104 protein-coding genes, 6 pseudogenes and 1 riboswitch (2 of these 111 running past the window's edge) are annotated in these 113,709 nt (G+C 65.8%); of the genes and pseudogenes, 49 read left to right on the forward strand and 61 right to left on the reverse strand.

What is annotated here, in order from left to right; translation table 11 throughout:
• The 5 genes from alaS to NMQ03_RS11525 form a co-directional block, all read right to left on the reverse strand.
• Positions 1-1,381, reverse strand: partial view of an alanine--tRNA ligase gene (gene alaS / locus NMQ03_RS11505; protein ID WP_255172321.1) — the 5' portion only. It extends 1,298 nt beyond the left edge of the window; only the first 1,381 of its 2,679 coding nucleotides appear in the window; it begins with the start codon at positions 1,379-1,381; its stop codon lies off the left edge, out of view.
• Positions 1,382-1,507: 126 nt separating this feature from the next.
• A complete protein-coding gene (locus NMQ03_RS11510; protein ID WP_224026156.1) occupies positions 1,508-1,738 on the reverse strand; it encodes a DUF6167 family protein in 231 nt (76 codons plus the stop codon).
• Positions 1,739-1,755: 17 nt separating this feature from the next.
• The gene (locus tag NMQ03_RS11515; RefSeq protein ID WP_141160339.1) at positions 1,756-2,130 is read right to left on the reverse strand and encodes a DUF948 domain-containing protein; all 375 of its coding nucleotides are present in this window, start codon (positions 2,128-2,130) and stop codon (positions 1,756-1,758) included.
• Between the two features lie 145 nt (positions 2,131-2,275).
• Positions 2,276-2,902: a 30S ribosomal protein S4 gene (rpsD, locus tag NMQ03_RS11520; RefSeq protein WP_009357431.1), complete on the reverse strand. Its 627-nt coding sequence runs from the start codon at positions 2,900-2,902 to the stop codon at positions 2,276-2,278.
• Between the two features lie 169 nt (positions 2,903-3,071).
• Complete coding sequence (locus NMQ03_RS11525; RefSeq protein WP_255172322.1) at positions 3,072-4,541, reverse strand: replication-associated recombination protein A; 1,470 nt, start codon at positions 4,539-4,541, stop codon at positions 3,072-3,074.
• A 63-nt stretch (positions 4,542-4,604) separates the two neighbouring features.
• Between NMQ03_RS11525 and NMQ03_RS11530 the strand changes: the two genes are divergently transcribed.
• The 7 genes from NMQ03_RS11530 (at position 4,605) to NMQ03_RS21195 (ending at position 10,532) form a co-directional block, all read left to right on the forward strand.
• Positions 4,605-5,273 carry an acVLRF1 family peptidyl-tRNA hydrolase gene (locus NMQ03_RS11530; RefSeq protein ID WP_255172323.1) on the forward strand — a complete coding sequence of 223 codons (669 nt, stop codon included), beginning with the start codon at positions 4,605-4,607 and terminating at the stop codon, positions 5,271-5,273.
• A gap of 66 nt (positions 5,274-5,339) precedes the next feature.
• A complete protein-coding gene (locus NMQ03_RS11535) occupies positions 5,340-6,125 on the forward strand; it encodes an IclR family transcriptional regulator (protein ID WP_224026159.1) in 786 nt (261 codons plus the stop codon).
• A gap of 122 nt (positions 6,126-6,247) precedes the next feature.
• Entirely contained in the window at positions 6,248-7,009 is a 762-nt protein-coding gene (locus NMQ03_RS11540; protein WP_255172324.1) for an SDR family NAD(P)-dependent oxidoreductase, read from the forward strand.
• Between the two features lie 94 nt (positions 7,010-7,103).
• Positions 7,104-8,780 carry an FAD-dependent oxidoreductase gene (locus NMQ03_RS11545; protein ID WP_255172325.1) on the forward strand — a complete coding sequence of 559 codons (1,677 nt, stop codon included), beginning with the start codon at positions 7,104-7,106 and terminating at the stop codon, positions 8,778-8,780.
• A gap of 1 nt (position 8,781) precedes the next feature.
• Positions 8,782-9,111: a Dabb family protein gene (locus NMQ03_RS11550; RefSeq protein ID WP_255175592.1), complete on the forward strand. Its 330-nt coding sequence runs from the start codon at positions 8,782-8,784 to the stop codon at positions 9,109-9,111.
• 17 nt (positions 9,112-9,128) lie between these two features.
• A complete protein-coding gene (locus NMQ03_RS11555; RefSeq protein WP_369693179.1) occupies positions 9,129-10,199 on the forward strand; it encodes an MFS transporter in 1,071 nt (356 codons plus the stop codon).
• 45 nt (positions 10,200-10,244) lie between these two features.
• On the forward strand, positions 10,245-10,532 hold the full coding sequence (locus NMQ03_RS21195; RefSeq protein ID WP_369693180.1) for a hypothetical protein: 288 nt from the start codon (positions 10,245-10,247) through the stop codon (positions 10,530-10,532).
• A 24-nt stretch (positions 10,533-10,556) separates the two neighbouring features.
• Here the strand turns inward: NMQ03_RS21195 and NMQ03_RS11560 are convergent, their stop codons facing one another.
• Positions 10,557-11,321 carry an N-acetyltransferase gene (locus NMQ03_RS11560; RefSeq protein ID WP_255175593.1) on the reverse strand — a complete coding sequence of 255 codons (765 nt, stop codon included), beginning with the start codon at positions 11,319-11,321 and terminating at the stop codon, positions 10,557-10,559.
• Between the two features lie 138 nt (positions 11,322-11,459).
• Entirely contained in the window at positions 11,460-13,256 is a 1,797-nt protein-coding gene (aspS, locus tag NMQ03_RS11565; protein ID WP_255172326.1) for an aspartate--tRNA ligase, read from the reverse strand.
• Positions 13,257-13,354: 98 nt separating this feature from the next.
• On the opposite strand from aspS, the gene NMQ03_RS11570 reads away from it, so the two are divergent.
• Entirely contained in the window at positions 13,355-14,608 is a 1,254-nt protein-coding gene (locus NMQ03_RS11570) for an APC family permease (protein WP_255172327.1), read from the forward strand.
• Between the two features lie 9 nt (positions 14,609-14,617).
• Here NMQ03_RS11570 and hisS read toward each other — a convergent pair.
• A pseudogene (hisS, locus tag NMQ03_RS11575) lies at positions 14,618-15,987 on the reverse strand (histidine--tRNA ligase).
• 228 nt (positions 15,988-16,215) lie between these two features.
• Between hisS and NMQ03_RS11580 the strand changes: the two are divergent.
• Positions 16,216-17,034, forward strand: coding sequence for a peptidylprolyl isomerase (locus NMQ03_RS11580; protein WP_255172328.1), 819 nt, complete (start codon positions 16,216-16,218; stop codon positions 17,032-17,034).
• A 66-nt stretch (positions 17,035-17,100) separates the two neighbouring features.
• Positions 17,101-18,732, forward strand: coding sequence for a DUF349 domain-containing protein (locus tag NMQ03_RS11585; RefSeq protein WP_255172329.1), 1,632 nt, complete (start codon positions 17,101-17,103; stop codon positions 18,730-18,732).
• A gap of 766 nt (positions 18,733-19,498) precedes the next feature.
• On the opposite strand, the gene NMQ03_RS11590 is transcribed toward NMQ03_RS11585, so the two are convergent.
• The 9 genes and pseudogenes from NMQ03_RS11590 to pdxT form a co-directional block, all read right to left on the reverse strand.
• Complete coding sequence (locus tag NMQ03_RS11590; RefSeq protein WP_255172330.1) at positions 19,499-21,889, reverse strand: bifunctional (p)ppGpp synthetase/guanosine-3',5'-bis(diphosphate) 3'-pyrophosphohydrolase; 2,391 nt, start codon at positions 21,887-21,889, stop codon at positions 19,499-19,501.
• Positions 21,890-22,038: 149 nt separating this feature from the next.
• Complete coding sequence (gene secF, locus NMQ03_RS11595) at positions 22,039-23,055, reverse strand: protein translocase subunit SecF (RefSeq protein ID WP_255172331.1); 1,017 nt, start codon at positions 23,053-23,055, stop codon at positions 22,039-22,041.
• Entirely contained in the window at positions 23,055-24,812 is a 1,758-nt protein-coding gene (secD, locus tag NMQ03_RS11600; protein ID WP_255172332.1) for a protein translocase subunit SecD, read from the reverse strand. Before secD ends, secF begins: the two co-directional genes overlap by 1 nt.
• 100 nt (positions 24,813-24,912) lie before the next feature.
• Positions 24,913-25,320: a preprotein translocase subunit YajC gene (gene yajC / locus NMQ03_RS11605; protein ID WP_255172333.1), complete on the reverse strand. Its 408-nt coding sequence runs from the start codon at positions 25,318-25,320 to the stop codon at positions 24,913-24,915.
• 210 nt (positions 25,321-25,530) lie between these two features.
• A pseudogene (gene ruvB / locus NMQ03_RS11615) lies at positions 25,531-26,611 on the reverse strand (Holliday junction branch migration DNA helicase RuvB).
• On the reverse strand, positions 26,604-27,248 hold the full coding sequence (gene ruvA, locus NMQ03_RS11620; protein ID WP_159631891.1) for a Holliday junction branch migration protein RuvA: 645 nt from the start codon (positions 27,246-27,248) through the stop codon (positions 26,604-26,606). The pseudogene ruvB and the gene ruvA overlap by 8 nt, the downstream one beginning before the upstream one ends.
• 90 nt (positions 27,249-27,338) lie before the next feature.
• Complete coding sequence (gene ruvC, locus NMQ03_RS11625; protein ID WP_255172336.1) at positions 27,339-27,917, reverse strand: crossover junction endodeoxyribonuclease RuvC; 579 nt, start codon at positions 27,915-27,917, stop codon at positions 27,339-27,341.
• Between the two features lie 68 nt (positions 27,918-27,985).
• Positions 27,986-28,741 (reverse strand): YebC/PmpR family DNA-binding transcriptional regulator, encoded by a 756-nt coding sequence (locus NMQ03_RS11630; RefSeq protein ID WP_159631889.1) that lies wholly within the window; start codon positions 28,739-28,741, stop codon positions 27,986-27,988.
• 3 nt (positions 28,742-28,744) lie between these two features.
• Positions 28,745-29,455 carry a pyridoxal 5'-phosphate synthase glutaminase subunit PdxT gene (gene pdxT / locus NMQ03_RS11635; protein WP_255172337.1) on the reverse strand — a complete coding sequence of 237 codons (711 nt, stop codon included), beginning with the start codon at positions 29,453-29,455 and terminating at the stop codon, positions 28,745-28,747.
• A 90-nt stretch (positions 29,456-29,545) separates the two neighbouring features.
• On the opposite strand from pdxT, the gene NMQ03_RS11640 reads away from it, so the two are divergent.
• Both NMQ03_RS11640 and NMQ03_RS11645 read left to right on the forward strand, forming a co-directional pair.
• On the forward strand, positions 29,546-30,838 hold the full coding sequence (locus tag NMQ03_RS11640) for a Mur ligase family protein (protein WP_255172338.1): 1,293 nt from the start codon (positions 29,546-29,548) through the stop codon (positions 30,836-30,838).
• Positions 30,835-31,590 carry a type 1 glutamine amidotransferase gene (locus NMQ03_RS11645; protein ID WP_255172339.1) on the forward strand — a complete coding sequence of 252 codons (756 nt, stop codon included), beginning with the start codon at positions 30,835-30,837 and terminating at the stop codon, positions 31,588-31,590. Before NMQ03_RS11640 ends, NMQ03_RS11645 begins: the two co-directional genes overlap by 4 nt.
• Before the next feature lie 16 nt (positions 31,591-31,606).
• Here NMQ03_RS11645 and NMQ03_RS11650 read toward each other — a convergent pair whose 3' ends face one another.
• Positions 31,607-32,980 carry a hypothetical protein gene (locus NMQ03_RS11650; RefSeq protein WP_255172340.1) on the reverse strand — a complete coding sequence of 458 codons (1,374 nt, stop codon included), beginning with the start codon at positions 32,978-32,980 and terminating at the stop codon, positions 31,607-31,609.
• Between the two features lie 165 nt (positions 32,981-33,145).
• Here NMQ03_RS11650 and NMQ03_RS11655 point away from each other — a divergent pair, with 165 nt between their 5' ends.
• Positions 33,146-35,158, forward strand: a complete 2,013-nt coding sequence (locus NMQ03_RS11655) for a M3 family metallopeptidase (RefSeq protein WP_255172341.1) — start codon at positions 33,146-33,148, stop codon at positions 35,156-35,158.
• A 274-nt stretch (positions 35,159-35,432) separates the two neighbouring features.
• On the opposite strand, the gene pdxS is transcribed toward NMQ03_RS11655, so the two are convergent.
• The 6 genes from pdxS to NMQ03_RS11685 form a co-directional block, all read right to left on the reverse strand.
• The gene (gene pdxS / locus NMQ03_RS11660; protein ID WP_303693350.1) at positions 35,433-36,359 is read right to left on the reverse strand and encodes a pyridoxal 5'-phosphate synthase lyase subunit PdxS; all 927 of its coding nucleotides are present in this window, start codon (positions 36,357-36,359) and stop codon (positions 35,433-35,435) included.
• 137 nt (positions 36,360-36,496) lie between these two features.
• The gene (gene pgsA / locus NMQ03_RS11665; protein ID WP_255172342.1) at positions 36,497-37,120 is read right to left on the reverse strand and encodes a phosphatidylinositol phosphate synthase; all 624 of its coding nucleotides are present in this window, start codon (positions 37,118-37,120) and stop codon (positions 36,497-36,499) included.
• Complete coding sequence (locus NMQ03_RS11670; protein WP_159631881.1) at positions 37,110-37,697, reverse strand: HIT domain-containing protein; 588 nt, start codon at positions 37,695-37,697, stop codon at positions 37,110-37,112. The genes pgsA and NMQ03_RS11670 overlap by 11 nt, the downstream gene beginning before the upstream one ends.
• 18 nt (positions 37,698-37,715) lie before the next feature.
• On the reverse strand, positions 37,716-39,725 hold the full coding sequence (gene thrS, locus NMQ03_RS11675) for a threonine--tRNA ligase (RefSeq protein WP_255172343.1): 2,010 nt from the start codon (positions 39,723-39,725) through the stop codon (positions 37,716-37,718).
• A 128-nt stretch (positions 39,726-39,853) separates the two neighbouring features.
• The gene (locus NMQ03_RS11680) at positions 39,854-43,369 is read right to left on the reverse strand and encodes a DNA polymerase III subunit alpha (RefSeq protein WP_255172344.1); all 3,516 of its coding nucleotides are present in this window, start codon (positions 43,367-43,369) and stop codon (positions 39,854-39,856) included.
• Positions 43,370-43,379: 10 nt separating this feature from the next.
• Entirely contained in the window at positions 43,380-43,730 is a 351-nt protein-coding gene (locus tag NMQ03_RS11685; RefSeq protein WP_255175594.1) for a DUF6504 family protein, read from the reverse strand.
• A 131-nt stretch (positions 43,731-43,861) separates the two neighbouring features.
• Between NMQ03_RS11685 and NMQ03_RS11690 the strand changes: the two genes are divergently transcribed.
• On the forward strand, positions 43,862-44,251 hold the full coding sequence (locus NMQ03_RS11690) for a hypothetical protein (RefSeq protein ID WP_255172345.1): 390 nt from the start codon (positions 43,862-43,864) through the stop codon (positions 44,249-44,251).
• Positions 44,252-44,257: 6 nt separating this feature from the next.
• Here the strand turns inward: NMQ03_RS11690 and NMQ03_RS11695 are convergent, their stop codons facing one another.
• Entirely contained in the window at positions 44,258-44,581 is a 324-nt protein-coding gene (locus tag NMQ03_RS11695; protein ID WP_159631877.1) for a chorismate mutase, read from the reverse strand.
• 16 nt (positions 44,582-44,597) lie between these two features.
• Here NMQ03_RS11695 and NMQ03_RS11700 point away from each other — a divergent pair, with 16 nt between their 5' ends.
• Positions 44,598-45,020, forward strand: coding sequence for a VOC family protein (locus NMQ03_RS11700; RefSeq protein WP_255172346.1), 423 nt, complete (start codon positions 44,598-44,600; stop codon positions 45,018-45,020).
• 25 nt (positions 45,021-45,045) lie between these two features.
• Here the strand turns inward: NMQ03_RS11700 and NMQ03_RS11705 are convergent, their stop codons facing one another.
• Positions 45,046-45,789, reverse strand: coding sequence for an SOS response-associated peptidase (locus NMQ03_RS11705; RefSeq protein ID WP_255172347.1), 744 nt, complete (start codon positions 45,787-45,789; stop codon positions 45,046-45,048).
• A gap of 150 nt (positions 45,790-45,939) precedes the next feature.
• Here NMQ03_RS11705 and NMQ03_RS11710 point away from each other — a divergent pair, with 150 nt between their 5' ends.
• Positions 45,940-46,197, forward strand: coding sequence for a mycoredoxin (locus NMQ03_RS11710; RefSeq protein ID WP_141941622.1), 258 nt, complete (start codon positions 45,940-45,942; stop codon positions 46,195-46,197).
• A 28-nt stretch (positions 46,198-46,225) separates the two neighbouring features.
• Here the strand turns inward: NMQ03_RS11710 and NMQ03_RS11715 are convergent, their stop codons facing one another.
• The 4 genes and pseudogenes from NMQ03_RS11715 to NMQ03_RS11730 all read right to left on the reverse strand — a co-directional run bounded on the left by NMQ03_RS11715 (position 46,226) and on the right by NMQ03_RS11730 (position 50,273).
• Positions 46,226-46,975, reverse strand: a complete 750-nt coding sequence (locus tag NMQ03_RS11715) for a lipoate--protein ligase family protein (protein WP_255172348.1) — start codon at positions 46,973-46,975, stop codon at positions 46,226-46,228.
• Between the two features lie 122 nt (positions 46,976-47,097).
• Positions 47,098-48,806, reverse strand: a pseudogene (locus NMQ03_RS11720) (ABC1 kinase family protein).
• Positions 48,807-48,811: 5 nt separating this feature from the next.
• Positions 48,812-49,351, reverse strand: coding sequence for a PadR family transcriptional regulator (locus NMQ03_RS11725; protein WP_255175595.1), 540 nt, complete (start codon positions 49,349-49,351; stop codon positions 48,812-48,814).
• Between the two features lie 119 nt (positions 49,352-49,470).
• Positions 49,471-50,273, reverse strand: a pseudogene (locus NMQ03_RS11730) (thioesterase family protein).
• Between the two features lie 161 nt (positions 50,274-50,434).
• Between NMQ03_RS11730 and NMQ03_RS11735 the strand changes: the two are divergent.
• Positions 50,435-51,112, forward strand: a complete 678-nt coding sequence (locus tag NMQ03_RS11735) for an endonuclease/exonuclease/phosphatase family protein (RefSeq protein ID WP_255172349.1) — start codon at positions 50,435-50,437, stop codon at positions 51,110-51,112.
• A gap of 33 nt (positions 51,113-51,145) precedes the next feature.
• Here the strand turns inward: NMQ03_RS11735 and NMQ03_RS11740 are convergent, their stop codons facing one another.
• Both NMQ03_RS11740 and NMQ03_RS11745 read right to left on the reverse strand, forming a co-directional pair.
• On the reverse strand, positions 51,146-51,661 hold the full coding sequence (locus NMQ03_RS11740) for an NUDIX domain-containing protein (protein ID WP_159631870.1): 516 nt from the start codon (positions 51,659-51,661) through the stop codon (positions 51,146-51,148).
• Positions 51,662-51,709: 48 nt separating this feature from the next.
• Complete coding sequence (locus NMQ03_RS11745) at positions 51,710-51,901, reverse strand: DUF1918 domain-containing protein (RefSeq protein WP_255172350.1); 192 nt, start codon at positions 51,899-51,901, stop codon at positions 51,710-51,712.
• A gap of 74 nt (positions 51,902-51,975) precedes the next feature.
• Between NMQ03_RS11745 and NMQ03_RS11750 the strand changes: the two genes are divergently transcribed.
• On the forward strand, positions 51,976-52,482 hold the full coding sequence (locus tag NMQ03_RS11750) for a metallophosphoesterase (protein WP_255172351.1): 507 nt from the start codon (positions 51,976-51,978) through the stop codon (positions 52,480-52,482).
• Positions 52,483-52,636: 154 nt separating this feature from the next.
• The gene (locus NMQ03_RS11755) at positions 52,637-53,530 is read left to right on the forward strand and encodes a glucose 1-dehydrogenase (protein WP_255172352.1); all 894 of its coding nucleotides are present in this window, start codon (positions 52,637-52,639) and stop codon (positions 53,528-53,530) included.
• Between the two features lie 56 nt (positions 53,531-53,586).
• Here NMQ03_RS11755 and NMQ03_RS11760 read toward each other — a convergent pair whose 3' ends face one another.
• Genes NMQ03_RS11760 through NMQ03_RS11775 form a run of 4 tightly spaced genes read right to left on the reverse strand, consistent with a single transcriptional unit; the run spans position 53,587 to position 55,774 of the window.
• Entirely contained in the window at positions 53,587-54,030 is a 444-nt protein-coding gene (locus NMQ03_RS11760; RefSeq protein WP_255172353.1) for a DUF1810 domain-containing protein, read from the reverse strand.
• Positions 54,031-54,050: 20 nt separating this feature from the next.
• Positions 54,051-54,581, reverse strand: coding sequence for a DNA alkylation repair protein (locus NMQ03_RS11765; protein WP_255175596.1), 531 nt, complete (start codon positions 54,579-54,581; stop codon positions 54,051-54,053).
• Positions 54,578-54,937 carry a TraR/DksA C4-type zinc finger protein gene (locus tag NMQ03_RS11770; protein ID WP_255172354.1) on the reverse strand — a complete coding sequence of 120 codons (360 nt, stop codon included), beginning with the start codon at positions 54,935-54,937 and terminating at the stop codon, positions 54,578-54,580. The genes NMQ03_RS11765 and NMQ03_RS11770 overlap by 4 nt, the downstream gene beginning before the upstream one ends.
• Before the next feature lie 21 nt (positions 54,938-54,958).
• Positions 54,959-55,774 (reverse strand): hypothetical protein, encoded by an 816-nt coding sequence (locus NMQ03_RS11775; RefSeq protein ID WP_255172355.1) that lies wholly within the window; start codon positions 55,772-55,774, stop codon positions 54,959-54,961.
• Between the two features lie 252 nt (positions 55,775-56,026).
• Positions 56,027-56,197, forward strand: a riboswitch (cyclic di-AMP (ydaO/yuaA leader).
• 3 nt (positions 56,198-56,200) lie between these two features.
• Between NMQ03_RS11775 and NMQ03_RS11780 the strand changes: the two genes are divergently transcribed.
• The gene (locus NMQ03_RS11780) at positions 56,201-57,046 is read left to right on the forward strand and encodes a LysM peptidoglycan-binding domain-containing protein (protein ID WP_255172356.1); all 846 of its coding nucleotides are present in this window, start codon (positions 56,201-56,203) and stop codon (positions 57,044-57,046) included.
• A gap of 107 nt (positions 57,047-57,153) precedes the next feature.
• Here the strand turns inward: NMQ03_RS11780 and NMQ03_RS11785 are convergent, their stop codons facing one another.
• The 4 genes from NMQ03_RS11785 to NMQ03_RS11800 are packed head-to-tail and all read right to left on the reverse strand — an operon-like array spanning position 57,154 to position 60,548.
• Positions 57,154-58,617: a YdiU family protein gene (locus NMQ03_RS11785; RefSeq protein ID WP_255172357.1), complete on the reverse strand. Its 1,464-nt coding sequence runs from the start codon at positions 58,615-58,617 to the stop codon at positions 57,154-57,156.
• The gene (locus NMQ03_RS11790; protein WP_255172358.1) at positions 58,601-59,548 is read right to left on the reverse strand and encodes a ribonuclease Z; all 948 of its coding nucleotides are present in this window, start codon (positions 59,546-59,548) and stop codon (positions 58,601-58,603) included. Before NMQ03_RS11790 ends, NMQ03_RS11785 begins: the two co-directional genes overlap by 17 nt.
• Positions 59,541-60,065: a DUF664 domain-containing protein gene (locus tag NMQ03_RS11795; RefSeq protein WP_255172359.1), complete on the reverse strand. Its 525-nt coding sequence runs from the start codon at positions 60,063-60,065 to the stop codon at positions 59,541-59,543. The genes NMQ03_RS11790 and NMQ03_RS11795 overlap by 8 nt, the downstream gene beginning before the upstream one ends.
• Before the next feature lie 51 nt (positions 60,066-60,116).
• A complete protein-coding gene (locus NMQ03_RS11800) occupies positions 60,117-60,548 on the reverse strand; it encodes a hypothetical protein (RefSeq protein ID WP_255172360.1) in 432 nt (143 codons plus the stop codon).
• Between the two features lie 220 nt (positions 60,549-60,768).
• On the opposite strand from NMQ03_RS11800, the gene NMQ03_RS11805 reads away from it, so the two are divergent.
• The 9 genes and pseudogenes from NMQ03_RS11805 (at position 60,769) to NMQ03_RS11845 (ending at position 70,297) form a co-directional block, all read left to right on the forward strand.
• Entirely contained in the window at positions 60,769-61,914 is a 1,146-nt protein-coding gene (locus NMQ03_RS11805; RefSeq protein ID WP_255172361.1) for an AI-2E family transporter, read from the forward strand.
• 109 nt (positions 61,915-62,023) lie between these two features.
• The gene (locus NMQ03_RS11810; RefSeq protein WP_255172362.1) at positions 62,024-62,890 is read left to right on the forward strand and encodes a universal stress protein; all 867 of its coding nucleotides are present in this window, start codon (positions 62,024-62,026) and stop codon (positions 62,888-62,890) included.
• A gap of 63 nt (positions 62,891-62,953) precedes the next feature.
• A complete protein-coding gene (locus NMQ03_RS11815; protein WP_255172363.1) occupies positions 62,954-64,579 on the forward strand; it encodes a DUF4389 domain-containing protein in 1,626 nt (541 codons plus the stop codon).
• A 75-nt stretch (positions 64,580-64,654) separates the two neighbouring features.
• Positions 64,655-65,122 carry a universal stress protein gene (locus NMQ03_RS11820; protein WP_255172364.1) on the forward strand — a complete coding sequence of 156 codons (468 nt, stop codon included), beginning with the start codon at positions 64,655-64,657 and terminating at the stop codon, positions 65,120-65,122.
• A gap of 43 nt (positions 65,123-65,165) precedes the next feature.
• On the forward strand, positions 65,166-66,152 hold the full coding sequence (locus tag NMQ03_RS11825; protein WP_255172365.1) for a polysaccharide deacetylase family protein: 987 nt from the start codon (positions 65,166-65,168) through the stop codon (positions 66,150-66,152).
• Positions 66,153-66,202: 50 nt separating this feature from the next.
• Positions 66,203-69,013 (forward strand): annotated as a pseudogene (locus tag NMQ03_RS11830) (cation-translocating P-type ATPase).
• A 141-nt stretch (positions 69,014-69,154) separates the two neighbouring features.
• Positions 69,155-69,412, forward strand: a complete 258-nt coding sequence (locus NMQ03_RS11835) for an SHOCT domain-containing protein (protein ID WP_255172366.1) — start codon at positions 69,155-69,157, stop codon at positions 69,410-69,412.
• 40 nt (positions 69,413-69,452) lie between these two features.
• Complete coding sequence (locus tag NMQ03_RS11840; protein ID WP_255172367.1) at positions 69,453-69,770, forward strand: DUF3040 domain-containing protein; 318 nt, start codon at positions 69,453-69,455, stop codon at positions 69,768-69,770.
• The gene (locus NMQ03_RS11845; RefSeq protein ID WP_255172368.1) at positions 69,767-70,297 is read left to right on the forward strand and encodes a hemerythrin domain-containing protein; all 531 of its coding nucleotides are present in this window, start codon (positions 69,767-69,769) and stop codon (positions 70,295-70,297) included. Before NMQ03_RS11840 ends, NMQ03_RS11845 begins: the two co-directional genes overlap by 4 nt.
• Positions 70,298-70,389: 92 nt before the next feature.
• On the opposite strand, the gene NMQ03_RS11850 is transcribed toward NMQ03_RS11845, so the two are convergent.
• Positions 70,390-70,890 (reverse strand): universal stress protein, encoded by a 501-nt coding sequence (locus NMQ03_RS11850; RefSeq protein WP_255172369.1) that lies wholly within the window; start codon positions 70,888-70,890, stop codon positions 70,390-70,392.
• 248 nt (positions 70,891-71,138) lie between these two features.
• On the opposite strand from NMQ03_RS11850, the gene NMQ03_RS11855 reads away from it, so the two are divergent.
• On the forward strand, positions 71,139-71,813 hold the full coding sequence (locus NMQ03_RS11855; RefSeq protein ID WP_255172370.1) for a response regulator transcription factor: 675 nt from the start codon (positions 71,139-71,141) through the stop codon (positions 71,811-71,813).
• Between the two features lie 18 nt (positions 71,814-71,831).
• Here the strand turns inward: NMQ03_RS11855 and NMQ03_RS11860 are convergent, their stop codons facing one another.
• A complete protein-coding gene (locus tag NMQ03_RS11860; RefSeq protein ID WP_255172371.1) occupies positions 71,832-73,514 on the reverse strand; it encodes a GAF domain-containing sensor histidine kinase in 1,683 nt (560 codons plus the stop codon).
• 240 nt (positions 73,515-73,754) lie between these two features.
• On the opposite strand from NMQ03_RS11860, the gene NMQ03_RS11865 reads away from it, so the two are divergent.
• The 4 genes from NMQ03_RS11865 to NMQ03_RS11880 all read left to right on the forward strand — a co-directional run bounded on the left by NMQ03_RS11865 (position 73,755) and on the right by NMQ03_RS11880 (position 78,106).
• Entirely contained in the window at positions 73,755-74,213 is a 459-nt protein-coding gene (locus NMQ03_RS11865; RefSeq protein ID WP_255172372.1) for a pyridoxamine 5'-phosphate oxidase family protein, read from the forward strand.
• A 52-nt stretch (positions 74,214-74,265) separates the two neighbouring features.
• Entirely contained in the window at positions 74,266-75,126 is an 861-nt protein-coding gene (locus tag NMQ03_RS11870; RefSeq protein WP_255172373.1) for a universal stress protein, read from the forward strand.
• A gap of 24 nt (positions 75,127-75,150) precedes the next feature.
• Positions 75,151-77,598: an HAD-IC family P-type ATPase gene (locus NMQ03_RS11875; RefSeq protein ID WP_255172374.1), complete on the forward strand. Its 2,448-nt coding sequence runs from the start codon at positions 75,151-75,153 to the stop codon at positions 77,596-77,598.
• 85 nt (positions 77,599-77,683) lie between these two features.
• A complete protein-coding gene (locus NMQ03_RS11880) occupies positions 77,684-78,106 on the forward strand; it encodes an Hsp20/alpha crystallin family protein (protein WP_255172375.1) in 423 nt (140 codons plus the stop codon).
• Positions 78,107-78,157: 51 nt separating this feature from the next.
• Here the strand turns inward: NMQ03_RS11880 and ppsA are convergent, their stop codons facing one another.
• The 4 genes from ppsA to NMQ03_RS11900 form a co-directional block, all read right to left on the reverse strand.
• Positions 78,158-80,575 carry a phosphoenolpyruvate synthase gene (gene ppsA, locus NMQ03_RS11885; protein ID WP_255172376.1) on the reverse strand — a complete coding sequence of 806 codons (2,418 nt, stop codon included), beginning with the start codon at positions 80,573-80,575 and terminating at the stop codon, positions 78,158-78,160.
• A gap of 47 nt (positions 80,576-80,622) precedes the next feature.
• Complete coding sequence (locus NMQ03_RS11890; RefSeq protein WP_255172377.1) at positions 80,623-83,178, reverse strand: cation-transporting P-type ATPase; 2,556 nt, start codon at positions 83,176-83,178, stop codon at positions 80,623-80,625.
• Positions 83,175-83,636, reverse strand: coding sequence for a universal stress protein (locus NMQ03_RS11895; protein WP_255172378.1), 462 nt, complete (start codon positions 83,634-83,636; stop codon positions 83,175-83,177). The genes NMQ03_RS11890 and NMQ03_RS11895 overlap by 4 nt, the downstream gene beginning before the upstream one ends.
• A 77-nt stretch (positions 83,637-83,713) precedes the next feature.
• A complete protein-coding gene (locus NMQ03_RS11900) occupies positions 83,714-85,693 on the reverse strand; it encodes a heavy metal translocating P-type ATPase (RefSeq protein ID WP_255172379.1) in 1,980 nt (659 codons plus the stop codon).
• A 188-nt stretch (positions 85,694-85,881) separates the two neighbouring features.
• Between NMQ03_RS11900 and NMQ03_RS11905 the strand changes: the two genes are divergently transcribed.
• Positions 85,882-86,250 carry a DUF5655 domain-containing protein gene (locus NMQ03_RS11905; protein ID WP_255172380.1) on the forward strand — a complete coding sequence of 123 codons (369 nt, stop codon included), beginning with the start codon at positions 85,882-85,884 and terminating at the stop codon, positions 86,248-86,250.
• A gap of 65 nt (positions 86,251-86,315) precedes the next feature.
• The gene (locus tag NMQ03_RS11910; protein WP_159631844.1) at positions 86,316-86,786 is read left to right on the forward strand and encodes a GyrI-like domain-containing protein; all 471 of its coding nucleotides are present in this window, start codon (positions 86,316-86,318) and stop codon (positions 86,784-86,786) included.
• A gap of 102 nt (positions 86,787-86,888) precedes the next feature.
• Here the strand turns inward: NMQ03_RS11910 and NMQ03_RS11915 are convergent, their stop codons facing one another.
• The gene (locus NMQ03_RS11915) at positions 86,889-87,242 is read right to left on the reverse strand and encodes a hypothetical protein (RefSeq protein WP_255172381.1); all 354 of its coding nucleotides are present in this window, start codon (positions 87,240-87,242) and stop codon (positions 86,889-86,891) included.
• Between the two features lie 177 nt (positions 87,243-87,419).
• Here NMQ03_RS11915 and NMQ03_RS11920 point away from each other — a divergent pair, with 177 nt between their 5' ends.
• Positions 87,420-88,169: a DUF4386 family protein gene (locus tag NMQ03_RS11920; RefSeq protein ID WP_255172382.1), complete on the forward strand. Its 750-nt coding sequence runs from the start codon at positions 87,420-87,422 to the stop codon at positions 88,167-88,169.
• A gap of 184 nt (positions 88,170-88,353) precedes the next feature.
• A complete protein-coding gene (locus NMQ03_RS11925; protein WP_255172383.1) occupies positions 88,354-88,626 on the forward strand; it encodes a YegP family protein in 273 nt (90 codons plus the stop codon).
• A 118-nt stretch (positions 88,627-88,744) separates the two neighbouring features.
• Here NMQ03_RS11925 and NMQ03_RS11930 read toward each other — a convergent pair whose 3' ends face one another.
• Positions 88,745-90,202 (reverse strand): DUF5129 domain-containing protein, encoded by a 1,458-nt coding sequence (locus NMQ03_RS11930; protein WP_255172384.1) that lies wholly within the window; start codon positions 90,200-90,202, stop codon positions 88,745-88,747.
• A gap of 103 nt (positions 90,203-90,305) precedes the next feature.
• Between NMQ03_RS11930 and NMQ03_RS11935 the strand changes: the two genes are divergently transcribed.
• The 6 genes from NMQ03_RS11935 (at position 90,306) to NMQ03_RS11960 (ending at position 94,986) form a co-directional block, all read left to right on the forward strand.
• Positions 90,306-91,157, forward strand: a complete 852-nt coding sequence (locus NMQ03_RS11935) for a universal stress protein (RefSeq protein ID WP_255172385.1) — start codon at positions 90,306-90,308, stop codon at positions 91,155-91,157.
• Positions 91,158-91,216: 59 nt separating this feature from the next.
• Positions 91,217-91,747 carry a hypothetical protein gene (locus NMQ03_RS11940; protein ID WP_159631840.1) on the forward strand — a complete coding sequence of 177 codons (531 nt, stop codon included), beginning with the start codon at positions 91,217-91,219 and terminating at the stop codon, positions 91,745-91,747.
• Positions 91,744-91,938 (forward strand): hypothetical protein, encoded by a 195-nt coding sequence (locus NMQ03_RS11945; protein ID WP_159631839.1) that lies wholly within the window; start codon positions 91,744-91,746, stop codon positions 91,936-91,938. Before NMQ03_RS11940 ends, NMQ03_RS11945 begins: the two co-directional genes overlap by 4 nt.
• A gap of 51 nt (positions 91,939-91,989) precedes the next feature.
• A complete protein-coding gene (locus NMQ03_RS11950) occupies positions 91,990-92,859 on the forward strand; it encodes a restriction endonuclease (RefSeq protein ID WP_255172386.1) in 870 nt (289 codons plus the stop codon).
• Between the two features lie 307 nt (positions 92,860-93,166).
• Positions 93,167-93,979 carry an alpha/beta hydrolase gene (locus NMQ03_RS11955; RefSeq protein WP_255172387.1) on the forward strand — a complete coding sequence of 271 codons (813 nt, stop codon included), beginning with the start codon at positions 93,167-93,169 and terminating at the stop codon, positions 93,977-93,979.
• A gap of 59 nt (positions 93,980-94,038) precedes the next feature.
• Entirely contained in the window at positions 94,039-94,986 is a 948-nt protein-coding gene (locus tag NMQ03_RS11960; protein WP_255172388.1) for an alpha/beta fold hydrolase, read from the forward strand.
• A gap of 23 nt (positions 94,987-95,009) precedes the next feature.
• Here the strand turns inward: NMQ03_RS11960 and NMQ03_RS11965 are convergent, their stop codons facing one another.
• Both NMQ03_RS11965 and NMQ03_RS11970 read right to left on the reverse strand, forming a co-directional pair.
• Positions 95,010-95,744, reverse strand: coding sequence for a glycosyltransferase family 2 protein (locus tag NMQ03_RS11965; RefSeq protein WP_255172389.1), 735 nt, complete (start codon positions 95,742-95,744; stop codon positions 95,010-95,012).
• A gap of 14 nt (positions 95,745-95,758) precedes the next feature.
• A complete protein-coding gene (locus NMQ03_RS11970) occupies positions 95,759-96,367 on the reverse strand; it encodes a hypothetical protein (protein WP_255172390.1) in 609 nt (202 codons plus the stop codon).
• A gap of 207 nt (positions 96,368-96,574) precedes the next feature.
• Here NMQ03_RS11970 and NMQ03_RS11975 point away from each other — a divergent pair, with 207 nt between their 5' ends.
• From NMQ03_RS11975 to NMQ03_RS11985, 3 genes are read left to right on the forward strand one after another with little or no spacing between them, the layout of a single operon-like run.
• Positions 96,575-97,075 carry a DUF2087 domain-containing protein gene (locus NMQ03_RS11975; RefSeq protein WP_255172391.1) on the forward strand — a complete coding sequence of 167 codons (501 nt, stop codon included), beginning with the start codon at positions 96,575-96,577 and terminating at the stop codon, positions 97,073-97,075.
• A gap of 42 nt (positions 97,076-97,117) precedes the next feature.
• On the forward strand, positions 97,118-97,603 hold the full coding sequence (locus tag NMQ03_RS11980; RefSeq protein ID WP_255172392.1) for a hypothetical protein: 486 nt from the start codon (positions 97,118-97,120) through the stop codon (positions 97,601-97,603).
• Between the two features lie 56 nt (positions 97,604-97,659).
• Positions 97,660-98,214: a DUF3090 domain-containing protein gene (locus NMQ03_RS11985; RefSeq protein WP_255172393.1), complete on the forward strand. Its 555-nt coding sequence runs from the start codon at positions 97,660-97,662 to the stop codon at positions 98,212-98,214.
• A 24-nt stretch (positions 98,215-98,238) separates the two neighbouring features.
• Here NMQ03_RS11985 and NMQ03_RS11990 read toward each other — a convergent pair whose 3' ends face one another.
• The 3 genes from NMQ03_RS11990 to NMQ03_RS12000 all read right to left on the reverse strand — a co-directional run bounded on the left by NMQ03_RS11990 (position 98,239) and on the right by NMQ03_RS12000 (position 100,269).
• Positions 98,239-98,784, reverse strand: coding sequence for a hypothetical protein (locus NMQ03_RS11990; RefSeq protein ID WP_255172394.1), 546 nt, complete (start codon positions 98,782-98,784; stop codon positions 98,239-98,241).
• A 46-nt stretch (positions 98,785-98,830) separates the two neighbouring features.
• The gene (locus NMQ03_RS11995) at positions 98,831-99,568 is read right to left on the reverse strand and encodes a PspA/IM30 family protein (RefSeq protein WP_255172395.1); all 738 of its coding nucleotides are present in this window, start codon (positions 99,566-99,568) and stop codon (positions 98,831-98,833) included.
• 302 nt (positions 99,569-99,870) lie between these two features.
• Positions 99,871-100,269: an STAS/SEC14 domain-containing protein gene (locus tag NMQ03_RS12000; RefSeq protein ID WP_255172396.1), complete on the reverse strand. Its 399-nt coding sequence runs from the start codon at positions 100,267-100,269 to the stop codon at positions 99,871-99,873.
• A 220-nt stretch (positions 100,270-100,489) separates the two neighbouring features.
• Between NMQ03_RS12000 and NMQ03_RS12005 the strand changes: the two genes are divergently transcribed.
• Complete coding sequence (locus NMQ03_RS12005) at positions 100,490-102,019, forward strand: HNH endonuclease signature motif containing protein (RefSeq protein WP_255172397.1); 1,530 nt, start codon at positions 100,490-100,492, stop codon at positions 102,017-102,019.
• Positions 102,020-102,344: 325 nt separating this feature from the next.
• Here the strand turns inward: NMQ03_RS12005 and NMQ03_RS12010 are convergent, their stop codons facing one another.
• The 6 genes and pseudogenes from NMQ03_RS12010 to NMQ03_RS12030 all read right to left on the reverse strand — a co-directional run bounded on the left by NMQ03_RS12010 (position 102,345) and on the right by NMQ03_RS12030 (position 110,581).
• On the reverse strand, positions 102,345-105,920 hold the full coding sequence (locus tag NMQ03_RS12010; RefSeq protein WP_255172398.1) for an NACHT domain-containing NTPase: 3,576 nt from the start codon (positions 105,918-105,920) through the stop codon (positions 102,345-102,347).
• Between the two features lie 289 nt (positions 105,921-106,209).
• Positions 106,210-106,689 (reverse strand): zinc-ribbon domain-containing protein, encoded by a 480-nt coding sequence (locus NMQ03_RS12015; protein ID WP_255172399.1) that lies wholly within the window; start codon positions 106,687-106,689, stop codon positions 106,210-106,212.
• A gap of 306 nt (positions 106,690-106,995) precedes the next feature.
• Positions 106,996-107,259, reverse strand: a pseudogene (locus tag NMQ03_RS21200) (zinc-ribbon domain-containing protein); the annotation flags it as partial.
• Positions 107,260-107,287: 28 nt separating this feature from the next.
• The gene (locus tag NMQ03_RS12020; protein WP_255172400.1) at positions 107,288-108,046 is read right to left on the reverse strand and encodes a hypothetical protein; all 759 of its coding nucleotides are present in this window, start codon (positions 108,044-108,046) and stop codon (positions 107,288-107,290) included.
• A gap of 163 nt (positions 108,047-108,209) precedes the next feature.
• Positions 108,210-109,316 carry an ATP-binding protein gene (locus NMQ03_RS12025; RefSeq protein WP_255172401.1) on the reverse strand — a complete coding sequence of 369 codons (1,107 nt, stop codon included), beginning with the start codon at positions 109,314-109,316 and terminating at the stop codon, positions 108,210-108,212.
• Between the two features lie 5 nt (positions 109,317-109,321).
• Positions 109,322-110,581, reverse strand: coding sequence for a Mu transposase C-terminal domain-containing protein (locus tag NMQ03_RS12030; RefSeq protein WP_255172402.1), 1,260 nt, complete (start codon positions 110,579-110,581; stop codon positions 109,322-109,324).
• 199 nt (positions 110,582-110,780) lie between these two features.
• On the opposite strand from NMQ03_RS12030, the gene NMQ03_RS21205 reads away from it, so the two are divergent.
• On the forward strand, positions 110,781-111,119 hold the full coding sequence (locus NMQ03_RS21205) for a helix-turn-helix domain-containing protein (protein ID WP_369693181.1): 339 nt from the start codon (positions 110,781-110,783) through the stop codon (positions 111,117-111,119).
• 580 nt (positions 111,120-111,699) lie between these two features.
• On the opposite strand, the gene NMQ03_RS12035 is transcribed toward NMQ03_RS21205, so the two are convergent.
• Complete coding sequence (locus tag NMQ03_RS12035) at positions 111,700-112,992, reverse strand: hypothetical protein (protein WP_255172403.1); 1,293 nt, start codon at positions 112,990-112,992, stop codon at positions 111,700-111,702.
• A 187-nt stretch (positions 112,993-113,179) separates the two neighbouring features.
• Positions 113,180-113,709, reverse strand: the 3' portion of a protein-coding gene (locus tag NMQ03_RS12040) for a DUF4352 domain-containing protein (RefSeq protein WP_255172404.1). Its footprint extends 130 nt past the window's final position; the window shows 530 of its 660 coding nt (coding positions 131-660); its start codon lies beyond the right edge, outside the window; its stop codon occupies positions 113,180-113,182.

The following is a 113,709-nucleotide window of genomic DNA, read 5'->3' on the forward strand; positions in this document are numbered from 1 at the left end:
CCTGGAAGACGCTGACGTCGGCGTGGCCGCCCTTCTTGCCCTTGGCATCAGCCTGGGCGCGCTGGCGCTGTTCCTGCATCAGGCTGCGGAAGGCCGGCTCGTCTACCTTCAGGCCGGCCTCCTCGGCCATCTCGAGCGTGAGGTCGATGGGGAACCCGTAGGTGTCATGCAGGGTGAAGGCATCCTCGCCGGAGAGCGGCTTGTTGGCTGCCTTGGATTCCTTGACCGCGTCCTCAAGCCGGGCAGTGCCGGACGCAATGGTGCGCAGGAACGCCTTCTCTTCGGCGTAGGCGATGCGGCTGATCCGGTCGAAGTCGGTTGCCACCACGGGGTACACGCCCTTCATGGCGTCGCGCGAAGCCGGCAGCAGTTCAGGCAGGCAGGCATGTTCCACACCCAGGAGGCGCATTGACCGGACGGCGCGTCGGATCAGGCGGCGCAGGACGTAGCCGCGGCCCTCGTTGGAAGGCGTCACGCCGTCGGAGATCAGCATCAGGGCAGAGCGGATGTGGTCGGCGACGACACGCATGCGGACGTCGTCCGTGTGGTGGGGGTCCTCCGGTGTCTCGGCGGAGGTGTATTCCTTGCCGGACAGTTCCGCGGCCTTGTCGATCACCGGACGGACCTGGTCGGTCTCGTACATGTTCTCGACGCCCTGCAGGATCATGGCGAGGCGTTCCATGCCCAGGCCGGTGTCGATGTTCTTCTTGGGCAGCTCACCAACAATGTCGAAGTCAACCTTGGAGCGCACGTTTTCGATCTGGTACTGCATGAACACGAGGTTCCAGATCTCGATGTAGCGGGTCTCGTCCGCCAGCGGCCCGCCTTCGACGCCGTAGGCAGGTCCACGGTCGTAGTAGATCTCTGAGCAGGGACCGGCCGGGCCGGGCTGGCCCGTCGACCAGTAGTTGTCCGACTTGCCCATGCGCTGGATGCGCTCAGCGGGGACGCCCGTGTTCTTCAGCCACAGTTCCTCGGCTTCGTCGTCCTCCTCATAGACCGTCACCCACAGCCGCTCGGGCGGAAGACCGTAGCCGCCGTCGTCAACGCTCTTGGTGAGCAGCTCCCAGGCGAACTTGATGGCGTCTTCCTTGAAGTAGTCGCCGAAGGAGAAGTTGCCGCACATCTGGAAGAACGTGCCGTGGCGGGCAGTCTTGCCCACTTCCTCGATGTCGCCGGTGCGGATGCACTTCTGGACGCTGGTGGCGCGGGAGTAGGGCGCTTCCTCGCGGGCGGTGAGGTAGGGAATGAACGGGACCATGCCGGCCACCGTGAACAACAGCGAGGGGTCGCTGGAGACCAGCGATGCGGAGGGAACCGCGGTGTGGCCCTTGCTGACAAAAAAGTCCACCCAGCGCTTTGTGATCTCCTGCGACTTCATGAGCTGTTTTCTTACCCTTCGTGGTCCGCGCCGCCGGGCGGCACGGGAATTTCGTTCAGGTGGCGGGATCCCGAATGGGGGTCCTGCCGGTAGTTGGCTGGCTGCCGGTGAAATGCCCTGCCGGGCTTAGCGGCGGACCACTTCAGCGGATTCGATGCCCAGGGCCGTCCTCAGGTCGGTTTCCCGTTCATGCATCCCTGCGCGGACGGCGTCGGCGAAGTCGTAAACTCCGTCGGCCAGCCGTCCCACTGTGCGGTTGAGGCCCTCCGGCCCGAGGCTGGACTGGGCCTGGCTCACTTTTCGGAAGGCAATGACGCCAATGGCCACGCCGATTCCCATCCAGACAATTCTTTTCATGTTTGTTCTTTTCGAATCTAGCGGCTGCGGCGCCCGGCGGCGGGCTTCCGGCGGTTGGCGAAGGCGCTGCGGACGCCGTAGCTGAAGGCGGCAACCTTGATGAGCGGGGAACCAACCGTTGCGGCGACCAGCGAGGACAGTGCTGAGATGTTGGCGGACGCATCCGAGACGTTCGACGAGATGCCGTCAACCTTCTTCAGCTGCTGGTTGGTGGTGGACACGGTGGCCGTGACCTCGTCCATCAGGGGGGTGGCGCCGTCGCTAAGGGACCTGATGGTGGTCCGCACCTCATCGAAGACTTTTCCCAGCTTCAGGATGGGCACCGCAAGCAGCAGGACCAGGAGCGCGAACACCCCGGCAGCGATCAGGCCGGCAATATCGCCACCAGACATAGACGTTCATCTCCTCGAAATTCCGTGGGTGGGTCCCATCCTGCAGGCGCCCGGAGGGGGCGCCGCGCAGATGTCCCCCAAGTACCTTACATACAAAGAAGCCCGCGGCGCTTGCCACGGGCTTCTTTGGGTACGCTGCTGGGATTTAGCGTGCGTAGAATTCGACGACGAGCTGCTCTTCGCAGGTCACCGGGATTTCGGAACGCTTGGGTCGGCGCACCAGGCGGGCCTGCAGCGCTTCCAGCTTGACGTCCAGGTAGGCCGGAACGGCAGGCAGGACGTCGCGGTGAGCGCCGGCTGCGGCAACCTGGAGCGGAACCATGGTTTCGCTGCGGCTGTGGACGTGGACCAGCTGGCCTTCGCCGACGCGGAACGACGGGCGGTCAACGCGGACGCCGTCAACCATGATGTGGCGGTGCACAACCAGCTGGCGGGCCTGGGCGATGGTGCGGGCGAAGCCGGCACGCAGGACCAGGGCGTCAAGGCGCATTTCGAGCAGTTCGATGAGGTTCTCACCGGTCAGGCCCTTGGTGCGGCGGGCCTCTTCGAAGGCACGGGTCATCTGTGCTTCGCGGATGCCGTACTGGGCGCGCAGGCGCTGCTTTTCGCGCAGGCGTACGGCGTAGTCGGAGTCCTGCTTCTTGCGGGCACGGCCATGCTCACCGGGGCCGTACGGGCGGCGCTCCATGTACTTGGCGGCCTTGGGGGTCAGAGCAATGCCGAGGGACCGCGAGAGGCGGGCCTGACGGCGAGCACGAGTGTTGTTAGCCACTTGTGTCCTTCCAATATCTGCGGTGTGTCAGTGTTACTGGCCTCCACGATGGAGAGCATCGGCCAACCGCTGCCTTTTGCTACTGGGCGCAGGGCATAACCTTGCCAACCTGAATTGGGGAGATTGTGCGTCCGCGCCTTGCCAGACAAAGATTCAGCTTACCACGCCATTACTTGCCCCGGACAATCCTCCGCAGTCGTTCCAGCCGTTGGGCGATATCCCGTTCGGCACCGTTGCCGGTGGGCTGGTAGTAGTCGCGGCCCACCAGGTCATCCGGCGGGTACTGCTGGGTGGCCACTGCGTGCGGCGCATCGTGGGCGTACTTGTAGCCCACGCCGTGGCCCAGCTGCTTGGAGCCCGGATAGTGGGCATCGCGCAGGTGCGCAGGAATTCCGACGCCGAGGCCCGCCCGCACGTCCGCGATCGCTTTGTTGATGCCCATGTAGGCGGCGTTCGACTTTGGTGCGGTGGCGAGGTGGACGACGGCCTCGGCCAGGATGATCCGGCCTTCGGGCATACCGATGAGCTGGACCGCCTGTGCTGCTGCCACGGCGGTCTGCAGCGCGGTGGGGTCCGCCATGCCCACGTCCTCCGCCGCGGAGATGACGATCCGGCGGGCCACGAACCGGGGGTCCTCGCCCGCCTCGAGCATCCGGGCGAGGTAGTGCAGGGCCGCGTCCACGTCGGATCCCCTGATGGATTTGATGAACGCACTGGTTACGTCGTAGTGCTGGTCGCCCGCGCGGTCATAGCGGACGGCGGCGGCATCCAGGGCGCGCTCGGTGTGGCGCAGCTCCACGGTGACCGGCTCTTCGGTGCCCGGCGCGGAAGGTGCGCCTTCCTCCCCCACGGAACGTTCGACGTCGTCCGCGTCACCGAACGCGACGCCGGCCGCGGCCTCCAGGGCGGTAAGGGCACGGCGGGCGTCGCCGCCGGACAGCCGGACCAGGTGTTCCAGCGCTTCATCGCTGAGCCGGACCTTGCCGCCCAGCCCCCGCGGATCCTCCACGGCCCTTACGAGGAGGCCCTCGATGTCCGCATCGGTCAGGGGCTTGAGCGTGAGGAGCAGGGAGCGGGACAGCAGGGGCGAGACCACCGAGAAGGAGGGGTTTTCCGTGGTGGCAGCCACCAGGACCACCCAGCGGTTTTCGACGCCGGGCAGCAGGGCATCCTGCTGGGCCTTGTTGAAGCGGTGGATTTCATCGAGGAACAGCACCGTGGTGGTCTTGTACAGGTCGCGGGCCGTCAGGGCGTCGTCCATGACGCGGCGGACGTCCTTGACGCCGGCGGTGATGGCGGAAAGTTCCACGAACTTGCGCCCGGGGCCCCTGGCGATGACGTGCGCCAGGGTGGTCTTGCCGGTACCGGGAGGGCCCCAGAGGATCAGGGAGCTGGGTCCGGCTGGACCGGAGGCGTCCGCGCCTGCCCCGGCGGCCAGCTGGCGCAGCGGCGACCCCTGGCCAAGCAGGTGTTGCTGGCCCACCACTTCGTCCAGCGTGCGGGGCCGCATGCGCACAGCCAGCGGGCTCCGCGGCGAACCCTTGCCCCGCGAACCCTGTCCCCGGGAACCTGCGCTTTCCCCCGCGACGGGACGCTCGTCGTCGTCGTTTTCTGGGCCGTTCCCGAAGAGATCATCCACATAGATAGGCTACTTCCAGTCCACCACCTGCTTTTCCATCTCCCCCGATACGAAGGGACTGCCATGTCCGCCCCAGGTCCCCCCGGTGCCCCGCCGTCAGTTCGGACGGCGTTCGTGTCCGGTGCCCGGCTGGTAAGCTGGGCGGAGCGCTTCGGTTCCTCCCACGGCGGCTACCGGCTGCAGGACGGCGACGACGGCCTCCTCCTTGTGGCGTCCGACGGCACCGGGGCGCTCCTGCAGGCGCCGTGGCCGGCCGACGGACGCCCCGGGCGCGGAACCGGCCCCTTGGAGCGGCTGGCTGCGCTTGCGTCGCAGCCGCGCCGGCTGGGGTTGCTGCTGGTGCGGCGGGGCGGATACGGCATCGGGGTGGCAAGCGAAGGCATGCTGCTCGCGTCCAAGGCGGGCACCCGGTACGTCCAGTCCCGCACGGCGGCGGGCGGCCAGTCCCAGCAGCGGTTCGCCCGGCGCCGCTCCAACCAGGCGGACGCCCTGGTGGGAGCCGTGGCACAGCAGGCGGCGGAAGTGTTCCGCGCGGCCGCCTTCGAGTACCTGGTGCCGGGCGGCGACCGGACCCTGGCCGACCTGGTCCTGGAGGAACCGGCCCTGCGTGATTACGCCCGCCTGCCGCGCCTTGCCTACCTGGACGTAGCCGAACCCCGGGCCGCCGTGCTGAAGAAGGCCGCGGCGGACGCCTGCTCGGTAAGGGTGACAGTGACCGATCCGCCAGGCTGAGCCTGACGGGAGCAGGGGGCGGCACAGGAGGAGGATTACCATTGAGCGGGAATCCGAAGGAGCAATGTGGCCAATTCCGCGTCGGGCGAGTCGATTATCGGCCGCTTCGTGAAGATCGTGAGTGCATTCGACGACCGCCATAGTTCCATGAGCGTCGCCGAACTTGGGCGCAGGACCGGGCTGCCGGTCACCACCACCTACCGGCTGGTCAACGATCTGCTCCACGAACGGCTGCTCGAACGTGAGCCCGGCGGCGACATCCATATCGGCACCCGGATGTGGGAACTGGCCTCCCGGGGGTCCAAGACGCTCAGCCTGCGGGAAGCCGCGCTGCCTTTCATGGAGGACGTCCAGTCCGTGGTGCAGCACTCCACCACGCTGGGCATCCTGGATTCGGACGAAGTGCTGTACATCGAGCGCCTGGGCTCGGATAAGACCATCGTGGACATCACCAAAGTTGCGGGCCGGCTGCCGCTCCACGCGACGTCGTCGGGCCTTGTCCTCCTGGCACACTCCCCCGCGGCCTACCAGGACAGGTTCTTGGCCCGGCCCCTGACGAAATTCACCGAAACGACGCTGACCGACCCGTCCGAGCTGCGCCGCCATCTGGCCGCGATCAGGCAGCGGGGCTTTGCAGCCATGCCGGGCGTGATTGTTCCCGAATCCAGCGGCATCGCCGTTCCCGTCTTCGGACCGGACAACTCCATCCGCGCGGCGCTCAGCGTGGTGGTCCCGCGCAACGAGGAGAATGCAGCCGCCCGGGTGCCCGTGCTGATGGCATCGGCCCGCGGGATCTCGCGGGCCCTCGGCTGGCGGGGCGAGTTGAAGGGCACCCTTCGCCAGAGCCACTAGGCAAAGCCACGAGAACTAACTTTTGCCGTTGATCGGTAAACATGTGGTTCCAGTCACAGCTCCCCTGCAACTCTGGCTGGGATGCAGCAACGAGGCTGCTGGAGTTACGAGGAGCAGACCGCATGAACACCACAGCGAACCGCGTGGCAGGCAAGACTGCAGTCGTCACAGGCGGCCGCGGTGACCTGGGCAGGGCCACTGCCGCCCTGCTGGCAGAACACGGCGCAGCAGTCGCCAGCCTGGACGTTGCCGGCATCCCCGCCGCAACCTCCCACACCAACGTCAAAGAGTACGACGTCGATGTCACCAGCGAGGAGAGCGTCGCGGAAGCCATCCGCCAGGTCCGCGAGGATCTCGGGACGCCGGACATCCTGGTCAACGCCGCCGGAATAATTGGGCCGGCCGGAGCCTCGCACACCGCCTCGGTGTCCGACTTCGACACGATCTTCAACGTCAACGTCAAGGGCGTTTGGCTCATGACCAAGCACGTGGTCCCCGGCATGATCGAAAAGGGCGCCGACAGTATCGTCAACTTCTCCTCCATCCACGGAATCACGGGCGGACGGAACGTGCCGCTGTACCACGCGACCAAGGGTGCAGTCCGGCTCCTGAGCAAGTCCGATGCGGCGGCGTACGGTGCCCACGGCATCCGGGTGAATTCCATCCACCCCGGCTCCATGGACACCCGGATGAGCCGCCGCTCCGCCGAGCAGTCGGACATCGGCGCTGATGCCTACTACAAGCAGCTGGTGGGCTCCAATCCCCTTCCCCGGCAGGGCAAACCGGACGAGATCGCCTACGGGGTGCTGTACCTGGCCTCCGACGAGTCCCGCTTCACCACCGGTTCCGAGCTGGTTATCGACGGCGGCTACACCGCCGTCTAACCGGCCGCCGGGTTCCCGGCCCTGGCAGCCGCTTGACAGAGCCGTTGGCGCAGGCATCTGCGCAACCATTTCCTCCTCCTGAAAGGCAACACCCATGAAATTCGTCAATGGAACCGCAGCCGAAAGCTACGACGTCGTCGTCGTCGGATCCGGCGCCGGCGCACTCACCGCGGCGGCCACCGCAGCGCGCGCCGGCAAGTCCGTCGTCGTCCTGGAAAAGAGCCCCCTGCTGGGCGGCACGTCCGCCGTCTCCGGCGGCATGCTGTGGGTGGCGGATAACCACCACGCCCGGGAAGCCGGCATGACCGATTCGAAGGAAGCGGCCGCAAAGTACGTGCGTGCCGTGGCCCGGGGACGCGGACGGGAGGAGCTCCTGGACGCCGCCCTGGACTACGGGGACCAGATGCTCCGCTTCGTTGAAGAGGAATGCGGCGTCCGCTTCATCTTCCTCAACAACTTCCCGGACTACCGCCAGGACCTCCCCGGCGCCGTGGAGGGCGGCCGCACGGTGGAACCCGAGCTGTTCAACAGCAAGGAAGCCATCGGCAAGCTCACCGCGCACGTCCGCACTGACGGCCGGGCCCCGTTCACAATGCAGGAATACGAAAACTGGGGCGCCTTCACCAAGTTCCCCTGGGACGACCTCAACCAGCGCCAGGCTGACGGGCTCGTGGCCAAGGGCCAGGCCCTGGTGTCCATGCTCCTTGCCAGCCTGGTCCGCGACGGTGCCGCACTAGTCACCGAAGCACGGGGCCGTCGGCTGCTGACAGACGGCACCCGGGTAACCGGCGTCGAGCTCGAATCCGGTCAGGCCTTCCACGCAAACGATGCCGTAGTACTGGCCACCGGCGGCTTCGAATGGGACAAGGCACTCGCCGACTCGATGCTGGCCTCGCGGCTTTACACGATGTGCTCGCCGCCCTCGAACACCGGCGACGGCCTGCGGATGGCCCAGCGGATCGGCGGCCAGACCCGCGGCACCAGGGAAGCCTGGTGGGCCCCAATGTCCGTCACCGGGGACACCCGGGACGGCCAGCCGATCGGCACCCTGCTGCGCTTCGAACGCCAGGGCCCTGGATCGATCATGGTGAACCGCCACGGCCGCCGCTTCGCCAACGAGTCGCAGAACTACAACGACCTCGCCCGGAGCCTGCAGTCCTGGGACTCCCCCAAAAACCAGACCCTCAATACCCCTGCCCATGTAATCGTGGACCACGCCTACATGGAGCGCTATGGCATCCTGGCCCACCGCGCCGGCCAGCCCACTCCCGGCTACCTGATCGAGGCGGACACATTAGAAGAACTCGCGGCCAAGATCAACGTGCCTGCGGAAAACCTCCGCGCAACCGTGGCACGGTTCAACGAATACGCGGTCAAGGGCGAAGACCCCGACTTCGGCCGCGGTGAAAGCGCCTACGACAAGTACTGGGGCGACGAGGAGAACCCGTACCCGAACCCCTCCCTCGGTCCGCTGCAGACCGGGCCGTTCTACGCCATGGAAGTGGTCAATGGCGCTTTCGGCACCAACGGCGGCGTTGCAACCGACGGGCTGGCCCGCGTGCTCGACGTCGACAACCAGCCCATCAAGGGCCTGTTCGCCGCAGGAAACACGACCGAAAACGCCTACGCAGCCGGATACCCCGGCGCCGGAGCAACCCTTGGGCCAAGCATGACTATGGGCTACCTGGCAGGCCGCACCATCGCCGGGCTGCGGCCGGAGTATTGCGCGGCTGAACGAAACGGAGCAGGCGCGGAACTGGTGGGTGCCTGAGATGATCCGCCATACCGTGCTCTTCAAGTTCAAACCGGATTTTCCGCCCGCTGACAAGCATGCCTGGATCACCGGACTCGACAGGATGGCCGGGAACATTCGCGGCATGCTCAGCCTGACCCACGGCGCTAACGTGCTCGGGACCGAGCGCTCTTTCGACTACGCCATTGTGGCCGATTTCGAATCGGTCGAGGACATTGCGGTCTACAACACCCATCGCCTGCACGAGCCGCTTAAGTCCTACTCATTTCCCAACAGCCAGCAAATCCTCTCGGTGGACTTCCACCTGGCGGATTCCCAGCAGGCTCCCACTGAGACACCGACGTCTTGAGGAGAACCATGCAGTCCATGTCCCCATCCCAATCCGCACCAGATACTGCCCAGCGTAAGACTCCGGGCAAAGCGGCGTTGGCGTCCTTCCTCGGCAGCACGCTTGAGTACTACGATTTCTTCATCTACGGGACGGCCGCCGCCCTGGTCTTTCCGCACATCTTCTTTCCGACCGCAGACCCGGCGGTCGGGTTGATCAGTGCATTTGCCACGTTCGGCGTAGCCTACGTCGCCCGTCCGGTTGGAGGCCTGGTCATGGGCCACTTCGGGGACAAACTGGGCCGCAAGAAAATCCTGCTGCTCACCCTGGGCATCATGGGCCTGTCGTCATTGGGTATCGGGTTCCTGCCCGGCTACGAACAGGTGGGCATCTGGGCCCCGATCCTCCTGGTGGCCAGCCGCCTGGCCCAGGGGTTTTCCGCCGGCGCGGAATCGGCGGGCGCCTCGACCCTGACCCTCGAACATTCACCGGAAGGAAAAAGGGGCTTCTTCACCAGCTTCGTGATGACCGGCTACGCCTCCGGCATGGTGCTTGCCACCCTCGTCTTTATTCCCGTGGCAGCCCTGCCACAGGAAGCCATGATGGCTTGGGGATGGCGCATTCCCTTCTGGCTCTCCATCGTGGTCCTCGGGATCGCTTATTGGGTGCGGACGCACCTGGACGAGACCCCCGTTTTTGAGGAAGCCCAGGCAACGGACCAGGTGGCCCCGATGCCGATTAAGGAAGTGCTCAGGTTCCAGGGGGCTGACGTTATGCGCGTCGTGGGGATGTCCATCATGTCCGTCATGCAGACCGTTTTCACCGTGTTCGGATTGGCCTATGCCACCACTACTGCCGGCTTTGACCGAGCGTCCATCCTGACCGTCAATGCTGTGGCCATCGGACTGTCGATGGTGGCCATGCCGCTCGCGGCCAGGCTTTCGGACCGGATAGGACGACGCCCCTTGCTGCTTACGGCCGCCATCGGCTGCTCGGTTACGATCTTCCTCTACTTCCTCGCCCTGTCCTCCGGCAACCTCGCGCTGGTCTTCCTGTCCGCCTTCCTCAACATGACGGTGCTCTATTCGGGCTTCAACGGCATTTGGTAAGCATTCTTCGCCGAACAGTTCGCCGCCCCCGTCCGTTACACCGGAATGGCACGGGGTAACCAGCTCGGACTGGTTCTCGCCGGATTCGCACCAATGATTGCCGGCATGCTCCTTGCCCCCGGTATAACCGGTTGGATTCCGGTGGCTGTCTTCGCCACGGTCTGCATGCTTATCGCGGCAGCATCGGCCTTCTACTCCCCGGAGACCTTCAGGACACCTATTGCCGAACTGGGCACCTCCTACCTCAAGGGATCCGCACAGCGCCGTGATCTGCTGCTGGCAAGCAGGCACGAACTGCAGGACGCACCAACAGCCGGCACCCGGATCCACTGATCCCGCGGGCCCCCTAATGCAGCCCTAGCAACCAGTCAGGGCGCGCTGCGGGCGTTCCTGCCGGTACAGGTAGCGGCCGGCCTCACGGAACCCGGCTTTCCCGTAGAGTTGCTGCGCCCCACGGTTCGCCGCTGTGACCAGAAGCCAGAAGCCGTCCACTCCCCGCTCGTTGCCTGCCCGCAGCAGCGACTGCAGGATGGCGGCCGCGAAGCCCTGGCGGCGCGCGGCGGGCAGGGTAGCCATGCAGTACAGGCCGCCCTGCCCGCTGCCGCCCGGGAGGGCAAGGCGGCCGACGGCGGAAGCCCTGCCATCGCCGTCCCGCACCAGGGCATACACGGAGGGGCAGCCCTTAAGGATGGTTTCGGCGACGGCCAGGGAGTCCTCCCCGCCGCGGCCGTCCACCTCCCACCAAACCCGCAGCCACTCCCCTGACGGCTCCGTGGAGAGTTCCACCTCCGGTGTGGCGCCTGCGGGAATCCGGGCGTCCACGGCGCTGCGGGTCATGACCAGGGTCTCGGACTGGCGGGTGAAGCCCTCCGCGTCCAACAGTTCATGGAGACCGGACGCTGCCGGGGTGTCGAAGACCTGGAAGATGACCGGGAGGCTGCGGCTGCGGTACCAGGCCCTGGCCTCCCTGAGCAGGCCCGGGAGGTCGTCGCTGCACTGGTCGCCACCGTACTGTTCACTGCGTGGCCAGATGGAGTTGGCCCGTTGGGTGACGCCTTCGGCCGCACGAAACGTCCAGCCGCCGGCATCATGGCGGTCCGGTGCGGGCCATGCTGCGTCCATGGCGGCTTCAAGGCCCAGGGGTGCGGGGTGGACCCGGCTCGGTGTGGTCACGGGGCTGTTCCTTCCTTAACGGCAGGAGGTCCCCCGGGCAGACCGGGGAACCTCCAATGATTGCGGCCTTGGGCCACTAACCGTGCACTACTGCTTGTCTTCGGGCTTCTTCACTTCCGGCTTCTTGGCCTCCGGCTTGAAGTCCACGCCGGCCTCCTTGCGCTGCTGGGGCGTGATGGGGGCCGGTGCTTCCGTGAGGGGGTCGTGGCCGCCACCGGACTTCGGGAAGGCGATGACGTCGCGGATGGACTCCACCCCTGCCAACAGCGACACCACGCGGTCCCAGCCGAACGCGATACCGCCGTGCGGGGGTGCGCCGTACTTGAAGCCCTCCAGCAGGAATCCGAACTTGGTCTGCGCGTCTTCCTTGTCCAGGCCCATCAGTTCAAAGACGCGCTCCTGCACGTCACGCTGGTGGATACGGATTGAACCGCCGCCGATTTCGTTGCCGTTGCAGACAATGTCGTAGGCGTAGGAGAGCGCCGACTCGGGATCTTTGTCGAACGTGTCAAGGAATTCCGGCTTGGGTGAGGTGAAGGCGTGGTGCACGGCAGTCCACTGGCCTCCGCCGACAGCAACGTCGCCGGAGGCAACGGCAGCGGCGGCCGTCTCGAACATGGGTGCGTCCACAACCCAGCAGAAAGCCCAGTCCGTGGGATCGATCAGGCCGGTACGGTGGCCGATTTCCACGCGGGCCGCACCCAGCAGGGCGCGCGAGGGGGTCTTTTCACCAGCGGCGAAGAAGATGCAGTCGCCGGGCTTCGCGCCCACAGCGTCGGCCAGGCCTGCGCGCTCGAACTCGGTGAGGTTCTTCGCCACGGGGCCGGCGAGTTCGCCGTCCTCCTTGTACAGGACGTAGGCAAGGCCCTTGGCGCCGCGCTGCTTGGCCCATTCCTGCCACGCGTCCAGGGCACGGCGTGCCTGGGAAGCGCCGCCGGGCATGACCACGGCACCCACGTAGGGAGCCTTGAACACGCCGAAGTTGGTGTCCTTGAAGAAATCGGTGAGCTCGGTCAGTTCCAGCCCGAAGCGAAGGTCCGGCTTGTCGGAGCCGTACCGCGCCATGGCGTCGGCGTAGGTGATGCGCTGGATGGGCGTCGGGATGTCCGCTCCGATGAGCTGCCACACTGCCTTAACGATGTTTTCGCCCAGCCGGATGATGTCGTCCTGGTCGACGAAGCTGGCCTCGATGTCCAGCTGGGTGAATTCCGGCTGCCTGTCCGCACGGAAGTCCTCGTCGCGGTAGCAGCGTGCAATCTGGTAGTACTTCTCGAACCCGCCCACCTGCAGCAGCTGCTTGAAAAGCTGCGGGGACTGCGGGAGGGCGTACCAGGAACCCGGGGCCAGGCGTGCCGGAACCAGGAAGTCACGGGCGCCTTCCGGCGTCGAACGCGTCAGCGTGGGCGTCTCAATCTCCACGAAGCCCTCCTGGTGGAGCAGGTCGCGCGCCACCCGGTTGGCCTCGGAGCGGAGGCGCAGGTTGCGGCTGGGGCCGGGGCGTCGCAGGTCAAGGTAGCGGTGCTTGAGGCGGGCTTCCTCGCCGACTTCCACGTGTTCGTCAATCTGGAACGGCAGGGGGTCGGAGGTGTTGAGGATGGTGACGTCCTCGGCAATGACCTCGATCTCTCCCGTCGCGAGGGCGGGATTCTCGTTACCCTCCGGACGCTTGGATACGGTGCCCGTGACCTGCAGGACGTACTCGTTGCGCAGTCCGTGGAACACTTCTTCCTCGCGGACCACCACCTGGGCCACGCCGGAAGCGTCGCGAAGGTCAACGAATGCCACACCACCGTGATCACGACGGCGGCCCACCCAGCCGGTCAGGGTTACGGTTTGTCCAATGTGCTCGGAACGAAGGGATCCGAGGTCATGTGTGCGCAGCACAGCACGCCTTTCTGCGGGAAAACAGTGGGAAGTTTCAATATGATCGTTGCGGGAACGATCCCGTCCGAGTTTACCCGCTGGAAAGGGAATGCCGCCGCATGAGCGAACCGCAGCAGCTGCAGCGCAGGCTCGGGACCTTTGATGCCACCGCGATCGGACTCGGTTCCATGCTGGGCGCCGGCGTGTTTGTGGTGTTCGCTCCGGCCGCGGCGCTGGCAGGGAATCTTCTGGTCCTGTCAGTACTGATCGCAGGAGCGGTGGCGTACTGCAACGCCGTGGCCTCTGCCGCCCTCGCCGCCAAGTACCCCACCAGCGGCGGTACTTATGTGTACGGCCGGAACCAGCTCGGCGAGTGGCCGGGCTTCCTGGCAGGCTGGGGTTTCGTGACAGGCAAGACGGCGTCCTGCGCAGCCATGGCGTTGACGTTCGGCAGCTACGTGGCGCGGGATTATGCGGTCCCGGTTGCTGTGGCCGCCGTCGTGGCGCTCACCGGAGTCAACCTGTTCGGCATTACCCGGACCGCCCTGCTGACACGCATTCTGCTGTGCATGGTCCTGGCGACGCTGGTCTTCGTCGCCGTGGCCGCGTGGCTGGGCCCGCACGCCGCGGCGGAACTGACCGGGCCGCCGTCGGGCAACCCGGCGGGAGTCCTGCCGGCAGCCGGGCTCATGTTCTTCGCTTTTGCCGGCTATGCCCGGATCGCCACGCTGGGTGAAGAGGTCAAAGACCCCACACGGGCCATCCCGCGGGCCATCCTGGCGGCCCTGGCAGCCGCTTTCGCCATCTACCTGCTGCTGGCACTGCTCCTGCTGAACCATCTCGGAGAGCGGCTTGCCGCGTCCGGAACTCCCCTGCTGGACGCAGTATTGGATTCCCGTCTTGCCCCTGCCGCGCCGCTGGTGCAGGCGGGCGCAGCCGCTGCGTGCCTGGGCGCCCTCCTAGCCCTCATCACCGGCGTGGGGCGGACCACCCTGGCCATGGCACGGGAACGCGATCTTCCGGGTCCGCTGGCAAAGGTAGGCGGCACCCACACCGTCCCGTTCGTGGCGGAACTTGCCGTGGCCGCCGTCGTCATCCTGCTCCTGCTGACCACCAACGTGATGACGGTGGTGGGCTTCTCAAGCTTCGGCGTACTGGTGTATTACGCCGTGGCGAACGCGTCCGCCTTCACCCTCACGACCCATCCCGGCTATGCTCCCCGCTGGCTGAACGCCGTGGGGTTCCTGGGCTGCGTCGTCCTTGCCTTCACCCTGCCGCCGGCGCCCGTCCTGACCATGGCCGCGGTACTCGCAGCGGGGGTGGCCGGGCGCTGGCTGGTGCTGCGCCTCCGGCAGCGCCAGCCCAAGCGCTGAGTTCCCGGGCTACACGGAGGCTGCTGCGGGGGCGGTTGTTTCAACCTGAACCGTCAGGTCCTCCAGCGGCGGCATCCAGGTTTCGGGTGCCGCCAGCACCTGTTCGCCGGTACGGATGTCCTTGACCTGGTGCGTGCCGTCCTCGTCGGTGAACCAGACGAACGGGATGCCCCGCCGGTCCGCGAACTTGATCTGCTTGCCGAACTTTTCTGCCTTGGCCGCCACTTCAGTGGGAATGCCCCTGCTGCGCAGGAGCGCGGCGACGTCCTGGGCGCCGCCCCAGCTGTCGTCGTGGTTCAGGGCCACCAGCACCGCCGTGGGAACCGAACGGGAGGCCTTGGCCAGGTCCTGGCTCAGGATCCGGGACACCAGACGGGTGACGCCGATGGACAGCCCGACGCCCGGGAACTTCCGGTTGCCCTTGGACGCCAGGGCGTCGTACCGGCCGCCGGAGCAGATGGACCCGAGTTGCTCGTGGCCCACCAGCACGGTCTCCACCACGGTGCCGGTGTAATAGTCCAGGCCGCGGGCGATGCTGAGGTCGGCCAGCACCTTGCCGGGAGCCCGCTGCACGGCGGCATCGATGACCTGTTCCAGTTCGTCCAGGCCTTCATCCAGGAGCTCGTTGGTGACGCCGAGGGCCCGGACCTGCGCCACGAAGGATGTGTCTTCCGTGCGGATGGCTGCCAGCTGCAGCGCCTTGGCGGCCTGGTCATCGGAAGCGCCCAGTTCGCTCTTCAGCAGTTCAGCCACCTTGGCGGGACCGATCTTTTCAAGCTTGTCGATGCTGCGCAGCACGCCTGCGGTGTCATCGAGGCCGATGCCGCGGTAGAAGCCCTCCGCGAGCTTGCGGTTGTTGATCCGGAGGCGGAAGTCGGGGATGGGCAGGGCGCTGAGGGCCTCGGCGATGACCAGTGCAATCTCAACGTCGTAACGGAACGGAAGCTCGCCGTCGCCCACCACATCGATGTCCGCCTGGGTGAACTCGCGGGCCCGGCCTTCCTGGGGCCGCTCGCCGCGCCACACCTTCTGGATCTGGTAGCGGCGGAACGGGAAGGCGAGGTAGCCGGCGTTTTCGACGACGTAGCGGGCAAACGGCACCGTCAGGTCAAAATGCAGGGCCAGCGCGTGGGGATCCGCTTTGCCGCCCTTCACCGGGTTGTCGCTCTCATCCTCCTGGGTAAGCTGAGTCCGTACACTTCCTTGTCGATCTCGCCCTTGCGGAGCAACTGACCCACCGTCTCCACAGCCCGGGTTTCGATCGAGGCAAAACCATGGAGTTCAAAGACCCTGCGCAGGGTATCGAGCACATGCAGCTCCACCAGCCGCTCCTCTGGAAGCCACTCGGGGAATCCGGACAGGGAGGCGGTGCGTGCCATGGGGAAGGTTCTCCTTAGGGATGGAAGGCGCGGCGCACTGCTTACCACACCGTTCAGAGACGGCGTACGGCGGCAGCACAGCCGGTCATGCATAAACTATGTGCGGCAGCCAGTTTATGCGTTCCTCCGTGTGCATCTCTAATACGGCGGACGGCACTGACTCGCCGCTGATTCCTGCGCGCCGCGGCCAACCGCGGCACACCCGCAGCCCGACGATGAGGAGGACCCTTGCTTACCAGTTCACGCAGTGCCCGCGAAACGAAACGGCGCATCCTGCAAATGGAAGCCAAGCGTGACTTCCGGCGCGACCAGGAGAAGCGGCGCAAACGCGACAACCTCGTGGCCGCCGGCGCGGGAACCGCCGCCGTAGTGCTTGCCGTCGTCCTCCAACTCACGGCGTTCGCCGGGAACCCGACCGAGGACGAGTATGCCGCCGCCCAGGCAGGCCTGACGGAGCCATCCGCCTCGGCCAGCGCCTCCCCCACTCCATCCGCTGCGGCAACCAACGGGCCGAACATCCCGGCCGCAGACACCGCTGCGGGCAAGACGTTCACGGGCCAGCTGCTGCTGAACGGCAGCCCGCTCGGCGTGGAGGTGGATGGAACCAAGGCTCCGCAGGCCGCCGCGGTCTTCAAGTCGCTCAGCGACCAAGGCTATTTCAACGGCAAGACGTGCCACCGGCTCACCACCGCCGACCAGTTCGGCGTGCTGCAGTGCGGCTCACCCAATGGCGACGGCCAGGGCGACCCCAACTACACGTGGGGCCCGTTGGAAAACACCCCGGCGGACAACATGTACCCCGCCGGCACCATCGCCGTGGCCCGTACCGGCAACAACGCCTACGGCAACGGGACACAGTTCTTCATTGTCTACAAGGACACGGCAATTCCGGCAGACGCGGCAGGGGGCTATACCGTGGTGGGAAAGGTGACCTCGGGGCTTGATGTGGTGTCCAACATTGCTGCCGCCGGCGTCACGCCAGGCGCCAGCGACACGGACGGCGCACCAAAACAACCAGTCACGATAGACTCGTTTTCTCTGAAGTAGGAGCCGGGCCGGCAAGGCCGCGGTGCAGTACGTGAGTATTTCCCTCCAAGCGAAAGACTTTTAGCGGTGACAGACAGTCAGAAATCCGACGAAACAGCAACAGGCGTAACCGAACCAACGGCTCCGGCCGAGGACGCTGCCGATACTGCTGCACAGGCCGGGCAGGCACCTGCGGCCCCCGAATCAACCGCTTCAGAGGAGGGCACTGCTGAAGAGAGCCCTGTCGACGAGGGCACTGTTGATGAGGGCTCTGTTGAGGAGGCCACTGCGCAGGACGCGGAAGACCAGTCCGCGGCAGCCCCTGCCGCGGAGCCGTCCGTGCCTGCTGCCGCAGCCGCTCCGGGGCCCCGGCCGTCAGCACCGTCGCCTGCTGCCTTTGCGTCGCGTCCCAAGCCCGCTGCCGCCGCTCCCGCCGCCGCACCGGTGCCCGCTGCTCCCAGCACATCTGTCGCCGAGGCCTCCAAGTGGGGCCGGGTGGAAGGGGACGGCCACGTCTACCTGAATATCGACGGCGGCGAGCACCCCGTGGGACAGTACCCCGGCGTGAGCGGCGATGAGGCGCTGATCTACTTTGCGCGAAAGTACGACGACGTCGTGGCGCAGATCGTCCTCCTCGAACAGCGCGTCAGCTCCAAGGCTCCCAGCACCGACATGCAGAAGACGGTAACGCACCTGCGTGAACAGCTCGCCGAACGGAACATGGTGGGCGACCTGCGGGCAGCCGAGGCGCGCCTGGACAAGCTCGCCGCCGAGATCACCGAGCTGGAGAAGGCCGAGAAGGCCGAGCACGATGCCGTGCGTGCATCCGAGCTTGCAGCGCGTGAGGCCATCGTCACCGAGGCAGAGCAGATTTCCGGCCAGGATCCCGCCCAGACGCAGTGGAAGACCTCAAGCGCCCGGATGAACGAGCTTTTCGAGAACTGGAAGGCAGCCCAGAAGAGCGGCGTGCGGCTGGGCCGCAGCAACGAGGACGCCCTCTGGAAGCGCTTCCGGGCCGCCCGCACCGTCTTCGACCGTCACCGCCGGGCTTATTTCTCCCAGCTGGACAGCAACAATTCCGCGGCCAAGGCTGCCAAGGAAAAGCTGATCGCTGAGGCCGAGGCGCTTTCCACGTCCACGGACTGGGGCTACGCCGCCGGCGAATACCGCCGCCTGATGGACCAGTGGAAGGCATCGCCGCGGGCAAGCCGCAAAGACGACGACGCGCTGTGGGCCCGGTTCCGCGCCGCGCAGGACGTCTTCTTCACCTCGCGCCAGGCTGCCAACGACGAAATTGACCAGGAATACGCCGCCAACCTTACGGTGAAGGAGGCGCTGCTGGCCGAGGCCAACGGCATCCTTCCGGTGAAGGACCTGGCAGCCGCCAAGAAGGCGCTCCAGTCCGTCCGTGACCGCTGGGAAGAGGCCGGCAAGGTACCCCGGGCGGACATGGGCCGGATCGAAGCCGGGCTCCGGAAGGTGGAAGACGCCGTCCGCCACGCCGAGGAAGAGCAGTGGCAGCGGTCCAACCCCGAACGCAAGGCACGCACCAACAGCGCACTCTCGCAGCTGGAGTCCGCCATTGCCGGGCTCCAGGAAGACCTTGCCAAGGCCGAAAAGAGCGGTGACCAGCGCAAGATCAATGCTGCCCGCGAGGCCCTCGAGGCGCGCCAGGCCTGGCTCGACCAGCTCCAGCGTTCCGCTAGCGAGCTGTCCTAAGCTCTTCTTGCGCTGAGCTTCTTTGGCTTGGGCTGAAGGACACAGGCCCGGTCCCGGTTATCCACATAACCGGACCGGGCCTGTGCCCGTTAACCACGGTCCGGGCAGGATGGGGGTATGGCCACACCACCAGCATCCCCAGCCGCCGGACCGGCAAGGGAACCCTCCGCTTCCGCACCGGGGCCGGGCTGCCCGGCAGGCGGAACAGAGGCGGCCGCGGCGCCACGCTTTCCCGAACTGTACGCACCCGGGGTCCCCTTCGCCGGTCCGGAACTCCAATCCCTGGCCGCCGACGGGCTGCTGGCCCGGTTCCACCAACACGGTTACACGCTTCCAGGGTTGCCGGCGTCCCCGCAGCTACGGGCAAGGGCAGCCGCGGGCGCTGTGCCGGCGGCCATCCGGCAGCGGGTCGTGGCGGGGCGGATGACTGCGGCGTGGATCTATGGCTGCGCGGCGGAACCGGACAGGCTTGCGCTCCTGGTTGATGCCAAGCGGCGGGTATCCAGCCTGCGGAATACCCGCGGCTGCACGCTTCACGAAGTGAAGTTGGGGCCGTTCGATGTGATCAGCCTGGGCGGCCTGATGGTTTCCAGCCCCTTGCGGACCGCCCTTGACATCGCCCTGCACGTGGAACCGGAGCGTGCCGTGCCTAGCCGGCTTGCTGGCGCGCCCGCAGCTGGACGTGCAGTTGCGGCTGCTGGTGCGGGCCATCGAAGCAACACCCAGAGTGCCCCACAAACGGGCTGCCCTGGAAAAGCTCGCCCTGTTAGCTCCTGCGTTTGTTGCCGGTGGTGCGGTAGACGTCGAAGACGCCGTCGATCCTGCGCACGGCGCTCAGGACGTGGCTGAGGTACTTGGGATCGCCCATCTCGAAAGCGAACTTTGAGATGGCCACCCGGTCCGTGGAGGTGTGGACACTGGCGGCGAGGATATTGACGTGGTTGTCGGAAAGGACCCGCGTCACGTCAGACAGCAGTGATTTGCGGTCCAGGGCCTCCACCTGGATTTCCACCAGGAAGACGCTCGACTGGGTTGGCGCCCAGTCCACGTCCACGATCCGGTCCGGCTGGTCCTTCAGGTCCGAGATATTGGTGCAGTCGGTGCGGTGCACAGAGACACCGGATCCCCTGGTCACAAAGCCCAGGATCGGGTCCGGTGGAACGGGCGTGCAGCAGCGGGCCAGCTTCACCCAGACGTCGCCCACGCCGCGGACCACGACACCGGAGTCGGAGAAGCGGACCTTGCTGACCTGGGTGGGGATGCTGACCTCTTCGACGTCATCATCGGCACTTTCGTTGCCGCCCAGGCTTTCGATCAGCTTTTCCATGACCGACTGGGCAGATGTGTGCCCGTCGCCCACGCCGGCGTAGAGGCCGGAGATGTCCGCGTATTTGAAATCCTCGGCCACGGCGGCCAGGGCCTCGTGCGTCATCAGCCGCTGCAGTGGCAGGTTCTGTTTGCGCATGGCACGCGTCAACAGCTCCTTGCCGCGGTCAATAGCTTCTTCGCGGCGTTCCTTGCTGAACCACTGGCGGATCTTGTTGCGTGCCCTGGCACTCTTGACGAAATGCTGCCAGTCCTGGCTCGGTCCGGCCCCCTCGGCTTTAGAGGTGAAGATTTCCACCCAGTCGCCGTGGTTCAGCTCGCTGTTGAGCGGTACCAGCTTGCCGTTGACCCGGGCGCCAATGGTGCGGTGGCCTACCTCCGTGTGCACGGCGTAGGCAAAGTCCACGGGCGTTGACCCTGCCGGCAGAGCCATGACTTCACCCTTGGGCGTGAAGACGAACACTTCACGGGCGTTGATCTCGAAGCGCAACGAGTCCAGGAACTCGCCGGGATCCGAGGTTTCCTGCTGCCAGTCCACCAGGGAGCGCAGCCATCCCATGTCGCCGTCGCGGGGGCTTCCGGGGCCCACCGCCGTGCGGTTGGGCTGATCCTTGTACTTCCAGTGGGCCGCCACGCCATACTCGGCCCGGCGGTGCATCTCGTGCGTGCGGATCTGGATCTCCACCGGTTTGCCGCCGGGACCGATCACCGTGGTGTGCAGGGACTGGTACATGTTGAACTTGGGCATCGCGATGTAGTCCTTGAACCTGCCGGGCAGGGGGTTCCAGCGCGAATGCATGGTGCCCAGGGCGGCGTAGCAGTCCCGGACGGAGTCCACCAGGACACGGACACCCATGAGGTCGTTGATGTCGTCGAAGTCCTTGTCGCGGACAATCATCTTTTGGTAGATCGAGTAGTAGTGCTTGGGCTTACCGGTAATCGTGGCTTTGATCTTGGCCGCGCGCAGGTCCTCGGTGATCTGGTCGCGGATGACGCCCAGGCTCTTCTCCCGCTCGGGGGTCCGGTCCCCCACCATCCTGACGATTTCCTCGTACACCTTGGGGTAGAGGGCCGCGAAGGACAGGTCTTCGAGCTCCCACTTGATGGTGTTCATGCCCAGCCGGTGCGCCAGCGGGGCGAAGATTTCCAGGGTTTCACGGGCTTTGCGGGCAGACGATTCGGCTGATACGAAGCGCCAGGTACGGGCATTGTGGAGCCGGTCGGCCAGCTTGATCATGAGGACGCGGATGTCCTTGGCCATGGCCACGACCATCTTGCGGACCGTTTCCGACTGGGCGGCCTCGCCGAAGCTGACCTTGTCCAGTTTGGTCACGCCGTCCACCAGCATGGCCACTTCCGGCCCGAAGTCCCGCTTCAGGTCCGCGAGGGTGTACGGGGTGTCCTCGACGGTGTCGTGCAGCAGGGCCGCCGCCAGGGTGGTGCCGCTGAGGCCAAGCTCGGCGAGGATGGTGGCCACAGCCACCGGATGGGTAATGTACGGGTCGCCGCTCTTGCGCTTCTGTCCGCGATGGCTCCGCTCAGCTACGTCGAAGGCGCGCTGGATGAGGTCGAAGTCCTCTTTGGGATTGTTGGCCCGGACAGTGCGAAGCAGCGGCTCAAGGATGGGCGAATAGGTGGCTGCTCCACGACCGGTCAGCCGGGCAAGGCGGGACCGGGTGCGCTCCCTCCGGCCGGGAAACGTTGCGCGTGATCCCGAATTGTCGACAGGAACCAGGGACCCCGGGCGCGCGGAGGATGCCGCACCGGCTTGTACACCGGCAGGACTTTTTTCTTCCTCTGCCGTTGGCGCCGACGCCGAACGTTCTTCCAATGAAGCACCCCTCACCACCGTTTAATTACTCCAGTCTATTCCCCCGGGCAGCCACTTTTATAACCGGGCGCGGACAGCCGAAGGCCGGGCAACGCACAGTGTGCATTGCCCGGCCTTTGATGGAGTGACGAGGGCCTGTGGCTGGCCGGTCAGGCTTTAGCCGGCGATGCCGGAACTGCCCGTTCGGTTGAACCGGCACGCCGCTGCTGGACGCGCCGCGCCTGCTTGACCAGGTCCGGTTCGCCCTGGCGGAGCCAGGCGTACATCGGAGCTGCGACGAAGATGGTCGCGGCAGTGCCGATGAGGATCCCGACGAACAGGGCCAGGGACAGGTCGCGCAGCGTTCCGGCACCAAGGAGCCCTGCACCGATGAACAGGATGGCGCCCACGGGGAGGATTGCCACCATCATGGTGTTGATGGAACGCACCAGGGTCTGGTTGACGGCAAGGTTGACTTCCTCACCGAACGTCCGGCGCGTGGATGCGTCGATTCCGGTCGTGTTTTCCCGGATCTTGTCGAAGACCACCACGGTGTCGTACAGGGAGTAGCTCAGGACGGTCAGGAACCCGATGATGGCAGACGGTGTGACCTCGAAATCGCTGAGGGCATACACGCCGGCCGTGATGAACATGGTCACGGCCATGCCGGCAAGCGCGGAGAGGGACATCTTCCAGGTCCGGAAGTACAGGGCCATCAGCAGGGCCGCGAGCAGCACGAACACCACCAGGCCGATCAGCGCCTGCTTGGTCACGTCAGCACCCCAGGTGGGGCCAACGAACGTGGAGGTCACCTCGTTGTCGGTGACACCGTAGGCGCCGGTGAGGCCCTGCTTGATCCGAAGGGTCTCATCGTCGGTCAGCTTGTCCGTCTGGATGCGCATGGTGTTGCCGGTCACGTTCGCAACGCGCGGAACACTGCCGGCGACCACGTCAGTTACCGCCTTTTCGCCGATGGTGGCGTCGGTGGTCTTGACGTTCGAAACCGTGAATTCGGAGCCGCCGCGGAATTCGATGCCGAGGTTGAAGCCACCCTTGGCCACCGGGATGATGATGGACAGCGCCACTCCCACCGCGGCGATGATGAACCAGATCTTCTTTGCCCCTACAAAGTCGTAGGAACGCTTTCCGGTGTAGAGCTCGTTGCCGAACGTAGCGAAGCCTGACATTACTTGTTCTCCTTCGCGGAGGTCTTGGACGAGCTTACCAGCTGTTCCTGCTTCTCTGCCAGGCGCCGTTCAGCGATGGTCATGCGGCGCTCGGCCTCGGCCGCTGCGCCGGTGTTCTTGGTGCGGACCGCCACGGGCTTGTCCTCGGGAGTGCGGACCCGGCCCGCGCCGCGGTACAGCGGCACGGCGCCCAGCCGTTCGGGATCCAGGCCGGAGAACTTGTGGCCTTCACCGAAGAACCGGGTGCGTGCCAGCAGCTGCAGCGTGGGGTGGGTGAACATGAACACCACGATGAGGTCGGCGATGGCCGTCAGGCCCAGCGTGAACGCAAAGCCACGGACGTTGCCCACGGCCACGAAGTACAGGACCAGGGCGGCCAGGAGGTTGACGGCCTTGGAGGCAAGGACCGTGCGCTTGGCGCGCTTCCAGCCGTTTTCGACGGCGGACACCAGGCCGCGCCCTTCGCGCAGTTCGTCGCGGATGCGCTCGAAGTAGACGATGAAGGAGTCGGCGGTCTGGCCGATGGCCACGATGATGCCTGCAACACCTGCCAGGGACAGCCGGTAGTTCTCCGTCCAGCCCAGGATCGCGATGGCCAGGTACGTCAGGGCACCAGCCACCACCAGAGAGGCAATGGTAACGAAGCCCAGGGCGCGGTACTGGAAAAGCGAGTAGACCACCACGAGCAGGAGCCCGATCAGGCTTACCAGCAGGCCCATGCGCAGCTGTTCACCACCGAGCGTGGCGGAGATCTGCTGCTCGCTCTGGATGTCGAAGCTGATGGGAAGGGCGCCGAACTTCAACTGGTCGGACAGCGCCTTGGCGGTCTGCTCGGTGAAGCCGCCGGTGATCTGCGGACGTCCGTCGGTGATGACAGCCAGTGACCTCGGGGCGGAGATGACCTGGTCGTCCAGCACAATGGCGAACTGGGACTTGGGGTCGGTGCCGGACTCGCCGCCGGCGGCCACGTAGAACTGGTTGAGGCGCTCGGTGACGGATTTGAACTTGGCCGTGCCTTCGGCGTCGAACTGGATGTTGACGGCCCAGTCATTGGTCACGGCGCCCTGCGCACCCTGCTGAAGCTGGAAGGACGAGGTGACGATGTTGCTGCCCTTCACCTCCACGGGACCCAGGATGTACTTGATGGCAGGCGACTTGTCGGTGGCAGGTTCGCAGGTCACCAGCGGCTTGGTGGGATCTGACCGCTTGGATTTCTCGGCCGCGGGGCTGTTGCAGTCCAGCGCCTCGAACTGCTTGTAGATCTCTGGAGTGATCCAGTTCGTGTCACTGCTGTTGGTAAGCTCTGCTGTCGGTTTGGGCAGCTTGTCCTCCGGCGTTTGCGACTCCGGCGGCACTGGGGCGCCGTCGCCGTTGAGGAGGACGGGGCGGAAGTTCATGTCCGCGGAGGCCTGGATCAGGTTCCGGGTCTCGGCGGAGGGCGTGCCGGGAAGGCTGACCACCACGTTGCGCCCGGACTGGGTGCTGATTTCCGCTTCGGAGACGCCGGAGCCGTCAACGCGCTGCCGGATGATCGCCACGGCCTGGTTGAGCTGCTGTTCGTTGATGTCCGAACCGCCCTCCACCTTCGGCGCCAGGATCATCTGGGTGCCGCCCTCAAGGTCCAGGGCCAGTTTGGGTGCCCAGCTGGCGTGCCCGGCGACGGTGCCGCTTACCAGGACGGCTGTCAGCGCTGCCAGGAGTACGCCAAGCCAGACCAGGACGCGGAGCCCTGGTTTCTTGCGGCCAGTTCGTGCCATTGTCGATCTTTCTCTTATTCGCGGAAGAACCGCCGGCGCGGGTTGTTACCTGCGCCGGCGGTGGTCCGCAGCGGTAGAGGGAGGAAAGGGGCCAGCGGGCCTAGCTGTCCTTCTTGCCCTCGTCGTTGAGGCGCTTCAGGGTTTCTTCCGGAGTCTCAGTGCCCGTTGCAGTGCTCCCGGCTTCCGGCGTGGTCAGTGAGGATGCGTCATCCGGCACCACCGGCGAAGCAGCGGCGGGCTCGGCAATGGCTTCCGCGGCGGGCTCGACGACCTTGGTGACTGCCTGGCGGTGCACGGTGGCCAGGTTGCCGGGGGAAAGTTCAAGGGTGACCTTGTTGTCGGCGTCGTCGATGTCCACGATCCGGCCGAAAAGGCCAAAGCTGGTCATGACCTCCACGCCCGGGGCGAACTTCGACTGGAGCTCTGCCTGCTGCTGCTGCGTCTTCTTGTTGCGGCGGAACATCATGAAGATGAACACGCCGAGCATGACGAACAGGAGAATTGACATTGGATCCAAGGGGGAATTCCGTTCTTTTGCGTGGTGCTGCTGGTTTTCCAGCGACGTGGGCTTCGCTTCAGCCGGGGCGGTTGCTGGCACAGGCAGAACGCCTGACATTTCCTTCCCCAAGCGACGGGGGCGTCAGGGCCACCCGCGAAACAAAGACCCGAACGTGCCGGGCGTCATACCAGTCTAAAGGGAAAAGCTGAACGGAGCCTGCTATTGGCTCTCCGGGGCCCAGTCCCCCGCCGCCGCGGCGTCCCCGCCGGGCTCGAAAAGGTCCAGCTGCTCCTGGGCGAAGACACCGGATGGAATGGCGTAGCCCAGATGCGTCCACGCCGGCGCCATGGCAATCCTTCCGCGGGGTGTACGGCCCAGCAGGCCTTCCCGGACCAGGAAGGGTTCGGCCACGGTTTCCACCGTTTCGGTTTCCTCGCCAACAGCAATGGCCAGGGTGGACAGGCCGACGGGGCCTCCGCCGAATTTGGTGATGAGGGCATCGAGGACAGCACGGTCCAGCCGGTCCAGGCCTTTCTTGTCCACTTCGTACATGTCAAGGGCGGCGGACGCAGCCCTGGCATCGATTTGTTCGACACCGTGCACCAGCGCCCAGTCCCGGACCCGGCGCAGCAGGCGGTTGGCGATACGGGGGTCCCCGTGAACGGGCGATTTCAGCGAAGCCGGCGGAGTTGACCTTCAGGTCCAGCAGCCCGGCTGAACGGCGCAGGACCAGTTCCAGTTCCGGAACGGAGTAGAACTCGAGGTGCCCGGTGAAGCCGAACCGGTCGCGCAGTGGGCCCGGAAGCAGCCCGGCGCGAGTGGTGGCGCCCACCAGGGTGAACGGCGGCAGCTCCAGTGGAATGGCGGTGGCGCCGGCGCCCTTGCCCACGACGATGTCGACGCGGAAGTCCTCCATGGCCATGTACAGCATTTCCTCGGCGGGCCGGGACATGCGGTGGATCTCGTCGAGGAACAGGACCTCGCCCTCGGACAGCGAGGACAGGATGGCCGCAAGGTCGCCCGCGTGTTGGATGGCGGGCCCGCTGCTGAGGCGCAGCGGAGCGTTCATTTCCGCCGCCACGATCATGGCGAGGGTGGTTTTGCCGAGGCCCGGCGGCCCGGAAAACAGCACGTGGTCCGCCGTGCGCCCCCGCATCCTGGAGGCCTGGAGCACGAGCGAAAGCTGCTTGCGCACCCGGTGCTGGCCCACGAAATCGTCAAGGTTCTTCGGCCGGAGCGCCGCCTCGATGGCCCGCTCCTCCGGCTCCTCCCCCGCGGCAACCAATGAAGGTTCAGCCACGGCTGCCTACGCGGTTGCCGGCGCGGGCGCCGTCCTGCCCCAGCCACCGGAGGGTGGTGCGGAGGATTTCGGCCACATTGCCGCGGAAGGACACTTCCGGCTCGTCAGCCAGGGCTTTGTCGATGCTGGCGGAGGCATCCTTCTCGGACCAGCCCAGGCTGGTCATGGCGGCCACCACCTGGGGCTTCCATGCGGCCTCGGCAGGGGTGGCGGCGCCGGCGGGTGCGGCGGTTCCGTGCGGTACCAGCTTTCCGGCCAGCTCCAGCACGATCCGGCCCGCGACCTTGGGCCCGATGCCGGGAACCTTGGTGAAGGTCTTGCTGTCCTCCGTATGGGCCGCAACCCGGATTGCTTCGGGGTCGTGGACCGCCAGGACTGCGAGGGCAAGACGGGGGCCGACCCCGCTGACACTCAGCAGGACGTCGAAAACTTCACGTTCGTCGTCGGATGCAAAACCAAAAAGGGTGAGCGAATCCTCCCGGACAATCAGGGACGTAAACAGCTTGCCCTCTTCCCCCACGCGCAGCCGGCTCAGGGTCTGCGGGGTGGCGTTGACGCTCATCCCGGCACCGTTGAGGTCAATCACGGCCGTTGACAGGCCAACGTGCGCTACGGTTCCGCGGAGGAAACTGATCAAGGCCGGGCTCCCGTTGTACTGCGGGCCTCCACAGTGGGAGCCCGGCTATCCGAACATATCTACGAATACCCTAGCAAGCGGCAGGGACAATCAGCGTGCACGGCGCGCTTTCGCCTCTGCGTCCGCCCATGCCCGCTGGGCCGGCGTCAGGGAGGAGCTCCCGGGACCGGTAGTGGCCACGGCCGCGCCGCTCCCGGCCCGCCACGCATGGGTGATGGCCAGCGCCAGCGCATCGGCAGCGTCGGCAGGACGCGGCGGAGCGTCAAGGCGGAGGATCTTGGTCACCAGTTTGGTCACGGCGTCCTTGTTCGAGGACCCGCTTCCGGTCACCGCGGCTTTAACTTCCGACGGCGTATGCAGCGCCACCGGGATTCCCCGGCGGGCCGCCGCCGCGATCACCACGCCGGACGCCTGAGCGACGCCCATCACCGTGCTGACGTTGAGCTGCGAGAAGACGCGCTCAACGGCGAGGACCTCGGGCTCGTAACGGTCCAGCCACTCGTCGATGGACGTGGCGATCACAAGCAGGCGGCGGTCAAGGGTCTCGTCCGGCGATGTGCCGACAACCCCTACCGCCACCATGCTGGCCCGGCGGTTGCGTTCCACATCCACCACGCCGATGCCGCAGCGGGTCAGGCCAGGGTCAACGCCAAGGACGCGGAGCGTCACTTCTGCCCCGCTGCGGGCGGCAGGCCCGGCTGGAGCTCCCGCTGCGGTCTAGCTGGCAAGGCCGGACGTCACTCTGATTCCAGGGCGGCCTGGACTTCGTCGCTGAGGTCGGCGTTGCTGTACACGTTCTGGACGTCGTCAAGGTCCTCAAGCGCGTCCGCCAGCTTCAGGAACTTGCGGGCGCCATCGACGTCGAGTTCCACCTGCATGGAGGGCACGAATTCAACTTCGTCCGTGTCGTACTCAATGCCGGCTTCCGCCAGGGCCTCCCGGATGGCCTGCAGATCGCCGGGTTCCGAGTGGATCTCGAAGGTCTCGCCGTTGTCCTTGACTTCCTCCGCGCCCGCATCCAGGACGGCCATCAGGACGTCGTCCTCACTCAGGCCGTTCTTGGGCAGGTTGACCACGCCCTTGCGGGTGAAGAGGTAGCTCACGGAACCGGGGTCGGCGATGGTGCCCCCGTTGCGGGAGATGGCCAGGCGGACTTCGGATGCTGCCCGGTTCTTGTTGTCCGTGAGGCACTCGATCAGCAGGGCCGAGCCCTGGGGGCCGCGGGCCTCGTACATGATCTCGGTGTAGTCCACCACTTCGCCGGTCAGGCCGGCGCCGCGCTTGATGGCGCGGTCGATGTTGTCGTTGGGAACCGAGGTCTTCTTGGCCTTGGTCACGGCAAGTTCCAGGCCGGGGTTGCCGGCGAGGTCCGGTCCGCCCATCCGGGCGGCAACTTCGATGTTCTTGATCAGCTTGGCGAACGACTTTGCGCGGCGACTGTCAATGATCGCCTTTTTGTGCTTGGTCGTTGCCCATTTGGAGTGGCCTGACATGCTTTACGCTTCTCCTCTGATCATTCGGATAAAAAGTTCGTGTACGCGTTTCTCGCCGGTCACTTCCGGATGGAAGGAGGTGGCCAGCAGCTGGCCGGAACGCACTGCGACAATTCTAGCCGCCCCGGGCAGCGGTACGGCGTGCGACGCCTGTGCGGGATCTGCCGGTTCCACCTGGGCCAGGACCTCCACGTCCGGTCCCACACGTTCCACCCAGGGCCCGCGGATGAAGACGGCGTGCACAGGTTCCACGCCCGATTCGGAGGCGCTGAAGTCCAGCCCTTTAAAGTCCAGGTCGGTTTCGAAGGATTCGCGCTGGCGGCCGAAGGCGTTCCGGCGGACGGTGATGTCCAGGCCGCCGAACGTTTGCTGGGGGGCGCCGGACAGGTCGGTAGCCGGATCGGCGATGTCCTCCGCGAGCAGGATCATTCCCGCGCAAGAGCCGTACACGGGCAGGCCCTCGGCGATGTACTTGCGCAGCGGGTCGGCAAGGTCGAAGGCCCGCGCCAGTTTGTCGATGGCCGTGGATTCGCCGCCGGGAATGATGAGGCCGTCCAGGCCATCGAGCTCCTCCGGGCGGCGGACGGCGACGCCCTGCGCGCCGGTGGCCTCCGCGGCACGCAGGTGCTCACGAAAGTCTCCCTGGAGAGCCAGGACACCGATCCGCAGGCCTGAGCCCACGCGCGCAGGATCAGCAGAAGGGGGGTTTGTCATCCCTCCAGCATACGGCCCCGGCCCTCCATCCGGCGCGGCAAGGCCGGGGCGGGCAAAGGTTGCATGCCCCTGCTGGGATATATTCGAAACATGGTCTTCTTCAGTGTTCCGCTCGGCAAGCTGGTCCGCAGGGTATCCCGGCTGCGGGGCGGCGGGTCCGCACTTCCGGGCTTGGTGGTCGAGAAAATCGATCCCGGCTTCATGCGGCGGACGCTCACTACCCTGCCCCACGGCGTGGCCGTGGTCAGCGGCACCAACGGAAAGACCACCACCACCAAAATGGTGGTCGAACTCCTGGAAAGCCAGGGCCTGAAGGTCTTCACCAACCGGACCGGCAGCAACTTCACGCGGGGCGTGGCAGCCGCCCTCCTGGGCGAGGTGGACTGGCGCGGCAGGCTGGACGCGGACGTTGCCGTCCTGGAACTCGATGAGGCCCACGCCGTCCATTTCGTGAACAGCGTTCCGCCCCGGTATTGCCTGCTGCTGAATGTGCTTCGCGACCAACTGGACCGCTTCGGCGAAATCGACAAGACCGCACAGCTCCTGCAGCACATCGCCGCCAAAACCACGGGGACGGTGGTCCTGAACCGCGAGGACCCGCGGGTTGCGCGGATCGCGGACACGCTGACGGGACAGGACGTCAGGTACTTCGGCCTGGACGATTCCCTGCTGGGCACCTTCCCGAACGATGACGACATGCGCGCCGCTCCCGGCAGCCCCGCTCCGGCGGGGATGCCCGCAAAGCCGCAGGCCGACGTCGTCCTCCGCAAGGTGGGGGCAGACAGCGCCGTATTTGAGTACGACGGCGGCACGGTCACCACGGCGATGAAGCTGCGTGGCGTCTACAACATCTTCAATGCAGCCGCTGCGCTCACCCTCGCCCGCAGCATTTGCGGCGGCGGTGCCGCCCCCGCGAACCACGAGACCCTGCTGCAGGCGCTGTCCCAGGTGGCCCCTGCCTTTGGCCGCGGCGAAAGCCTGACGGTGGACGGCCAGCCCCTGGACCTGGTGCTGGTCAAAAACCCCAGCGGCTTCCGGCTGGGACTGAAATCCTTCCCCGCTGCCGGCTACGCCACCATGATCGCCATCAACGACAACTACGCCGACGGCCGGGACATGTCCTGGCTGTGGGATGTGGAATTCGATTCGCTTCGCGAGGGCGGGGTGGAGGTGCTGACCGGGTCGCGCGCCTACGACATGGCGCTGCGGCTGCAGTACGACGAAGTACCCGTTGGCGCCGTGGACACCGATATTCCGGCCGCCCTTGCCGCCTTCATCCGGGAAGGGCAGGGCAAACCCAAGCGGATCTTCTGCACCTATACCGCCATGCTTGCCATACGCCGCGAGCTGTCCAAAATCACCACCGTGGAGGTTGTCTCGTGAGTCCGGCAGAAGCAGCGGAAGCTGGCGACCAGTCCAAGGGCACTCTCCGGGTGGTCCAGCTGTACCCGCGGGACATGAACATCTATGGCGACTGGGGCAATGCCCTGGTCCTGCAGCGCCGCATTCAGTGGCACGGGTACACCCCCGAACTGCTGGAGTACAACGTGGGCGATCCCTTTCCCGAAGACGTGGACATCATTGTGGGCGGCGGCGGCCAGGACAGTGGCCAGTTGGTCATCCAGGACGACCTGCAGGCCCGGGCCGGTCAGCTTAAGGAGTTGGCCGAGGACGGCGCACCCATGCTGGTCATCTGCGGCCTCTACCAGCTTTTCGGCCGGTTCTTCAAGACGCGGACGGGTACTGTCATACCGGGAATCGGCGTCCTGGACGTGGAAACCCATGGCACCGATGAACGCCTGATCGGCAACGTGAAGGTCTCAACCACCGAGTTCGGCGAAGTCCTCGGCTACGAGAACCACAGCGGCCAGACCACCCTGGGCAACGGTGTGCGGCCGCTCGGGACGGTGGCCAAGGGAACGGGCAACAACAGCAACGACGGCCATGAGGGGGCACGGTACCGAAACATCGTTGCTAGCTACCTGCACGGCTCGCTGCTTCCCAAGAACCCGGCCATTGCCGATTACCTCATCCGCACGGCCGCAGAGCGCAAGTTCGGCAGCTTCTCCCCCGGTACCCCCGACGACGCCTACGCGGTCCTGGCACGGGAGCACGCCGCCCGCCGGCCCCGCTGAACTGCGATCGCCTGAATCACCGCCACTGGAAGTACTCCCGGTGGATGTTGAGCCTGCGGACACCCGCTGCCCGGAAGGCTTTACGGAACTGCCGGAGCATGGCGTCGGGCCCACCCATGAAAACTGACAGCAGGCGCGGCTCGGTGCCCACTGCGGCCATGACCGCGGCCGGGGTCAGCCGCCCGTCCCTTTCGGTGTCCACCACATGGACCTTGAGCCGCGGGTGGTTCCTGGCGATGGTGGTGATTTCATCGGCAAAAGGCGAAGGGCCAGCGGAGGTAACAAAGAAGTCGACATCTTCCTGCAGCCCGCTGCCCGGGTCTGCGTCCAGCGACCGCAGCCAGCTGAGGAAGGGTGTGATTCCCACACCGCCGGCGATCCAGACCTGGTGGGCAGTGCCCTTATGCCGGTCAAAGCGGCCGTAGGGGCCGCCCACCACGGCCGGCATGCCTGGCTGGACCACGTCGGGAAGCCTTGTGGTGTGGTCACCCAGCGCCTTGACCGTAATGCTGATGCCGCCCTCCTGTGCGGGCCCGGAAATGGAAAAGGGGTGCCGCTGCCAGCCATCCGCCGTTTCGAGGTAAACCATAGCGAACTGGCCGGGTTTGAAAGCCAAGGGGCGGCCCAGGGGACGGAGTGCCACCTCCACCAGGTCCGCCGCAACCGGGCGGACCCCTGCAACCTGGTAGTCGTGATGGGGCAGGAAACGGCGCGCCAGCAGCTCCCGGTAAACGTAGAACGCCAGCCCCGTTCCGCCGATGGCCACATAGCTCCACCGCAGGACGGGCGCCGCTTCAAACGCACTGGCATCGAGCAGCCCGTGCAGGAAGCCGGCAGCCACGAACAAGCCTGTGAGCCGGTGGAAGCCGCGCCAGCGCTCATAGCCACCCAGCAGACGCACCACCAGGCGGACCCCCTTTGTCTGCAGGGCGGCGTGCACCACGCGGCGGACGGGCGCCGGCAGCATGGTCCGCCAACGCGGCAGCACCGCCCACACCACCAGTGCGGCAAGTCCCGAACTGGCCACCACTGCCAGTGTTTTTCCCACACTGGTTGCCTCCGGGTTGGACGCAAGTTCTATATGCGGCAGCAACAGGACGGTTGCGGTCACGGCGGCCCTGCGGTGCCAGATCGCCGCGTGGTCAATGCCGCCGAACACCGGCTCAACGTGCGGGAGTGTGCTGACCAGGACAAGTGCGATGGAATACAGCAGCACGGACTCCCCGCCGAACAGCTGGCCGACGTGCCTGAGGACCGGTTCGCCCTGCGGCCGCGCCAGATACCAAAAAATGCCATACGCCGCCGCCAGGACCGTGACAGCGCCGGGCCCCACCCACCGGAACGGAACGCCCAGGAAGGCGGCTGCCGGCGTCGTGCGTCGTTTATTCATGGACCAAGGCCCTTCGTCACTGGCGAACCCGTACGCGTGCCCAGCGGGACGCGCAGCATAGGGCCCGGACCGGACCCCTTAGCGGCAATTCTAGGGATGCCGTCTGGGAGTAAGCACCATTTCCTTTCAATTGAGAACCGCGCCCTGCTGTGAAAGGTTTACCCCATGACCAACCCCCTCCTTGCCGCCAGTCCCCTGCCCTACGGCCTTCCGCCTTTCGAGGCCCTTACAGCGGGCCAGTACGGCGCCGCCATCGAAGCAGGCCTGGCCGCGCACTTGGACGAGATCCAGGCCATCAGCAGCAACGCCGCACCGGCCACGTTCGAAAACACGGCACTGGCCATGGAACGCTCGGGGCAGCTCCTCAACAGGGCCGCCGCGGCATTTTTTACCTTGGTATCGGCGGATGCGTCCGCCGAAATCCGGGAACTTGAAACGGAGCTTTCGCCGCGCTTCCAGGCCCACCAGGACGAGGTGTTCCTCAACGGGGCGCTGTATGGGCGCTTTGCCGCCATAGATACGGACAGCCTGGATCCCGAGTCAGCGCGCCTGGTGGAGGAGTACCTCAAGGAGTTCCGCCAGTCCGGGATCCAGCTCGAGGCACCCGGCCAGGAGCGGCTGCGTGCCATCAACGCTGAGCTGGCCCGGTTGGGCACGGAGTTCGGCCAGCGGGTCAAGGAGGGGATGAAGTCCGCGGCGCTGCTGCTGGAGGACGCCGGCGACCTGGCGGGCCTGCCGGCGGACGACGTCGCCAGTGCAGCCGAAGCGGCACGCGCCGCCGGGCACGACGGAAAATTCCTGCTGACCCTGATCCAGCCCGGCAACCAGCCGGCACTGGCCTCACTCGAGAACCGGGACGTCCGCCGTCGTCTGTTCGAGGCATCCGTGGCCAGGGGCAGTGGCGGCGGGAGCCTGGATGTCCTGGACCTGGCCCGGGAGATGGCCACGCTGCGGGCGGAAAAGGCCCAACTGCTGGGTTTCGCCAACTACGCCGAACTTGTGGCCGACCGGCAGACGGCGCCGGACTTCGAGGCCGTCCGGACGATGCTGGGCCGCCTGGCGCCGGCGGCCGTCCGCAATGCCGACGCCGAGGCGGCAGCCCTGGCCGACGTCGCCGGACATCCGCTGGAAGCCTGGGACTGGGCCTACTATTCGGCAAAGGTGCGGCGGGAGAAGTACGACGTTGATGAACAGGCCCTGCGTCCGTATTTTGAGCTGGACCGGGTGATCACGGATGGAGTGTTCTTTGCAGCCACTGCGCTGTACGGGATCACGTTCCACGAGCGGCCCGACCTCGGCGCCTATAATCCGGACGTTCGCATCTGGGAGGTCCGGAACGGGGACGGAACCGGCCTAGGGCTGTTCCTGGGCGACTACTACGCGCGTGAATCCAAGCGCGGCGGTGCGTGGATGAACTCGCTCGTGGACCAGTCGGGACTGCTGGGAACCCGGCCCGTGGTGATCAATACGCTCAACATCTCCAAGCCGCCCGCGGGTGAGCCGACGCTCCTCACCCTGGACGAGCTGCGCACGCTTTTCCACGAGTTCGGCCACGCGCTGCACGGCCTGTTCTCCAACGTCACCTATCCCCGCTTTTCCGGCACTGCGGTGCCCCGGGACTTTGTGGAGTATCCGTCGCAGGTGAACGAGATGTGGATCCTGTGGCCGGAGGTGCTGTCCAATTATGCGCGCCACCACGTCACCGGCGAACCGCTTCCGCAGGACGTAGTGGACCGGCTGGAGGAATCCCGGCTCTGGGGCGAGGGCTTTGCCACCACCGAGTACCTGGGCGCAGCCCTCTTGGACCTGGCATGGCACACGCTGGAGCCGGGCGACGTTCCGGATGATGCCGTGGAGTTTGAGGCAAAGGCCCTGGCTGCGGCAGGGATTGCGCACCCGCTGATCCCGCCCCGGTACCGCACAGGCTACTTCCAGCACATCTTTGCCGGTGCCGGCTACGCGGCTGGCTACTACTCGTACATCTGGAGCGAGGTCCTGGACGCGGAGACCGTCGACTGGTTCAAGGAAAACGGCGGCCTGTCCCGCGCCAACGGCGAACGTTTCCGGGAGGAGCTCCTCAGCCGGGGCAACAGCCGGGACCCCCTGGAGTCCTTCCGGATCCTGAGGGGCCGCGAGGCGAACCTGGACCCCCTGCTAAGGCGCCGCGGCCTCGAGTAACCCCCATCGATTGCTCCGTAACGGCCCTATTGGAGGCTCAAAACGGCGTTTACGGAGCAATCGACTTAAAAGAACGACGCCGGTCCCCCACCAAAGAAGGTGGGGAACCGGCGTCGTAATAAAAACCAAAGGCGACCACTAGCGCCGGACGGTGCGGTCCGGCAGCGTGCGTAAAAGGGGCCCCGCCCCCAACCACCGCGGGTATGGCGGCAGCGGGAGGCGGGGAATAGCACGCAGAGGATCGCGCCGTTCGGCGCGATCATCTAATTGACGACTACCAGCCGCGCTCAGCGAGACGGTGCGGCTGGGGGATCTCGTCAACGTTGATGCCCACCATGGCTTCGCCGAGCCCGCGGGAGGCCTTGGCGATGACATCGGGGTCGTCGAAGAAGGTGGTGGCCTTGACGACGGCGGCGGCGCGCTGGGCGGGGTTGCCGGACTTGAAGATGCCGGAGCCGACGAAGACGCCGTCGGCGCCGAGCTGCATCATCATGGCAGCGTCAGCGGGGGTGGCGATGCCGCCTGCGGTGAAGAGGACCACAGGAAGCTTGCCGGCAGCGGCAACTTCCTTGACGAGTTCGTACGGGGCCTGCAGTTCCTTGGCGGCAACGTACAGCTCGTCCTCGGGCAGGGAGGAAAGCTTGGCGATCTCCGAGCGGATCTTGCGCATGTGCCCGGTGGCGTTGGAGACGTCGCCGGTGCCGGCCTCGCCCTTGGAGCGGATCATGGCCGCGCCCTCGTTGATGCGGCGCAGGGCCTCACCGAGGTTGGTCGCACCGCAGACGAAGGGAACCTTGAAGTTCCACTTGTCGATGTGGTTGACGTAGTCGGCCGGGGTCAGGACCTCGGACTCGTCGATGTAGTCGACACCGAGGGACTGCAGGACCTGGGCTTCCACGAAGTGGCCGATCCGGGCCTTGGCCATCACAGGGATGGACACGGCGTCAATGATCTGGTCGATCATGTCGGGATCGGACATGCGGGACACGCCGCCCTGGGCGCGGATATCGGCCGGAACACGCTCCAGCGCCATGACTGCCACGGCACCGGCGTCTTCGGCGATGCGGGCCTGCTCGACGTTGACGACGTCCATGATGACGCCGCCCTTGAGCATCTCGGCCATGCCACGCTTCACGCGGTTGCTGCCCGTGACGCTGTTCGCGGACGAACCGGCCTCGTTGCTTACATCAGGTGTAGACACAAAAACCCCTATGGGTAGACAGATGATCTTCGCCGGGCATGCGGCGGCAGCTGCCGGAGGTGCACGCACGGGTTGCCGGGTCGCTTGACCGGGCACTTATATACTAGTCCCCCGCCGCGCGGCCAGCTTAATCATGCTTAATCAGCGGGCGTGGGTTCCGCCAGTGCCTGCCGGCGCACGGAAACCACGCGTTGCACGACGGTGACGAGGCTCGCCGCGGCCAGGAGGACCAGGGTGACCAGGAGCACCACGGTTGGCAGTCCCAAACCGGTCAGACCGGTGACCACCAGCACGGAGACCAGGCGTTCGGCCCGTTCTGCGATCCCGACATTGGCGGTGAACCCGAGCGACTCGGCCTTGGCCCTGGCGTAGGAGACAACCATGCCCAGGACCAGGCACAGCAGCGCGCTGACGGCGATGGCGGTGTTGTTTCCGCCGGTGAAGAACCATACGGACACGCCGGCGAAGAGTGCGCCGTCGGCGACCCGGTCCAGCGTGGAGTCGAGGAAGTTTCCCCATCGGCTCTTGATGTCCTGCATCCGCGCCATGATGCCGTCCAGGACGTCGGAGAAGATGAACGCGGTGATGAAGACGGTCCCCCAAAAGAGTTGACCCAGGGGGTAGAAGATGAGGGCTCCTGCGGCAACACCCGCGGTTCCGAGGATGGTGACCGCGTCCGGGGAGACGCCAATTTTCAGGAGCCAGCGGGCCAGTGGGGTAAACAGCGCGGTGAAGAAGCCGCGGGCATGCCTATTCAGCATCCGACTCCCCGGGCCAGGCCTCAGCCACCTGTTGCCGGACCTCATCAAGGGTCTGGGTGATGGCTTTGGTCTGGGCGATGATGGGGAAGAAATTACCGTCGCCACCCCAGCGCGGAACAATGTGCTGGTGCAGGTGCGCGGAGATACCTGCACCGCCCACCACGCCCTGGTTCATGCCCAGGTTGAAGCCGCCGGGATTGGATACTTTCCGCAGGACCCGCATGGCCGTCTGGGTCAGCTCGGCGAACTCCGCTGTTTCTTCAACCGTGAGGTCCGTGTAGTCCGGAATGTGCCGGTAGGGGCAGACCAGCAGGTGGCCCGGATTGTAGGGGAACAGGTTCAGCACCACATAGCAGGTCCGACCGCGGTAGACGATGAGCGCCTCTTCGTCAGTGCGGCCGGGGCCTACGCAGAACGGGCAGTCGTTCTCGTTCTTGAACTGGTGCTGGCCGCCTTTGATGTAGGCCATACGGTGCGGAGTCCACAGGCGCTGGAAGGCGTCCGGGACACCGGCGAGGGCAAAGTCGTCGGTAACGCCGGCATCGCCTGGATATCCTGCGCCTGTGTTCTCCTGCACTGTGCTGTTTCCGTTCGGCTAGCTGGTCCGGTTGCGGACGGCTTCGGTGATTCGCTTGACCGCTTCCGCGACGGGCACACCGTTGTCCTGGCTACCGTCCCGGAAGCGGAACGAAACAGCGCCCGCCTCTGCGTCGTCGCCGCCCGCGATCAGCACGAACGGGATCTTGTCCTTGCTGGCGGTGCGGATCTTCTTGGGGAAGCGGTCCGAGGACGTATCCACCTCGGCGCGGATGCCCGCCGCCTTGAGCTGGCCGACGACGTCGAACATGTAATCGTTGAACGCCTCCGCCACGGGGATGCCTACCACCTGGACCGGAGCCAGCCACGCGGGGAACGCCCCGGCGTAGTGCTCGGTGAGGACGCCCATGAAGCGCTCCACCGATCCGAAGAGCGCGCGGTGGATCATGACGGGACGCTGGCGGCTGCCGTCGGCTGCCTGGAATTCCAGCTCGAAGCGTTCGGGCAGGTTGAAGTCCAGCTGGATGGTGGACATCTGCCAGGTACGCCCCAGGGCGTCCTTGGCCTGCACGGAAATCTTGGGACCGTAGAAGGCTGCTCCGCCTGGATCGGGCACCAGCTCCAGTCCGGACTCCTGGGCTACCTCGGCGAGGGTCCTGGTGGCTTCCTCCCAGGTGGCGTCGTCGCCGACGTACTTCTCGGGGTCCTTGGTGGACAGCTCGAGGTAGAAGTCGTTCAGCCCGTAGTCCTTGAGCAGGTCCAGGACGAAGGTGAGGGTCTTGGTGAGTTCGTCCTTCATCTGCTCGCGGGTGCAGTAGATGTGGGCGTCGTCCTGTGTCATGCCCCGGACACGGGTGAGGCCGTGGACCACACCGGACTTCTCGTACCGGTACACGGAGCCGAATTCGAACAGCCGCAGCGGCAGCTCGCGGTAGGACCGGCCGCGGGAGCGGAAGATGAGGTTGTGCATGGGGCAGTTCATCGGCTTCAGGTAGTAATCCTGCGCCGGCTTTCGAATGCTGCCGTCGGCGTTGAGTTCCTCATCCACCCGCATGGCGGGGAACATGCCGTCCTTGTACCAGTCCAGGTGCCCGGAGACCTCGTACAGGTGGCCCTTGGTGATGTGCGGGGTGTAGACGAACTCGTAGCCGGCTTCGACGTGCCGCTGGCGCGAGTAGTCCTCCATCTCCTTGCGGATGATGCCGCCCTTGGGGTGGAAGACCGGCAGGCCGGAGCCCAGCTCGTCCGGGAAGGAGAAGAGGTCCAGCTCCGAACCGAGCTTGCGGTGGTCGCGGCGCTCGGCCTCGGCAATGCGCTCCTGGTAGGCCTTCAGGGCGTCCTTGGTGGGCCAGGCGGTGCCGTAGATACGCTGCAGCTGCTGGTTCTTCTGGTTGCCCAGCCAGTAGGCCGACGACGAACGGGTCAGCGCGAAGGCGTTGGAGATCATCTTGGTGTTGGGCAGGTGGGGGCCGCGGCAGAGGTCGCACCAGACGGTGGTGCCTTCCTTGCGTTCCACGTTGTCGTAGATGGTGATGTCCCCGGCGCCGACTTCAACGTTCACGCCTTCCCCGGCTTCGGCGGCTTCGTTCTTTTTGCCCAGGAGCTCGAGCTTGTAGGGCTCGTTCTTCATGGCTTCGCGGGCCTCGTCCTCATTGACCACGCGACGGACAAACTTCTGGTTCTGGTTGATGATCTTCTGCATCATCTTTTCGAGGGTCTTGAGGTCCTCGGGAGTGAACGGCTCGGCAACATCGAAGTCGAAGTAGAAGCCGTCGGTGATGTAGGGGCCGATGCCGAGCTTGGCATCGGGACGCAGCTGCTGCACGGCCTGGGCCATGACGTGGGCAGTGGAGTGCCGCAGGACGTTCAGGCCGTCGGGGGAATCAATGGTGACGCCTTCCACCTCGGCGCCTTCCGGAAGTTCCTGGTCCAGGTCCTTCAGCTCGCCGTTGACGCGGGCAACAACAACGTCACGGCGCTCAAAGAAGAGTTCCGCACCGGTTGTCCCGGTAGTCACCTTGGTCTCTTCGCCATCGACGAGAAGGGTGATCTGCTGGGCATCTGACACGGGTGTCTCCTATTCAAAGTTGAGGCTTCATAGCTTGTGGCATACGGGGACCACAGCCAGCCACCGTCAATGCTATCGGTTCCGGTATGGGCCGACCAACGCGGCACACGGGGGGTGCGGAACCGCGGTCACCCATTGAACCCGGTGATCGCCAACGTCCTGCTGATGCCATCGAGGGGATGCGGCCCATCGGCGAAGGCCTCCGGGCTGGACACCCCGGCGTACCCGCCGATCGACTCCGGCAAGGGCAAACTGTCCGTCTTGCCCAGGTCCCAGGCCATGCTCGCACTGATGCTGATGCCCCGCGGACCGGTCCTTCGGGTGGTCCCGCGGATCAGCAGCAGGCGGGTTCCAAACAGAAGCGGGCCAGCGTTTTCCTGGGCCTCGTGGAAGAAGACCGAATCCACGCAGCCGGTGCCGTCGTCGATGCTGATGAACACCACCCGCCTGCCGCCGCGCATGGGAGGAGTCTGGGTGGCCACCCGCACCCCTGCCACCAGCACTTCGGTCCCGTTGCGCAGGCTGAGGAGTTTATCGGCAGTGGTGACACCCAGCCTTTCCAGCAGGGGCCTGTGGCTGTCCATCAGATGGGAACTGACATCGACGGACATCAGATCCAGTTCCGCCCTGACGTTGTCCACCACCGTGGGGGCTGGAAGTCCAGGTTTGATGTTGCGCAGTTCGACGTCGCCCAGGGGAAGGGACAACTGTCCCTCCAGCACCTCCACGCCTTTCCGCGCGCCATTGGCTGATTGAAGCTGCTGCAAATGGTGCACCAGGTCCGCTCGGTTGGCGGTGCCTCCGGCTTCACGGTGGAGGGAATCAAAGGCCCCAAGCTGCGCAAGGCGCCGGATGCTTGGCTTGCTGAGCCGCGAGCGCGCCCGGAGATCCGCCAGTGAGTCATAGGGCTGGCTTACGACAACCCGCTTCAGTTCAGCAGCAGACAGACCGTAAATCCCGTTCAGGCTGAGCCTGATTCCCAGCCTGCCGGCGTCCCTGCCTGTCCCGATCCGCTCCACCCGGTACTCGGCTTTGCTGCGGTTTATGTCCAGGGGAAGGATGGGAATGCCCAGCCGGCGGGCTTCTGCCACCAGCAGCCGTTTGGGGTACATGCCGGGGTCGTGCTCCCATAAGCCTGCAAGGAAGGCTTCGGGGTGGTGTGTCTTGAGCCAGGCGGACTGGTAGGTGGGGACGGCGAAAGCAGCCCCGTGGGCTTTGCAGAATCCGAAGCTGGCAAAGGACTTCAACGTCCCCCACACCTTGTCCACCACCTCGGGGGTGTACCTCTTGGCTTTGGCGTGGCGCCGGAAGTACTCCTCCACCTGCGCTTCTCCGGCCTCGCTGCTGAGTGCCCGGCGGAATTCGTCGGCTTTTGCCAGGCCGCAGCCGGTCATGACGTGGAGAGTTTTCAGGATCTGCTCGTGGAAGACGGTGACCCCGTGGGTTTCCTGCAGCACCGGCTTGAGGTCAGGGTGCGGGTAGACCTCAGGGGCGAACCCGTGCCGGTGTTCCAGGAAGGGCCGCACCATGTCCGATTTCATCGGTCCCGGGCGGAACAGTGAAATATCGATGATGAGGTCGTTGAACTCCCGCGGCGCCATTTTGCCGATCAGCTCCCGCTGACCGGGTGATTCGATCTGGAAGCAGCCAAGGGTATGCGTGCTCCTGATCAGCTCATAGGTGGCTTCGTCGTCGAGGGGGACGGCGTTGAGGTCTATCCGGCCGTTGGCGGCAATGTAGTCGGGGCCGGAACCTTCCGGCCCCGCAGGGTGGTTCCCTGCCTTGACCACTTCCTCCTTGGAGGGATGGATCCTGATGATCTCCCGGACCGCGAACGCCATGGCGCTTTGCATGCGGACACCGAGGACATCGAGTTTGAGCATGCCCATGGGGTCCATGTCATGTTTATCGAACTGGCTCATGGGCAGTCCAAGACCGCTTGGCTGTACCGGGGTACGGTCCAGGAGGGTTGCATCACCCAGGATGACGCCGCACGGGTGCATGGAGATGTGGCGGGGCAGCCGGTCGAGCCGTTCGGTCAGGTCCACCAGCAGGTCCAGTTGCTGGTTTCCATGGGCGTCGCGTTGTTCCACCCGGCCGGCAAACTCACGCAGTTCCGGTTTTTCCTGCAGTGCTTCCCGGAATTTTCGTGCAGAGAACCGCCACAACTGCTTGGCGATCTCCCCCACCTCGTCGTCGTCCATGCCCAGCGCCAGACCGGCGTCGCGCACGGCACCCCGGGCGCGGTATCCGTTCTGCATGCTCATCAGGGTTACCCGTTCAGAGCCGAAGCGTTCGAAGATCCGGTGGTAGACGTTGTGGCGTTCAGCGCTTTCGACGTCGATGTCGATGTCCGGAAGGGTGGCGCGGTCGTTGGAGAGGAAACGTTCAAATATCAGGTCGTGCTGGAGGGGATTCACATGGCTGACGTCGATCAGGTAATTGACCAGGCTGGATGCTCCCGACCCTCTTGCTGCCGCCCTGACCCCCATGTCCTGGATCATCCGGGACACCTCGGCAACAGTCAGGAAGTATGAGGAGAAGCCCAGGTTGTGGATGATCCCCAGCTCATGGTCCAGGCGGGCCAGGATCTCCTTCTCCGCGTTGCCAGTGGCTCCCGGGAACCGCCGGCCGATTCCTGCATGGCAGCGCTGGATGAGTTCAGCGTGCGGATCCTGGCTGATGCCAATAACGGATGCTTCGGGCACCACGGGCTGTTTCCATCCCATGTCCGAGGTGGGGTCGATCCGGCAGAGATCGGCGAGCGCCTCCGTTTGCGTCATCAGCTGCTTGAGGTCGGCGGCACCATAACCGGCTGCTGAAATGATCTCCTTGCCTATCCCCAGCATCTGCGCCGGGGTTTTCAGCCACCCCTGGCCAGTGGGTTGCAGGAGGGGTTCCCCTGCCAGTTCGGGCAGGGACTTCAATGTCCGGGCAGAATCCAGGACGTCAGCGGTTGGTGCTCCGTCCGCAGCGCAGTACCTCACCGCATTGGCGAGTACTGCCGGCACCTGGTGTTCCTCGGCGAGCCTGAGCATGCGCACAGCGTGCGCCGTGCTCAACGGGGTACCAGGTGCGCTGAGTTGGGAGACTATTTCAGCCACCACGGTTCCGGCGGGCATTGCGTCAAGCCACTGCTTGAAAAGGGTCCGGGGCCGCAGGTAGCGCCGTCCGCCCATGGCACGGCCCACATCCGAATCAGGGCCGAGCAATACGGTGAGCACCGGCTTAAGGGTTTGGGGGTCAAGGGTGCGGGAAGCCAGTTCGGCACGGGTGACAGCAGCGGGCACCGCTCCCCCGGCTTTCCCCGAGGTCCTTGCGTGGGCGTCGGAGACCAGCCGGCACAGCGCACGGTATCCGGCACCGTTGTTTTGGCCGCGGGCCAGCACCACCACCCTGCCTGCCACCTGCGTTCGGTGATCACCGTCGTCGTCAAACACTGCAAGGTCCACCCCCACAATGGGGTCGATGCCCGCGGCCATGCAGGCCTTGAGGTGCTTGATGGTTCCGTAGAGGCCGTCCCGGTCTGTACAGGCAAGGGCTGTGGCGCCGTCGGCTGCGGCAGCCATGGCCAGTTCCTCCGGCCAGGAAACACCGTAATGGGCGCTGAACGCCGTGGAAACGTGAAGGTGGGTGAAGCTCATGCTGGACTGGTCAGGCTGTTCTGTGGCGGAGGGCGTCATGGATCCGCAGCAGCCGCCAGCGGTTGCTGCGGATATGGCGGGTCAGGTCAAGAGTGAGGGGTTCTGCGCCGGCCGCATCTTCCGGCGCTGAGGGACTGGAGGCCACCCGGGCAGGCAGCACCTGCACGCGCCAGATTTCGTGATCCACCACGCCCGGTCCGCTTCCCAGCGGGGCCCTGCTGTCTTCCGCCCACCATTGCCGGCGTTCGTACCACCGGAGGGGTTCGGCGCAGACGGTGTAGGAAGCACCGGCCCAGGTCAACGTTTCCGGTTGTCCGGCTTCGGTGCACACCACGTCAACAGACTCGCTGAACATGCCCATGTGCACCTCCCCGACGATTTTCCCCAAACAGGTATTCGAATATGTATTCGAATAAAACCAGTCTACGCCGGGATGGCATCAAAACATAGGCGGGGGTGGACGGGGCGTGCGGCAGGGAGCAGGATGTTGGCATGAGTACCGATGACGCACTCCTGAAGCAGGCCAGCATCAAGACCGAGGACTCCACCCTGGTCGCCACGTTCGATATCGACGGCACCATTCCGGTATCCGGTGCCTACGTGGTGGGGTTGATGGGAGCCTCGCCGGATTATTCGGCTCAGCGCCGGCTGTGCATTGAGTTCATGAACGGGGAGGCCATCGCCTGCTACGCGTTCAACCGGGACCAGGGGATCGAGGAGGATTACGACCTGTCCGGAGTCACCCACTCACAGAGCAGCATCACCGGCAGCTTTCCCCTGACGGCGTTGAACGGGCTCGGGCAGGGGCACGTCCTGTCCGCCTTCAGCGAGGCGGACGGACGGGAGTTCCAGCACGGGGTGCCGGTGGAGGAAGCGCCCTAAGCTTCCTCAGCTGTTTTCTTTATGGATCCGCAGTTCAAGTTCAATGAACGCGGAGATCATGGCCCGGTAGGTTGACTCCACGATGTCCGGGTCAATGTCTTTTTTCTCGGCAGCAGCCCGCACGTGTTCTATGATCCGCTCCACCCGGCCCGGGGCGCGCACCTCGGCGTCATCACCCTTCAGCGTGCCGGCGATCCTGATCAGCCGTTCGCGGCGGGCGATGAGGGTGACAATCTGCTCATCCACCTCGTCAACAGCAACCCGGACGGCAGCGAGCTGTTCCCTGTCGGCCCGGGCATCCCTATCGTTTCCTTGAATTGTCGCCATCATCTGACAGTATCGAAGCATGGAGCCCAGAGTCGACTTTATCTCCCTCGGTGTCCGCAGCGTCGAGGCCTCGCGCGCCTTCTACGTTGACGGCCTTGGCTGGCCCGTCCACCGCGAGGTTGCCGGGGAAGTCCTGTTCATCCAGGTGAACCATGGGCTGGTGCTCTCCCTCTGGGACAGCACCCAGATGCAGGCCGAAGCCGCCACCAGTCCTTCCGCCGGCGTCCCCGGCATCACGCTCAGCCACAACCTGGCAAGCCCGCAGGAAGTGGACAGCGTCATGGAACAGGCCGCGGCTGCCGGTGCTGCCATCGTTGCCGAGCCCGTCACCAAGGCATGGGGAGGCTACGCAGGATATTTTGCCGACCCTGACGGGTTCCGCTGGGAAGTGGCGTACAACCCCACCTGGACAGTGGACGACGCCGGCACGGTCACCGTCTGACGGGTACCGGCCCAGGCGGAGGCTGCTAGAACAGGGCTTCCACCGGGCGGATCAGTTCCGGGCCGTTGTTGCGGACATTGCCCACTTCCTTGCCCACGGATTCCACGTGCCAGTCGGCTGCCGCGTCCTTGACCCCCGACCGCACCAGGTCAACCAATGCGGCGGCATCATCAGCCTCCGGGTCCAGCCAGGCCTCCATCGTGGCCTTGTCCATGGGCAGCGGCACTCTGTCATGCAGCTCGGTCAGTTTCCCGAAGATGGTGGATTCAGTCCCCGGCGGCGGGGTGTCAGCCGTGAGGATCGACGTGGACAGCAGCCAGCGTCCGGGCTCCCCCTCCGGCACTGACGGGTCCTTCCACCACTCATAGAGACCGGCGAAAACCAGCCCGCGTTCCCCGCCCGGGTGCACGTAGTAGGGCTGCTTCGACTTTCCCGGGCCCTGCTTCCATTCGTAGTAGCCGTCGGCGGGCACGGCACAGCGGCGGGACTGCACAGCCTTCCGGAAGGCCGGCTTCTCCAGCACGGATTCGCTCCGTGCATTGATCATGCGGGAGCCGATCCCGGGATCCTTTGCCCAGGACGGGACCAGGCCCCACCGCGCAACGTGCAGCTGGCGGACCTGCCGGGGCGCAGCGCCGTCTTCCACCAGCCGCTCCAGCACAATGGGGACGGCGTCAGTGGGTGCCACGTTCCAGGACGGCGGGATGGTGACCTCGTCCTCCAGCTCGGCGTCGAACTCGGCCAGGAGATCCCCCACGGCCCGTGCCATTACGTAGCGTCCACACATGGCACCAGCTTGCCACCGCCCGCCACAAACTGTCATCCAGGCACCGCAGCAGCGCCCGGGACCGGGGAATACCGGCGGCCACGCTACGGTTGACAGTAAGGAAACCTTTCAAGCGACGTATAGGAGATCCCTGTGGACTTCACTCCCGAATCAGGCACCATCACCATGTTTTCCACCACCTGGTGCGGCTACTGCAACCGGCTCAAGAAGCAGCTGGATGCACAGGGCATCGGCTACACCGAAATCAACATCGAAGAGGTGGACGGCACGGCTGAACTCGTGGAGCAGCTGAACGGTGGCAACCGCACCGTCCCAACGGTCCTCTTCCCGGACGGCACCGCCGCCACCAACCCGTCCGCCGCCGAGGTCAAGAGCCGCCTGGCCGCCTGACCGGCCGCCGCGCCACAACTGATGCGGGTCATGCCCCCAGGCTGCTGAAGGAAGCAGCTTCCAGGGTGGCATGGCCCGCATACGTCTTAAGGATGGCCTGCTCGACGGCGGCGACGTCCAGGCCGGGCACCAGATCGTTGGCGGCGCCGGCGGTGGCAGGATTCCAGTCCAGGCCGAGCGCGGCATAGCTGTCGGTAAGGACCTTCCGGATCGGGGCGGAGTCCTCCACCACGATCACCGAGCTGAAGAGCCAGCCGCCGGAAACAACCCGCTGGGCAGTGCCCACCAGTTTCACTCTCCGGGAGCTGTCTGCCGGGTCGGTGCCGTAGACACTGAATTCGCCCGGACAGTATTCGCCGGGAATCTCACCCACGGCAGCCTGTACGCCCACGCTTCGCAGCGCCTCCGCAAACAGCTCCCCGAAGTAGCCGAACCGGGCCTTGGATCCGGCGACGGCGTCCGTATCCGGTTCAATGTGGTCCACCACCAGGGTGCCCCGGTGGTAGGCCGCAGCGCGTCCGCCCGCCCGCCTGACCAGAGGTTCGAAGCCGTTGTCCCGGCAGGCCTGGGCGGCGGCGTCGAATCCCGGCAGCCGGGTATCCCGCTGCCCGAACGCCACGGTGGGCGCGGGCCGGTACAGCCGCAGGGTGGGACCAATGGCGCCGCTCCGTGCCCTTGCCAGCAGCTCCAGGCCGAATTCGAGGTCCCGGCCCGCGCCGAGTGACACGTCCTGCCGCACCACGGTGAGCGTGCTGGATCCGGTACCGGTGTGGTGCATTGTTGCGAAGCTCCCATGGTGTGGCGGCGACATTTTCAACGTCGACGGGTTTTAGTGGCGGCGGTTCACAGCCCGCGGACGGGCAGGCCACCCCTAGGTTACGCCCGACGGCGGCGGCCGCCTTAACGTCCCCGGCGCCCCACCCACAGCGCGTGCAGCAGCGGAAGGGCCGACGCCGTCATCAGCACATTGCCCAGCGCAAGGTCGTCAGGGCGGACAATGGCTCCCGCGAGCAGCAGTGCCCCGAAGACCAGGGCGGAGGCTGAGCGGCGCACAGCCCGGTCCAGCCGCGCAGCCTGGCGCTCCAGGCGGGGGACGGCAACCTGCAGCGATCCTTCCTCCAGTCTCCCGGCCAGGGCGTCCAGGCGGCCCGGGAGCCGGAAGGCAACACCGGCGGCGTCGAGGGCCTGCCGGGCCACGTCCTGCACCACGTTGCCCCGTTCGTTCCGCAGCAGCCGGGCGGCGTAGGGCTCCACCGAATCCCAGAGGTTGAAACGCTCATCCAGGGCACTGCATACCCCGGAGGTCAGGGACATGGCCCGGATGATCAGCAGGAAGTTCTCCGGCAGCTGGAACGGCAGCGACCGGACCACGTCACCGAACTCCACGGCAAAGTCACGGAACTCCCTCGGGTCAACCTCGCGCAGTTCGGCGAAGCCCATGCCGCCGAAGCGGGCGAAGAGCTGCGTCATGGCGCGTTCCAGGGCCACGCTGTCGGCTGACGGCATCAGGACGCCCACATCATTGATGGCCGCCACGAGTCCCTTGCCGTCCCGGGCGGCGGCTGCGATCAGCAGCTTCCGCAGTCCGCTGCGCGTGGAAGCCGTGACTTCGCCCATCATCCCGAAGTCGATGAACGTCAGTTTCCAGGGAAGCCCTGCACCTGGAGGGACTGGGGTGACGAAGATGTTCCCCGGATGAGGGTCGGCGTGGAAGAAGCCGTTGGTGAACAGTTGGTCGAACATGATGGACGCGAACACCGGCGCGACCGCGGCGGGATCGATGCGGCGGCACGGAGCGCCCCGACGTCCGTGATCTTGATGGCAGTGACGTCCTCCAGGGTGAGCACACGGCGGGTGGTCCGCTCCCACACCACGCCCGGGACTTCCACGCGGTCGTCCCCGGCGAAATCCGCGGCGAACCGCTCCGCGTTGACGGCCTCGTGCAGGTAGTCGATCTCCAGCAGGCTGGTCTGGGCGAATTCCTCCACCAGCGCCGGCATGTCGGCGCGGCGGGAAACGAGCCGGATGTGGCTGAGCCAGCCGGCAACCTTGCGCAGGGCGGCAAGGTCGACGTCGACAATGGCGCCGATGCCCGGGCGCTGCACTTTCAGCACCACGGCATCGAGTCCGGTGTCCCCGGCGTCGGCAGGATTCAAGCGGCCGCGGTGGGCCTGGCCCAGGGAGGCAGCGGCTATGGGCGTTGGGTCCACGGAGGCATAAACCCTGTCCAGCGGCGTCCCCAGTTCCCGGGCGGCCAGGGCGGAGATGGCAGGGAAGGCGACCGGCGGCACCTCGTCCTGCAACCCCTCCAGTTCTTTGGTGATCTCCGGCGGAAGGACGTCGAGCCGGGAGGACAGGAACTGGCCCACCTTGATCATGAGGCCACCGAGGTCCACGGCCAGGTCATGGAACCGCTGGGCAAAGCGCCGCATCCGCCGTGACCGCGTCCTGGCGGCCACCCGGCTAAGTCCAATCCGCGGCAGGAACAGCTCGAACCACCACGTGGCGGCGAGGTTCCATGCAGCGAAGCGCAGAATCCGCCGGTAGCGGCCGCGGTGCTCCCGCAGGGGCAACTGGGCGTCGGCCCTCTCCTGGACGGTGGACGCCACCCGCGTCAGTCCTGGGCGAGGATGGCGTACAGACGGCGGCGGGCCTCGTCCAGCACCGCCACCGCCTGGTGCACCTGCTCCTGGGTGCCGGTACGGCCAACCTGGGCTGCGGCCTGGGCCAGTTCGATCCCGGCCTTGGGCAGGGAAGCAACGCCGCCGGCCATCGGGCCGGCCGGATCCCATGGCGCAGCCCCGTGGTGGGTTGCCACTTCCTCGCGGCCGGCTTCGGTCAACGAGTAGATTTTTCGGCCGTTCGTTTCCTCGGCTGTAATTGATCCTTCATCCGCCAGCAGCTGCAGGGTGGGATAGACGGAGCCTGCGCTCGGTTTCCAGCTGCCCCCGCTGCGTTCCTCGATCTCGCGGATGATCTGGTAGCCGTGCATGGGCCGCTCGGCCAGCAGGGCCAGCACCGCCGTCCGCACCTCACCTTTCCCGGCGCGGGTTCCGGCCCGCTTTTCAAACCGGGAGCGCAGTTCCTCGACGGCCTGCCACATACCGTCCAGATTGTTCCCGCCGAATCCGCCAGCAGGGTTTGAAGCACGCATCATGAACTCCTTTGTCAATCGTGAACGATATACAACGATACTCAGCGATACATGCCCGCACCATAGGTCAGGACCCAGGCGCGGCAAGGACCAGTCGCAGGGTCAGGACGAACCCTTTATCAGGATTTGCGCAGGGTGAGGATCTGTTCAGCGCGGCCGAACGGCCCCTGCCGGTCGTGCAGCACGGTGGAGGTCAGCCCGATCCCGTCGCTGCCGAACGACACCGCATTGTCCAGTCCCAGCCATTCCCCCCGGGGCCGGCGGTACATGTGGATCTGCAGGTCCAGGTTGGGGAACGCGTAGCTGCCCTTCCCCGGCGGAACCCTGGCCGCGATGCCGTTGGCCGTGTCCACCAAGCCCATGAGCCGGGCCAGGTCGCCGCTGTCGGCGCGGTCGGTCAGGGGGTGGTCGGTGCGGAGCCACACCTTGCCGGCTCCGGGACGGTGGCCCTCGGCCACCCTCATTTCGAGGAGCGGATGTAGCCGCCGGGCCAGACGGCGGCGCCGTCGTACGGCTTGCATTCGTCGGGGCCGGGGATCGCTGCGTCCTCGACGGCGGCGACTTCAGCGGTGTCACTGGTCAGCATGCGCCACCCGGCGGCGCGGATGGCGGTGCGGCCGCCGGCCACGAGTTCCGCCTGCACCAGTTCGATGGTCCTGCCGGGACGCAGCGTGGTGGTCTCGATCCGGAACTCGCCGCCCGGGATCAATCCAAGGATCTCGTAGCTGAGGCGGGCCATCCGCATGTCTTCCCGCGGCTGGTGCCGTTCAAGGACATCGGCCATGAGGCCCGATGCCGGGGCCATGTGCTGTTCGTGGACGTTCCAGGCACCCTGCGCGTGGATGGTGGAGCGGAACCGCCCGCCGCCCAGGTCCTGGTAGTAGAAATTGCCTTCGGCGAGTTCAGGCAGGTCTGCAGTCAAGGCTGGCCCCTTACGGAAATTCAGTGAATTGCCACTAACTCTATCCCCCGCGGACAGCGCACGGCGCGCCAACGCGGGCAACGAAATGTTGGAGGGTGCGGGTGGCAATCGGACTAGAGTAAGGAACTGGTCCTGTCAGCAACCCTCAAAAGAGGTGTTTCATGCGCGTCATCAGCTACAACCTCCGCAAGCACAAGGCCAGCGGCGAACTTCTCGCCCTGGCCCGCAACCATGACATCGATGCGCTGTGCCTTCAGGAAGTGGATGCCAGCGACCTCCCGGAGACCCTGGGCCCGCTGCACCTGGCGGATGCCACCAAGGGCAACCGGCTGGGTCTGGCCATCTACTACCGCACCAGCCGCTTCACCGCACTGGATACGCAGTCCTTCGCGTTGAAGAAATCAATGCATGACAGGGTGCTGGCTCCGGCCCATGAACGGCTCATCGGCACCAGGGTGATGGACACCGAAACGCAGCATGAGCTGGTGATCGGATCCTTCCATGCAGCCCCGCTGACGGCGTCGAACTCTTTGCGGCGCAAGCAGATCCACGCAGCCCACGCTGAACTGCTGAGCATGGGCAAAGGCCTGATGACCCTGATGGTGGGTGACTTCAACTACCCGTTCTTCACCAAGAACCTGGACATGCACATGAAGAACTCCGGGTATGCCCTCTCCCTGAGCAACCGGCGAACGTACACCCGGTACAAGGTGTTCAAGGGCCACTTCGACTTCGCCACCTCGCTGGGCCTGGACATTGCCAGCGTGGAGACGCTCCCGCGCGGAAATTCAGACCACCTGCCCATCCTGGTGACCGCCGACTACGGCGAAGGCTACTAGCCGGAGGCTCACCGGGAGGAGTCCGGGGCCGGCCTACCAGGGTTCGCCGGTGTCCAGCTGCGCCAGCAGCTCCGGCCACGCGGCCGCGAAACCGGGGTGCAGGTCCAGGGCCTCCACCTCTGCCACCGGGATCCAGAGCAGGGCAATGCTCTCGGGGTCGCTGATCACCGGCTCGAAGGATTCCCGCACCCTCACCACCACCGTGGTGTAGGACCAGTAGCCATGGTCCAGCACGGACGTGAACAGCACTTCCACGCTCTCCGACGGGACCGCGGCTTCCTCATACGCCTCGCGGAGGGCGCCGTCAACGGGTTCTTCGCCCTGGTGCAGGGCGCCGCCGGGCAGCCCCCAGGTTCCACCGTTATGACTCCAGACCGCACGGTGCTGCAGGAGCACGCCTTTGGCGGGGTCCCAGGCAAGGACGCCCGCCGCGCCGAAACGGCCCCAGTACCTGCCGCGGTCCCCTTCCACCCAGGCGTCGCCCGGGTCGCGGGGACCTGTGCGCTGCGGTGGGGTGGAGGACATGCCTGCGGACGGAAAATGATCCATTGCTCCAGTCTGACAGGTGAAGCGGCCGGGTGCAGTCCCGCAGGAGCGTCAGGCGTTGTGTCCGTGCTCGACGGCGAAATCGCCACCGGGATACATGACGGTTTCGTGCCCGTCGTCGAAGCGGACGACATACGGCGGGCTTCCACCCTCGCCACGGACCTCCAGAATCACCCCGTGCCGGTCCGAAGACCCCACCGTCCTCCCGTGCACAACGATGCGGTCGCCTTGGGCTGCCTCCATGGCAATCACCTCCAAGCCCCCAGATTACGACTCCACGCGGCATGGGAACAGGGCCCTATGGCAGGATGCCGGGTATGCCGTTGAACCTTGTCCTGCTTGCCGATACCCATGTGCCCAAGCGCGCCAGGCACCTGCCGGAGCAGGTGTGGTCCGCAGTGGAACTCGCCGACGCGGTTTTCCACGCCGGTGATTGGGTGGAGGCGGAACTGCTGGACGAATTCGAACGCCGGAGCAAGCGCCTGCTGGGCGTTTTCGGGAACAATGACGGCCCCCAACTTCGCCGCCGGCTGCCAGAAACGGCCACTGCCACCATTGGCGGGGTTCGCTTTGCGGTGGTCCACGAAACCGGCCAGGCGAAGGGCCGTGAACAGCGGTGCGAGGCGCTGTACCCCGATGCCGACGTCCTGGTGTTCGGGCATAGCCACATCCCCTGGGACACGGTGTCGCCGAACGGGCTGCGGCTGTTGAATCCGGGCTCGCCAACCGACCGACGCCGCCAGCCGGCATGCACCTTCATGGAGGCCGTGGTGGACAGCGGGCGGCTGGCGGAGGTCAGGCTGGTGGAGGTCCGCCGCGACTGAGCCCGCGGAGCGGCTTGGCAGGGCAGGGGGCTTCTGCCTAGGGTAGGAAACGTAAGCATGCTTAGTTTCCAGTGGTTGCCCTCGGCAGCCCCAGGCTGCTTCACCATCCCGGGCGATGAACCAGCCCGCGTCCCGCACGAACAGGAGTACCACCATGACTGACCAGTACACCTTCCGTAATCCCGTGACTGCCTACGAAAAGATCTCCCCGCCCAAGCAACACCAGCCTGAGCCCGGGCTTGATGCGGAACTGGCGCCCAAGGCCGACCTCGGGGAAGAGACCTATCGGGGCACCGGGCGGCTGGAAGGCCGCCGGGCGATCGTGACCGGCGCGGACTCAGGCATCGGGGCAGCGACGGCGATCGCCTTTGCACGGGAGGGCGCCGACGTCGTGCTTTCCTACCTGCCGCAGGAAGAGGAGGACGCCTCCCGCATTGCCGGAATCATTGAGGCCGCCGGTCGCAAGGCCGTCAAGGTCCCCGGCGACCTGAAGGACTCCGCCGTGTGCCGGGACCTGGTGGACACGGCGGTGGCCGTCCTGGGCGGGGTTGACATCCTGGTCAACAATGCCGGGAAACAGGTTGCGCAGGAGGACCTGCAGGACATCAGCGACGAGCAGTTCGACCACACCCTGAAGACCAACGTCTATGCCATGTTCTGGGTGACCAAGGCCGCCGTGCCGCACATGCCGGCGGGCTCAACCATCATCAACACCACGTCGATCCAGGCCTACAACCCGTCCCCCACGCTGGTGGACTACGCCACCACCAAGGCCAGCATCAACAACTTCACCAAGGGCCTGGCCCAGCAGCTGGCGCCCAAGGGGATCCGGGTGAATGCGGTGGCCCCGGGGCCCATCTGGACGCCCCTGCAGGTCAGCAGCGGACAGCCCAAGGAGGAACTGCCGGAGTTTGGCCAGTCCACTCCCCTGGGCCGCGCGGGCCAGCCCGCCGAGCTCGCCCCCGCCTATGTCTTCCTGGCCTCGCCCGAGTCCAGCTACGTGGTGGGCGAGACGCTCAATGTCAACGGCGGCAGCCCCACGCCTTAGCGCGCCCTGGGCTCCCCGTACCCCCCCCCGCGCAGCAGCGGGACAGAAGCCGGGTTTCAGCGGCCGCGTCCTGGTACCAGGAGCTCGTCCGTGGCCGGGTCCGGTTCCCCGTTGAAGAACTGGGCCAGGACGGTCTTGAACACTGTTTCTCCGGGCGCCGCCCGGAGGAACAGTGTCATGCTGGAGCGGAGCTTCCTGGCGTCGATACCGCCGAAAATGTCTTCGGCGGACTGGTCGGCGTGGTTTGCCAGGACCAGCGCGCACTCCAGGAGCCGCGGGCCCAGCACCTCGTGGTCCAGGTAGGCGCGGGCCTCCGCCAGCGAGGAAATGGCGTACTTGCGGGAGGTGGCGCTCTGTCCCAGCCCGGCAATCTGCGGGAAGACAAACCACATCCAGTGCCCGGACTTCCGGCCGACCTGCAGTTCGCCCAGCGCCTGCTCATAGGTTCCGCCGGTGTTTTGCGCGGCAACAAAACGCTCAAGGTCAAACGGCTCATTCATGGGGATCTCCTCGGTACGTTTCAAATGGTCAAGTCTTTTTCAAGGGCGTCGGCCGCCGCCCGCAGCTGGGGGTCCGGGTCTTCCCGCCACCGCGCCACGACAACGCCTGCCCGCTGCCGTTCGCGCTCCCCCAGCCCCGCCAGCAACGGGACCAGGACGTCGGCGAGAAGGGGCCCGGTCAGGTCCGCTGCCTGCGCGGAGCGAAGGAAACCCTCCAGCCGGGTCAGGTCAGAGTGACGGAGCAGCCGCACCCGTGACTGCAGCAGGACCACCGCTGCCAGGCGGCGCTCGAACACCGGCCGGGAACCGGGCCGCGGCTGGCCCCACAGGGCGGAGGCCAGCATGACCGTGCCGTCATGGTCCAGGTCCTTGAACTTCCGCAGCGCATCGCGCACGGTCCCGCGAACGGCCCCCACAGAGGAACCATAAGAGGCAAGCACCCCGCCCAGCCGTGCCCCGACGTCGTCCGCCCGGTACCAGGCGCCCTCGTTCTGCAGGGTCCGGTCCACGAAATCCGCCGCCGCGGACACAACGTCCGCCGTACCGGTCATCGCCCGCGCCCGGACGCCGCGTGGTGGATGCAGTACGGGGTCCACGGGCGGGCTTCCAGCCTGCCCTCGGCGATGGGCTCCCCGCATACGGCGCAGGTTCCATAGGTCCCCGCCGCCAGCCGGGCAAGCGCCGCTTCAATCTGGTCCAGGCTCGCCGAACTCTGTTTCAGGAGCGCAGAGGCCTGTGAGAGTTCGAAGGCGATGGTGGCACCCTCGGGATCGTGCTCGTCGTCGACATTGGAACCCTGGCGCGCCGAGTTTGCTGCCTCGATGTCCGCCCGCAGCGCCGGCAACAGTGCCAGGCGCCGCGCCCGCTCCTCTTCGAGCAGCGCACGGAACCGTTCGAAATCTGGCATGGAGACAGCCTAACGCGTCAGTCAGTACCAGTTCAGGGTTACGGAGTGGTTCCAGGCCGCGCACGGTGAACCGTAGCGGTCACGGATGTAGCCCAGGCCCCATTCGATCTGGGTGCGATAGCTGGTGAGCCAGTCGCCGCCGGCGCTGGCGTACTTCCCCGGGGGCAGGGCCTGGGGAATTCCATAGGCTCCGGAGTAGGCGTTGGTGGCGGTGGTCAACCAGTTGGACTCCTTGGTCCACAGCTGGGCCAGGCACAGGAACTGGCCCTGGCCCCACCCGTAGGCGGGCAGGCGTCCGGACGCGTAGCTTTTCGCCCCGGCGGGATCATTGACCGCGCCGGGGGCCGGACCGGGTTGGGCCGGATTGGCCTGGGCAGGGTCGGCACGGGGTGCGGGCTCCTGGGGCTGCCGGGCTGCCGCTGCGGCACCCTTGGCTGCGGCCTCCGCCTGTCCGCGGGCCTGCTCCTCAGCGGCGGCGCGCTTGGCCGCCTGGGCCGCCTCATAGGCAGCCAGTGCAGCCCAGCCCTGCCGGTACCCACCCTCCATGGCCGCCGTCGTACCTTTCAGCGTGGCGAGCTGGGCGGTCAGCTCAGTGCCGTGCCGCTGCTCCTCCGCGACCTGCCCGGCCAGCGAAGCCTGGGCAGAACGTGCGGCGTCCAGTTTTGCTTTCGCTTCCCCGGACAGGCGTTCCCGCTCGCCCTTGGCGGCCTTTTCCTGTGCGGTGAGCGCGGTGGCCGTCTTTTCGGCGGCCGCAGCATTGCTGACCAGGGTGGCCAGGGCAACCGCCATGAGGCCCCCGTCAAGGGGGAGCCTCCCCAAGGTCACGAACGGGCGCATCGTCCCGAAGCTTACCGTCGGGATTGGGCGCAGGGCAGGGGCCTGTTTCCACATTGTTACCGTGCTTCACGGGCAAAGTATCACCTGAGGTCAGGCCCTGGCTCGCGGTGTATGTCCAGACGTTTGCCCAATGCGAGAGAACAACCTCGTATGTTATCCAAATGTGACAATCACGCCGCACGTGGGTTATGGTCTTTTGGTGTCCCTCTCAGACGGGACATTCCCGTCAGCATGCCGAGCCCTGCCGCTGATCATGGGATTCAACCGCTCCAGTTGGCAGGGACGGGGGAACCAAGTTTCCGCGGCCACTTGTGGCCTTGGGGTTAAGTCGATAGCGCCTCCGCACGTCGCGGGGTTGCTTCCGGCCGGGTATCTCCAGCCCGAACCCGACAGCTCACCCCGCAGGCATGGGAGAGGCGATCAACCGTGTCAAAAATTTCAACCACTGCCCGTCACCGCGCGACCCCGGCCCGCTCCATTGTGCTCGAGGGCCTCGCAGTAACAGCCAAGTCCCAGGCCCGCTCCCTGGGCCGTCCCGCGCTCGCCGTTGCTGCGGCATCCGGCATTGCCTTCGGAGTCGGCGCCCCGGCCCATGCAGGTGTATCCGCCCCGGACACCACTGAGCAGACCAGCGTCCAGGCCACCTCGGCTCCTGCCGCCCCGGCCGCAGCCCCCGCCGCAGCAGCAGGGAACGTCCACACGGTCGTTTCCGGCGACACCCTCGGCGCCATTGCAGCAGCCTACGGCGTCAGCCTCAACGGCGTGCTGTCCGCCAACGGCCTGGGACTGTCCTCGGTCATCTACCCGGGCGACCAGATCCAGATTCCCGGCGCAGGCTACACCGCCGCCCCGGCGCCCGCCCCTGCAGCAGCACCCGTGCAGGCCGCAGCCGCCACCGCACCGGCGAACACCGGCATGAACATGTCCTACGCCTCGGCCACCCCGGTGGCATCCACCACCGGCACGGGCACCGGCGCTGCGATCCTCGCCTCGGCCTACAGCCAGCTGGGCTTCAAGCAGGATTGCACCGCCATGGTCGAGAAGGCTCTGCGCTCCGTCGGCAAGTCCGTGGGCGATCTGGCCCCCACCCAGTTCTTCCAGTACGGCACCGTCGTAGGCGCTCCCGCCCCCGGTGACCTGATCATCACCTCCGGCCACGTGGGCGTTTACGCAGGCAACGGCCAGGTTGTCAGCGGCGGCGTCAACGGCTTCGACACGCAGGTGCACTCCATCAGCTGGCTCGGCGGCTACTCCGCTGTGCGCGTAGCCTAGTCTTCGCACTGTCCGGCGCCGTTGGCGGCGCCGGACGAAGCAGGAGGGTGGCAGCCGGGAATACCGGCTGTCACCCTCCTCTCGTTTTACCCCGCGGGCCGCCTCGGTCAGGTCCCGCAGAAGGTCATGTAGCTGCCGAAGTCGTCGGGCGCCCCCTGCAGGTAACGTTCCAGCCCGGGCCGCTCGGTGAAGGGTTCACTGACCGCCTCCAGCAGCTGCTGCAGCGGAGCCAGGTTTCCGCCGGTGGCAGCGGACAGCGCCTCCTCCACAAGGTGGTTCCGCGGAATGTAGGCCGGGTTCACGCTGTCCATCAGCTCCGCGTCAGGCTGCAGCGCCTGCCACCGCTCCAGCCAGGCATCGAGGGCGGCCAGGTCAAGGACCATGCCGCGCACGGGACGGAGGTCCCCGCGAGCCGCTTTGCCCAGGTTGCGGAAGAACAAGGTGTAGTCCACGGGTCCGTCCTTCAGGATGTCGAGGACATCATCCACAAGGGCCCCGGCGGCGCCGCTTTCATCGACGCCGCCCAGGCCCAGCTTGCCCGTCATCCCGCGGGTCCATGCCTCGCTGTACTGACCGCGGAAGCCGCCGAGTACCTCCACCGCCGGGGCCACGGCTTTTTCCTGGTCCTGGTCAATCAGCGGCAGCATGGCCTCGGCGAGCCGGGCCAGGTTCCATTCGGCAAGGACCGGCTGGTTGGCGTAGGCATAGCGTCCGCCGACGTCGATGGAACTGTAGACGGCGGCCGGGTTGAAGGCGTCCATGAACGCGCACGGGCCGTAGTCGATGGTTTCCCCGGAGATGGTCATGTTGTCCGTGTTCATGACCCCGTGCACGAAGCCCACCAGCATCCACCGGGCCACCAGCTCCGCCTGGGCGGAGACGACCGCCGCGAACAGAGCGAGGTAGGGGTTGGCGGCATCAGCGGCGTGCTGGTAGTGCCTGCTGATGGCGTGGTCCGCCAGCCGTTTCAGGAGGTCCATATTTTCGGTTGCGCGCGCGTACTGGAAGCTGCCTACGCGCAGGTGGCTGCTTGCCACCCGCGCCAGGACGGCGCCGGGCAGCATGTCATCGCGCCGGACCTGCCGCCCGGTGGCCACGACGGCGAGCGACCGGGTGGTGGGAATGTGCAGTGCGTGCATGGCCTCGCTGACAATGTATTCACGCAGCATGGGCCCGACGACGGCACGGCCGTCCCCGGCGCGGGCGAAGGGCGTTCGCCCCGAACCTTTGAGATGGACGTCCAGGAGGCGGCCGGCCCGGTCAGTGACCTCGCCCAGCAGGAGGGCCCGTCCGTCGCCGAGCAGGGGCGAGTATCCGCCAAACTGGTGTCCGGCGTACGCCTGCGCCACGGGTGTGGCACCGGCCGGCACGTGGTTTCCCACCAGGAGCCGCACACCCTCGGGGCTGCGCAGGTATTGCGGGTCGAGGCCCAGGTCCGCTGCCAGCTTCTCGTTCAGGACGAGGAGCTCAGGGCTGGGCGCTTCCTCGGCCTGCCAGGGCACGGCGAGTTCCGCCAGTTCCCGGGCGAAACGGCCATCGAAAGTGACCGTGGATTCAGCTGCTGCTGTCATGGTTTAACCCTATCGCCGTTGTTGGGCCCGCTGCTTCTCCCGCTGGTTGCCGCCGCCGCGGAACAGGGATGCGGTCAAGGTCGTTGGCGGCGATCACGGTAACCCCTGGGGCCCGTGCCTGCGCCTGTTGTTCCAGCACGGAGACGTCGTCACCGTACCGTGCGGAGAAATGGGTGAGCACCAGGGTGCGGACCCCGCCGGACGCCGCCAACTCCCCGGCCTGCCCGGCAGTAAGGTGCAGGTACTGCCGTGCCAGGACGCCGTCGTCGTCGCTGAACGTTGACTCGGTGACCAGCAGGTCAGCGCCGTCCGCCAGGTCGTCGGCGCCGGGGCACGGCGCGGTGTCCATGATGAAGGCGAAGCGCTGGCCCGGCCTGGGTACGCTCACGTCCTCCAGCCTGACTGCCCCAAGGACGCCGTCGCGTTGCAGCCGGCCCACGTCCGGGCCTCCGATTCCTGCCGCCTGGAGCCGCTCCGGCAGGAAGGTGCGTCCGTCAGGCTCCGTCATCAGGTAGCCGTATGTCTCGATGCGGTGCCTCAGTGGCCGCACCTCCAGGCAGTCCGCCACGGGCCCGGCCCCCGAATGCGGATGGAGCCGCAGGTCGATGCCGGGCGAACCCACGGCCACCAAGGCCTGGACCACCGGGTCACCCGACGCCGGATAGTGCAGGTGGACCGGGTGTGCCACACCGTCGAGGGCCATCCGGGACAGGACTCCCGGCAGCCCGTAGCAGTGGTCTCCGTGCACATGCGTGAGGCAGATCCTGTTGATGTGGCTGGCCGCGACGCCGGCGTGGATCATCTGGCGCTGGGTTCCCTCGCCGGGGTCGAAAAGCAGCCCTTCGCCGTCCCAGCGCAGAAAGTAGCCGTTGTGGTTCCGGGTCCTGGTGGGGACCTGTGAGGCGGTGCCCAATACCACCAGTTCACGCACCGCCGGCGCCTGCCGTCCCGGCGTGCAGCCCCTTGGCGTAGGCGGCCTGGCCGAGGTGCTGAAGGCAGTCCCCCAGGATGCTGACCAGCCGCACTCCGAGGGTCACAGGCGGATTCCAGTGCCTGTCAACCACGCGGTCCAGGTCCGGATCAGCAATGTCTTCCAGGACCTTGGCGGTCTGCCGGTGGACGGCATCGTAGTACTCCAGCAACAGCTCCCGCGGCGCCCTGACGGCGTCCACCTGTTTACTGGAGTGGCCGTAGCCCGTGTCGCGTTCCCCCAGGGGAAGGCCGAAGCGCTTCACGAAACCTTCCGCCGTCCACACCTGTTCCAGGCCCGCAGACGAGGCTACCTGCGCATCCTCCACCCGGCCCGAGTGCCAGATCAACCACGCGATGGAATTGCCGTTGCCACCCGGACGGCGCTGCAGCTGCGCCGCGTCAAGCCCGTCGAGGGCTTCCCGGACCAGGACCGGGAGGCGATCGAAGGCCTCCAGCAGCAGTTCTTTGGATTGCATGGGACTCCCTCCACTGCGGGCCGGGCCACGCCGGCCCGGCCCGCGGGGTTGCTAGCGTTCCAGGTCGTCGGGCTCAAACTCACTGAGCGGCGAGCCGCCAAAATTCTCCTCGTCGTCGCTGCCGTCAGCTTCGAGGCCGGTGGGGGCTTCCCCAAAATCAACATCCGCTGCGGCCTCCCCCAGGGTGGGGGTGTCAGGCGATACCTGCTCATCGCCTGAACGGTAACGCGCCCTGGCGCTTTCATCCCGCAGCGTCTGGTCGCTCAGGAAGTCCTCCTCTTCACCGGAGACGGCCTCGTCCTGCAGCAAGGGGTCCTCCTGCCAGCGGTCGGGGTTGTTTTCGGCAGCACCGGGGTAGTTGTCCGGCTCCCCCGATACTGGGTCCAGTTCCAGGGACGACGCCGCGCCGGGAGTTTCGTCGAGAAGCACATCGTCCTGCTCCACGACTTCCAGCTCATCGTCCGGGACGTTCTGTTCAGTCATGATGGTGCCTTTCTCGTTGCGTTGGGCCGTCAATAGTAAGCATACTGACCACCGCGTGCGGATGGGAACCGTCGATGCCATGCCACCCGTCCCGGCTCCCCGGCAGTCGCGGAATCCACCAGTAAAAACCCGGAAGGTCAGCACCGAACATAAGGGGTAACAGCAACAGTAACGACGTACTGTTTGGAGCCGGACAACAACGGCAGCAAGGAGAAAGCCAATGCAAGGCAATGAGCCCCTGGACGGGGACGCGGCAGATCCGTCCCATCCCCGGTCTTTTACCGGCAGGATGTCTGTACTGTGGACCGACGGCCTGGGCCGGGCAAGCATACGGGCAATCCAGACGCTCTCCGTGCTGGCGCTCGCCTGGGCAGTGGTGACGGCCGCAACCCGTGTTCCACTGGTCACCATCCCGGTTATGGTGGCCTTGATCCTGGCCTCGGCCATGGCTCCCGCGGTCCGCTGGCTTGCCGCCCGCGGATGGCCCCGCGCCCTGGCCGTCCTGTCGTCCTTCCTGGTGATCCTGGCAGTGGCAGCCGGCGTGGTGGGAGGCATCACCACACTGGTCAGGCAGCAGGCCTCCGTCCTGGCAGCCCGGGCAGAAGCAGGAATAGGCCAGCTTCAGCAGTTCATTACCACCGGCCCCGTGGCGCTGACGAACGACCAGATCAACGCCGCCCGCGGGGAGTTCCAGAAGTTCCTTGCCGGCGGCAGCCTGGGGGCCGACGCGTTGACGGGGCTGAGGACTGCCGGTGAGATCGCGGCCGGTACGGTCCTGACGGCAGTCATCCTGTTCTTCTTCCTCAAGGACGGCGAGAAGATCCGCTCGTTCCTGATCGGTTTTCTCCCGGCAACCCGCCAGGGCAAGGCACATCTGGCGGCCGGGCGAAGCATCGTGGTGCTGGGCGGCTACGTCCGCGGGACACTCATCATCGCTGCGATTGACGCCGTGATGGTCCTGATCGGGCTCCTGGTCCTGCGGGTTCCCCTGGCAGTGCCGCTGGCCGCGGTGGTCTTCCTGGGCGGTTTCATTCCGATCATCGGAGCAACCGCCGCCGGCAGCCTCGCGGTGCTGGTGGCCCTGGTGGAAAACGGGCCGGTTACCGCTCTCATTGTCCTGGTGATCCTGGTGGCCGCCAACCAGTTCGAGCACCATATCCTCCAGCCCCTTTTCATGGGCCGGGTACTGCGGATCCACGGGCTGGTAATCATCCTCGCCCTGGCCGCCGGGGCCACCCTGGCCGGCGTCATCGGGGCGCTGCTGGCAGTGCCGCTCACCGCCGTCGCCTGGACCATTTTCAAGACCCTCGCAGAAACGGACACTCCGGGCCCGGAGCCGGTCGCTCCGGCAGAACCCGGAGCGTAGAAGCGCCTGAGCAGCGCTTCCGTGACTTTTGGCCCTACAGCGCCGCCAAGGCCGGGGCCAGTCTTGAAAAGCAGGAAACCCCAGTTCACGACGAGCAGGAAGTGCGGCCATGACATCGCAAAAACCCATAGCTGCGGGCACCAACGACTCAGCCCAAAGCCAGGCCGCGGTCCTGTGGGCAGCCCGCCGGGCGCACCGGGCAGGCCTGCCGCTGGTGGTCCTCCACGTGGTGGACGACCGCTGGGTTGCCGAACCCTATCCGTGGTTCGGAACCCTCCAGCAGGCTGGCGAGGAACTCCTCAAGACCGCCGCCGGCCGCCTGGAAGGAGCGGTTCCCATCACCCCCGCCACGGAACTGCTCACCGGAAGCGTGGGCGGCTCCCTGGCCAAGTACTCCAAGAAAACTTCGATGATGGTCATTGGGTCCGGCAGCGGCCACCTCGGCGGCGCCCTTGCCGACCGCGCCCTCCAGGTCGCCACCGCTGCCAAGGTCCCCGTTGCCGTCGTCGGAACCCAGGACCTCGAGGGCAGGTCGGGAGTGGTGGTAGGCGTTGACGGCTCACCAGAGGCCACCCAGGCCGTTGCCTTCGCAGCCGCTGAAGCAGACCGCGAAGGAGACGAACTCACAGTCGTGTACGCCGTCAGCGTGCCGGATCCCATCATCGATGCCGGCCTGACGCCGGGTGCCCTCGCGGACCTCATCGTGGACGAGGACCGGGTTGTCCTCTCCGAAACCGTCGCCGGACTGAAGGAAGACTACCCCGACCTCACCGTGCACCAGCGGCTGGAAACCGACAAAGGCCCCGTGGACGCCCTCGTCGACGCCGCAGCAGGAGCCCGGCTCCTGGTGGTGGGCAGCCGCGGCCGGGGCGCCTTCAAACGCCTCCTGCTCGGTTCCACCGCCCATGGGGTCCTGAAGCACCTGCCCTGCCCCACCATCATCACCCGGACCCAGGCAGCAACGAACGCCATCTAGGCAGCACCGCCCGCTGATCCTCCCACCGCCCTGCCCGCATACCCAACGCGGAAGGTTCACCCCATGAAGAAGCCCGCAGCCATCATCATGCTGATCCTCGGGATCCTGATAACGCTTCCGGGCCTGGCCGCGCTGGCGGGCGGGGCCGTGGCGTCAGCAGTGGGAACGATCCAGGGTGACGGATACCTGACATCCGGCACATCACGGTTCTCCGTGAGTTCATTCGCCCTGACCTCGCCGCGGGCGGACGCCATTGGAGACGATGTTCCCGGCAGGCTGCCCTTCGACGTCGGCACCCTGCGGCTGCGCGTTGAATCAGTGACCCCGGATAAACCGGTGTTCGTTGGCATCGCCCCGCAGGCCGACGTCGAACAATACCTGTCAGGGGTGCACCACTCGGAGCTGCTCAACATCCGCCAGCGGCCGTTCCGCGCCGAATACCGCGATGTACCGGGCGGCAACCCGGCATCACCGCCCGCGGACCAGCGCATCTGGACCGCCTCCGCGTCGGGAACGGGACAGCAGGAGCTGACCTGGAACATCACGCCGGGCGCGTGGGAAGTCGTGGTGATGAACGCCGATGCCTCCCCCGTGGTTGATGTCCAGGCGCAGGCCGGCTTCCGGTCCGACCTGATCCGGCCGTCAGCCACGGGCCTGCTGGTGGGCGGGATCATCGCCCTGCTGATTGGCGTTCCCCTCATCATCTTTGGAGCCGCGGGTCTGGGCCGGCATGCCGCACGCCCTGACGGCGGGCGCCCCATGGGTGGTCCGGACACGGGTGGGCCGGGCATGGGTGGGCCGGTTTACCGGGAACCGTCAATGAATGGTCCGGCCGCGGCCGGGCCGCCCTACCCTTCTACAACCCCGGCATCATGGAACCAGCCGGGAGCGCCGGGGACGGCCGGAACGCCGGGGGCCGTCCCGCCACCACCGCCCCAGCAGTACAGCCCGGTAGCTGCCGCCCCCACCCCCTACCCCTCCAGCCTCTTTGGTGAACTCGATCCCGGCCTTTCACGCTGGATGTGGCTGGTCAAATGGTTCCTGGCCATACCGCATTTCATCCTCCTCTTCTTCCTCTGGTTCGCGTTCGCCATCACCACCATCGTGGCCGGGTTCGCCATCCTCTTCACCGGCCGCTATCCGCGGGCACTGTTCGACTTCAACGTGGGCGTCCTGCGGTGGAACTGGCGTGTGGCCTTCTACGCCTACGCCGCCGTGGGCACCGATCTTTACCCGCCGTTTACGCTCAAGCGCGCCAATTACCCGGCCGATTTCGACGTGGAGTACCCGCAGCGGCTCTCGCGCGGACTGGTCCTGGTGAAATGGTGGCTCCTGTCCATTCCGCACCTGCTCCTGGTGGCCGCCTTCGCAGGCACCACGGGAACCATCTGGCGGTCGCAGGCAGAAGACAACGTCCTCGGCGCCACCTATGAACGGGCATCCGGACCGTCCCTGCTGGGGCTGCTGGTCCTGATTGCTGCAGTGATCCTGCTGTTCACCGGCCGCTACCAGCGCCCGCTGTTCGATTTCATCCTGGGCATCAACCGCTGGATCTACCGCGTTCTGGTGTACACCGCGCTGATGCGCGACGAATATCCCCCCTTCCGGCTGGACCAGGGCGCCGCCGAACCGGAGGGGCCCGGAGAGGTGGTTCCCACAGGGGGCGTGCCGCCTGCCGGTGCGCCATGACCTTCGGCCCTAGCCCCGCCCCACGTACGCAGGCATGATGGGCCCTGACAACGCGGGTCCGACGAGGGAGCAGAGATGAGCATTGCCGGGGCACCAATAGCCAGGATCGTGGTGGGCGTCGACGGGTCGGAGGCGTCCGTGGAGGCACTTCGGCAGGCCCAGCGGATGGCCACCCCCCTTGGCGCCAAGGTCCAGGCGGTTGCCTGCTGGGAGTACCCGCAAATGTACAGCGGCTACGTGATGATGGGCGTCGAGGGCTTCGAGGAGGGTGCCCGCAAGGTCCTGGACGATGCTGTGGCGCAGGCCTTCGGAGCCGAAATGCTTACCAACGTCAGCTCGACCCTTGTGCGCAGCCATCCCCGGGAAGCCCTGATAGATGCCAGCCGGGACGCGGACATGATCGTGGTGGGCCGCCGGGGACACGGCGGGTTCGGCGGCCTGCTCCTGGGCTCGGTCAGCTCCGCCGTCGTGGCGCACGCCCATTGCCCCGTCCTGGTGGTCCACACACCGGAGACCGAATCCGACGGTTCCAAGGGCTCCTGAACGGAATATCGGCGGCAGGGACGGCTGACTTTCAAGGCAGGTGATGGTGGTGCTTACCAGTGAGGCACGACGACGGGCGCCCGCCATAGCGCTCGCCGCCGCCCTGGCGGTCCTCGCCATCATCCTGGCCCTGTTGCTTCCGGCACCCACGGCCGGGCCGCCGTCGGCCGCCTCTCCGTCCCCAACACCGGCGCTCCCATCGCCGCTGCCGGGATCAACCAGTACGTCAGCCCCGGGCAGTTCCGCGCCGGCGCAGGAGCCGCAGGAAACCGACACCCCCGAGGCAGGCCAGGCTCCGGTCGAGCCACCGGTGACCGTGCCGCCGGTTCCCGAACCAGAGCCGCCCGAAGCGCCGGCCCAGCCTCCGGAACCGCCCCAGCCGGCGCCGTTTCCGGTGTCCCTTCGCGGCCAGGACCTGACCGTTATTCCGGGGGCCGGCCGCGTCGTGGCCCTGACCTTCGATGCTGGAGCCAACGCTGCAGGGCTGCCGAAAATCCTCTCCGCCCTTGCCGCCCGGGGCGTTGCCGGGACTTTTTTCCTGACCGGCAACTGGGCCGCGAACAACCCACCGGCCGTGGCGCAAATTGTGGCCGCCGGGCACCGTGTGGCAAACCATTCGATGACCCATCCGGGGTTCACGGGCCTAAGCGACGACCTTATAACGCAGCAGGTGCGCGGTGCCGAGCAGACCATCCTCGCTGCCGGGGCCGATCCCAGGCCGCTGTTCCGGTTCCCCTACGGTGAACGCGACACCCGCACCATCGCGGCCGTCAACGCCCTGGGGTACGTGGCCGTGAGATGGACCGTGGACACCCTCGGCTGGAAAGGCACCAGCGGGGGCGCCAGCATCCAATCGGTGGCCGACCGCGTCCTGGCCGGGCTGCAGCCCGGCGAAATCGTGCTCATGCATATCGGGTCCAACCCCGACGACGGGACGACGCTGGACGCCGACGCCCTCCCACAGGTCATGGACCGCATCACGGCAGCGGGGTACGGTTTCGCCACCCTCGACGCCCTGCTGGGACACTGATCCGGGCAGCCGCACCCATGGCGAAGAGCAAGCACTCCCGGAACAGTCACATGAAGACGAGGCAGCCGGGCCCGTCCGGCATTGGCACCGGGCGCGCATACACCGGGGATCCGGCCCATCACGGACTGCCCGTCCACGAGGTGGTGCTGCTGCTTGAGACGGATGCCGCCAGGGGCCTTGGCCAGGAAGAAGTGGTGCGCCGGCGTGCCCAGTTCGGCGTCAACGAGCTGCCACGGTCACAGCGCGCCGGTATCGTGCGCAAACTCGGACGCCAATTCAACAACCCGCTGGTCTATGTCCTGTTGGCCGCCGCCATGGTCACCGTCTTCCTGGGTGAATTCCTTGACTCCGCCGTGATCCTCGCAGTGGTCCTGGTCAACACGCTGATCGGATTCATCCAGGAGGTACGGGCAGAGGCGGCCCTGGATGCCCTCCATTCATTGGTCCGCACGCATGCCGCCGTGATGCGCGGCGGCGAACGGAAGCACGTCCCGTCCGAGGACCTGGTCCCCGGCGACCTGGTCCTGCTGGAAGCCGGCGACAAGGTACCGGCCGACCTTCGCCTGGTACGCCTGTCCGCCCTGCGGGTGGACGAATCCGCACTGACCGGCGAATCAGACCCCGTCGCCAAGGACGAGGTGGTGCTGCCCCAGGTCACACCCGTGGCGGACCGGAGGAACATGCTGTACAGCGGCACCCTGGTGACCGCCGGCACCGGCGCGGGAATCGTCGTGGCCACCGGCGGCGAAACGGAACTCGGCGAAATCCACCGGCTCATGGGTGCCGTCAGGCCCGTGGCCACGCCGCTGACCCTGAAACTGGCACGGTTCAGCACCACCCTCACCGTCGCCATCCTGGCCCTCGCCGCCGTGGCGTTCCTCGCCGGACTGGCACACGGCGAACGGCCGGGGCAAATGTTCACGGCCGCCGTCGCCCTGGCCGTGGGGGCCATCCCTGAGGGACTTCCCGCCGCCGTGACGGTCACGCTTGCCATCGGCGTCCGGCGCATGGCCCGGCGCCGTGCCGTGGTGCGCCGGCTGCCCGTGGTCGAAACGCTGGGCAGCACCACCGTGATTTGCTCGGACAAGACGGGAACCTTCACCGAGAACCAAATGACAATCCGTGCGCTGTGGACACCCTCCGGGTGGTACGACGTGACAGGCTCCGGGTACGGTCCGGAAGGACACATCACCCCGTCCGGCGGACAGCAACCGGACGGCCGGAACGTGCCCGCCGGTGCGACACGTCCCGGAGGTGCTGCACTGCCTGGGGACGCCCTGCTGCCCGGGGATGCTGCCCTGCAGTGGTCCCTGTTGGGCGGAGCAGCCTGCAATGACGCCAGCATCCGCAGGGAGGGGTCCGGCTGGCAGGTGCGCGGTGATCCCACGGAGGCCGCGATGCTCGTGGCGGCAGGGAAGGGCGGCATCAAAGTGCAGGACTTCCTGGCTGCCAATCCGCGGCAGTCAGAGCTGCCCTTCACGTCCGAGCGGCAGTTCATGGCCACGCTCCACGCCTCCACGCTCCCGCAGGACGGCGGCACCGTGTTCGTAAAAGGCGCCGTGGAGCGTGTCCTGGAACTCTGCGCCCACGAAATGGACGGCCAGGGCACCGGCAGCCCCGTGCGCAGGCACGCCGTGCTCGGTGCGGCCCATGCGCTCGCGGACAAGGGGCTCCGGGTCCTTGCCACGGCCATGATGAGCCTTCCGGCCGTCTCGGGTCCCCTCTCGGCCACGGCGTTGCGCGGCCGGATGACCCTGACCGGCCTTCACGCCATGCACGACCCACCGCGGGAAGCAGCCGCAGCATCGGTGAAGGCCTGCCAGCGCGCCGGCGTGGGCGTGAAGATGATCACCGGGGACCACGTGCGCACCGCCGTGACGGTGGCGGCGGCCGTGGGGCTGGCGGCTGACAGCGCCGCAGGGACGGCCCTGACCGGGGCGGACCTGGATGCCATCCCGGCGGACCGGCTGCCGGAGGCCGTCGAACGGGCCACGGTGTTCGCCCGGGTTTCACCGGAACAGAAGCTTCGGCTCATCGATGCCCTGCAGTCCCGCGGGCACGTGGCCGCCATGACCGGGGACGGCGTCAACGATGCACCTGCCCTTCGCCAGGCAAACGTGGGCATCTCCATGGGACGCAGCGGAACGGAAGTGGCCAAGGAAGCATCGGACATCGTCCTGACCGACGATGACTTTGCCACCATCGAGGCAGCTGTTGAAGAAGGCCGGAACGTCTTTGACAACCTGACCAAATTCATTGTCTGGACCCTCCCCACCAACATGGCCGAGGGCCTGGTGATCCTCGTGGCCATCCTGCTGGGGGCGACGCTGCCCATCCTGCCCACCCAGATCCTCTGGATCAACATGACCACCGCCGTCGCCCTCGGCCTGATGCTCGCCTTCGAGCCGAAGGAACCGGGACTGATGTCCCGTCCGCCTCGCCCACCGGACCGTCCCCTGCTGACGTGGGCGCTCACCGTGCGGGTCCTGCTCGTGTCAGCCCTCCTGGTGGCCGGCACGTGGTGGCTCTTTGAACACGAGGTGGCCACCGGCGCCTCTGTTGCCCAGGCCCGCACTTCGGCCGTAAACCTGTTCGTGGCGGTGGAAGTCTTCTACCTATTCAGTTGCCGGTCCCTGACCCGGTAAGCCTGGCGGATTCATCCTTTCGGCAACCGGTGGCTCCTCCTCGGCGTCCTGGTCCAGGCAGGCGGCCAACTGGCCCTCACCTACACACCGCTGATGAACGGGCTTTTCCACACCGCCCCCATCGGCGCCGACGCCTGGCTGCGGATCCTCGGGCTGGCCCTGCTCGCATCCCTGGCCGTCGCCGTGGACAAGCGGCTCCGGCGCCGCGGCTTCTAGCACGTGGTCCCACCGGAAGGCCCCGCAGCCACGGGCCGAAACAGGACCAATGGCTCTCCCCCGGACCCCTGCGGGAACCCAATACTGGAACGGAAAGCAGACGGCTGGCGTCCGCCTTTCAGTGGACCGGAGGTCGCGGAAGTGTACGGCTGGAACGACGGCATGGGCCTGTGGGGCTATGTCCTGATGAGCATCAGCATGGTGGTGGTCTGGGGAGCAATCATCACCGGCATTGTCCTGCTGGCCCGTTCCCTGCGGGCGCCCTCCCCGTACGACGCCCACCCTCAACCCCCTCGGATGGCAGAAGACGTCCTGGCTGAGCGCTTCGCCCGCGGGGAGATCGACGCTGCCGAGTACCAGAACAGGCTGGCTGTCCTGCGCGGCCAGCCTGGTACCTGAGTCCGTGGCTCCCGCAGGCAATGGACAGTGGGGTGCTGCTATGCCACTCTCTGAATTCGAAAAACGCGAACTCGACCTGATCAGCCACGGCCTGGAAGCGGAAGACCCCAAGCTGGCAGCACTGCTCAACAAGGATGCCTTTGCGCTGTCACTCCGTACCCGCTTCCGGCGGGGGCTCGTCCTTGTCGCAGCGGGCGCCTGCGTCCTGCTTCTTGGGTTGGTGGTCCGGGTCCCCTTGCTGGGCATCGCAGGTTTTGCGGTGATGAACGGGGCGGCCTACTGGGCAATCAAAGACCTTCGGTGGTCCCTGCGCACCACGAACCGGCATGTCACCCAACTGGAAGGCAACAGCGAATGAACGCCGTAAACGAAACAGGCAAGGATGCTTCCGCCGAGGCCCACGCGCTGCAGGCAGTCGAGGCGCACCACGCCGACATGCTGCGCCACCTGAACGGACTGGTGGGCCTGCTCACGGAGGCCGTGGAGGCGGGCGATCCAGGCGCCGGGCAGGAAACGCAGGCCGCCCTGCTGGACTGGTGTGACAAGGAGCTGGTGCCGCACGCACTGGCAGAAGAAGGACCCCTTTACAGCGGACCGCACGGCATCCCGGAGGCCCGGCTGCTGGTGGACGGCATGCTGGCCGAGCATCAGGTCATCGTGGGCCTGGTCGATGAGCTCAGGACGGCCGATGGTGTTGCTGCCGCGGTGGCCGCCGGCGCCATTCAGCGGATCTTCGCCCTCCACCTGGACAAGGAGAACCGGCTCCTGATGCCCTTCGTCGTCGAATCCCCCGGCCTGTCACTCGCCCAGGCGGTCGAAGGACTTCACGAACTGGTGGGAGAAGGCGCGGCCCACCGCCATGGGCAGGGCCACCACGGGCACTAGGACCACCAGGCACACGGACGACGCCGGCGGGCCGGGTCCCGAAACCAGGGCCGCAGGCATGAGGCAACCGCGGGCGTCAGGTCACCGCAGCGTCAGGGCACCACAGCAGGCTGGGGCTGGGCAGCATCGTCCCCGGCTCCGGTGTCCGGGGCGTGCACCACCAGCACGGGGCAGTGTGCGTGGCTCACACACGCGGAACTGACAGACCCTGGCACAAAGTTCCCATGGCCCCTCCGGCCGACAACCAGCAGCGACGCGTTGCGGCTCGCGTCGATCAGCGCGGGTCCGGGCCTGCCGCGCACCAAGCGTGGGTGCACAAAGGCCGGCACTTCCTCGAAAGCATCCGCCAGCGCCTGCTCCAGCACCTGGTGGGCGGCATACTTGAAGCCCTCAATCCCCACGGCCAGGTACACGCCGTAACCGGCTGGAACGTCCCAGCAGGCCCAGGCCTCCACCGGTGCGGACAGCGGCTCCGCCAAGGCCCTGGCAACCCGCAGCGCCGCGATGGAAGGCTCGGAGCCGTCCACCCCCACAATGATCCTGGAGCGCCGATCGGAAGGAGGCACCGCTGCCCCGTTCCCTGCTGTTGCCACATTGCCTCCTGTTGCCGTCCCACCCCAGCGTGGACCCGAACCTCTGCCCGGAACAGGGCCAAAGGTCATCACGGGTGCACCAGTGCCATCGTGCGATGCGCAACACCGGCAGCGACTTGCGCTGCCCGGCGGACTTTGGTCCCTTCCGGCACAGCGCCCGGCAGGGAACAATGGGACCAGGCCCTTCCCGGGGCCTGGCCCGCGCAGGCGGGACTGGGTCGTGAAGATTTTGGGAGCGTTCGGTGCAGATGCATGAAACTGGGGCTGATGAAGCGGCAGGATCTTCCGGGCAGGTCCGCGTGTTCATCCTTGATGACCACGAACTTGTCCGGCAGGGGCTGAAAGACCTGCTGGAAGGCGAAGGGTTCCTGGTGGTCGGCGAAAGCGGATCCGCGGCCGAAGCCACGCGGCGCATCCCCGCCCTGCACCCGGACATCGCCATACTGGACGGCCGGCTTCCGGACGGCACCGGGATCGAAGTCTGCCGGGACGTGCGTTCACTCGATCCCCGCCTGCGCTGCCTGATCCTCACCAGCTACGACGATGAACAGGCCCTCCGTGGGGCGGTCCTGGCCGTCGCCTCGGGGTACATCCTGAAGCAAATCAGGAGTGATGACCTCCTGGCGGGTATCCGCCGGGCCGCGGCGGGCGAGTCCCTGTTTGATCCGGGAGTCGAGCAGCAGATCATTGCAGGACTGTCCACGGCACCCACCGACCCCCGGCTGGACGGCCTGAGCGCGCAGGAGAAAAAGGTGCTGGCCCTGATCGGCCAGGGGTTGACCAACCGCCAGATCGGCGATGACCTGTTCCTGGCCGAGAAAACCGTCAAGAATTACGTGTCGTCCATCCTGGCCAAACTGGGCTTCGAGCGCCGGACGCAGGCCGCCGTGTACGTCACCAAGAGCTCCACGGACTCTGCCTGACCCGCACCCTGGCCGGGCTTATGCCAGCGGGACGGACCATTTCACGCAGGTGCCCCCGCCCGGGACGCTGTCGATGACGCAACTGCCCTCCAGTTGCCCGGCGCGGTTGCGCATGTTGGCCAGGCCGCTCACCTGGACAGGTTCGGCGAAGCCCTGGCCGTTGTCACTGATAAGGAGCTCCACCTGCTCCCGGCCAACGGCGACCGAGACCTGGATTTCGTCTCCGCCGGAATGCCGCAAAGCGTTGCTGAGGCCCTCCGACGCCACCGACAACAAATGGACAGCCACGTCTTCCCCGATCGAATCGACCGGCCCGTCCAGGGACACCTTGGGAGTGACGGCGTAACTGCGTGAGCTCTCCCGGACTACGCGCAGGATGCGGCCCGTCAGGGGTTCGCGTTCCTCATCCGCGGTCCTGAGCGAGTAGATGGTGTCCCTGAGCTTGCGGATGGTGTCATCGAGTTCGGTGGTCACGGCGGCAATCCGCTCGTGCGCCACAGGGTCCAGGGTGTAGCGGCGCAGGGTCTGGATGCTGAGCCCGGCGGCAAACAAGCGCTGGATCACCAAGTCGTGGAGGTCCCGGGCGATCCGCTCCCGGTCTGTGAACAGGAGGTTTTGTTCACGCAGGGCATTCACCCGCGCCAGGTCCAGCGCCAGCCCAATCCGACTCCCAAAAATGGCACCGGATTCTGCCTCAGCCTGGTTGAACGCGGGCGCTCCGTGCGCGCGGGCCAGCAGGAGGACTCCGTTGTCGCCGGCGCTGTGGCCCAACGAAAACACAAGGACGGAGCCGAGCTTCTCTGCCATCCTGTCTTCGAAAACCTGCCGCGAGTCCCGTGCCACGAACGACCCGCCGTTCTGGATTACGCCGGAGACCGCACTCGAGGCCATCAGTTCCTGGCCTGTCTGGAGGCCCTGCACGCCAAGGCATGCCCTGCACCGCAGCGCTCCATCGCCCGCCGGCACGGCTATCACCGCAAGCGCCGAATCGGACACCTTCAAGGCGGTCTCGGCAACGACGTCAAGGTTGTCCGCATCCCCCGGTTGCGAGGTCATGATCAAGCGGCTGCTCAGCTCCATGCCCGCCTCCAGCCATTTCTGCCGCCGGCTGCTGTTTTCGAAGAGGCGGGCGTTCTGGATTGCCACACCTGCCGCTGCAGCCAGGGCAACGGCAAGGTCTTCGTCCTCCGGAGTGAAGTCCTCCCCGCCCTGTTTCTCGGTCAAGTAGAGGTTTCCGAACACTTCATCCCGGACGCGGACGGGGACTCCGAGGAAGGTCCGCATGGGCGGGTGGTTTGGGGGAAATCCGGACGTAATGGGATGCTGGCCCAGGTCATGGAGACGCAATGGCTTTGGGTCGCGGATGAGCAGGCCCAGGACGCCGTTGCCGGTGGGCAGCTCGCCAATGGAACGGATGCCTTGTCCGTCGATGCCGACAGTGATGAAGTGGCTCAGCCGGCGGTCCTCGCCGATGACACCCAGGGCTCCGTACCTGGCGCCCACCAGGGCGCAGGCGGAGCGCACCAGGCGGTCCAGGACGGCTTCCAGGCTGAGGTCCTCAGCGAGGGCCACCACCGCGGCCAAAAGGCCATTGATGCGTTCCTGGTTGTCCGGCAGGTCATCTCCCCGGACGGTGAAGTCCCGCTGGTGGCCTTCCACGGTGTCCCTTATCGGGGAGTGCCGAAGCCGCTCAGTGCTCACGTCCCACCTCCTGCGGCAGGAACCTGCGGCGCTGCGGGTCCATGGCGCGGTCTAAGTGCATGAAACGGAAGTGCCTGCCTCCGCCCCCAATTCCGCCTTCACATGAGCATGAAGGCGCTTCGCCTCCCATTCTAGGAGAGGTGGGGAGAAAAAACCCTCAGTGAGCTTGTTAATTCGGGGCAGGCGCGCGCGGGACCTTCTTCCCTATCCGTGGCGGGTAAGCGGCCCTAGGCTACGGCCATGAACAGCGCAGCGACAGAACCGGAAATCAAGGAACTCGGCGTCCACGATTGCTGGCGATACCTCAGGTCAACTTCCCTTTGCAGGATTGCCTTCACCGATGGCGTCACCGTGGAGAACTACCCGGTGAATTTTGTCCCCACCAACGGCACATTGCTCATCCGCACCGGCGAAGGAACAAAGCTCGCTTCCCTGACCGACCGGAAGGCTGTAACCGTCGAGGCGGACGGAATGAACCAGTACGGCACCATCGCCTGGAGCGTCGTCCTGAAGGGCCATGCCATGGTGGTGTCCGATGAGGAGGAGATCCGGGATGCCATGGAGGCAGGCCTCTCCCCCTGGCAGCCGGGTCAAAAAAACATCCTGATCCGGATCACGCCGGAGGAGATGACCGGCCGGAGGTTCGTGATCGCAGCTCCGACCCATTGGTGGCCGCCGCGCGAGCCCGCCGCAGACTAGCCCACCAGCCCGACCTGACACCCCTCACCAGAACCCCAAAGGATGGTTTCCCATGGCACCTGCCAAGCCAATCGCCGTCGGCATCTCTGACACTGCGGCGTCCAATGCCGCCCTGTTGTGGGCAGCAGCCCGGGCCAACCGGCTCAAGTGCCCCCTCGCCGTCGTGAACGTTGTCGACGACCGCTGGATGGCGGCAGAAGTGCTTCCCTACCTTGAAGTCCTGCGCGAATCAGGCCTGGGCCTGCTGAAGGAGGCCGGCGAAAAAGCCGTCGCCGCCGAACCCGGCCTGCAGATTTCGCTCCAGCTCCTCGAAGGAGGGGTGGGGGCGGCACTGGGCGACTATTCCAGGAACGCCTCCATGCTTGTCCTGGGCACCAGCGGGCACAACCGCGGTGCACTGACGGACCGCGCGCTGCAGGCGGCTGCCACGGCTGAGTGCCCCGTTGCTGTCATCAGTGAGGGCCAGGCGGAGGGCCGCGGCATCCTGGTTGGCGTGGATGGGTCGCGTGAGTCAACCCAGGCAGTGGCATTCGCGGCGGCCGAAGCTGACGCGCTCGGCGAGGAACTGACGATCCTCTACGCTTTCACCGGCCCCAACCGGTGGATCGCGGCCGGGCTCCCGCAGAGCAGCTTTGCCACCCATGTGGTCGAGGAAGAGCAGATCGTGCTCTCCGAAACAGAGGCGGGACTCCGGCAGGACTACCCGGACCTTGTGGTGCACACCGTGATGGAAACCGTGCTGGAGCCGGCGGACGCCCTGCTCCGGACTGCCGCAGGCGCCCGGCTGCTGGTCCTGGGCAGCCGCGGAAAGGGCGGCTTCGAGAGACTCGTGCTGGGTTCCACGGCGCACGCGGTGCTGACCCAGCCACCGTGCCCCACCGTGATCACCCGCATGCACAAGCACAACGGCTGACCGGGCCTGCTGCCTGGCCGCACCATGTCACCAGCTGGGGAAAGCGGGACGCCGGTCCCGGGGGTGGACCTGCGCCATGCCCGGGACGGGCTTTCCACGGCCGAAGTACGCGAACGGACCGCTGCCGGTCGCATCAACAGCGTGCCCACGGCAACCAGCAGGAGCGTCGGTGAAATCGTCCAGGCCAACGTGTTCACCCTCTTCAACGGCGTGGTGGGAGGGTGCTTCATCCTGCTCCTGGTCCTTGGCCAGTGGCGTGATGCGCTCTTCGGCCTGTCAGCCGTCAGCAATTCGCTGATCGGCATCATCCAGGAGTACCGGGCCAAGCGGTCGCTCGACCAGCTGGCCATTTTGCAGGCTGCCCGGAGCACTGTGGTCAGGAACGGGGCCAGGGAAAGTATTTCTTCGGACGAACTGGTGCCGGACGACCTCGTTGTCCTCAACGCCGGAGACCAGGTCACGGCGGACCTGTTGCTGCTGGGCGAAAGCCCGCTTGAGGTGGACGAATCCCTGCTGACCGGCGAATCCGAGCCCGTCCCCAAGCAGGACGGGGCCGTACTGCTGTCCGGTTCACTGATCCTGGCGGGAAACGGGCAAGCCAGCGTGCTCCGGGTTGGACCTGAAACCTCCGCTTACCGGCTGGCCGCCGAGGCACGGCGGTTCTCCCTGGTCACGTCGGAGATCCGCAGGAGCCTGGAAAAAGTCTTCACCGTCATCACCTGGCTGCTCCTGCCCGTCGCCTTGCTGCTCACGAATGCGCAGATGCAGGACCAGGGCGGTTGGGCCGGAGCGATGGGATCGGGACGGTGGGTACCTGCGGTCGTGGGAGCTGTCGCCGGCATCATGGCCATGATTCCGCTTGGCCTGCTGCTGATGACCAGTGTGGCATTTGCCGTCGGCGGCCTCCGCCTTGCCCGCCAGAAAGTCCTGATCCAGGAACTCGCCGCCGTGGAAGTACTGGCACGGGTGGACGTCCTCTGCCTGGATAAAACGGGCACACTGTCCTCCGGCTCCATGGTCTTCGATGCCGTCCACGACACCGGGGACGGCCGCGCAGGCGGGTGGCGGAGGGCGGTGGAGTGGTTTGGCGCCAGTCCGGACGCCAGCAGTACCGCTGCCGCGATCGGGGCAGCGTTTCCTGCCCAAATTCCGCTCACGGAGCAGGATTCAATCCCGTTTTCCTCCGCCCGGAAGTGGAGTTCGGTGACGTTCGCGCCGGAATCCGCCGCTCCGGGCACGTGGGTCCTCGGAGCCCCCGACGCGGTGCTCGGCTCCCCTGGCTGCGGGAAAGCACACGGCAGGGCGGTGGCCCTGGCATCCACCGGGCTGAGGACGCTGGTACTGGCACATTTTCCGGGACCGCTGGCGCCGGACGCCGCAAAGGTGGACCTGCCGCCGGAGCTGGTGCCGGTCCTGCTGCTCACCTTCCGGGAAAGCATTCGCGCCGACGCAGCGAAAACGCTGGACTACTTCCGCCGGCAGGGGGTTACCGTCAAGATCATCTCCGGTGACGATCCCCGGACGGTGGCAGCACTGGCCCGCGGGGTGGGCTTTGGAACCGGGGCTGCCTATGACGCCCGCACACTGCCCCGGAACCCACTCCAACTGGAGGAGACCGTGGAAGCCTGCAACCTCTTCGGAAGCGTGACGCCATCCCAGAAGCGTGACTTGGTCCAGGCCCTGAAGCGGCGGGGGCATACCGTGGCAATGACCGGGGACGGGGTGAACGACGTCCTGGCCCTCAAGGAGGCGGACCTGGGCATCGCCATGGACTCGGCGTCGCCTGCGACCAAGGCCGTGGCCCGCATGGTCCTCCTGGACGGCCGCTTCGAAAGGCTGCCGGCGGTGGTGGACGAGGGGCGCCGCGCCATCAGCAACATTGAGCGCGTCTCCCTGGTCTTCCTGAGCAAGACCGTCTATGCAACGGTCATCTCCGTGGTCACCGGCATCCTGTTGCTGGCCTTTCCGTTCCTGCCGCGGCAGCTGTCCGCCCTGGACGGACTGACCATCGGCCTGCCGGCGTTCTTCCTGGCCCTGCAGCCAGGCGGCCAGCGTTACGCCGCCGGGTTCCTGCGGCGTTCCCTCGCCTTCGCGGTCCCGGCAGGAATCTGCACGGCCCTGTGCGTCCTGGCGGTCAGCGCGTATGGGCAGTTATGGGGCGGACACAGCCTTGCGTCCGCGCAGTCGGCGGCCACTGTGACCCTGGGCCTGGTGGCGGCGTGGATCCTGGTGATGGCATCGCGTCCCCTCAACTGGACCAAGGTGCTGATCCTCGCCGGAATGTACGCGGGCCTGGTCCTGCTGTTCACCGTGCCGTTGACGCAGGAATTCTTCCGCGTGGACTGGCCCCCGGCCGGCCTGCTGGTCCCCGCGGTTGCAGTGGCCGCGGCAGGATGCGCGGCCATCGAAATCATTGGCCGTCTGACACGCCGCCGGCCCGCGGCCGCCGATGGACCGGGCTGGGACCTTTGACTCTGGAACCGGCATCACGGGAAGGGGATGGTGGAAATGCCGGGCACCGCGATGGTCCGGTATCCAGATGAGCAGGAGGCAAAGAATGACTGACCTGATGAAATGGTTCGAAAGCCGCCGTTCCCCGATGGATGTCATCGAGAGGCTTTTCGAAGGCGACGTGGGTTCCTCGGCCATTCGGGTTGAGGAGATGGTGGACGGCAACACGCTCGTGGTGCGCGCCGAACTGCCCGGCATCGATCCGGAGAAGGACGTCGACGTGACGGTTACGGACGGCGTGCTGTCCATCAAGGCGGAGCGGCAGGAGAAGACGGAGCAAAAGGACAAGGACAGCTACCGGTCCGAGTTCCGGTACGGATCCTTTGTCCGGCGGATTCCCCTTCCCAGCGGCGTCCAGCAGGGTGACGTCACCGCCTCCTACAAGGACGGCCTCCTTGAAGTCCGGGCACCCATGCCGGACCAGGGACAGGCGGCCGCGGCGTCGAAGATCCCCATCAGCAGGGGTTGAGGACAGTCAGGGTACGACGCCGGTGCCTGGCCCTGTGACGGGCCAGGCACTTTATTGCCCCTTGGCCAAGGCGGCCTCCGCCGCCGCAATGACGGGCAGCGTTTTTACGTACGTATCAGGGTTCAGGGACACCGAATCGATTCCCTGGCTGACCAGGAACTCCGCCAGGTCCGGATGGTTGCTGGGCCCCTGACCGCAGATGCCGATTTTGATGCCGGCGGCGTGGGCCTTGCTGATCGCCTGGGCAATCATGGACATCACCGCCGGGTCCCGCTCATCGAACAGTCCGGCAAGCTCCTCCGAGTCCCGGTCCACGCCAAGCACCAGCTGTGTGAGGTCGTTGGACCCGATGGAAAAGCCGTCAAAGCGCTTGGCGAATTCCTCCGCCAGAACCACGTTGGCAGGGATCTCGCACATCATGTACAGCTGCAGCCCGTCCACGCCGCGCACCAGGCCGTGCTCTTCCATGGCCTGGATGACCTTGTCCGCTTCACGCACCGTGCGGCAGAAGGGAACCATGACGATGACGTTGGCGAACCCGGCCTGTTCCCGTACCCGTTTGAGGGCCTTGCACTCCAGGGCGAACCCCTCCCGGTAGTGGCTGCTGTAGTAGCGGGACGCCCCGCGGAACCCCAGCATGGGGTTCTCCTCCGGGCGCTCAAACGCGCTGCCGCCGATCAGGTGGCTGTATTCGTTGCTCTTGAAGTCGCTGAGCCGGACGATCACCGGCTTGGGGTGGAACGGAGCGGCGATCTTGGCGATTCCGGTAGCCAGCACGTCAATGAAGTACTCCTGCGGGTCCTGGTAGCCGCGGGTGAGCTGCCGGATCAGCGCCGCCTCATCCGGGTCAACCACCCTTTCAGGGTGGACCAGGGCCATGGGGTGGATGCGGACCAGGTTGTTGATGATGAACTCCATCCGGGCCAGGCCCACGCCTGCCGCGGGCAAACGCCACCATTTGAAGGCTGCCGCCGGGCTGGCGATGTTGATCATCACGTCCGTGCGGGTGGCCGGGAGGGCCTGCATGTCCACGTCTTCCACGGAGAACTCCAACAGCCCCTCATAGACGCGTCCCTCCTCGCCTTCCGCGCACGATAATGTGACCTGGACGCCGTCGGCAACCACCTCGGTGGCGTTACGGGTCCCCACGACGGCGGGCACACCCAGTTCGCGGCTGACGATGGCGGCGTGGCTGGTTGGGCCGCCATGGTCGGTGATGATGCCCGCGGCCCGCTTCATGATGGGCACCCAGTCCGGGTCAGTCATCCGGGTGACCAGCACGGAGCCATCAACAAATGATTCGATGTCCTTCGCATCCTGGACCACACATGCCCGGCCCCTGGCGATGGAGTCGCCGATCGCGGCGCCGGTGACCAGGACCGGGCCCGGTTGCACAAGATGATAGGTGCGGAAGGTGGACGTGCTCCGGCGGGCCTGCACCGTCTCCGGCCTTGCCTGGACCATGAAAAGCTCTCCGGTCACCCCGTCCTTGGCCCACTCCATGTCCATCGGCCGCCCGTAATGGTCCTCCACCGCAACGGCCCAGCGGGCCAGCAGGACCACTTCCCGGTCATCCAGCACCAGCGAGCGCTGCTCCCGCTCGGTGGTTTCGACGGTCCTGGTCCGTGCATCCCCGCCCTGGCTGTAGACCATTTTTCGTTCCTTGGCCCCCAACTCCCGCTCGATGACGGGGCTGAAGCGCCGGTCTGCCAGGAGTGGCTTGAACACCTGGAATTTGTCGGGATTGATAGTCCCCTGGACCACCGTCTCCCCCAGTCCCCAGGCGGCGCTGATGACCACCACGCCGGGAAAACCGGACTCGGTGTCGATCGAGAACATCACCCCTGATGCGCCAAGGTCCGAGCGGACCATCCGCTGCACGCCCACCGAGAGGGCAACGTCCAAGTGCCCGTAACCCTTCATTTCCCGGTAGCTGATGGCCCGGTCCGTGAACAGGGAAGCGTAGCAGCGCCGGCACGCGTCGAGGACCCCGCGCTCCCCGGCCACATTGAGGAAAGTTTCCTGCTGCCCGGCGAAGCTGGCATCCGGCAGGTCCTCGGCCGTGGCGCTGCTGCGGACCGCAACGGAAGCCTGGGCCTGCCCGGCGCGGCGGCAGAGGGTCCGGTAGTGCTCCTGGATGTCAGCCGCGATGCTTTGGGGGAAGGTTGCCTGCAGGAACAGTTCACGGATCGCTGCCCCCGCCTGGCGCAGCGTAATGGTCCCCGCGCGCTGTTCCTCCATGTACTGCTTGATCCGGGGCTCCAGGTTATTGGCAGCAAGGAAGGCGCGGTAGGCGGCGGCCGTGGTGGCGAAGCCTTCGGGAACCCTGACGCCGGCGGATTTCAGTGCCCGGCTCAGCTCCCCAAGGGACGCATTCTTGCCTCCCACGGAGGGGATGTCCGCGATTCCTGTATCTTCGATCCACTTGACGCTGATGTCGGCCAGGAAGGTTTCTGCGGCGGCAGTCATGGCTCGATTGTGGCCTCCGGCCAACGGGCCAGGCAGAGTCTTTGGTCCTAGCTCCGCCGCAGCCGCCTCCGGGCCGCTTTGTGGATCCAGTCAGCGACGAGAACGGCCGGGACCGCGAGGAGTGCGATCTGGAATCCTATCGGGGCAGGTGGTGCCTGGCCCAGCAATTCGGCGAGGTAGGGCACGAACAGGCACACCGCCAGGATGGCCAGTTCAGCCAGCACGGCCCACACCAGGAGCTTGTTGGTGCCCCACCCCAGTGTCCAGGGCGGCAGGCTGGCACTGCGGCAGGCAAAAGCGTTGGCGAGCTGCCCCAGGACGACGGCGGTGAAGGCGGCACCGGAGGCAGCCATCAGGAGCCCTGTGTCCGGGACCTGTCCCCGGCTCCAGCCACCCGCAAAAAGGACGGCCGAAAATGCTGACATCTCCATAAACGCCTCCACGGGACCGAGGACGGCGAATACCCGGATCATCAGTTGCCGGTCCATCAGGTGGCGGCGCTCGGGGGCCCTGGCCAGGATGCGTTGCCCTGGCCGTTCGGCTCCGAGGGCCAGCGCCGGCAGCAGGTCCGTCCCGATGTCCAGGGCCAGGATCTGCAGGACGCCCAGGGCAAGGGGGAACTGGCCGGTGGAAAGCGCCCAAATCACAAAGGGAGTAAGTTCCGCCACATTGTCGGTGAGGTGGTAAGTGAGGAACCGGTGGATATTCGCATAGGTTGCCCTGCCTTGTTCGATGGCCGCCACGATGGTGGCGAAATGGTCGTCCAGCAGGACCAGGTCGGATGCCTCCCGCGCGACGTCGGTTCCGCTCAGGCCCATGGCCACGCCGATATCGGCCTCACGAAGGGCGGGGCCGTCATTGACGCCGTCGCCGGTCATAGCCACGACATGGCCCCGGGCCTGCAGCGCCTTCGCCACCCGAAGCTTCTGTTCCGGCGATACCCTGCTGACCACGATGCCGTCGCGGTCCAGGAGCGCTCCAAGCATCTGCCCGTCATCCGGAAGGTCCGCGCCCTCCACCACGCATTCGGGAGCTCCGATCAGACCGATCTGCCGGGCAATTGCGGCCGCCGTGGCGGGATGGTCGCCGGTGATCATGGCGATTTTCAGGCCCGCCCGGCGGGCCGTTCGGATGACTTCGCTGACGTCCGGCCGCGGCGGGTCATGGAGTCCGATCAAGCCCAACAGCTCCATGCCCGATTCAAGGTCAGCGGCGGGAGCGGTCTGCCATGGACGGGGTGGACCGTCGAGCCCCCGCCGCGCCACCGCGATCACCCGTAGTCCCCGGGAAGCCATCTCCTCCACTTGGTCCTTGACCGCCGGGGGCACAAACTCGCAGAGGGGAAGCACGGTTTCCGGGGCGCCTTTGCAGAACAGGTGCGGCCCGGCGATCACGGATTCGCGCCGGCGCACGGGGTCGAACGGCAACCGGCGCGTAAGGGCCGGTTCGGTCCCGGTGCCAGTCAGCCTCCGCGCGAGGACGTCCAGTGCGGCTTCCATCGGGTCGCCGCGGGCACGCCATTGTCCGCCGTGCAGTTCAGCCCGGCCCTGCGACGCGGCACGCGCCGCCAGCGCCGCGTCAGCAGCCCTTAGCAGCCCCTGCCCCTTGATTTCCGCTTCCGGGGCATAGCCCTCACCTGTCACCAGGACGGACCCTTCGGTGGTATAGACCTCGACGGCGTTCATCCGGTTCTGCGTCAGGGTCCCGGTCTTGTCCGTGCAAATGAAGGTCGTGGAGCCCAGGGTTTCCACGGCCTCCAGGTTGCGGATCAGGGCATTGCGGGAGGCCATCCGCTGCGCCCCCATGGCCAAGGACAACGTAACGGTGGGCAGAAGGCCTTCCGGGACCAGGGCAACCGCAACTCCAATGGCGAACAGGAACGAATCGCGCCACTGAAACCCCACCAACAGCGATACCAGGAAAAAGAGAGCGGCAATGCCAAGCGCCACCACGGCGATGACCCGCACTATCCTGCGCAGCTCCAGCGACAGCGGAGTGGGTGGAGGAATAGCACCGCTGGTCAGGGCCGCTATCCCCGCCAGGCGGGTGTCACCGCCGGTTGCGGAGACCGCTGCCTCGGCGTCGCCATTGACCAGGAAGGTTCCGCCCCACGCGGAGTCGCCGCCGGCTTTCGGGACCGGCTCGCTCTCCCCGGTCAACATGGACTCATCCACGGCGCAGGCGGATGCTGAGAGAAGGACGACGTCGGCGGGAACCCGGTCACCGGCGTTGAGCAGCACCACGTCGCCGGTCACCAGCTCGCTCGCGTGGACTTTGCGCGCCCTGCCATCGCGCCGGACCATCACGTCGGCGGGCAGCAATCCGCGCAGCTTGGCCGCCGCATGCTGGGCACGTTCCTGCTGGATGTGGGCGAACACTCCGTTGACTATCACGACGACGACGATCGCCACCGCGAGCTGCGGCATGTCCGCGATGAAGGCCAGGCCGGCAGCGCACCACAGCATGAGGGCGAAGAAGTGCGTCATCTCCCCCCACAGCTTCCGCCATTGCGGGACCGGTTTTTCCCCGGGCAGCTGGTTGGGGCCAGTCTGCTCCAGGAGCTGCGCGGCCCGTTCAGAGCTCAGGCCCTCAGCGGTCCTCACACAGCGTCCGCCTCCTGCCCCACCAACAGCACCGGGCACTTGGAGTGGGCCGCGCAAGCCCTGCTGACCGAGCCCATCGACGACTTAAGCAGCCCGCCCTCGCCATGCCGTCCGACCACCAGCATCTGCGCCCGCCCGCTCTCCTCCACCAGCACCTTCGCCGGCGGCCCGAACTTGACGGTCACATCGATGTTCTCCGGCCGCTCCCCCGAAAAGGCCCGGCCCAGGGCATCCTCGACCAGCCGCCCTGCAGCATCCTCGAGCCTGGCGGTGAACTGCCGGTCCGCCCCTTCAAGGCGGGACATGACCAGGTAGTCCGGCATCCCGACGCATGAGATGACTTCGAGCCGGGTGCCCAGGCGGGCTGCCAGCGTGCCCGCGTAACGGAGGGCTGCGGAGGAGTATTCAGAACCGTCCACACCCACGATGACGGGCTTCGCCCCTGTTTCTGCGTTCATGGACACCACGATCCCGGCCCCGGGTTGCGGAGGGAAGGGCCGAAAGTCATGCCGGCCGGCCCCCGTCCCTGGCTGGCTCAGCCGGAAGCAACTGCCCTTGGCTGCGCTGCCGGTTTTCGGTCAACCCCGCTTTTCCGGTCAGCCCCATGCAATGCCCTCAGCCCGTTCAGGATGGTGGCCAGGTCCACGAGCTCCTGCAGGAGGGCGCCGGCGACGGCGGGAATGTATCCCGTCATGGCTATGGCCATCAGGACCAGGCTGAGTCCTATCCCGGTCCAGATACTCGCCAAAGCCACCGCCACTGTCCGTTTTCCGATGGCCACGGCCTGGGCCACCTTGGACACGTCGTCGAGCATGATCACAACGTCCGCCGATTCACTGGCCGCGGTGGCACCCTTGGCGCCCATTGCGATTCCCACGTCTGCCGCTGCAAGGACGGGGGCATCATTGACGCCGTCGCCCACCATCAGGACGGGCCGTTCCTGGATGCCGGCCACCGTGTTGACCTTGTCCTCGGGAAGGCATTCGGCCTGGACCCGGCCGATTCCCGCTTCCTCGGCGATGTGTGCAGCCGTAGCGTGGGCATCACCGGTCAGGAGCATGGTGTTCCGGACACCCAGGCTGTTCAGGCGGGCCAGGGTGTCCACGGCATTGCGGCGCAACGGGTCCTTCATGATCAGTGCACCGGCGTACTCGCCGTCCACCGCCACGTGGACAGCCAGCTGGCCGCTGCGCACGGCTGCCTCCCGGAATCCGGTTGATGAACTCCGCACCAGGCCTGCTTTCCCCACCACCACCCGCTGCCCGTCGCAGACGGCGTCCACGCCGTGGGTAGCGCTCTCCGTCGCCTGTTGCACCGTCACCAGTCCAAGGCCGGCGGCCTTGGCGGCTTCAATCACGGAGCCTGCGAGCACGTGCGAGGAGTACTGCTCAGCGGAGGCAGCCAACTGCAGGATCCTTCGGCTCCCCAGGGCTTCGCCGTAGCCCGGCGCCAGCTGGATCTCGTCCAGGACGGGGCGCCCTGACGTGAGCGTGCCGGTCTTGTCGAAGACCGCTGTTTGTGCCTTTGCAAGTTGCTCGAGGGTCCGGGTGTTCTTGATGATGATGCCTTTGTGGGCGGCCTGGCTCGTGCCGGCAAGAAAGGCCACCGGAGCGGCGATGAGGAGCGGGCAGGGCGTTGCCACCACCAGGACCTGGGCGAAACGGAGCGGCTCGCCGGACAGGAACCAGGCTGTTCCGGCCATCGCCAGCGCCAGGACGGTGAAGGGAACGGCGTAGCGGTCCGCCAGGCGGACCACCGGCGCGCGGCTGTTGGACGCCTTCTCCACCAAGGCGATGATCCGGCTGTATTGGGAATCGGCCGCGCTCGCCGTTGCACGCATGCGGATGGCGGCTACTCCGTTCACCGCGCCACTGAGCAGCGTTTGCCCCCTAGTGTGTTCCACCGGCAGGCTTTCGCCGGTGAGCGATGATTCGTCGAGGCTGGCGGAATCGGACAGCAGTTCGCCGTCAACAGGTACCAGCTCCGAAGGCCGGACCACCAGAACGTCGCCCGGGGCCACATCACCGATTGGCGTCTCCTCGAGTACAGCACCAGCCCCTTCACGGTGGGCAAAACGCGGGGCCCGGTCCAGCAGAGACCGCAGTTCACGCGCCGCACGTCCCTGGGCAAAGTTTTCCAGCGCTTCGCCGCCCGTGAGCATCAGGATCACCACCAGCGCGGCGAGATACTCGCCCACCACCACCGTGCTGGCGATCGCCATCAGGGCCAGGAGGTCGATCCCCCAGCGCCCCTCCCGCAACGACCGGACCATTCCGGCCGCCCGTACCACCACAATGACGGCCGCGTAGGCGGACGCGAGCACGCGGACCTGAAGTCCCAGATTGAACTGCAGCAGCACCAAACTGGCCACGAGCACCAGGAAGGTCAGGGCGACGACGGGATACCGCCTGACGAAGCCCCGGGCCTTTTCGACGGGCGAGCCGGCAGGTTCCTCGTCGTCAAAGCTGCCGGCACTCCCACCGGTTCCCGCAGACGGGGCGGCCTGCTTCCTCATCCGTGACACTTCGACACGGGATGGAAACGGTCATCGCACATAGAGCCGAACCTACCCTGATCCTGTCAACCGGGGTAGGGCATTTGGCCCCGCCCACCCCTACGGCATGACTTTTGGCACTCCCCCGGTGCCGGGTCCCGGGAGAGAGTTGAAGGCACCCTGATCCTTACGCACACCCGGAGCCCACCATGAATGCTGCGCCTTGGACGGTGGAGCGGTTTTTCGACGGCGACCCGGCGGCCCTGGGGCTTTACCAGGCTGCGGAACGGATGGCATCGGAACTGGGTCCCCATGAGGTCCGGGTCAGCAAGAGCCAGGTCTCTTTTCGCCGGCGCCGCGGGTACGCCTACCTCTGGCGGCCGGGGGTCTACGTCAAATCCGCGGTTCCACTGGTGCTGTCCCTTGCCTTGCCCCGCACCTTGGACTCACCGCGCTTCAAGCAGGTCGTCCAACCGGCACCCGGAACCTGGATGCACCACCTGGAGCTCACAGACGGCAGGCAGCTCGATCCCGAGGTCCGCGGCTGGATGCTTGAAGCGTACGAGGCGGCCGGCTGATCAGGGGTGGGCCCCAGGGCCCTATGGCCCTGTCACTTCCCAGCGCGGATGGCAAGGCTGATGGCATGACTGAAAATGGCCAGCAGCCGCAAAAGATCCACATCACCGAACAACCCGTCGCCGTGGTCCGCGAACGTGTTCCCATGGACGCACTGACCGGTTTCTTCGGCCGGGCCTTTGGTGCCGTCATGGCCGCGGTCCAGATGCAGGGCGCCAGCCCGGCCGGCCCGCCGTTTGCGCTGTACCACGGCATGCCGGGCGAAACGGTGGACGTTGAAGCCGGGTTCCCCGTCGCCGGAAATTTCCACGGCACCGGTGAGGTGGCCAGCAGCACGCTTCCCGATACGGATGCCTTCGAAGCCATCCACACCGGCCCCTACGACACCCTGGGCACCACGTACGATGCGATCAGGAAGAGCATTGAAGCCGACGGCGCTTCCCCTGCGGACTCCATGTGGGAGTACTACCTGACCGATCCGGAACAGCAACCGGACCCTGCCACCTGGCAAACAAGGGTGGTCTGGCCGGTCGCCTGAGGCCCGGATCAGGCGAACCAGAACCGGCCCGGATCAGGCGAACCAGAACCGGCCGGAATCGTGGCTACCATGGAAACCCCCGGTTACCGCCAAGCACAGCGGTCAGGACCCCCGGCGACGGCTGTAGGTCACATCCCAAGGCTGCGTGCCGCGGCTGGTTTCCAACCATCCGTCCCGGACGATCTCCTGCCGCAGCCGGGTAAGGCTCGCCTCCAGGCCAGGTGCCCACGCCTCCTCGGGAGGCGTTCGGTTCAGGGGCGGCCCAGGGAACGTATCGCCGGTATAGAGCCGCCGGCCGTCCTCCGCCTTTCCCACGAACCGCAGCTGTGTCCGCCCGTACTGTGAGCCAAGTGTGTACAGGATCCGCGCCCACCATTTCACGGATGCAGCATCCTCCAGCTCTATTCGCAGCCGCTCCTCCGTGCCGTGGCCTGAATGGGGGCCATTTGTCGCCATCTCTGCCTCCTGGTGCGGGACCATGGTTCAATTCAGCAAGCTTCCCAGACCCCGCTGCAGGGCCAAGGGTCCTTGGTCACGGAACACGGAAGAACCTGAAGCCCGGTCGGGCCCAAAGGCACTATCCGGCCCGCGGGTCGGGTAGCAGAGTCGGGGCATGACCAGGAACCGTCCCTCATGACTGGCAGTCCGGGCGTCCGGCGCACGCCAGGGGCCGCCGGTGCTGCCGTCCAGGCCGGCGACCACCACGGCTGGAAGCTCCTCTACCTTGTGGCGGGCGCGTCGTCCATCCTGTTTGTGCTTCTGCTGATAGCGGCCCTGGTGCTCGACTTCATGGCTCCCCCTCCCGTTCACGGCGGAGCCGCCACCCTTGACTTCATTGCGTCGAACAAGGCGGGCTATGTGGCCGAGCAAATCCTGTGGATCCTCCCGAACATCTTCCCGGTCCTTGTTTTTACTGCCCTCTTCGTTGCCCTCTCGGCCTTCCGGAAGAGCTTGCCCCTGATGGCGCTGGTCGTCGGCGCCCTCCCTTGGGCGCTGCTGCTTGCCGTTCCGGTCAGCAGCCGCGGCTCCCTCAACCTGGTCTATCTCAGCGACCGCTTCGTGGCCGCCGGGACCGAGGAGGAACGCAGGACCTATGCCACCGCCGCCGAAGCCATCATCGCCGAAAACAACACCCCGGCCATCGTCGGCGTCCTCTCCGCCCTTGGGATCCTGCTGATGGGACTGGCCATGCTCACGTCCGGCAAGGCAACCTTCCCGCGGTACCTGGCGTGGCTGGGCATTGCCACTGGCGCACTGGGGGTGGTCAGCGAGCTCCTTCGCCACGCAGCTCCCGGCTTCTATTGGGGGTACGGCATTTTGCTGTGGGTGTGGTTCATTGCCACCGGAGTTGCGTTGATCCGTTTGTCGCGCGTAGCGGCCTGACTCCCCCGGGCACCTGCGATCAGGGACCTTGGTCCCTAAAAGTGGGGAGGTGGCCTCTGAGATGGTGGTTTAGGTCGAAAGGCGCACCACGATGGGGTAGTGCGCCCTGGGTTTTGCCGTGCCGTTTCCGGCATGGCATGCAGCCTCACCACTGGAGGCAGGACGATTGAGGAGAACAAGGCTTATGGCAGGTACGTTCGAACTGTTTGTCGATGATGATTCACAGATTCGGTTCCGGCTTGTGATGCCCGATGGACATGTGCTGGCGGTTTCCGGACAGTTCACGGACAAGCATGCGGCGGCCGCCGCCATCGAGGAGGTACGGGAATGTGCAGGCACCGGCCTGATCCAGGACGTAGCGCCGCCGCCGCCGAACGTTCTCCTCGCTCCCCCGCAGCACCCGCACTACACCGTCCGCCGCGGGACCCGCAGACTCAACTCCCTCGGCGCCGCCTAGGTCCGGGCTGTAAAGGCCGACGGCGGAACCCGCCGTCCAGGCCATGCATTCAGCCAGTGGGGCACGTCCAACGACGGGCCCCACTGCTGTGTCCGCAGCGCCGTGTGCGCCCGCTGCGCTAGAAGCCTGATGAGCTGCCGGAGCCGGAAAAGCTGCCGCCGCTGCTGCCGTATCCGGTGGTGCTGCCGCCGCCCCTGGCGGAATTGACGCTGCTGACCCCGGTATTGAAGCCGGAGTTGAACGTGGCCACGGAGAAGAACGTGTAGGACGGGTACACCGTGCCAAGGATGCTCGGTTCGTAAGTCCGCTGCCTGCGGTGGTCCGTGCCCTCATGGGCCGTCTCCATTTGTTCGCGCATCAGGCGTGCCTCGCGGTCATTCCTGGCAAATCCCTGGATGACCGTTTCGGCATGGTTCTCCAACAGCTCCGAGAGCCGGGAACGCGCCGCATAGAGACGGTCCAGGGCCTCTTCCGGGCTAATCCGCCGGTCGGCCAGTTCAGCGGTCCACCGCTCAATCTCCCGCAGGCTTTCGTCGCGGAAGGACCGCAGTGCCGCAGCCGTTGCCGAGTCCCCCTGCCCGTGGCGTTTGGCCAGGAGCTGCTCCAATCCGGCCAGGTCCTTGCGGAACGGGGCCAACTGCCGGTCCCAGGCAGTGGGCCAGGTGTCGGCGCGGTTCAGGAAGGCGTTGCTGTCCGCGATGACGTCATCCAGGGCATCCAGCTCGGCGGCACTGTCCGCGAACTGCCGGGCAAGCTTGAGGTTCTTCCGGCTGCTCAAGGCCCGCCTGCCCAGTGCGTGCACCTGGTTGGAAAGCTGCGTAACGGCGGCATAGCGGCTAAGGAACGTGCGGTGTTTCTCCAGGACCTGGCTGCCGTAGCGGGATGATTCGGGAATGGTGCCGGCATTCAGTTCCGTGACGTCCAGGTCCATGCTGACGTTGGAGTAGCTGCGATCCCCGCGTTCAATCTGCTTTCGGCATCCGGTCCTGGTCACGGCACGGACAATCAGCCATGCGGCCGCGCCCAGGGCCGCGGTTCCCGCGGTGACCCAGGCGGTAACCAGGAAGGCCGCGGAGCGGTACCAGGGCTGGTTGATGAGCTCTGCGCCGCGGCTGATGCCGGCCACGGTGCCGTCCGTCCACTGGGCGTCGCGGAAAAGTTCCTTGGACGCGTCCTGGATGTCGCTGCGCTGCTCGAGCGACACCTTCCGGTCCTCGCCCATGTACGTCCCCACATGCCGGCCCACGGGGTCGAGCGCGAAGATGAACAGTCCGTCAGCCCATTTTTGGCCGTCCGGGCTGATCCACTCCGGATGCCTGGACCGCGCGAATTTCAGGACCTCTTCATTGAGGTTGTCCTCCGCCTTGCCGTTGTAAGTGAAGACGGCAACGCGGGTGGGCTCGTAGAACTGGATCCGTTCGACGGCGGGCACCAGGGTGTTCTGGTCGAGCACCCCTGCCGTGTCCTCCACAATGACGGCTGCCGGCACCACAGCGGTGCCCGGCGCCGCCGCCCCCACCAGCAGGGCAGCCAGGGCGAGCACCATCAACACGATCCGGCGCACCATGCTGCCCATGTCCCTCCCCACTGCCTAGAATCAGGATGAAACCAAGGAGCAGGCCGGCCAAAGGGCCGAAGGTCCCGCCGGTGAAGATCATGGCGGTCAGGAGCGCTGAGACGTGACGCAGGAGTCAGGGTCCATTGTGGCCGGTTATGACGGGTCGGATGAGGCTGCCGCCGCCGTCCGCTGGGCGGCGCGCTGCGCACACGCCACCAACCGCTCCCTCCGTGTGGTGCACTGTTCGCTGTGGCCGCTGCTGACCCGGCACCTCGGTCCGGTCCCTGGCGTGTCTGGTAGCGGCCTGGAACAGTCGGCCAGGTCCATCCTCGAGGACGGCGTGGCGGTGGCCACCGCGGAGGTACCCGGGCTTCAGGTCAGGAGCACCCTGCTGCACGGATTGCCGGCGCAGCATCTGGCCGAAATTTCCGCAGGTGAACGGATGCTCGTGGTGGGCAGCCGCGGCCTGGGCGGCTTCCTTGGCCTCCTGGTGGGCTCCGTGAGCCTGGAACTGGCAGCCACCGCCACCTGCCCTGTTGCCGTGATCCGGCCGGAGCTCCACCCGGACGGTCCCGTCGTCGTTGCCGTCGATGCCTCGGGTTCCCCGGGAGCACTGGATGATGCATGCGGCCTGGCGTCGGCATGGCAGGCACCCCTCAAGGTGGTCCACGTCCGGCACGAGCCCGCAGGCTATCAACTGCCTGAAGGACAGGGCGCCGCCGCTGAAGCCCAGGAAATCCTGGCGTCGGCAGTGAACCGCGCAACTGCCAAAGCGCCCCTTGTGCGGGTGGACGGTGAAGTGCTTGCGGACACCTCGGTCCCCCACGCCATCCTCAAAGCCGCAGGGGAAGCCAGGATGGTTGTGGTTGGTTCCCAGGGCCGCGGCATCCTCAGGGAGACCATCGGCTCAACTGCACACGCCGTTTTGCACCACGCCCGCGGACCTGTCCTCATTTCACGGCACGGCGGCTGATGCAGCGGACTGCGGGTGTCGGCCCGGCTGCCGGCCGCGCTGCGGCCTAAGCTGGTCGGGTGACCCCTGTTCCCTCCCCCGGCCCGTTGGATGTCGTGGTCCATTCCGGCCCGGCGGACTGGTGGGTCATCCTGGCCGGCCTCGGACCCCTGGCGGTCCTCATCGCCGCGTTGCTGGCCTTTTACATCAACTGGCGCACGCTCAAGCAGCGCACGGCGGCCGACAAAACAGCGCTGGAGCAGAAGCGCGAGGCCGACGCCAACGCCCTTCAGCAAAAGACCGAGTCGGACAGCCGGGCCGAGTGGTGGCGACGGACCCAGTGGGCGCTGGACCGGGCACTCGATCCCGATGAAGGGACCAAGGCGCTGGGGCTGGCGACCCTGGAAGTCCTGGCCCGGAGCGAACTGGCCCGCAACGAGGAGCTCGAGCTGTTCGACATCGCCTGGAAGAGCGTGTCCGGAGACGAGAACGGCGATGAGCCTGAGCCTGACGCCGGCTCCGGGCAGGAATCGGCCTTCGTGGACGACCGGGGCAACTTAGGCGAGAATGGAACGACGGATGAAGACAGTACCAAGGAGGTTGGACCATGAGCGCAACGTCGCCTGAACACCGGTTTGTCCACGCTCCCCGGAACAGCGCTGCCAAGCCCGCCACGAAAAAGGCCTCACCTGCCGAGCACCGTGTCCAGGTTGCCGCCGCACGGCTGCGCGTCACCCTGGATGAACGCCTGGGGCGCGAGACGCCCGCAAAGACCAAGGCACTGGCCAAGGAACCGATCTAACCCGCCTTCAGGGCTTGGGGGTCGACGACGCGTGGCGGGGTTTGATGGACAGTGGCTGCAGTAATTCTCCGCTGCGACGCCGACACGCTGCGTCGCTGGAACTACCGTGCCGCCGTCGCGCAGGTATCCGGGTCCGGAACCTTCCTGGACCGCTGGCACACCGGCTTCCGTCCTGACGTCAGTCCGGGAACCGAGGCCTGGCTCCTCCTGGAGGGAAGCAATGACGCCGCGAGCGGCCTGATCGGCCACGGGTTCGTGACGTCCGAGCCGTACCAGGCTGCCGCCGGTGTGGAGGCCGTCTCCCTTGGCTGGTTCTTCGCGCTGGCTTTGGATTCACTCCTGCCGCTCGGCGAGCAGATCCGTCCCGGCATCCTGGTCGGCGCCCTCCCCAACGGCCTGCGCGCCAGCCTGAAGGACCCGTCCGTGGTGACCCTGCCGCCGTCGTCCGTGCCTGTACTGCGCCGGCTGTGGCGGGACCACGGGCCGTCGACGGCGGACCCTGCGCAGGTGGCGGGCGGAACCTTCCCGCCGGACGCCGTCAGCACCATCCAGGTGAACCGCTACGAGCGGGATGCCGATGCGCGCCGGGCCTGCCTGGCCTTCCATGGCACGTCGTGCGCCTCCTGCGGCTTCTCATTCGAGTCCGTCTACGGCGGGGCGGGGACAGGGGTGATGGGCGTCCACCACCTGGCTCCCCCAGCGATGCTTGACGGCCCTTATCAGCTTGACCCCATTGCCGACCTCGTTCCGCTCTGCCACAACTGCCATGCCGTGGCGCACAGCGCAAGCCCGCCGCTGACCGTGACCGAACTCCGAAGCATCATCTCCGCGGTAAGCCATGTGAAGGGTGAGGTGGTCACGGAGGTGGCACTCCGGGCGCAGGAGGATGCACGGCGGATCCTCGATGGCGGCCAGGCGTAGGTTCCATGAGCTGGCGGTAAAATTGCAGGGATGACGTTGGCCGCCCGTTCCGCCGGGGCGTTGCCCTTTGCGCGGAAAGCCCGCAGTGTAATGCGCCGCGTACCCGTGTGGGCGTGGCGCCTCTTGATGCGCTCGGTCAGCGCCCGCGAGCAGGCGCGGTTCAATACGGACCCAATCACTGCGGTGGCTTACACGCACGACATTGACTACGTGGGCGATGGCCTCCGTTCCCACCGCCTCGACATACTGGCGCCGCTAAACCCGGCACCCCGGTCTGCGGCGGAGGGGACGTGGTAGCCGAGGGGACGTGACCGGCCGACTGCTTCCCGTTTACGTGTACTTCCACGGCGGAGGCTGGACGTCCGGTGACAAGGCAGCGCTGACCAAGTACTGCGCCAACCAGGTGCTGGGCGGGATGGTGGTGGTCAACGTCAACTACCGGCACGCACCCAGGTTCCACATGGGACACGTGCTTGAGGATGCCAACGCCGCCGTCGCGTGGGTCGCCGCCAACATCGAGGGATACGGCGGGGATCCCGGGCGCCTGGTGCTGGGAGGGGACTCAGCCGGCGGCCAGATCGCTGCTTTGCTGACCGCTGCCAGCCTGCGCCCCGAATTGGCGGCGCACTACTCCCTGCGGCCCGCTGTTCCCGCCGCGCATCTGAAAGGGCTTGTTCAACACTGCAGTGCAGTGGATTTCTCGGTTTTCTTTGAGGCCGGGTTTGTCCTCAGCCTCAATTTCGTCCGTATGCTCCTCCCTGCCGCGGCGTCGGCAGCGGATCCGGAGGCAACGGCTCCGTCCGAAGGCGGCAGCCACGGGCCGTCGCCGACCCGCACGACCAGTGCGCCGCTAAGGGTTGCCGCCGGCTTCCTGTCCCCGATCGAATGGCTGGACGGGAGCCATCCCCCCGTGCTCGTCACCACCTCCGAGCGGGATTACTTCTACCAGGCGAACTTGAACTTCATCGACCGGCTTCAGCAGCACGGCATTCCCGTGGATACCCTGATCTACCCCTGGAACAGCGCTAACACTGAGCACACGTGGCAACAGGATTACCGCTACCCGGAATCCCAGGAGGTGTACCGGCGCCTGCACGCATTCGTCCGTGATGTTGCCTGACTGACCGCCGCTTCCTCCCGGTCCTGACGAAGGTCAACGGGCTGGACTATGTTTGGACCATGCCGGAGCCGGATCAAGAAGACTGCGGGGTCAACCTTGACGAGTTTGGTTCCGCCCGCGTGGATGCCGCCGCGAGGCTGGATGCGGAGCTCGGTGACGTGGACTGGTTCGTGCCGCCTCCCGGCGCGGTCCACTGCAGCATCGACGTTCCCAGTGGCCAACTGGCCGCCATGGCGCTGGGCGACCCCGGTGATCCCGGCGTTGTTCTGGTTCCCGGCGCCACGGGGTCCAAAGAGGATTTTTCACTCATGATGCCCGACCTCGCCAACGCCGGCTACTTCACCCTGAGCTATGACCTGGCGGGCCAGTACCAGTCCGCAGCAGCGGGCCCGGAGAGGCTGGTGCCGCCCAGAAAGCACTATGACTACCGGCTCTTCGTGGACGACTTCCTGGCGGTCCTTGAAACGGCCACTGCCCCTGTCCATGTTGTGGCTTACTCCTTCGCGGGCATCATAGCCCAGCTGGCCTATGTGGAGCGGCCCGAGCTCTTCAGGTCCCTTACCCTGCTCAGCTGCCCGCCGGAGCCGGGCCACAGCTTCAGGGGCGTCAGCCGCATTGGCCGGTTCAGCACGTGGGTAAATGGCCGGGCCGTCGCTGCCCTGCTGATCTGGGGCATCCGCAGCGGCAGGGTGGCCCACGTACCAGCGGGAAGGCAACGGTTCGTGGACTACCGTTTCCGCTTCACGCGCCGCGAGTCCGTGCGCGACATCTACACACTGATGCAGAACGTTCCGGACCTTCGGCAACGACTCGCCGAGGCGCCCTTGACCAAGTTCGTGGCGGTCGGGGAACACGACCTGTGGCCGCTCCAGCTTCACCGCCTGTTCGCGCAGTCCATCCGGGCCCGGATCGGGGTCTACAGGGGTGGGCACAGTCCATGCGAAACGTCGCCGCATGAGCTCAGCCGGGACCTCCTGGCCCTTTATGCCAAGGCAGAGGAAGGGTGAAAGATTACCCGCGGATGCTACCGCTACCGGCGGGAATGTTCGCGTCGGCGGCGCAGGGGTGGCTGGTACCGGAATTCGACGCGAAACGTGACCAGCGACATTACGAGCCGGCGTTTGAACGCGGACCAACTGGTGAAGGGGCGCGCGGATACGCCCACTCGAAGCGTGGGATCGTAAATGACATCCATCTCCGGCCGGAGCCGGTAGGAGATGTCCAAGTCGTCGTGGACCAGCGCGTTGTCCCGGACAACTGTTGTCCGGATGCCGGCCCACAGTTCCCGGTGAAGCGCGAAGTTGGATCCATAGACGGGAGGATGGCCCAACAGAAAGCCAATCAGTCCGAAGTAACCGCCCAGGAGCAGGCACCGGCCGGTCAGGCGGGCCAAGAAGTTTCCACCATGGAAGTCGCCGGGCCCGGTAACGGCGGTGAGGGGTCCGGAAGCGAGGAGGATCTGTTCGATGCGCTCGAGCCAATCCGACGGCGGCCGCGAGTCAGTGTCCAGTCTGGCGATGATTGCGCCTGCCGCCGCATCAAAACCCGCCGCAGCCGTGGCCGGAATGCCCGGCAGATCCACAGGTAACCGCCGCACACCGGCGGCGGCACAAATGTTGGCAGTGTCATCGGTGCTGGCGTTGTCCACCACGATGATCTCGTCCGCAGGCCTGGTCTGCACGGCCAGCAGGGCCAGGCAGGCCCTCAACTCACTGGCGTCATTGCGCGTCGGAATGACCACGGAGATGGGAATGACGGCGTCCATGCCCGGCAGCCTATCTAGGTTTGCGCCGTTCCGGCACGCTCGCGGATGTTCAGCAGCATCTTGCGCATCATCCAGATGTCACCGAACTCCACAAGCGCGGAGAAGGCCAGTGTCGGGGAGAGCCACCGGTATCGGGAGCGGATACGGCTGACAAGCCGGGTTGAGCCTTCCGTGAGGGGGTCAAGCTGCCACGTCCAGCTGGTGTCCCCGGGAGTGCCCCAGACCATGGACCGCGGAGGCTGCATCGCGCGGACCGGGATGCCGTGTTTGCCGTCGGGACTCATGGGCACGATGTCGCCCACCGCCAGGTTCTGCAGTTCCGGGATGATGCGCCGTGCGCTCGGCCGCCCGAGGTTATCGAGGAGGTCGTAGCTGTACCAGCCGCCGCGGGTAACTCCGGCCTGCACCAGCCACGGCCAGACCCTCTCCGGCGGTGCGGCGATGGTGATGGCACGGGTGGCGTTGAAGGTCGGCTTGGGCACGAGGTCATCGCCCGGCAGTGGCCTGGAAACCTCTTCCGGCGTGGCACCCCAGGTGAGCTGCCATTGGCGAACCCAGCGGACATAGACGACAGCCGCGGCCGCAGCCACCAGGACAGGGACCAATCGCGTGCCGGATCGCATTCCCCAAGTCTGGCAACAACGGCCTGCCGGGTCCCAGTGCCGAATGTCCCTTCGGATCGAGCCGCTGCGGACAGGGCACCGGTACAGATCCACTGAACCGCGGCTTCCCGGGACCACGGCATCAGGGCTAGGATCTTTCGGCACACTCTAACACCTGGGCGTGAGTCAGCGGCAGAGGGGAAAACCGACGTGGCCGGAGGCACCGGAATGAACGGCCCGCACTGGCGGCGGGTGCTGGCAACACTGGGCAATGCTGATGCGAGGATTGCATACGCCCAGATAGTGCTGGGTGCGGCGGCCAAGGACGTCCTGCCTGAGCTGAAGGAACAGCGGCGGGTACGGGCCCTCGTAGCACTGACTGAGTCGGGGCTCGTTCAACAGCACGCATCGGGTGAGTTGGTGGCACAGGACTCGATATTCCGCGACTTGCTGGCCCAGCAGCCACGCCGGCAGCCGCGGACTGGGCTGGACAGATTCATGCGGCTGGGGCGGATCGAGCGATACCCCGCGAACGTTGCCGAGCGGCGGGCCCTGTTGGCAAAGATCGCCAACGAGATCATCGAACCTGGCGAAACGCTGACGGAGCGGCAAATCAACGAGCGGCTGCTCAGCTATACCGACGACATCGTCCTGCTCCGCCGCTACTTGGTCGACTTCGGCCTTTTGCAGCGCACGCCCACGGGCTCTTCATACTCCTTGGTGGAGTAGCCAGCCCCGTGCCCTTTGACGGAGTGCAGTAGCTTGGAGCGCATGAGCGACTCGTCACGTGTGAAGCCGGGAGGCGCTATGAAGGGGGCCGTGGCTTTCGGCGCGGTCGCGCTGTTGTGCGTTGTGGCAGGCGGGTTGGTTGCGGCAGTCACCGGTCCGCTCCATCTTGAACATGGGTCGTGGGCAGCTGCGTACCTGGTGCTCGTCGGAGGAGTGGCACAGGGGGCTTTGGGCATTGCCCAGTACTTCCTGGCGCCGAAACGCCTTACCGGCTGGAAAAGCGTTGCGGAGCTGGTGGCATGGAACGGCGCCTCCGCTGCAGTCATCGGGGGGACATTAATCGGCAACCCATGGGTTGTCGATGCCGGCGGGGCGCTGCTGGTTGTTGCGCTGGCATTGATGTTCCGGACCGTGCAAGGTCGGGGCGCAACGTCCGGTTGGCCTCTTTGGGGATACCGGGCCCTGCTGGTAGTGATCGCCGTCAGCATACCTATCGGGCTGGTGCTGGCTCATTTGCGTGCTCCGTGAACTCCCCTGCGGCAGGGCAGACCCACCGCGGACCTTGTCTCCCCTAAAATACTCACATGCCTACACTTGTTCACGAGTTTGCCTGGCCGGATCGGGTCGTCATCGGCACCATCGGAGCTCCGGGTGCGCGCACGTTCTACCTGCAGGTACGCGCCGGTGCGCAGCTCGTGAGCATCGCCATGGAGAAGCAGCAATCGGCCCTGCTCGCCGAGAAGGTCGACGAAATACTCGACCAACTCATCACCCTCGAGGGGAACCCCTTCAGCGTTCCCACCGGCACGCCCATCGAGCTGGTTGACAACGATCCGCTTGAAACTGTTGAGGAGCAGTTCCGCACCGGCGCCATGGGCCTGGGCTGGGACCCAGCGACGGCGCAGGTGGTGATTGAGGCCTACCCCCTCACCGACGCCGATGCTGATGCGGACGACGAATCCCTGAACCAGGACGGGGCCGAGGCATCCGAGATGCTGTTGGTGCGGATGCCGGTGGGCACGGCCCGCGCCTTCACCAAGCGCACGCGTGAGGTAGTGGGCGCCGGGCGACCCCTCTGCCCGCTCTGCGGATACCCGATCGACGCCGAGGGGCACGTCTGCACTCCTCCGGAGATGTGATTCCGGCGATCTGCCAGCCAAAGGCTACGGGGACGGGGACTGGGCGGCGTGCTGGATTTTCTGGAGGGTAGCCGGGCCGGCTGCAATTTGAATGACGCCGCCGTCTGAGTCCAGGGTGAGGATCCGGAAGTCCGACGGCACGTCCTGTTGATTGTCGTGGCGGTTAGCTTTCCGCACCGGGACGCCTGTTGTTCCAAGCCCGGTGAAAGCCTTGCTGCGGCCAGTGGGGATCAGCGTGTCGTCGACGATCGGCTGGAAATCGATCCGCTTATCGCCCGGCCTGGCAATCCCCATCTGCCAAATGCTGCTCAACGAGCCCGCCGATGAATCGGGGAATCGCAGGAAGACGACCAGGTTGCCGCGTTCATCAAGCTTCTCCGCCGTCGTCGGGAACCGTTTCGTCAGGAAGAACACCCCGCCACCGATCATCAGCGCGTAGAAAACGGCGTTGGAGATGGCGTCGTCGAGGCTTCCCCCGGCGATAAGTCCTGCCGCCAGAATGACGGCGCAGGCGACTGCACCAACCAGAGCGGCACGGAGCGCGGGATGCATCTCGCCCCACTTCCTCATGGCGCCATCCTAGGGGCAGAATCTTCCCGCAGCTACGGCTCTGTCCTCACTCTTCCCGTGAGCCGAGGGCCTTACGGTCGCCCGCTTTGAGGGCCGCCAGCCGGGCTTCCACTTCGGTCTGCTCTCCGAGGTTTTCCAGGGAGGCGAACTGGGCTTCAAGGGAGGAGGCAGCAAGTTCCTGCTGGCCGAGGACGGTGGCTTCCTGGCGGCGGACACTGTCCTCGTAACGGCCGATCGCCGATGCCGGGTCTCCGCCGCCCAGGGCTTTGAGGGCGTCGTTGACCTGGGACTGGGTGGCGGCGACCCGGGCACGGTTGACCAGCTCGTTGCGCTTTACGGTCAGTTCCCGGAGCTTGGCCCGCATCATGTCCAGGCCATTCTTCAGCTGGTCGACGACCTGGTTTTGCGCGGCCAATGTGGGCGCCTGGGACTTGGCGGTGGATTCGGCGGTCATTTGCCGGCCGAGGGCGAGCCTGGCCAGGGCGTCAAACTTGTCGGCGTCCGCGTTGTTGCCTGCGGCGCGGAACTCGTCGGCCTTGCGCGAGGCGGCTGCGGCCTTGCTGCCCCAGGTATTCGCGTCGTTCACTGCCCGCTTATAGTCATCTTCGGCCATCCGGAGGTTGCCGATCGTCTGCGCCGCGGCGGCCTCGGCTTCGCGGATGTTCTCCGAGTAATCCCGGATCATCTGGTCCAACATCTTCTGCGGATTTTCGGCTGAGTCCAGGAGGGTGTTCAGGTTGGCCTTGGCGAGCTGGGCAACGCGGGCGAAAATACTCTGCTTCACGGGGTCTTTCTATCGTCGGTGGAATTCGCATCCTATCTGACCACCGTCATGCGGAAACCAGCGGTGTTGCCAGAGCCACTCTTGAGCGAACCTTGTGCCCATCGTGGGTTGCCGTTCAGTGACGGGCCCTATCGTTGAGGTCAAGATCCTGCCGCTGGGGCAGCGTCTGCACAGCGAGCCAGGGCCGGCGGCCGGAGCATCCCGAGACCGGATGCAGCCCCCCAATCCGCCGCCGGCCCCGTGCCCCTCGGCTGCGGGCCTGCAGGCGTTCCTCGCGGGAGTTGCCTGGATGGGAACGGCGATCAGTCGGTGTCGCCCGGTCCCGTGGCTTCCTCCTCTGAGTCCTCAAGCAGCCACGCCATTGCCTTGTCCCGGGACGAGAAATACCTGACCGGGAATCCGGTCGGCGCCAGGGGGAGGCGGAACATGGCGATGACGCGATCAACGGGAGAGGAACCCAGCAATGCCATACGCGAAATGCTGGATGCGTCGGGAAAGACTTTTCGAGCGGCCGCGGAGTGGGTCACACCCTGGATCTCGACCAGCATCGGCAACCTGGTGCCCTGGGCCAAGGAGGTGATGGCCGCGAGGGCGGCGTTGGCCACGTCGATGCCTATGTAGGTCCCCAGCTTCCAGCTCAGGCGAAGGACTCCACCGGACAACTCCAGCGTCCCTTTGCCTTTGATGTCCACCTTGCTCATGTGTCCCCTGTCCTGGAAGTCGAGCCCCGCTCTTGACGGTAGCCGAACGGCGCCGCCTTCACAGCAGACCCGGACCGCCCGACGAGGGCCACTGGGCGACACCCCTTTCATCTGCTCACTTAGCCTAGGGGGCAAAGACTATGCAGGGGTAGTAGCCAAAACTTTCCGTTGCGGTCCACTACTCGCTCACATTGTCGGACCCTCCCTTCACCATTGGTACATGGGACGGGACGCGGTGGCAAAGGCATTTGAGGCGATCGACGCCGCCCTTGCCGTTGTCCGTGGCGAGGTAGCCAAAGCCGCGTGCGGAGCGCCCGCAGCCAACGATCCATTGGCCGCCTTGGCCGACAAATGCCTGGACATCCTGGCCGGAGCGGCTCGGACCGAGGCCCGTGTCGCCGCACTGAAGGCCGAGGCTGTGGCCACGTTCGCGGAGTCAGCGCGGTCTATCGCTCCCCCAGACATCACGGTGCAGGCGCAGGAAATGGCCATCGCCGCGGAGGTGGGCTGCCTCCTGGCCATCGGCGACCGCGCCGCCGGTGCACTTCTGGCACAGTCCTACGCGCTGACGACCTCGCTGCCCCGGACTTTGGAAGCACTCAAGGCTGGAACTATGTCGTGGCAGCACGCCGGCGTCATGGTGGAGGAGGCAGCCACCCTCAACCCTGACGCCGCGACCGCGTTGGAGGCCCACTTCCTCGGCCCGGACGCGCCGGACGCTGCCCGCGGTTGCCCCGCAGGGGAGATGCCCGCATACCGCTTCCGGCGCAAGGCCCGGGTCTGGCGCGAACGCAACCACCCGGACAGCATCGAAAAACGGCACGCAAAGAGCGTGGAGGAGAGGTGCCTCGAGTTCGCTCCGGAGCAGGACGGCATGGCACGCTTGTCCGCATACCTGCCGGCGGACAAGGCCACGGCCATCTGGAACCGCTACACCGCCATCGCCCGGGGCCTCCAGGGACCCAACGAGGAGCGCACCCTCACCCAACTTCGCGCGGATCTTTTCGCCGCCACAGCCCTCCGCGGGGGCAGCGGCTGCACCGGTTGCTGCCGTGGGTCCGCCGGAACTGACGACGCCGGTACCGCGTCGAAGGGGCTTGCTGACATCCCCGTTCCCCGCGCCGAAGTCCTGGTCACCGTCCCGGTATTTTCCCTCCTCGGTGCCACCGATGAACCCGCTATGCTGGACAGTTATGGCCCCATCCCGGCCACCATGGCACGGGATCTCGTAGCCAACGGAGCCGACTCGTTTTACCGCGTGCTCGTGGATCCCCGTGACGGCGCCCCGCTGGAAATAGGCCGCACTAGCTACCGGCTCACCAAGGCCATGCGGAGGTGGATGAGGTTGCGGGACGGCAAGTGTCCCTTCCCTGGGTGCAACAACAATTCTTTGGACAACGAAGCAGATCATCTGCTCGCCTGGCACCAGGGTGGGACCACTGGAATCAGCAACTTAGGACAGCCATGTCCCAGGCACCATCGGTTGCGGCACACCAGCGGGTGGCGGCCGACGGCGGCGTCGAAGAATGAGCCGCCCGGCTGGGTTTCGCCCTCCGGGCGCAAATACAAGAGTGAGCACCAGGACTGGGAGCCACCGAAGTTGCCTTCGCCGCCGCAGGCGCGCGCTCGCCTCCTGACTCAACCAGGCCGCAACTCAATGATGCCAGCGGGCAAAGGCACAGTGGACTACTTCCGCCTGCCACGGTCCCTCGGAGAGGACTGCCTGGCTGAGTACCTCGCCGCGCGGTGAGCTCAACGTGTGCTATCGGTTCGTGCCGCCCGGGAAGCGCAATGGACCCCGCACAAAGCGTGCGGGGTCCATTGAAACCGGCTGTCACAGTACAGAATGTGCCGCCGGCCTGCGTATCGAAGAAAAAACCTGTGTGATGTTCCGATCTATCTGAGCAATTGCTCACGGGTCAGAGCCGCGGAATGTCTGGGTTCTTTCCACGGCGACGTCTCATAGCGCGAGTCGACCTACTTGGGCAATTCCCGAAGCAGTATCCGCCCCGATGGCTCGAGGAGGAGAATTTCCGTGGATTCGTCAGCGTCTAGCGCCCTGCGACCGCAGCGCTCTAGTTGAAGACCGACATTAGCTCTTCCAACTCGTCGTCGGGCCGGTTGGTACCGCAGGAGCACTTATCCGCATCGATGCCGACAGCACTACCGCATCCATGGCAACTCCAGCGTTCCGGCCGAGGAAGGGGGGCTCGCAGGAGTTCAGCCAACTCATATGGGAGCGCATTGTCCAGGATGGCTTCGTTTCTTACTGAAAGGTCCGGATCTTGAAGAAGCTCGACAAGCGTCTCATTGTCCTTCGCCGCCCAGGCCATCCCCGACTGAACTCGGCAGACACCGGCGCGTGCTAGCGGATCTGACAGAAGCCAAGCTTGACCTGGGTGATGATACTCAACCACCAAACCTATTTGGCGCCGCGCCGTCGGAGAAAGTCCGCCCAGAGCCGCTTTGAGTGTGTTGAGGGAGTTTTCAGTAAAGCCTTCGGCATCAAGAGCAAGAGTCAACGCCTGGAGGCCAAGCCACGCATTACCCGTTCCCCAAGCAGCTATGGCCAGCTCTTCCCAGCCGTCCGTGGGTGACAAGCGGGCGCGAGGTGTCCGATCTGACGGGATGTCGAGCAACGTACTGCCGTATCGGCCAAGCGTAGAAACTGCATGGATCTGAGCGGCAACTTCATTGGTAGTGAGCGAAGAGTCATCCACTATTTTCCGCGCTATTGCCGCACTGAGCTCCGGAAACCTCTCGATCGCCCAATACAGCTGCCCGAAGGCAACATCGTTGACGCGCAGCAAATCATATGCAGCGGAAGCCTCGTCGAGATGCCAGAGGTCTGCGCGAGCGCTTTCGCCCGGTTCTCCGAGGCAGTCTTTGAGCAGGCTGAGCGGCTGGTCCGTTGTACTGAATGATTTGGGAAGAGAGTCGAAGAGTTCAGTCCCAAAATGGAGGTCCAGCATCGCAAGATTTTCGCGGAATCCCTTCTCTACGAGAAGTGCGCGGACCTCGTCCACATCGTAAATCGGGCCAATATGGGCTGCTGCCAATACTCGGAGTGCCAGCTCTTCACGCTCTGGGGTCAGCTGCTCTGCCGCATACCTAGTTACGACGTACAAGCCAGATGTATCTATGTCTCGCCACGGCCCTATATATCCGTCTTTTCGGCTTCTGTCTGGCGCCGGAGGCAGTGCGTCCGCAATCACCCGCCAGTGTTCATCTGAATTGGCCGGATGCCTAGGGCTCTGAATTTCCCTCACAGCGAGCACAACGGAAGTTTGCCTGGGGTCTAAATGGCCGAGCGCAAATTGCCTTATCGCGGAATCTTGAGCTTCGGATAATGGGTATCGGGCTATCCGGACTGCTAGACGATAGGCCTCATCCACTGGCCCGGTCAGGAACTTCTTGATACCAGTATCGTCCGCGTTCTTGTCTTCGGTCTTGGCGCTGCGGGGCAGGGTGGGCAACCTAGCCAGATGACGATCCAGTACCCGGCCCTGTATTGAAGGATCGAGGATTGCACCGTCCTCCACCGCGTCGAGAATGACGTCGAGAAGCTCGGATGCTCCCTGCACCGCGAGCTCAGCCATCCAGTCCATCGCCTTCGGATCTAGACCACACAGAAGGCGCATGGCGTGATACGAATCGGCGTCTGTCTTGTTCGCGACTACCCATTCCTTCATGGCCGTGATGTTGCGGTCAAGCAGCATCGCGACTCCCAGTTCCGTAAACAACCGCGATCTCGCCGTGAGTCTCCCACCTTCGGACGACGTGACGAAAACTGCAGCGGTCTCGTCCCAGAAACGGAGAATCGCAGTAGCCCATGACGGGGCCGCTGGAGCCGGTATGCCCCAATGCGGAAGGCGAGCAACAACCGCATCGAATGCGTCGCCCCATGCACCTCCATCAGCTACTACGCCAGCAATATCGGCAAACGTATCGATGACAATTTGTGGCTGATACTGGTCTGGCAACCCCGCCTCGATACCGTCGATGCGTCGCATCTCCCATCGACTGACGCTCGATTCAATTGCCATGCGCAAGAGCTCGGATCTTGACTTGGGGACGCCTGCCGGCCCCCGGTCGATCAGTATGGCTAGCATAAGAATTGCCAGTAAAGGAACATTCCAGAGATCTCTATCCTTGCTCTGGGCATGCTTTATGAACGCTCGACGCGACTGCAGCCATATTGTTCGCTCACCGCCCCTTGTCGGGACGCTTTCCGCGAATTTGACGAGGACATCGTCGGTGAGTTCCACCAGATCATCTGGCGGCAAGAGCTCATATTGCGGAAGGTCCAGTTCCTCAATTCCAACCACCGCATGTCTACTCGATACAACCAAGTCTGTGTGCGCTGCGAGGTTTTCCAGGAAGTCGCCCAACCAACTAACGACCTTGGATCGATCGCTGACAACTTCATCTAGCCCGTCAAAGAGGTATATGACATCGCCATGTTGCATGCGTTCTAGCAATGCAATTTCAAGAACCTCGTTATTCCCGGCCAGATGCCTCGCGACCTCTCTGAACCCCCACGAGGACGACACCGGCAGCACACTGAGCGAGGTGGAAACGTCACGAAGTCGCAATGGCAACGGCAGGGGCGCGTTGGTGTCTTCCGCGAATGCTGCGGCTATCTGTCCTAAACTGAACGACTTTCCGACGCCAGGGCCGCCAACCAGAACAAAGCGTCCCTGTCTCCGCGTGATGCTCAGCAGGGGGGTCGCATCGGGCCTGCGGCTAGTGTTCGACGTCCACTCACGCAGAGCACGTACCCGCAGCGCTTGAGAGCAACCAGGGCGGCTGAACTTTTGGACCTCAAAATCGAGAGAAAAGAAGTTGACTTCGTCCTTAGTCTTAGCGAGGTTCCTTCGGTAGGACGCGATTTCATCATCCTTCGCCTGGAGCTGGGCCGCGAGCACTCCTTTCGGATCGGAGTGCACGGGCAGCTGGGCAGCACGTAGGGCCAAACGCCAGTCGTCAATACCTGTTTGCTTGCGCTGACGGCTGTGGTCATGAAAGAAATTGGTCAAGATCGCGAAAGCTGCCGGCCCCGACTCTGGGGCCACGACGCCAGCGTCCAACAGAGCGCCTCCGAGTTGGGACGCCTGTCCAGACGAATCGGTATCAATCACCGCCACGAAGACCTTCTTCATTACATATTTGGCCTTGCGGCGGCTCAGCCCATGCTCGCTTGTCAACAGATCGATGGCAGCTTTGCGGCTCTCTTTTTCACCTTCCGTCAGAGAGGTGCCGGCGCGCCAGTGATCGAGCGCATCGCGCAGCAGCTTCAGTGAACCAGACGCATTGGAGACTAGGAGGACGAATCTGCTTACAGACGTGGCTTCCCCGCTCTTAGCGGACGCAGCCCACTGTGCGGCCGACTTTTTATAGGCGCTTCCTAGGCCGCAGCTACTCTTGGCTTGTATGTGTATGGCACGCCCGTCGCTAAGCAAGACTTCGATGTCGTCGACAGCGTGGTCGGTCTCCAATCCAATGCTTACGGGCCACGCGTCGGCACCCAACCATTGAACGCTTTTCCCGTTTAGCCCGTATGCCGCAATTAGGGCGGCACCAACAGCTCGGTGGTTTGAACCACTTTCATTTGCGACACCTCCAATAGCGCCCTGATTGACCGCGTTCATCTCACTCCTCAAGTTCCCTGACAGCTTAGTCAACACTGACGCGGACGGCTGAAGGCAGTCCGAAGAACGGTATGAGAGCGTGGCAAAGAAGCGCCGGTGGGAGAGCGGGGGTCGCCGCCCCTGACGAGAAGGAGACCATCAGGTGCCCCTCACGGCCGTGGGCCCGCAGAGCACCCGCTCCGTCCCCTTATTGCTGGCGACCGGAACCGCCGGCCGGGCTCAATGCCGTCACCTTCGGCGCCAGGACGTGACCAGCGGCTGGTTCACTGAGCAAGCCTCCCTTGGTGCGTCAATCTTCCTGAATGTGGCGCGCAATCCGCTTGTCCCAGCCTTGCCGCCCCCGGCGGAATTCACTCGCGGGCGTGCCGGCGCGCTCCTCAGGCAGACAAACCGAGCACCCTCCCGAACGGAGGCGGTTCCGCACCTGTGCGTACTGGCTATGTCCTTGAAAGCAAGTCCACCAGCGTTGCCTGACGCCGGGGACGACCTGGGTCGGGTCGACGTCGTTGCGTTCATAGTCCCAGTCAGCAAGTAAGTCAGGATGCGTCGTCGCTAGGTCATTTTCTCCTGTAACCATGAGGCGACCGGTGTCGACTGGGCACTGCTGTTTTTCCTGCTTGGTACGGTAGGCGATGGCTTGCTCGAACTCGTGACCGTCCGGGCACACCCACCACACACGTTTTTCAGAGCCAGCCTTCACGTCGCTTGGTTCCAGCGTGCCGTTCTTGGATGGGTGCCACCATGAAGCCACCCAAGCGTGAGTGGTCACAAGGTCATTCTCCCCCTCGGCCACAGAGCGGCCGTCACAGTACGGGCAGAACGGGCGCAGTACGAGTTTGGCCGGAGTGCGAACGAACCGGTGGCCAGCTACGCACCGCAGATGTACCTTGGCAGTCGAGTTGCCAGCGGAGACTTGGTGCGCCTGCTTCTGTTCGACTACCGGGTCCCAAAACTTTGTGAGGTCCGGGTGCGTCGTAGCTAGGTCGTTATGATTCGGCAGTACAGCTTTGGCGCTGCAGTAGGGACACCCAGAACAAAGCAGCGCGCGGTTGGCTACGTTTGCTTGCCAGGAGTGTCCGTCAGCACACAGCCACCAGGCCTTTTTATTCGACCCGCCCAGCACCGCACCGGCCGTGAGGTCGCCATTTCGCTTCTGGTCCCATTGGGCGGCAAGGGCAGCGTGAGTGTCGGCCAACGAACTGATGCCATCCACAGCGCGGGACCCTGCGCAAACCGGGCAGTGAAACTCATTGTCTGGGTAGCGCCGAGCCCCGTGCTGGCTGTCGTGGAGACAATGGCCCGCCGGACACAACAACGTCCAATCGCTGCTGCCCCTCACATACCCTGCCGTCCGCGCTGCAAAGCGATCAATCCACCAAGAATCGTCGGCGCGAGTGGTCCTCAAATGCGCGAACCACTCCCCCCGGGGCCGCCTTGAACTCGAACCCGGTCATGCCAACGGGTAACGCGACTACCGGGTTCATCTCGTCGACAGGGATGTCTTGACCAGAAGCCACCCGCGCGGCGGCGACTGTCGGGCGAAGCAGCAACCAGGCCTGGTCGGTCAGCTCGACCAACTGTACCTCGGTCACAACGTGCAACCATTCCGAGGCTACGTCCGCGATGCGACTCTGGAGGCTCGAGTGAGCGGCCTTGGTGTCGGCCGCTGCTGCCAGGTCATGCAGGGTAACCGGGTCGAGCGCAGCGGCCACCAATACGGAAGCGACCGGCAGATCATCAGGCTCAAAGTTTTGGCGCTGGCCGTGAGATTTCATTGAAATGGCACGGCGCAGACACTCGCCCACGAGCTCGGGATGCGTCACGATGTGCTGCTCAAGATTGGCCGCTGCGTTCATGACTGTCACTCCCACCGGCTGCCCGTGCAGCTGGCCCGCAAGGGACGGATCTAGGCGATCATGGGTATCGACGACGACTGGGCCCGTCCACAGACCGTGGTTTTGACAAACCCAATGTGCGCGGCGCGGATCAAGTTCTCCGACGGGACCGCATTGGGGACATGAGCACCAGGCCTTGGCCATGTCCCAAAGACCGGGCTCGAAGTGGTCATCTTCCAGACCGCAGCGTTCCCTGAGGAGGTCCGCCAGCTGGTCATATTCCTGCGACATCGTCGGCTCGGTGACCCCTAGTCTCCGCAGTTCAGAGGAAGCCTTGCGGAGGTAAGTACCGTGGCGAGCACCTAGGCGGTCCTCCAGGCGGCGGGCAAAGCTCGCCGGAGTCTCTCCGCGCACGGGCTCGGGGACCAATAGCGATGCCAGGGACGGCCTGGGCTCAGGCACTAGCTCGGTTCCTTCCCCGCCCGTGTCCCCCGACAACCGGGGCCTTCTTGCCCGAGGTTTTCGCGCCCGGAGTCACTCGGACCCGGTGGCGTTCAGCCTGCAGGGTTAGTGCTATGCGGTCGAGGTCCTCGGCAGTCACCTGTTCTTTGTCGAGGTCTCCTTCAGAGATCTTGCGACGGGCGATCTGGGTCAGCGCGGAGTTGAGCATGCCTACCGAGCCTCGAGTGATGTCGAACAGCAGCGTGGAGAGCTTCACTATTTCCCGTGGGTCACTGGCATGGAGTGGCAGAGCTGCGGCCATTCCGCCCACCAAACTGAGCCAGTGTTTCCTCCAATCCTCCTGTGTATCGTCGGCATAGTCGTAGACGGCGGCGCGTCGAAACCGGTTGGCGATTTGAGCGCCGCGACGGCCCGTCGTGATGGAGGTGTGCTCGAGGTCAATACCGGCCAGGATGATTGTGGCGTCCACATCGTCGCCGAGTCGCCGGAGCGCGTCAGCGACGGATCCGGCGTTGGCTGCATTGTCGAGGTTTTGGACCTCATCGATCGCCAGGAGCTCCATCCTGGTTAGGTTGATTCCGTTGCGGACCATTGTTGACAGCTCAGCCTCGGTGACGCCAACGGTGTAGTCAATGCCAAGGTAATCGGCGAGAACCTGGTAGACGGAGCGCGGTGTTCCCAGTGCCGGGATGCACACGTATCCAACAGGAACCTCTCCCCGTTCAAGCAATTCCGGGTCGTCCTGTTTTAGATCGGCGAGCACCGCGCCGAGTACGCGGTGTAGTGACGTTGTCTTGCCAGCACCGGACGGCGCCGAGAGGAATATTCCGTGGCCGCCGCCGCGCTTGGCAAAGTTCGTGTCCATCTGCTCCACGACAGTCGCATCGAGGTCATTGACAGTCCTGGTCGCGACCGTCATGCCGCGCGACAGGTAGATCTGACGAGTCTCGTCGTACTCGCGCCGCTGCAGGTGCGTCATAGCGGCGAGGGTATCGTTCGGCGGCATGCGGACAGCTTCACGCTGGGACTGTGCCCAGGTCAGGTACCCACGATAGTGGGAAAGGTCGCCGCCGGTGCGCAATCGTTTACGGTATTTCACGGGCTTTAGACCTCCTTTTCGATACCAAAGGCTTCGTCTGGTTCCCAGTCGTCAAGGTTCCAATCATCGGCTTGGTCGATCTCCGGATTGGTGGGGGTGGCCGCGCCAGTTTCGTCGTCAACAGAACGGAGGGCGGCACGGCCCTCGCGGGCCGTTCGACCCTGCACTTTGTCGAGGTGCTCAGCGAGCTCGGCTCGCTCGGCTTTCGCGGCTTCCTGCTTCCACTGCTTATGGGCGCGCTCGATCAGTGAGATGGTTTCACCGAGGCCCTCGTCGGGATCAAGGGGATGGAAAGTGCTGCGTACCTGGGCAGCCAAGTCCCACATCCGTCGGGAGTGAGGCGTGTCCACACGCCGGTCGCGCCAGTCGCATGCGACATATTCATCAGTCTGATCAATGTAAACCCAGCTTCGGCTGGGGTCGTTGGGCTGGTAACGGAGCTCGTACTTCTTCTTACCCAGCAACCCCGAGGACCGATGTTGCGCTAGGGCGGGAGAGTCGTAGGTCCGCCGACCAAACTCCACGCCGTCTTTCTGTATGGTGCGCTCGTCCACGGGCATTAGCGAGATGTAGTCGCGCTCGCTCAAAGGCATCGGTACGTACCCGACGAAGGGGAACATCGCCGCGTACATCGCATTGGGGCTCAGGGGCGGCGCGGCCGGATGACGAGGGTCACGCAACCCTTCCATCGGGCTGTTCTGCCAGACTTGAGCTACCCAGGCGTCGAAGAGCCAAATCAGTTCTTCGACGTCGAGAAGATCTTCGTGTTCCGGGTGGTGACCGCGCGCCTCGACGGTGCCGCCCGTCTGGCCAGGCAGCAGCATCACGAACCTGGTTTTGATGGTGTGGAACGCCCGCTCCACGTTGGCCTTGTCCGTGGGAGTTCGCACCGCCGAGCGGGTCAGGACAATCCCGAGCTGCGCGCAGGCCGCCTCGACCACATGCGATCTGTAATCCTTGCCGTTGTCAGTAACCAGGCGGTTTACAACTATGGCCGGGCGGGTCGTGTCGAGCTGGGACTTTTGCTCGGGGGTCAGGTTTTTGGCCCACGGTAGTTCCATCCGACCCAGGCGCCAAGTGTCGATCGCGGGTAACCCCGTTGGGCGCAGCGGTGGAGGCGTCATGGAGTCGGCCAGCATCGCGGCAACGTCCGTACCGGTGTTCTTCTTCTTGACGCTGGTGGCCATGATCGACCGAGTGGCCTTGTCGATCATGATCGTCAGTTCGACCTTGCCGGGCCTCCCATCGGGCATCCGCACGATCACGTCGAATGGGCTTGAGTCGACCTGGACCTCGCCTCTTGGTAGCAAGGCAGGACGGGGACTGAAAACGCGTTTCGGTGAGTTCTCGGCGGTCTGCCGATTTTTTCGCTGAACCCGTCGGGTCAAGATCGCCGGACAGCTCCTGGAGGACCTGAATAATCTTCTTTTTTCCGGGGATGTCCCATCTTAGTGACATTGAACGATGCCCGTTCCCCGTGAGTCCTCCACCGAGCAGCGAGAACGTTGGAGTGCGCGTCGCAAGGCGGTGGGAGCTCGGATACGTGAGTTGCGGCTGGAGCGCGGCCTGACGCAGGAGGAGCTCGGGCATGCCGCAGGCATGGACCGGAAGACCGTGCTTTACGTTGAACTGGGCCAAAGGAGTCTGGGCTATGAGCGCCTCTGGGACATCTCGGCAGTGCTGAACGTTGATATCGTCGATCTCTTTGTTCCACCTGAATCTATGCCCCAAAGAATTACCTATCGGGGCGGGAGACTCCGTTTCGGAGACCGGCACCTGAATTCTCGAGAGTCGATGCCCTAGCCCTGGTGCAGAACAGAGGTGAGACCAGGCCGTAGGCGGCGAAAGCGGTCGGTTTGAGCGGAGCAATCCTGCACCAGCATCAGAACCACCGCGCCAGGTGGCGAACGCGAGGGGAAGCGGCCCCGCGGGCTAAGCTCCTGTCGTGGAATTAACTAGCACCGTGAGCGGGATCGATGTCGACAACCAGGCTTGGCACGCCGAGTGGATGCAGGTTGTGGCTGGCCCCACGGCACTCGCCTGCCTTCTGGCGCTGATATTTGTGGTGCTCTTACTCCAGTTGCTATTCGCCCGAACGGCGGGGTCGGGAAGGCGTTCCGAATGGTGGAGCAGAGCTGAAAAGGCCATGGACATGGCCCGTGACGTCAAGCAGGGCCGACGGAGAGTCGGACTCGCCTTACTGGAGCAGCTAAGTACAGAACGATTTGTAAGCAAAGAGGATGTGCGCCTCGTCACCCAAGTCAGGTCACTGTTGTTGGACAGGCCTTGACCGCACCAGAAGGGTTTTGCAATCGGCGTCCACTCAGAAATGGACCACAGCGACGGATTAACGGCTGATAAGTCTCCTTCCTCAGGGCAGCTCTCACTTCTTGAGCGCATCCTCGCTGCCAGGCCGCAGTGTCTCGGCGGCCCCTGCCCCGCGCTTTCTAGACTTGAATACCCGGACCAGCTTGTCGCCGGCCGAGTCCGCGGCACCAGCGATAGCACCCCCGAGCCCCTTTACCGCGGTGAGGGCCTGCGGCTCGTCGGGGACCCCGTCGCCGTCAACGTCCACGGCACGGAACGGGCGGGACACCGCAGCAGCGGCACTCGCGACCCCCGATCCCACGGCGGAGGCACCCGTAGCGACTCCTTCTCCGACAGTGCTGGCCGTCCCGGAGATCCAGCTTCCTGTGGACTTCGCTGCCTCCTCCAGAGCTGCAAGTGCGCGGTTGGGCTCGGACTCTCGGTCGTCGACTTCTGATGACTCCATCTGCAGGGCAAGGTGCGCCGGGAACTCCGCCGGAGCCTCGGGGAATGCTTTACGGGCGGACTCGACGACGTCTCGGCCAAAGACAAAACGGCTCACACCCCCAGTGAGTGCACCCACTCCATATTCGATCGCCGTCTGCTGTTTTCCGTTCAGGGTTTCCCGCACTGTGTCCAGCTGACCCGTTTGGATGGTCCGGACGAGGCTCTGCGCGGCGCCGCTGGGCAGGGTATCTGCCAAGGTTGTCGCCCAATGAGACCAGTCACCGCTGGCGGCCGCGAATTTGTGCCCAACGCCCACTACCCCTTCGGGGGAAGTCTCCGCCACGTCCTTGGCCATGGTGGCAATTTGTTCCTGGCTCACCCGGTCGTTGGTCAGCCCGTAGACCAAGGCATGAGCCTGGTCCTGGTCCAGGGCTTTCCCGTGGATGTCGGCCAAGGCCAGTCCAAATATTGCCGTCAGCTCGAACTGGAGCTGCTGATCACCGGCAGGGAGAAGCGCGGCCACACGGTGAGCACCTGTTTTCGCAGCCCCCATGGCCATATTCTTCGCGGCCACCTTGGCCGCCTCCTTGGCCGTTACCTGCACAGTCTTCTTAGCCGCCTGTTTCCCAGCCGTCTTCAGACCGGTTGCCGCGACGCTGCCACCCGGAATCAATGAGATTCCCACCTCAGCAGCGATCGACCCGGCGGTGATCGCGGCCCCTGCAGCCGTGATCGACGTGCTGTAGTGACGTTCGAGCAACCTGATCACTTCCGCAGGGGTTGCCTCTGGACGACGGCGACGAATCCGCATGACGTACTTGCGTGCGATTGAGTGACGCGCACTGACCGCCTTCGCGATGTCTGCATTGGCTTCCTCATCATCCAACTGGGTCTCCAGCGTGACAGCTTCGCTTTCGGTCATTTACGTTGTCCCCCTCTAAGCACAGGCTCAACCCTGAGCCTTTCTATCAACGTTGCAATTCGGTTCGCGGCAGAGGAGCCCAGGGCTCCCCGCAGCGCCGTCATCAGTGTCCCGCATGATGTGGCAGGATCTTGATCGCCACGCTGCACGGACCTCCGCCGGTCAGACCGCACGGGCGGACGTGAGCTTATCCCGGAATCTGGATCCGCGCCGCCTCCTGCAGCAGCGGATCAGAAATCATGACAGTGGCAGCTCCGGGAGCAATATCGAAGGCAATGTTGCCCCGTGCCTTATCGCCGGGCAGGACCTCCCCTGATCCCAGTTGGTTATCGGCGAACATGCTCATGTCTGCCTTACGCCCGTTGGCATCCTTCGCCGAGAAGTAGAGCGGGTTGGAGATCGTCTTGCCGGATTCCGTTTCCCAGAGCACGTCCAGGAGCAGGTAGGTGCCGTTCTTGGGCGGGGTAGAGAACGCCCCAGTGGTGACAGAGTCGGTGCGTACGGCGGACACGACAGTGATCCTGGCGACGTTGCCGTTGCGCATCTTCACGGAGAACGGAACGCCCACAGTAGGCGCCGCGGGAGCGGCAGGAGCGGACGACGGCGGTGCTGCCGCCGTCGGTGCGGCCGTAGCGGCGGCAGCCGGTGCAGTCGCTTCAATGGAGGCCGTGGCAGAGGCGATGGGGCTGGAGTCCGCGGCCTGCTTGCTTCCGCCGG

Origin of the sequence: Arthrobacter sp. DNA4 (assembly GCF_024362385.1) — a bacterium.
Lineage (GTDB): Bacteria > Actinomycetota > Actinomycetes > Actinomycetales > Micrococcaceae > Arthrobacter.

Coding starts and splice junctions, on each gene's coding strand:
- NMQ03_RS11510 (WP_224026156.1), bottom strand. CDS start 1,738: ATGAAAAGAATTGTCTGGATGGGAATCGGCGTGGCCATTGGCGTCATT.
- NMQ03_RS11515 (WP_141160339.1), bottom strand. CDS start 2,130: ATGTCTGGTGGCGATATTGCCGGCCTGATCGCTGCCGGGGTGTTCGCG.
- NMQ03_RS11530 (WP_255172323.1), top strand. CDS start 4,605: ATGTCCGCCCCAGGTCCCCCCGGTGCCCCGCCGTCAGTTCGGACGGCG.
- NMQ03_RS11540 (WP_255172324.1), top strand. CDS start 6,248: ATGAACACCACAGCGAACCGCGTGGCAGGCAAGACTGCAGTCGTCACA.
- NMQ03_RS11545 (WP_255172325.1), top strand. CDS start 7,104: ATGAAATTCGTCAATGGAACCGCAGCCGAAAGCTACGACGTCGTCGTC.
- NMQ03_RS11550 (WP_255175592.1), top strand. CDS start 8,782: ATGATCCGCCATACCGTGCTCTTCAAGTTCAAACCGGATTTTCCGCCC.
- NMQ03_RS11555 (WP_369693179.1), top strand. CDS start 9,129: ATGTCCCCATCCCAATCCGCACCAGATACTGCCCAGCGTAAGACTCCG.
- NMQ03_RS21195 (WP_369693180.1), top strand. CDS start 10,245: ATGGCACGGGGTAACCAGCTCGGACTGGTTCTCGCCGGATTCGCACCA.
- NMQ03_RS11560 (WP_255175593.1), bottom strand. CDS start 11,321: ATGGACGCAGCATGGCCCGCACCGGACCGCCATGATGCCGGCGGCTGG.
- NMQ03_RS11570 (WP_255172327.1), top strand. CDS start 13,355: ATGAGCGAACCGCAGCAGCTGCAGCGCAGGCTCGGGACCTTTGATGCC.
- secF (WP_255172331.1), bottom strand. CDS start 23,055: ATGTCAGGCTTCGCTACGTTCGGCAACGAGCTCTACACCGGAAAGCGT.
- secD (WP_255172332.1), bottom strand. CDS start 24,812: ATGGCACGAACTGGCCGCAAGAAACCAGGGCTCCGCGTCCTGGTCTGG.
- yajC (WP_255172333.1), bottom strand. CDS start 25,320: ATGTCAATTCTCCTGTTCGTCATGCTCGGCGTGTTCATCTTCATGATG.
- NMQ03_RS11630 (WP_159631889.1), bottom strand. CDS start 28,741: ATGTCAGGCCACTCCAAATGGGCAACGACCAAGCACAAAAAGGCGATC.
- pdxT (WP_255172337.1), bottom strand. CDS start 29,455: ATGACAAACCCCCCTTCTGCTGATCCTGCGCGCGTGGGCTCAGGCCTG.
- NMQ03_RS11640 (WP_255172338.1), top strand. CDS start 29,546: ATGGTCTTCTTCAGTGTTCCGCTCGGCAAGCTGGTCCGCAGGGTATCC.
- NMQ03_RS11650 (WP_255172340.1), bottom strand. CDS start 32,980: ATGAATAAACGACGCACGACGCCGGCAGCCGCCTTCCTGGGCGTTCCG.
- NMQ03_RS11655 (WP_255172341.1), top strand. CDS start 33,146: ATGACCAACCCCCTCCTTGCCGCCAGTCCCCTGCCCTACGGCCTTCCG.
- pgsA (WP_255172342.1), bottom strand. CDS start 37,120: ATGCTGAATAGGCATGCCCGCGGCTTCTTCACCGCGCTGTTTACCCCA.
- NMQ03_RS11680 (WP_255172344.1), bottom strand. CDS start 43,369: ATGAGCTTCACCCACCTTCACGTTTCCACGGCGTTCAGCGCCCATTAC.
- NMQ03_RS11685 (WP_255175594.1), bottom strand. CDS start 43,730: ATGGGCATGTTCAGCGAGTCTGTTGACGTGGTGTGCACCGAAGCCGGA.
- NMQ03_RS11690 (WP_255172345.1), top strand. CDS start 43,862: ATGAGTACCGATGACGCACTCCTGAAGCAGGCCAGCATCAAGACCGAG.
- NMQ03_RS11695 (WP_159631877.1), bottom strand. CDS start 44,581: ATGATGGCGACAATTCAAGGAAACGATAGGGATGCCCGGGCCGACAGG.
- NMQ03_RS11700 (WP_255172346.1), top strand. CDS start 44,598: ATGGAGCCCAGAGTCGACTTTATCTCCCTCGGTGTCCGCAGCGTCGAG.
- NMQ03_RS11705 (WP_255172347.1), bottom strand. CDS start 45,789: ATGGCACGGGCCGTGGGGGATCTCCTGGCCGAGTTCGACGCCGAGCTG.
- NMQ03_RS11715 (WP_255172348.1), bottom strand. CDS start 46,975: ATGCACCACACCGGTACCGGATCCAGCACGCTCACCGTGGTGCGGCAG.
- NMQ03_RS11725 (WP_255175595.1), bottom strand. CDS start 49,351: ATGCGTGCTTCAAACCCTGCTGGCGGATTCGGCGGGAACAATCTGGAC.
- NMQ03_RS11735 (WP_255172349.1), top strand. CDS start 50,435: ATGCGCGTCATCAGCTACAACCTCCGCAAGCACAAGGCCAGCGGCGAA.
- NMQ03_RS11740 (WP_159631870.1), bottom strand. CDS start 51,661: ATGGATCATTTTCCGTCCGCAGGCATGTCCTCCACCCCACCGCAGCGC.
- NMQ03_RS11745 (WP_255172350.1), bottom strand. CDS start 51,901: ATGGAGGCAGCCCAAGGCGACCGCATCGTTGTGCACGGGAGGACGGTG.
- NMQ03_RS11750 (WP_255172351.1), top strand. CDS start 51,976: ATGCCGTTGAACCTTGTCCTGCTTGCCGATACCCATGTGCCCAAGCGC.
- NMQ03_RS11755 (WP_255172352.1), top strand. CDS start 52,637: ATGACTGACCAGTACACCTTCCGTAATCCCGTGACTGCCTACGAAAAG.
- NMQ03_RS11760 (WP_255172353.1), bottom strand. CDS start 54,030: ATGAATGAGCCGTTTGACCTTGAGCGTTTTGTTGCCGCGCAAAACACC.
- NMQ03_RS11765 (WP_255175596.1), bottom strand. CDS start 54,581: ATGACCGGTACGGCGGACGTTGTGTCCGCGGCGGCGGATTTCGTGGAC.
- NMQ03_RS11770 (WP_255172354.1), bottom strand. CDS start 54,937: ATGCCAGATTTCGAACGGTTCCGTGCGCTGCTCGAAGAGGAGCGGGCG.
- NMQ03_RS11775 (WP_255172355.1), bottom strand. CDS start 55,774: ATGCGCCCGTTCGTGACCTTGGGGAGGCTCCCCCTTGACGGGGGCCTC.
- NMQ03_RS11785 (WP_255172357.1), bottom strand. CDS start 58,617: ATGACAGCAGCAGCTGAATCCACGGTCACTTTCGATGGCCGTTTCGCC.
- NMQ03_RS11795 (WP_255172359.1), bottom strand. CDS start 60,065: ATGCAATCCAAAGAACTGCTGCTGGAGGCCTTCGATCGCCTCCCGGTC.
- NMQ03_RS11800 (WP_255172360.1), bottom strand. CDS start 60,548: ATGACTGAACAGAACGTCCCGGACGATGAGCTGGAAGTCGTGGAGCAG.
- NMQ03_RS11805 (WP_255172361.1), top strand. CDS start 60,769: ATGCAAGGCAATGAGCCCCTGGACGGGGACGCGGCAGATCCGTCCCAT.
- NMQ03_RS11810 (WP_255172362.1), top strand. CDS start 62,024: ATGACATCGCAAAAACCCATAGCTGCGGGCACCAACGACTCAGCCCAA.
- NMQ03_RS11815 (WP_255172363.1), top strand. CDS start 62,954: ATGAAGAAGCCCGCAGCCATCATCATGCTGATCCTCGGGATCCTGATA.
- NMQ03_RS11820 (WP_255172364.1), top strand. CDS start 64,655: ATGAGCATTGCCGGGGCACCAATAGCCAGGATCGTGGTGGGCGTCGAC.
- NMQ03_RS11825 (WP_255172365.1), top strand. CDS start 65,166: ATGGTGGTGCTTACCAGTGAGGCACGACGACGGGCGCCCGCCATAGCG.
- NMQ03_RS11840 (WP_255172367.1), top strand. CDS start 69,453: ATGCCACTCTCTGAATTCGAAAAACGCGAACTCGACCTGATCAGCCAC.
- NMQ03_RS11845 (WP_255172368.1), top strand. CDS start 69,767: ATGAACGCCGTAAACGAAACAGGCAAGGATGCTTCCGCCGAGGCCCAC.
- NMQ03_RS11855 (WP_255172370.1), top strand. CDS start 71,139: ATGCATGAAACTGGGGCTGATGAAGCGGCAGGATCTTCCGGGCAGGTC.
- NMQ03_RS11865 (WP_255172372.1), top strand. CDS start 73,755: ATGAACAGCGCAGCGACAGAACCGGAAATCAAGGAACTCGGCGTCCAC.
- NMQ03_RS11870 (WP_255172373.1), top strand. CDS start 74,266: ATGGCACCTGCCAAGCCAATCGCCGTCGGCATCTCTGACACTGCGGCG.
- NMQ03_RS11875 (WP_255172374.1), top strand. CDS start 75,151: ATGTCACCAGCTGGGGAAAGCGGGACGCCGGTCCCGGGGGTGGACCTG.
- NMQ03_RS11880 (WP_255172375.1), top strand. CDS start 77,684: ATGACTGACCTGATGAAATGGTTCGAAAGCCGCCGTTCCCCGATGGAT.
- ppsA (WP_255172376.1), bottom strand. CDS start 80,575: ATGACTGCCGCCGCAGAAACCTTCCTGGCCGACATCAGCGTCAAGTGG.
- NMQ03_RS11895 (WP_255172378.1), bottom strand. CDS start 83,636: ATGAACGCAGAAACAGGGGCGAAGCCCGTCATCGTGGGTGTGGACGGT.
- NMQ03_RS11900 (WP_255172379.1), bottom strand. CDS start 85,693: ATGAGGAAGCAGGCCGCCCCGTCTGCGGGAACCGGTGGGAGTGCCGGC.
- NMQ03_RS11905 (WP_255172380.1), top strand. CDS start 85,882: ATGAATGCTGCGCCTTGGACGGTGGAGCGGTTTTTCGACGGCGACCCG.
- NMQ03_RS11910 (WP_159631844.1), top strand. CDS start 86,316: ATGACTGAAAATGGCCAGCAGCCGCAAAAGATCCACATCACCGAACAA.
- NMQ03_RS11915 (WP_255172381.1), bottom strand. CDS start 87,242: ATGGCGACAAATGGCCCCCATTCAGGCCACGGCACGGAGGAGCGGCTG.
- NMQ03_RS11920 (WP_255172382.1), top strand. CDS start 87,420: ATGACTGGCAGTCCGGGCGTCCGGCGCACGCCAGGGGCCGCCGGTGCT.
- NMQ03_RS11925 (WP_255172383.1), top strand. CDS start 88,354: ATGGCAGGTACGTTCGAACTGTTTGTCGATGATGATTCACAGATTCGG.
- NMQ03_RS11930 (WP_255172384.1), bottom strand. CDS start 90,202: ATGGGCAGCATGGTGCGCCGGATCGTGTTGATGGTGCTCGCCCTGGCT.
- NMQ03_RS11945 (WP_159631839.1), top strand. CDS start 91,744: ATGAGCGCAACGTCGCCTGAACACCGGTTTGTCCACGCTCCCCGGAAC.
- NMQ03_RS11960 (WP_255172388.1), top strand. CDS start 94,039: ATGCCGGAGCCGGATCAAGAAGACTGCGGGGTCAACCTTGACGAGTTT.
- NMQ03_RS11965 (WP_255172389.1), bottom strand. CDS start 95,744: ATGGACGCCGTCATTCCCATCTCCGTGGTCATTCCGACGCGCAATGAC.
- NMQ03_RS11970 (WP_255172390.1), bottom strand. CDS start 96,367: ATGCGATCCGGCACGCGATTGGTCCCTGTCCTGGTGGCTGCGGCCGCG.
- NMQ03_RS11975 (WP_255172391.1), top strand. CDS start 96,575: ATGAACGGCCCGCACTGGCGGCGGGTGCTGGCAACACTGGGCAATGCT.
- NMQ03_RS11980 (WP_255172392.1), top strand. CDS start 97,118: ATGAGCGACTCGTCACGTGTGAAGCCGGGAGGCGCTATGAAGGGGGCC.
- NMQ03_RS11985 (WP_255172393.1), top strand. CDS start 97,660: ATGCCTACACTTGTTCACGAGTTTGCCTGGCCGGATCGGGTCGTCATC.
- NMQ03_RS11990 (WP_255172394.1), bottom strand. CDS start 98,784: ATGAGGAAGTGGGGCGAGATGCATCCCGCGCTCCGTGCCGCTCTGGTT.
- NMQ03_RS12000 (WP_255172396.1), bottom strand. CDS start 100,269: ATGAGCAAGGTGGACATCAAAGGCAAAGGGACGCTGGAGTTGTCCGGT.
- NMQ03_RS12005 (WP_255172397.1), top strand. CDS start 100,490: ATGGGACGGGACGCGGTGGCAAAGGCATTTGAGGCGATCGACGCCGCC.
- NMQ03_RS12010 (WP_255172398.1), bottom strand. CDS start 105,920: ATGAACGCGGTCAATCAGGGCGCTATTGGAGGTGTCGCAAATGAAAGT.
- NMQ03_RS12020 (WP_255172400.1), bottom strand. CDS start 108,046: ATGTCGCAGGAATATGACCAGCTGGCGGACCTCCTCAGGGAACGCTGC.
- NMQ03_RS21205 (WP_369693181.1), top strand. CDS start 110,781: ATGCCCGTTCCCCGTGAGTCCTCCACCGAGCAGCGAGAACGTTGGAGT.
- NMQ03_RS12035 (WP_255172403.1), bottom strand. CDS start 112,992: ATGACCGAAAGCGAAGCTGTCACGCTGGAGACCCAGTTGGATGATGAG.